We start from the raw sequence: 115343 nt of genomic DNA on the forward strand, positions 1-115343 counted from the left end.
GTTCCGTGACCTAACCACACCTTCGGCAGGGGTTCACCCCTCGTTCATTTATGGCCAGCGGCGGCTTCACCTGATCTGCCTAATTTCAGCCTTACCCGACGCGAACCGCGCCTGCCGCGTGTCAGCGTCGCGCGTCACCCGGACTCTCCGCACGCCGCCGAAATCAGGACGGCGGCTCCTGGAAGGAACTCAAGTGAAGCTTCAGCGCATGAACCGGCGGGCCCTCGCTCTCGGTGCTCTCGCCGTCTCCGGCGCCCTGGCCCTCACGGCGTGCGGCTCCGACGACACGGGCACCAGCAGCGGCGGCTCGTCCGCGGCCGCCAAGCCCGGCAGCATCAAGTGCGACGACGCCAAGGGCCAGCTGCTGGCCGACGGCTCGTCCGCGCAGAAGAACGCGATCGACGCCTGGGTCAAGCAGTTCACGGCCGCCTGCCAGGGCACGCAGATCAACTACAAGGGCGGCGGCTCCGGCGCCGGCGTCACCGCGTTCACGCAGGGCCAGGTCGCCTTCGCCGGCTCCGACTCCGCCCTGAAGCCCGACGAGGTCACGGCCTCCAAGAAGGTCTGCACCGGCGGCCAGGGCATCGACCTGCCGATGGTCGGCGGCCCGATCGCGGTCGGTTACAACGTCAACGGCGTCGACAACCTCGTCCTCGACGCCGCGACCCTCGCGAAGATCTTCAACAACGAGATCACCAACTGGAACGACCCGCAGATCAAGAAGCTGAACCCCGACGCGAAGCTTCCGGACCTCAAGATCCAGGCGTTCCACCGCTCGGACGACTCCGGCACCACGGACAACTTCACCAAGTACCTGATCGACACCGCCAAGAAGGACTGGCCCTACGACGGCGGCAAGACCTGGCAGGCCAAGGGCGGCCAGTCCGCCTCCGGCTCCTCCGGTGTCGCCCAGCAGGTGAAGCAGACCAACGGCGCCATCGGCTACTTCGAGCTGTCGTACGCCAAGGACGGCCTGAAGACCGTGGACCTCGACACGGGTGCCGCCCAGCCGGTCAAGGCCACCGTCGAGAACGCCACCAAGGCCATCTCCGAGGCCAAGGTCGTCGGCACGGGCAAGGACCTCGCGCTGGAGCTGAACTACGGCACCAAGGCCGAGGGCGCCTACCCGATGGTCCTCGTCACCTACGAGATCGTCTGCGACAAGGGCAACAAGGCCGAGACGCTGCCCGCCACCAAGGCGTTCCTGCGCTACATCGCCTCCGAGGAGGGCCAGAAGATCCTCGCCGAGGCCGACTACGCGCCGATCCCCGCCGACATCATCTCCCAGGTCCGCACCACCGTCGAAGGCCTGAGCTGACCCGCGTGCGGCCCGGTCCCCTCCCCGGGACCGGGCCGCACCGTCCGGTGCACCGCCGCCAGTGGCCGTACCTCCGGTACGGCTCCGCAGAGCCATCGCACACCGCGTACGGCTCCGCAGACCGGAGAACCTGATGGACACATCCACACAGATAACCGACGCACCTCCCCCCGCTCCGCAGCCGGCCACCGACAAGCGCGCGGCGCGCGGGGCCACCCGGCCCGGAGACCGGATCTTCCTCGGTCTCTCCCGCGGCTCGGGCATCCTGCTGCTGGTGATCATGGCCGCGATCGCGGCCTTCCTCACCTACCGCGCCTCCCTCGCGATCAGCAAGGACCAGGGCAACTTCCTCACCACGTTCGAGTGGGACACCAACCTCGTCCCGCCGAACTTCGGCATCGCCGTCCTGGCCTTCGGCACGGTGGTCTCCTCGATCATCGCCATGGTCATCGCGGTCCCGATCGCCGTCGCCATCGCGCTGTTCCTCACGCACTACGCCCCGCGCCGGCTGAGGGGCCCGATCGCCTACGTGATCGACCTGCTCGCCGCCGTGCCGTCCATCGTCTACGGCCTCTGGGGCGCGCTGGTCCTCGTGCCGAACATGACCGGCCTCTTCAGCTGGCTGAACGACTACCTGGGCTGGACCGGCATCTTCTCCTGGGAGGGCGGCGCCCCCCGCTCCATGCTGACCGTCGGCATCCTGCTCGCGATCATGATCCTGCCGATCATCACCAACGTGAGCCGCGAGGTCTTCCGCCAGGTCCCGCAGATGCACGAGGAGGCGGCCCTGGCGCTCGGCGCCACCCGCTGGGAAGTGATCCGCATGGCGGTCCTGCCCTTCGGCCGCTCCGGCGTCATCTCCGCCTCGATGCTCGGCCTCGGCCGCGCCCTCGGCGAGACCATGGCCGTCGCCACCGTGCTCTCCCCGACCTTCCTGATCGAGACCAGCCTGCTCGACCCGGGCGGCGGCACGTTCGCGCAGAACATCGCCAGCAAGTTCGGTGAGGCCACCGAGTTCGGCCGGGACGCGCTGATCGCCTCCGGTCTGGTCCTGTTCGTCATCACCCTGCTGGTCAACGGCGCGGCCCGCGCGATCATCGCCCGCCGCAAGGAGTACTCGGGGGCCAACGCATGAGCACCGCAACCATCGCCCCCAAGGGCCCCAGCACCCTGCGCGGCGCCCGCCTGCCCAAGTGGGCCCCGTACGCCATCGCCGCCGGCTCCGTCGCCGTCGCGATCGGCATCGGCCTCGCCGGCGGCCTGCACAGCCGGGTCCAGTGGGGCCTGATCGCCGCGCTCCTCTACCTCTTCGGCACGTACGGCATCGCCACGGCCGTCGAGGGCAAGCGCCAGGCCAAGGACCGCATCGCGACCTCCTTCGTGTGGGTCGCCTTCCTGCTCGCGGTCGTACCGCTGGCCTCGCTGATCTGGTCGACCGTCACACGCGGTGTGAAGGTCCTCGACATCTACTTCCTGACGCACTCCATGGGCGTCGTCGCCGACACCGAGCCCGGCGGCGGTATCTACCACGCCATCCTCGGCACCCTGGAGCAGGTCGGTCTCGCCACGGTGATCGCCGCGCCGATCGGCGTGCTCACCGCGATCTATCTCGTGGAGTACGGCCGGGGGAACCTCTCCAAGGCCATCACGTTCTTCGTCGACGTCATGACCGGCATTCCGTCGATCGTCGCGGGTCTGTTCATCCTCAGCCTCATGCTGATGTTCGACATGCAGCCCTTCGGCTTCGCCGGCTCGCTGGCCCTGGCCATCCTGATGATGCCGGTCGTCGTCCGCTCCACAGAGGAGATGCTCAAGCTCGTCCCGAACGAGCTGCGCGAGGCCTCCCTGGCGCTGGGCATCCCGAAGTGGCGCACCATCCTGAAGGTGGTCCTGCCGACCTCCATCGGCGGCATCACCACGGGCATCATGCTGTCGATCGCCCGCATCACCGGCGAGACCGCCCCGGTCCTGCTGCTGGTGTGGGGCAACGCGTTCATCAACGCCAACCCCTTCGAGGGTGCGCAGGCCTCGCTGCCGCTGTACATCTATCAGCAGTACGCGAACAGCGCGGGCTCCGGTGCGGCCTACGACCGTGCCTGGGCGGCGTCGCTCACCCTCATCGCCTTCGTGATGCTCCTGAACCTGGTGGCCCGCGGGATCGCCCGCTGGAAGGCCCCGAAGACCGGTCGCTGACGCGGCCATACAGCGACTGTCTGAGTCTGGAAGTGACGTACTAATGGCCAAGCGAATCGACGTAAGCGGACTCACCGCCTACTACGGCTCCCACAAGGCGATCGAGGACATCTCGATGACCGTCGAGCCGCGCTCGGTGACGGCGTTCATCGGCCCGTCCGGCTGCGGCAAGTCGACGTTCCTGCGCACGCTGAACCGCATGCACGAGGTGACGTCCGGCGGCCGGGTCGAGGGCAAGGTCCTGCTGGACGACGAGGACCTCTACGGGTCGGGCATCGACCCGGTGTCCGTGCGCCGCGAGGTCGGCATGGTGTTCCAGCGCCCGAACCCGTTCCCCACGATGTCGATCTTCGACAACGTGGCGGCGGGGCTGCGGCTGAACGGCAGCTACAAGAAGAGCGAGCTCTCCGACATCGTCGAGCGGTCGCTCAAGGGCGCGAACCTCTGGAACGAGGTCAAGGACCGCCTGAACAAGCCCGGCTCGGGCCTCTCCGGCGGCCAGCAGCAGCGCCTGTGCATCGCGCGGGCGATCGCGGTGGAGCCGAACGTCCTCCTCATGGACGAGCCCTGCTCGGCGCTCGACCCGATCTCCACCCTCGCCATCGAGGACCTGATCGGCGAGCTGAAGGAGCGCTACACGATCGTCATCGTGACGCACAACATGCAGCAGGCGGCGCGCGTCTCCGACCGCACGGCGTTCTTCAACCTCGCGGCGGTCGGCCAGCCCGGCAAGCTCATCGAGATCGACGAGACGGAGCGCATCTTCTCCAACCCGTCGGTCCAGGCCACGGAGGACTACATCTCCGGCCGCTTCGGCTGATCCGGCCCCGCCGAGACTCCTCGCGGTGCTGCATGGCGGTGCCACCGCGAGGCCGAAAAGGGCCCGCCCCTACTCCCAGGGGCGGGCCTTTTCGCGTGCTGAAGGTGTTCGGCGATCTCGACGGACGCCTAGAGGAAGGCGAGGCTCACGATCCCGTACGACGCCGCGGCGACCAGCGCGGCCGCCGGCATCGTGATGAACCAGCCGAGAATGATGTTCTTGGCGACGCCCCACCGCACGGCGTTCACGCGCTTCGTCGCGCCCACGCCCATGATCGCGGACGTGATCACATGCGTCGTGGAGATCGGCGCCTTGAACAGGAACGCCGTGGTGAACATGATCGACGCGCCCGTGGTCTCCGCCGCGAACCCCTGCGGCGGGTCCAGCTCGATGATCTTCCGTCCCAGCGTCCGCATGATCCGCCAGCCACCGGCGTACGTGCCCAGCGACAGCATCACCGCGCAGGCGATCTTCACCCACACCGGAATGGGATCGCCGTAGTCCTCGACATCCGCGATGACGAGGGCCATCACCACGATGCCCATCGTCTTCTGCGCGTCCTGCAGACCGTGCCCCAGCGCCATACCCGCGGCCGAGACGGTCTGGGCTATGCGGAAACCCCTCTTGGCCTTGTGCGGGTTGGCCTTGCGGAAGATCCACATGATCGCGGTCATCACCAGATAGCCGACCAGCAGACCGACCACCGGGGAGATGAACATGGGGATGACGACCTTGTCCAGCACCCCGCTCCAGTAGACCGTCGTCCCGCCGGCCAGCGCCGCACCCACCATGCCGCCGAACAGCGCGTGCGAGGAGGAAGAAGGCAGCCCGAAGTACCAGGTGATGAGGTTCCAGACGATCGCACCCACCAGCGCGGCGAAGAGGATCCCCATCCCCTTCGACCCGACGGGCGTCTGGATCAGCCCCTCGCTGACGGTCTTGGCGACCCCGGAGCCCATGAACGCGCCGGCGAGGTTCATCACCGCGGCCATGGCCAGCGCGGCCCGCGGCGTCAGCGCCCGCGTCGACACGGACGTGGCGATCGCGTTCGCCGAATCGTGGAAGCCGTTGGTGTACGTGAAGAAGAGCGCGACCGCGATGGTCACGACCAGAGCGAAGGTGTCCATGTGGGGCTCAGGACTCCTTGACGGCGATGGTCTCCACCGTGTTAGCCACGTGCTCGAACGCGTCCGCCGCCTCTTCCAGCACGTCCACGATCTGCTTGAGCTTGAGGACCTCCATGGCGTCGTACTTGCCGTTGAAGAGGTGCGCGAGCAGCTTGCGGTGGATCTGGTCGGCCTGGTTCTCCAGCCGGTTGACCTCGATCCAGTACTCGGTGAGGTTCTCCATCGTCCGCAGATGCGGCATGGCTTCGGCCGTCAGTTCGGCAGCGCGCGCCAGTACCTCGATCTGCTGGTCGACGCCCTTGGGCAGTTCCTCGACGTTGTAGAGGACGACCAGGTCGACGGCCTCCTCCATGAAGTCCATGATGTCGTCGAGGGACGAGGCGAGGGAGTAGATGTCCTCGCGGTCGAACGGCGTGATGAACGAGGAGTTCAACTGGTGGAAGATCGCGTGCGTGGCATCGTCACCTGCGTGTTCCGCTGCCCGCATACGCTCTGCGATCTCGGCCCGGGCGGATGCGTCCGCCCCGAGCAGTTCCATCAGGAGCTTCGAGCCCGTGACGATGTTGTCCGCGGAAGCGGCGAACATGTCGTAGAAGCTCGTCTCCCTGGGGGTCAGACGAAAGCGCACGTGGGGTCCTCGGGGTGCTTCGGTTTCGGTCAGGCCGATGCTAGGCGCATCATCCGGCCACGGCTATCGGGCCGCCCCCCAGTGTCGCCCATCGGGCACAGTGGTGAGCACGGGGGCGGTCCGAGGGGCCGTATACCCAGCAAAGTTCGGTACCATATACCCACTAGGGGTATATGTCGGCTCACTGCCCACCAGGAGGACCCGATGACGGACGTGACCGACACCACCGATGTCGGAAATGTCACCGACGCCGGTGTTCACGGGTACCACAAGCAGAAGGACGAACACCTCAAGCGCCTGCGCCGCATCGAGGGCCAGATCCGCGGCCTGCAGCGCATGGTCGACGAGGACGTCTACTGCATCGACATACTCACGCAGGTCTCCGCCTCCACCAAGGCCCTGCAGTCCTTCGCCCTGCAGCTGCTGGAGGAGCACCTGCGCCACTGCGTCGCGGACGCGGCCCTCAAGGGCGGTGACGAGATCGACGCGAAGGTCAAGGAGGCGACCCAGGCGATCGCCCGCATGCTGCGGACGTGAGCCGGTTACCGCCTGGAGGCCGAGGCGTTGCGTTCCTCGGCCACTTTCAGCACCTCGTCGATGCTCTCCAGGCTGAGCCGCTCCTCGTGCGCGGCCGAGGCCGCGATGATCAGCTCTCCGCACAGCTCGATCTCGGCGAGGGCCACGTGGTCCTGAACTGCCGTACCGCCGACCGGAGCCACGTGCATCACCTCGTCTCTGCCGTTACCGACTTCCTAGAGTAGGGAGCGGCCTACACACCGCGCATGGCACGGACGGGCTAGTTCACGCCGGTCAGTTCTCGGCGATCTTGCCCGCGTAGATGTCGTCGTCGTCCGGCAACCGTACGCGCACCGAGGCCCCGAAATCGTAGAGCAGCGTGGTCGAGGCGACGGCGACGGGGCTCTTCTGCTGCCCGCCCACGAAGCTGAACCGGTGCCGGACCTTGCGGATGCGGCCCTCGTCGTCGAGGTAGGCGTCGAACGGCACCTCGGCCGTGGCGAACCCTTTAGCCGCCGCGGCCAGGGCCCCTTTGTTGCTGCCGGAGGCCCGCTGCGCGGCGTCCCCGAGATCGGCCGTCCCCCGGTAGTGCCGCACCCCGGTGCCCGCGACCTCGGTCCTGCCCACGTAGGTCGCCGACCGCGTCCCGCGCAGCACCTCGGCCGCCGCGAACGGATCGGTGGCCCCGCCCGTGACGAGGTTCCCGTCGGACAGGGTCCGCGTGTCCACCCGCACCCACTTGTCCGGCGGCACACCGGCGCCCCGGTTCTTCATGAACAACGCCCCGGGCGCGAGCAGTTCGGTGATGGGCCGATGCTCCATGGCCCCGGCGGGATCCTGCGGCAGCAGCACTCTCAGCCGCCCCATCCGCTCCCGGTAGTCGTAGACCCCGGCGCCCCGGATGGTCACCCGGGTCCCGCCGGCCGCCATCTCCATCGACGTACGGGCCTTCGAACTCCCCGCCTCCACCAGCCGGTCGGCGGCCCGGTGCAGCACGACGACCGCGTCCCCGCCGCGGGAGTCCCCGGCGGCCGCGTCACCGCCCGCACACCCGCCGGCCCCCAGTCCCACCCCGGCCACGATGCCGGCCGCGGCGACCGCCGCACCCGTGCGCCTGTGCCACCGTTCCCGCTGCCGCCCAGTCATCGCCTGCCTACCCCCAGCCGGTACGTCCGTCACGGGCCCCCTCGTTGTTCCGGATAACGACGGGTATGTGCCCCCGTCACGCGAGCACGCGGCAGCCGCCATGCGAACCCTTTACCTGCGATGGGTAACGTGGTCCGCGTGGCGCAGCAGGACGGGCCGGAACACCTCACGAGCACAACGGAGAAGGGCCGCTTCTGCATGGCCCACTGCACCTGCGGCTGGCGAGGCCCGGCCAGAAGAGCGAGAAGCCAGGCGCGCACGGACGCGGAGAAGCACGCGGCGGGCTGACAAGGCCGAACACCATGGAACCCCCACCTCCACGGCCCCGTCTCCCACGACGGAACCACCGGGAGGCCCCATGGAACGGCGTACATTCCTCGCAGCCGGCACGGCAGGCATAGCCGCGGCCGCGACACCCTTCACCACCGCCTGCACGAAGTCGGACACGGGCTCCGGGGCCAGAGCCACCGCCAGGACCGCGGCCACGAGCACGAAGTCGAACGTCACCGCCGCCAACTGGTGCGCCCTCGCCCGCGACCTCGACGGCCCCCTCGTCCGCCCGGGCGACACCGCCTGGACCACGGCCCGGCAGCTCTACAACACCCGCTTCGACAGCCTCAAGCCCGCCGCGGTCGCGTACGTGGACCACCCGGACGACATCCGCACGGCCCTGGCCTACGCCCGCGCCCACGCCCTGCGCGTGGCCATCCGCAACGGCGGCCACTCCTACGCCGGCTGGTCGTCCGGCGACGGCCGCCTGATCATCGACGTCTCGAAACTCAACCGCGTCCGGGCCTCCGGCAGCACCGCGGTGGTCGGCGCCGGCGCCAAACTCATCGACGTCTACCGCGCCCTCACCGCGAAGGGCGTCACGATCCCCGCCGGCTCCTGCCCCACCGTCGGCGTCTCCGGCCTCACCCTCGGCGGCGGACACGGTGTGGTCTCCCGCGCGTACGGCCTGACCTGCGACAGCCTCACCCAGGCCACGCTGATCACCGCGGACGGCAAGCAGCTCACCGCCAACGCCCGTGAGAACAAGGACCTCTTCTGGGCCCTGCGCGGAGCCGGCAACGGCAACTTCGGCGTCGTGACGGAACTGCACTTCAAGACCCACCCGGCCCCGCAGGGCGTCTCGGCGTATATGTCGTGGCCCTCCTCGAAGGCGGCCGCGGTGGTGAAGGCCTGGCAGGAGTGGGGCCCGTCACAGCCGGACGAGATCTGGTCGTCCCTCCATCTGGCGAGCGCCGCCGGCGGCAGGCCGACCGTCTCCGTCGCGGCCTTCTCCCTCGGCACCTACGGCGAGCTCAAGAACGCGGTCGACCGCCTGGCCGACCGCGTCGGCGCCCCGGCGAGCAGCGTCTCCCTGAAGCGGCGCTCCTACGAGGAGTCGATGGAGGTGTACGCCGGCTGCTCCTCGTTCCCGACGGACGCCCAGTGCCATCTGCCCGGCTCGACCCCGGGCCGTTCCCCGAAGGGCGCGCTGGGCCGCGAGACCTACGCCGCGGCGTCCGACTTCTTCGACCGCTCCCTCTCCGCGGCCGGCATCCGCACGCTGCTGTCCCAGATCAGCTCGGTACGCGGCGGCACGGGCAGCATCGCCCTCACCGCGCTGGGCGGAGCGGTCAACCGCGTCTCCCCCACCTCCACGGCCTTCGTCCACCGCCGCTCCCGCATGCTGGCCCAGTACATCGCCGCCTGGCGTCCGGGCACGACGGGCGCCACGGCCCGCGACTGGCTGGCCTCGGCCCACAAGTCCATGCGCCCCCACGCCTCAGGCGCGGCCTACCAGAACTACACGGACCCGACCCTGACGAACTGGCGCAAGGCGTACTACGGAGACGCGGCGACCCGCCTGAAGAACCTCAAGAACGAGTACGACCCGACCCGCTTCTTCACGTACCCGCAGGCGCTGTAGGACTGAGCTGCGGGCATGCGTGCCGCCCCCCGCTGCGGGCATGCGTGCCGCCCCCCGCTGCGGGCATGCGTGCCGCTAGGGGCGGCACGGGTGGGCGCAGCGGCACCCCGCTCCGCCGGGCTGCGCACCCACCCGGCCCCAGCAAAACCGCCGGTCACTACGCAGCAAGGTCCCGCTCAGAAGCCTGCTCCCGCCGAGCCCCGGGAATCACCGCACCCTCCCCGTCACCGGCCCCGCGCCCGCGGCCCCGCACAAGCCAACCCACCCGAGGCGACCGCTCAACCGCCCGCACCACCGGCGTCAACAACGCCATGGCCACCGGCGACAACAGCAACGCCACAGCCGTCCCCAGCGCGAACCCGCCCACGACATCCGTCGGATAGTGCACACCCATGTAGACCCGGATGAACCCGCCGAACACCGCCAGCACCAACGCGACGAGCCCGAACTTCCGATGGGCGACGAACAGCCCCACCGCCATCGCCATGACGATCGTCGCGTGGTCGCTCACGAACGAGTAGTCGGTCTTGCCGGAGACGAGCACCTCGAGCCCCTGATGGTCGAGGAACGGCCGCGGCCGCTCCACGAACCCCCGTATCGGGACGTTCACCAGCACGGCGATCCCCGCCGCCAACGGCGCCCAGACCAGCGCCGCGACGGAGGACGCCGCGTCCTCGTCCCCCCGGCGCCGCACGGTCCACCAGCACCAGACCACGAGCAGGACGATGGCGAGCAGAAGCCCGTATTCGCCCACGAACTCCATGACCCGGTCGAACCACCCTGGCGCATCCTTGGCCAGGCCATTGATGTCGTAGAGCAGGTCGACGTCAGGGTTCGACCCGGATTCGGCGAGTCCAGCCATGGTGCTGCGGCCCCTTCGTCGTCTCGCGGGCGCACCTGTGCGTGCGCCGCTCCTGCCACCCCCGTGGTTGTAGATCCGCTTCCGCACTGACGTCCGCTCGGCTACGTCATCAGGAACGCATGGTCCCCGTTGATACGTTCCACACTCCACCGAATGATCACGCAGACGTTATCGAAGAGAGATACGTCTTCGCAGCTCAGGGGGTGGGTTCACGCTCGGCTCACACCGTCGTGGGCAGTGCTTTCGCGCCATCTTCGGTGACTCGCGTGGCTCCGAAGTAGTCGGGGGTGTCGATCGGGTCGAACCGGATCACAGCACCTGTACGCGGCGCGTCGATCATGTACCCGCCTCCGACATAAATACCGACATGCCGGATGGCCCGTGAATTGGTGGGGTCGTCCGAGAAGAACACGAGGTCGCCGGGGAGCAGTTCGTCCCGGCTCGGGTGCGGTCCCGCGTTGTACTGGTCGTTGGCCACGCGCGGGAGCTTGATGCCCACGGTCTCGTAGGCGGCCTGGGTCAGTCCCGAGCAGTCGAAGCGTCCGCCCTGCTCAGCGGTACCGGTGCCGCCCCACAGATAGGGCGTGCCGAGCTTCTTCTGCGCGTACTCGATCGCGCCGGCGGCCTGCTCGGAGGGGTCGACCCGCCCGACGGGCGCCGCGAAGCTCTCCGAGAGCGTCGTGATCCGCTTCACGTAGTTCCGGGTCTCGCTGTACGGCGGCACGCCCCCGTACTTGATCACCGCGTACGCCCCGGCGTTGTACGCGGCCAGCATGTTTTCAGTCAGATTCCCGCCGACTTTCTTCACGTACGAGGCGAGTTCGCAGTCGTACGACGCGGCAGAGGGAATCGCGTCCTTGGGGTCCCACACATCCCGGTCCCCGTCCTTGTCCCCGTCGATGCCGTGCGAGGCCCAGGTTCCGGGGATGAACTGCGCTATCCCCTGCGCGGCGGCGTGGCTCTGGGCCCTCGGGTTGAACCCGCTCTCCTGGTAGAGCTGGGCGGCGAGCAGGGCCGGGCTGATGGCGGGGCAGAGGTTGCCCCACTTCTGCACCAGGTTCGAGTACGCGGCGGGCACCGCCCCCTTGGCCAGCGCCTTCGCCCCACCGCCCACGCCGTTGGCCAGGTTCCCGGCGACGATGTAGACCCCGACGACGAGCAGCATCACGAAGGCCAGGGCGGAGCTGATCGCAACACCCGCCACGATCCATGCCTTACGCACCGTCAACCGCCCCTCACCGCACGCGAGTCCGTCGCCTGGTCAGTGTAGAGGGGGCTGCCGCACTCAGGAATGATCACGAAGAGGAGAGTCGGGGGCGGAAAGAAGAACCGGCCACGGCACGGGCGCACGGCGGAAGCACGCCCGGGGAATCCGGCGCACGGGGTCGGCACAGGAGCGGGTGGCTCACCCCTCTTACGCCGGTTCCCCCACGGTCAGCGGGAACACCGTGCCCGTCAGCTCCTCCGACACCCGCCACAGCCGACGGGCCGTCAGCGGATCGCTGGCCGCCCGGGAGCGGCCCACCAGGGTCGGGGCGCCGCGCATCTCACCCAGGCCGTCGGGGCCGACGTAGCTCGCACCGGGCAGGTCCTGGGTGGCGGCGTAGAGGGTGGGGAGGGCGCCCGCCCGGTCGTCCTGCGCGAGGAACCTGTTGCCGAGGCGCATGAAGGCGCGCGCCGCCGGGTTGGCCGCGTGGCTCTGGAGGTTGGTGGCCGCGTAGCCCGGGTGGGCGGCCAGGGCGCGGACGGTGGAGCCCGACTCCGCCAGCCGGCGCTGGAGTTCCAGGGTGAACAGGAGGTTCGCCAGCTTGGACTGGGCGTAGGCGCGCTGCGGAGTGTAGTTCGCCGTCAGGCCCAGGTCGTCGAAGCCGATCGTCGCGCCGCCCCAGCGGTGGGCGCCCGAGGAGACCGTGACGACACGGTCGGTGATGTGCGGGAGCAGCAGGTTGGTCAGGGCGAAGTGACCGAGATGGTTCGTGCCGAACTGCATCTCGAAGCCGTCCTTGGTGCGCTGCCTGGGGAGCATCATCACGCCGGCGTTGTTGATCAGCGCGTGCAGCGGCTCCCGCCAGGCCTCGGCGAACTCCCGCACGGAGGAGAGGTCCGCCAGGTCCAGGCGCCGCACCTCGGTGCTGCCGCGCACGGACGCCGCCGCGGCCCGCCCCCGCTCCGGATCCCGTACCGCGAGGACGACGTGCGCCCCGGCCCGGGCCAGCGCCTCGGTCGCCGTGAGACCGATGCCGCTGTTGGCTCCGGTGACGACGACGGTCCGGCCGGTGAGGTCCGGCAGGCGGCGCGCGTTCCCTGTCTCGTTGCTCTTCGTGTTCTGCTCAGCCATACCCTCGAATGTAGGCGCCGACAACAATGCTGTCAACGACAACAATGATGGCGGCATCAACATCGGGATACGATGGTGCGCATGCCCGAGAGCCGCCCCTACCACCACGGAGACCTGCGCTCCGCCCTGCTCGCCGGCGCCGAGCGCACCCTGCGGGAGAAGGGGACCGGCGCGCTCTCGCTGCGCGAACTGGCCCGCGAGGCCGGCGTCAGCCATGCCGCGCCGGGCCGCCACTTCAAGGACAAGCAGGCCTTGCTCAACGCCCTGGCGCTCGCCGGATACGACCGGCTGGGCCAGGCCCTGGACAGCGCCGACGACGCCACCCTCCCGCTGGAGCGGCGGCTCACCGCCCTCGCCCGGAGTTATCTCGCCTTCGCGATCGACAACGCCGAGCTGCTTGAGCTCATGTACGCCCGCAAGCACGAGCCGGACGCCTCGGAGCAGATGGCCGCGGCCGTCGACCGGACGGTGGGCTCCCTGGAGCGGGTCATCGCCGACGCCCAGGAGCGCGGCGAGATCATCGCGGGCGACCCGCAGCACCTCACCCTGCTGACCGGCGCCACCCTCCAGGGCGTCGCCTCCTTCGCGGCGGGCGGCATGCTCGCCCCCGAGGCGGCCCTGGACGGCATCGAGGAGCTCGTCCACCTCCTCCTGCACGGCCTCAAGCCCCGCTGAACCGGGCCCCCTTGGGTCAAGCCGCACCCATCCTCCGGCCATCGACCCGTCACCGATCGGTAAGCCCGGCACCCCCTTCAGCAATGCGGAAGTCAGGATTCCGAAAGCCGTCTTGTTGTCACGTACTCAACAAGCGATCGTCGTCGCGGGTCGCCGCCCCCGCCGGGAACCACACCGGCGGATCCCCCACCCGCAGGCCTCTGTCCACCACTGCCAGGAGGCTGTACCTTGCGCACGACATCGCCCGACACCCCCTCCACCCGCCGTAGATGGGGCCGCACCGGCTCCGCCGTCATCGCCACCGCCGCGCTCCTGCTCACCGGCCTCGCCACGGCCGCCACCACCGCCCAGGCCCGGGAGAACTCCTCCAAGGTCACCTGGACCCGCTCCTGCGCCCTCCCCCGGCACACGAACGAGATGGCCTGCGACGCCCTGCGCGTCACGGGCGGCCGCACCGCCTTCCAGCAACAGCACGGCATCTCCCCCCGGGCCGCCGACGCCACCGCCCCCTCCGGTTACGGCCCCTCCGACCTCCAGGACGCCTACGGCCTGACCTCCGCCGCCGCGAGCAACGGCTCCGGCCGCACCATCGCCATCGTCGACGCCTACGACGACCCGAACGCCGAGTCCGACCTCGCCACCTACCGCTCGCACTACGGCCTCCCCGCCTGCACCACGGCGAACGGCTGCTTCAAGAAGGTGAGCCAGACCGGCTCCACCACCTCCCTGCCCACCGCCGACAGCGGCTGGGCCGGCGAGATCTCCCTCGACCTCGACATGGCGAGCGCCATCTGCCCCAACTGCCACATCACCCTCGTCGAGGCCAAGTCCGCCTCCATGGCCAACCTGGGCACCTCCGTCAACGAGGCCGTCGGCCTGGGCGCCAAGTACGTCTCCAACAGCTACGGCGGCGGCGAGTCCTCCTCCGACGCGACGTACGACTCCTCGTACTTCAACCACCCGGGCGTCGCCATCACCGTCAGCGCGGGCGACGCGGGCTACGGCGCCGAGTACCCGGCGGCCTCCAAGTACGTGACGGCCGTGGGCGGCACCAAGCTCTCCACGTCCTCCACCAGCCGCGGCTGGACCGAGAGCGTCTGGCGGACCAGCGGCACCGAAGGCACCGGATCCGGCTGCTCCGCCTACGACACCAAGCCGGCCTGGCAGACCGACACCGGCTGCGCCAAGCGCATGATCGCCGACGTCTCGGCCGTCGCCGACCCGGCGACCGGCGTCTCCGTCTACGACACCTACGGCGCCGACGGCCAGGGCTGGGCGACCTACGGCGGCACCAGCGCTTCCGCCCCGATCATCGCGAGCGTCTACGCCCTGGCCGGCACCCCGTCCAGCGGCTCCTACCCGGCGAAGTTCCCCTACGCGAACACCTCCGCCCTGAACGACGTCACCAGCGGCTCCAACGGCAGCTGCACCACCGGCTACTTCTGCACCGCCCGGACGGGCTACGACGGCCCGACCGGCTGGGGCACTCCCGAGGGACTCGGCGCCTTCACCGGCTGACCCTTCCGATCCTGTGACAGAACGTCACCGAGGAACGGGCCGCGGCATCCCAGCCGCGGCCCGTTCGCCGCGTTCGGTAGCCTTCACCCGGAGAACACGGGCGCGACCACTCACCCGACCGACCGTCAAAAACGGTCCGTAAAGGTGACATGGGACGTAAAAAGGCACAACGACGGAACCTCACGACAGGTTTCGCTCAGGCCTCATTGCCCGTCGTGACCTGCCGTGATACACAGAGTGACCATACGATCCTTCGCACACCGTCCGTCGCCTCCCCTAGGGGCCGGCGCGGAACGGTGGCAAGGTATTCGTACGAAACCCGCCAATCAATGACGCCAAGTCGACATCCGACAGCGTCATTGTCGGCGAGAATGAGGCCTGACCTCTGCACGACCGCAGAGGGTACGGAACTACCCAACAGGGGCGGTGACTTACATGCTCTTTGCGGCCGATAAGGGAGACATCAACACGATCATCGGCGGGATCGCTCCGGACTGGGGCCCCTTCGGCAGCCTGGGCAACGAGGCCAAGGTGATGATCGAGGTCGTGATGGCGGTCGCCATTCTGCTCTGCCTCGGCATCGCCATCTGGGGCGCGGCCAAGCAGCGCATCGGTGCCACTGCCCTCCGGGACACCTTCAGCGCGGAACAGGGCAAAGGCCTCATCATCGCCGGCCTCACAGGAGTCTTCATCATCGGCTCCCTCGGCACGCTGTTCACCATCGTGTACGGCATGGCCGTGTAGCCCGGGCACCGTCCGCCCGGCCGGGCACGCCCGGCTCCTCTCCATCCCACCCGCCCGTCGTGCCCACCGGCTGAGGTTGCGTTTCCCTGATGTCGAGTCACCACACCGCGCCCGCGCGGGAACCAGCACGGCTACCGTCGTACGAGGAGTATGAGAAGTACGACCGGTACCAAGTGTTTCCGCACGACGTCGAGGGGGCGGACGCGGCATGAGTCTCGGTGACGAGCACGAGGCCTCCGGCGGCTACGGCGGCACGGGCCAGACCCGCACCCGCCTGCCCGACACCGACCCCGACGCCTACGGCACCCCCCGCCGCACCCCCCGCTCCTCGTCCCGCAGCCTGGTCACGGTGGTCGGCGTAGTAGTCCTCCTCCTCGCGGCCATCGCCTTCGCGAACCGCGGGGGTGACGACGCCGACAAGAGCGAGTCGTCCGGCAACAAACCGGAAACAGCGGCGACGGCGCCCTCGGGCCAACGCCCCGTCCAGTCCAAGTCGGGCGGCATCCCGTCGGGCTTCGCGCAGAGCCAGGAGGGGGCGGAGAGCGCGGCGGCGAACTACGCCGTGGTGCTGGTCTCGGCCGACATCCTCAAGCCCGTACGGCGCACCGAGATCGTCCGCCAGGTCTTCGACGCCGGCCGAGTCTCCGAGCTTGAGAGCAATCTCGACCAGGTGTACGACAAGGCGTTCCTCGACAAGGTCGGCCTGGACGAGAACGGCGAGGCGCCGAAGGGCAGCACGTATGTCTCCCGCACCATGCCGGTCGGCACCAGGACCACCGAATACTCGGGCAGCGCCGCCACCGTCGAGGTCTGGTGCACGGGCGTGTTCGGGATGACGGGGGAGAGCTCGCAGAACCCGGTCACCAACGACTGGTTCACCATGACCCTGCGGTTGCGCTGGACCGACGGCGACTGGAAGGTCGACAGCTTCTCCCAGAAGGAAGGCCCCGCGCCGGTCAACGGCGACAACAAGGTGTCGACGTCGGACGACATCTCGAAGGCCGTCGAGGAGTTCGGAGGGTTCACGTATGCCCGGTAGCCCGCGCCGCGCAGTCAAGCTCGCCGCCACCCTCACAGCCGTACAGACCACGCTGGTCCTGCTCGCCACCCGAGCGGTCGCGGCGCCCACGCCTTCGCCCACGCCCAGCGACGACAACTGCTCCCTGCTCTCCGGCAGGGCCAGAGAGATCTGCGAAGGCGACACCGGCAGCGGTGGCGGCGGAGGCGGCGGAACCTCCCGCCTCGACCCCACCTCCACCCTCGACCCCCTCTCCTCCCTCGCCAAGGGCTGCGCCGAAGCCGCCTCCTGGACCGTCGACAAGCTCAGCGTCGCCGTGAAGGAGACGGCCAACGTCGACTTCACCAACCCCAAGTTCCTCCAGCAGTACGCCGTCGTCTTCGCCGCCTCGACGGTCCTCACCCTCCTGCTCTGGCTCATGGCCGTGGCCAAGCGCGCGGTGCGCGGCGTCCCCCTCAGCACCGCCATCGGCGAAGCCATCGGCTTCCTCTGGCTGACCGTGCTGGCCTCCGCCTTCACCCCCCTGATCCTCTACACCGTCGTATCGGCCACGGACGGCATCACCGAGGTCCTCGCGAAAGCCACCGGCGACCAGACCGACGCCTTCTTCGGCACGTTCTCCGAAGCCCTCAAGAAGGGCGAGGACATCGGCGGCGGCCCGATCATGCTGATCGTCGTCTCCCTGGTCAGCATCCTCGCCGCCGGCGTCCTCTGGCTGGAGCTCGTCATCCGCGCCGCCCTGCTCTACGTCGGCGCTCTCCTCGGCACCGTCGTCTACGCCGGCCTCGTCGACAAGAACCTGTGGGGCCACGTCCGCCGCTGGGCGGGCATCATGATCGCGGTGATCCTGATCAAGCCCGTCATCGTCATCGTGCTCGGCCTCGCCGGCGCGCTCTCCGCCGACGACGGCCCGGACGCCTTCTCCGCCGTCGTCTCCGGCCTCGCCATCATCCTGCTCGCCATCTTCGCCAGCGCGATGATCTACCGCTTCGTCCCCGGCTTCGGCGACGAGATCGCCGGCTCCCGCAACAACCGCCTCATGCAGGGCGCCGAGGGCAAGGCCGCCGCGGTCATCAGCTCCCCGGCGACCCTGGTCGCGCAGGGCATCAAGACCCACAGCTCCCGCGCGGACAACAAGGGCGGCTCAGGCGGCCAGTCCTCCGCCCCCCGCCCCTCGAACCCCGCCTCCGGCGGAGTCGCCGCGCACAGCTCGCGCCCCTCGAACGGCGGCGGCGGATCTGTCCCCTCCGCCGCACCCGCACCCCGTTCGAGCAGCCCCGTCAACACTCCCCACGCCAGCAACACCCGCAACAGCAGCAGCAACCGCACGGGAGGTGAAGGGCGTTGACGACCGAGTCCCACGTGTCCCATCCGGTCACGCCCCGCCGTACATATCTGATCGGCCGCGCCCGGCCGAACGCGATCATCGGCCGCAACCGCGAGACCGGCGAGATCGCCCTGATCGTCGTGGGCGCGTTCCTCGGCATGATGTGCGGACTGCTCGTCCCCGTGCTGTCCCTGCGCATCGTGCTGCTGGCCGGGTTCCCGATGCTGGCGCTGGCCGCGGTGTACGTGCCGTTCAAGCACCGCACGTTCTACAAGTGGTTCGAGATCAACCGCAGCTACAAGCGGACCCTCAAGCAGGGCACCACCTACCGCTCGACGGCCGTCGAGGCCGGCACCCGGCTGGACGGCCGTGAGGTCGAGGTCGGACCGCCCCCGGGCATCGGCCGCGTCACCTGGCTGGCCGCCCCCTTCGGGCCCGACGAGATCGCCGTACTGCTGCACGCCGACCGCAAGACCGTCACGGCCGCCATCGAGATCGAGGGCCCCGGCGTAGGCCTGCGCGACTCCGAGGACCAGGAAGCCCTGGTCGACCGCTTCGGCACCCTGCTCAAGCACGTGGCCAACGGCGACGGCTTCGTCACCCGCCTGCAGATGCTCGCCCGCACCCTCCCCGCCGACCCGGACGCGCACGCCAAGGACGTCTCCGTCCGCGGCGACGAGAAGGCACCACCGTGGCTGCAGCAGTCGTACGACCAGCTCCAGTCGATGGTGTCGACCAGCAGTGAGCAGCACCGCGCCTACCTGGTCGCCTGCATGCACTACACACGCGAGCTCGCCGCCGAGGCCAACACCATGGCCCGCGCGGCCCGCGCCCACGGCGGCAAGGTCGACCGGGACGCCGGACTCGCCGTCGTCATGGCCCGCGAGCTGACCGACATCTGCTCGCGCCTGCAGGAGGCCGACATCCGCGTACGGCAGCCGCTCGGTCAGGGGCGACTGTCCTCGCTGATCCACTCCATGTACGACCCGGACCACCCGATCGACCACATCCAGGCGATGTCGAAACGCAATGCCTGGCCGGCCGAGCTGGACGCCATGGAGCCCACGTATCTCCAGGCCAAGACCCGGGAGTCCAGCACCCGCGCCCCCTGGTGCCACGCCACCGCCTGGGTGAAGGAGTGGCCGATGACCCCCGTCGGCGTCAACTTCCTCGCCCCGCTCCTCGTCCACACCCCGGACGTCATCCGCACGGTCGCCGTCACGATGGACCTCGAACCCACCGAGGTCGCCATCGAGCGCATGCTCACCGAGAAGACCAACGACGAGGCCGAGGCGTCCCGCGCCGCCAAGATGAACCGCACCGTCGACCCGCGCGACGTCGCCGCGAACTCCCGGCTCGACCAGCGCGGCGAGGACCTCGCCAGCGGCGCGGCCGGCGTCAACCTCGTCGGCTACATCACCGTCTCCTCCCGCACCCCCGACGCCCTCGCCCGCGACAAGCGCACGATAAGGGCCTCGGCAGGCAAGTCGTACCTCAAGCTGGAATGGTGCGACCGCGAGCACCACCGCGCCTTCGTGAACACCCTTCCCTTCGCCACCGGCATTCGGAGGTAGGACCTGATGCGGGACCCGCTGTCCGTCCTCACCGACGCCTTCACTTCCTTCCTCTTCGGGAAGGTCGAGACGACCAGGCTCCCGGTGCGCACGTCCACGGGCCAGGCCCAGGCGGTGTACCTGCCGACGGCGGCCCCGGGCCTCGGCGACTCCGGCGTCATCATCGGCCGCGAGGTGTACTCCGGAAAGGGCTACATCTACGACCCCTTCCAGCTGTACGGCCAGCAGCTCCCCGCCCCCCACTGGCTGGTCCTCGGCGAGTCCGGCAACGGCAAGTCGGCGCTGGAGAAGACGTACGTCCTGCGCCAGCTCCGCTTCCGCGACCGCCAGGTCGTCGTCCTGGACGCCCAGGGCGAGGACGGCGTCGGCGAGTGGAACCTCATCGCCCAGGAGCTGGGTATAACCCCCATCCGCCTGGACCCGATGGCCGCCCTGGACATGGGCATCCGCCTCAACCCGCTCGACCCGGCGATCACGACGACCGGCCAGCTCGCGCTGCTCCGGACGATCATCGAGGTCGCGATGGGCCACGGCCTGGACGAGCGCTCCGGCTTCGCCCTGAAGGTCGCGCACGCCTACGTCAACGAGACCATCGTCGACCGCCAGCCGGTCCTCACCGACATCGTCGAGCAGCTACGGCACCCCGAACCCGAGTCGGCCGAGGCGATGAACGTCGCCATAGACGACGTACGGGCCTGGGGCCTGGATGTCGCGCTGGTCCTGGACCGCCTGGTCGACGGCGACCTCCGAGGCATGTTCGACGGCCCGACGACGGTCGGCATCGACCTCGACGCGCCCCTCATCGTCTTCGACCTGTCCCACATCGACCGCAACTCCATCGCCATGCCCATCCTCATGGCGATCGTCGGCGTGTGGCTGGAGCACACCTGGATCCGCCCCGACCGGAAGAAGCGCATCTTCCTGGTCGAGGAGGCCTGGCACATCATCAACAGCCCCTTCGTGGCACAGCTGTTCCAGCGCCTGCTGAAGTTCGGCCGACGGCTCGGCCTGTCCTTCGTCGCGGTCGTCCACCACCTCTCGGACGTCGTCGACGGCGCGGCGGCCAGAGAGGCGGCCGCCATCCTGAAGATGGCGTCGACAAGGACGATCTACGCCCAAAAGGCGGACGAGGCACGGGCGACGGGCAGAGTACTGGGCCTCCCCCGCTGGGCGGTCGAGATCATCCCGACCCTCACCCCCGGCATCGCCGTCTGGGACGTCAACGGCAACGTCCAGGTCGTCAAACACCTGATCACGGAGACCGAACGCCCGCTGGTCTTCACCGACCGCGCGATGACCGAGTCCTCCGCCGACCTCGCCGACGACGCCCTGCGCGCCGCCGAACTCGAGGCGGAGGAACGGGCCGCGGCCTTCGTGGAACACCACCTGGGCGACTCCGAATCGACGGTGGCGTAGAGGGAGAACGCGTGAGACCGGACGACCGCCGCACCCAGCGGGACAGCCAGGGAGGCATCCCCGACGGCCTGCTGATCGGCATACTCGCGTTCCTCCTCGGCATGACCCTGCTGGTGTGGACGGCCACCGGCCTCGCCGCCTGGTTCGCCCACGGCTCCTGGCCGTCCGGCGTCACCTTCACCCGCACCCCCCTCGCCATGCGCGGCCTCATCGCCCAGCCCCACGACATCCCCGGCGCCTGGCCGGACACACCCCCCGGCGAACTCTCGGGCTACGGCCTGTTCTGGGGCCTGTTCATCGGTCAGTTGATGATCCTGGTCGTCCTGACGGTCTTCGTGATGGGCACACTGGCCCGATGGAGGGCGGTCCGCGCGAGGCGCCGGGAGGAAAGGGCGACAGCTACGGCACCGGGCCCGGCAGGGGGCGCGTACGAGGCACACACACCAACGCAGCACGAGGTCCGGGCACCGGCGCAGCACGAGACCTGGGCAGCGGCGCAGGAGCACGCATCCCCGGCGGCGCAGCACGAGGTCCCGACCCCCCGCCGCTCACCCTCCTCCGACCCCACGAGCCCCCTGGAACCGACAGCGAGCCCGGCCGGCTCCCCCCACCCGACGGCAGCCCCCGTCCACCCCCCACACCCGACGGGAACCACCGCCCCACCCCCGGCAACGGTCCCCGCGACCCCGGCATCTCTGTTCGCCCAGGAACGAGTGGGCGGGTGGGCAAAAATCCACGTAGCCCCAAGGGAAACCCGCCAAACCACCGCAGCCCAGGCGGTACGCGACGCGGAAGGCCCCGCCCTCGTCGTCACATCGAACCCCGCCCTCTGGCAGAGCACCAAGGACGCCAGAGCCAAACTGGGCCCCACCCACCTCTACGACCCCACCCACCTCTGCGACACCCCGTCCCGCCTCCACTGGTCCCCCACAGCCGGCTGCGAGGACAAGGCAACGGCGACCGCGAGAGCCACCGCCCTCCTCACCCCCGTCCGCCCCACCGCCAAACTCGACCAAGCCCTCAGCGACACAGCCGAGACACTCCTGCGGAGCTACCTGCACGCCGCGGCCATCGACGGCCGCACCATCCGCCACGTCCACCGCTGGTCCCAGGGCACCCAGATCCAGGACGCCGTACGCATCCTCCGCACGAACCCCAAGGCCGCCCCCGGCTCCGCGGGCGAACTCGAGGGCGCTCTCACCGCCCACCCCGAACGCCGGGACATGGCCCAGCAGTTGACCACCCGCGCCCTCACGGCCCTCTCCACGGTCAACATCCGCGAAGCCTGCACACCCAACCGAAGTGATGCCCTCGCCTTGGATTCCTTCGTCCACGAAGGGGGCACGCTTTATGTGGTGGGGGAATCCATCGAGGACCCCAGGACCAAGCCGGGCGCGATGCCCCTCCTGACGGCCCTCGTCTCCAGCGTGGTCGAGCGCGGCCGGCACATGGCCGAACGGTCATCCTCCGGTCGCCTCGACCCACCAATGACGCTCGTCCTGGACGACGTCGCCGCCGTGGCTCCGCTTCCCCAGCTGCCGGAGCTGCTGGCCACCGGAGCGGACCGGGGCATGCCGACCCTGGCCCTGCTCCGGTCCCGCGAACAGGGCCGCGCCCGCTGGCCGCACGACGAACTACCTGTCTGAGCGCGCTCACTCCCGCTCGAGCACGAACTCCAACTCCCGCTCCCCCGCGTCCCCCAGCGGCACGGTCACCCCGCTCGGCAGGAACCCCGCCCGCCGATAGAACCGCTGCGCCCGCCCGTTCTCCTCGTGCACGATGAGCCGCACCCGCTCAAGACCCTGCGCCCACGACCATTCCAGGGCCGCGTCGAACAGCACCTCGGTCAGCCCGCTCCCGCGCTCCTCGGGCCGTACGAACACAGCGACGACGTGCCCCTGCTTCCGCTCCACCTCGAACCCGGCCCAGTCCGTCGTCCCGGGCTCCTCCACGAGCACGGTCAGCGTCCCCACCCACTGCCCGTCCGGCCCCTCGGCGATGATCTGCTGCGCCTTGTCCGCTCCTTCGGCGGCCCGCGCGGTCCGCTCCTGCCAGAAGGAGTCCGGCTTGGCCAGGGCCTCCTCGTACGTCTCCAGGAAAGCCAGGTGCGCCACCGGGTCCCGCAGCGCCGCGAGCCGCAGCTCCTTCGCCGCAGGCCACTCATCAGCACGGACGGACCGGATCACATAGCTCATGCGGGCCACGGTAGTACCCGGGTACGACACCCCTCACCCCGATTACCGCCGCCGGTCCGACGCCCGCCGCCCCCGCAGGCACGAGCATCGAAGCATGCTGACGGCACACGAACTGACCAAACGCTACGGCGACCGGACGGTCGTCACGGACCTGTCCTTCACCGTCCGCCCCGGCACCGTCACCGGCTTCCTCGGCCCGAACGGCGCGGGCAAGTCCACGACCATGCGGATGCTCCTCGGCCTCGACGCCCCCACTCGCGGTCACGCGACCGTGGGCGGACGCTCCTACGCCGCCCACCCCGCGCCTCTCACCGAGGTCGGCGCCCTGCTGGAGGCCCGCTCGGTCCACCCCGGCCGCACCGCCTATCACCACCTGCGCGCCCTCGCCCACACTCACGGCATCCCCCGCGCACGCGTCGAACAGGTCCTCGCCCTCACCGGCCTCACGGACGTCGCCCACCGCCGCGTCAAGGGCTTCTCCCTCGGCATGGGCCAGCGCCTCGGCATCGCCGCCGCCCTGCTCGGCGACCCGGCCACCGTCGTCCTCGACGAACCCGTCAACGGCCTCGACCCCGAGGGCGTCCTGTGGATCCGTACCCTCCTCAAGTCCCTCGCCGCCGAGGGCCGCACGGTCTTCGTCTCCTCCCACCTGATGAGCGAGATGGCCCTCACCGCCGAGCACCTGGTCATCATCGGCCGCGGCCGCCTCCTCGCCGACACCACGGTCACCGACTTCGTACGCGACTCCGGCACGGGCACCATCAAGGTCGTCACCCCGGAGGCCGCCTCCCTCGTAGACCTCCTCTCCTCCCCCGGCATCGACATCACCACCGACACCCCCGGCACTCTCCAGGTCCGCGGCACGGACGCCGAGCACATCGGCCGGACGGCAGCCGCCCACGGCATCCCCCTCTACGAACTGACCCCGAGCACCGCCTCCCTGGAGGAGGCCTTCATGGACCTCACCCGCGACGCGGTGGAGTACACGGCGACCCTGGAAGGAGCGGCAGCATGACCACGACGGCCCTCCCCCACCGCGTGACCCCGGCCCGCGTCCTGCGCTCCGAGTGGCACAAGCTCTGGACCCTGCGCTCCACCTGGATCACCCTCGCCGTGACCAGCGCCCTCACGGCCGCCATGGGCGCGGGCCTGGGCGCCGCCTACGACGGCTCCGGCGAAGGCGAGATGGACACGGTCCTCTTCGTCCTCCTCGGCACCCAGTTCGCCCAGATCAACCTCGCCGTCCTGGGCATCCTGGCCACCGCGGGCGAGTACTCCACGGGCCAGATCCGGGCCACCATGACCGCCGTCCCCCGCCGCCTGCCCGTCCTGTGGTCCAAGGCCGCCGTCCTGGCCGCGTTGGCGTTCCCCCTCACCCTGGCGACGAACCTCCTCACCTTCCCCCTCGCCCAGTCCTTCCTCTCCGGCACCGACCAGTCCGCCTCCCTCGGCGACCCGGGCGTCCTGCGCGCCCTCGCCGGCAACGCGGCCGGCCTCACCCTGCTCGCCGTCCTCGCCCTCGGCATCGGCGCCCTGGTCCGCTCGGTCCCGATGGCCATCGGCGCCTTCATCGGCCTCGTCATGATCGTCCCGGAGATCCTGGCCATGCTCCCGTACGAGTTCGTCGGCGACGCCGTCCGCCACTTCCCCGGCAAGGCCCTGGAAGCCCTCACCACCGCCCAGCCCCTGCCCGGCGCGACCTCCCCGAGCGCGGCCCTGCTGGCCATGCTCCTGTGGACGGCGGCGACCCTCGCAACAGCGGCGACAGTCCTGCGCCGCCGAGACGTCTGACACGCGGCATCGGAAGCCCTCACGATGGACCCCGTGACGGAAGACAGGGCGCCGGAGCCCCTCACCGAGTACGCCCACCGCATCACCCGCAAGGTGCGCGCCTTCGACCAACGCCACCCGCTGCTGTGGGACCTGCACTTCACCGGCTTCTGGGTGACCGCCGCCCTCATCGACTACGGCGGCGGTGGCTGGCGCCACAACGCGCACAACCTGGATGTCCCCGGCTGGCTCCTCTTCACCCTGAGCCTCGGCCTCTCGGCCCCCCTGCTCCGGCGTCGCACCCACCCCGGCGCCGTCCTGGTCACGATGGTGCCCTTCGCCGTCGTCAACGCATGGACCGGCGCCGCGCTCCAAGCAGCCCTGCTCCAGCTGGCCGTGATCTACCACATCGCCCTGCGCCGCACCCTGCGCGACCTGTGGTGGGCCACGGCCCTGATGTTGACCCCGGTCCTCGTGACGACCGCCCGCTACGGCGATGAGGGCAGCTGGGAACAGCAGATCGGCTCACAGCTCATGTCGATCACCGTGGCCGCCCTCATCGGCATCACGGTCCGCACCCGCCGCAACTACACCGAGGCCCTGGAGGACCGCGCCCGCCGCCTGGAGACCGAACGCGACCAGCAGGCCCAAATCGCCACCGCCGCCGAACGCGCCCGCATCGCCCGCGAGATGCACGACATCATCGGCCACAACCTCTCGGTCATCACCGGTCTGGCCGACGGCGGCCGCTACGCCGCCGCCAAGTCCCCTGAGCGCGCCGGCCAGGCCCTCGAAGCCATCGCCACCACAAGCCGCCAGGCCCTCACCGAACTCCGCCGCCTCCTCGACGTCCTACGGGAGGAGGAGAAGAACCAGGCCGAACTGACACCCCAACCGGGCCTCACCGACCTCGACCAACTCCTCGACGGCGTACGCTCCGCAGGCCTCCCCGTCCGCATCACCACCCACGGCACCCCCACACTCCCTCCGGGCCGCCAGCTCACCGTCTACCGCGTCATCCAGGAAGCCCTCACCAACACCCTCAAACACGCCGGCCCCGGCGCCACCGCGGAGATCGACCTGTCCTACGAGGAGAAGGCCGCCGTCACCGTCGACATCACGGACACAGGCAACGGCCGCAGGACGGACGATCCTCCCCGAGACGGTCGTGGACTACCCGGAATGCGCGAGCGAACCGCTTTGTACGACGGCACACTTGAGGCCGGCCCTCGCCCCCACCCGGAGCAGGGCTGGCGCGTCCGACTCCACCTCCCGGAGGAAACCCCGCAGTGACCACGGTCCTCATCGCCGACGACCAGCCCCTCCAGCGCTTCGGCTCCCGCATGCTCCTGGAGAGCCAGGACGACATGACGGTCGTCGGCGAGGCCGCGAACGGCAGCGAAGCGGTCCGCATGACGGCGGAGCTCCACCCCGACGTCGTCCTGATGGACATCCGCATGCCCGGCCTGGACGGCATCGAGGCGACCCGCCGCATCGCCGCCGCCGGCGACCGCACCCGCATCCTGATCGTCACCACCTTCGACCTGGACGAATACGCCTACGCCGGCCTCCGCGCCGGCGCCTCCGGTTTCCTGGTCAAGGACGCCCAGCCCGAGGAACTCCTCTCCGGCATCCGCGCGGTGGCGACCGGCGACGCGGTCGTCGCCCCCAGCCTGACCCGCCGCCTCCTGGACGCCTACGTCCACCATCTGCCGACCGACCCCTCGGCAGAGGACCAGGCACAGGAGGACTCACGCCTCGCCTCCCTCACCGACCGGGAACGGGAAATCCTCACAGTCATCGGCAAGGGCTGGACGAACACGGAGATAGCCACACGCCTGCACCTGGCCGAGTCGACGGTGAAAACCCACGTGGGCCGCATCCTCGCGAAGACGGGCTCCCGAGACCGTATCCAGGCGGTCATCCTGGCGTACGACACGAAATTGGTTGAGCCGTCATAACTGCCCGCGAGGGGCCCTGAAACGCAGAAAACCCCGCATCCGAAGATGCGGGGTTTCCTTTGAATGATTGTTCGGCGGCGTCCTACTCTCCCACAGGGTCCCCCCTGCAGTACCATCGGCGCTGAAAGGCTTAGCTTCCGGGTTCGAAATGTAACCGGGCGTTTCCCTAACGCTATAACCACCGAAACACTATGAAACTGTAAACTACCGCACCATACCGTGACCTGGCATGGGGCTGTTCGTGGTTTCAGAACCAACACAGTGGACGCGAGCAACTGAGGACAAGCCCTCGGCCTATTAGTACCGGTCAACTCCACACGTTACCGTGCTTCCATATCCGGCCTATCAACCCAGTCGTCTACTGGGAGCCTTACCCTCTCAAGGAGGTGGGAATACTCATCTCGAAGCAGGCTTCCCGCTTAGATGCTTTCAGCGGTTATCCCTCCCGAACGTAGCCAACCAGCCATGCCCTTGGCAGAACAACTGGCACACCAGAGGTTCGTCCGTCCCGGTCCTCTCGTACTAGGGACAGCCCTTCTCAATATTCCTACGCGCACAGCGGATAGGGACCGAACTGTCTCACGACGTTCTAAACCCAGCTCGCGTACCGCTTTAATGGGCGAACAGCCCAACCCTTGGGACCGACTCCAGCCCCAGGATGCGACGAGCCGACATCGAGGTGCCAAACCATCCCGTCGATATGGACTCTTGGGGAAGATCAGCCTGTTATCCCCGGGGTACCTTTTATCCGTTGAGCGACGGCGCTTCCACAAGCCACCGCCGGATCACTAGTCCCGACTTTCGTCCCTGCTCGACCCGTCGGTCTCACAGTCAAGCTCCCTTGTGCACTTACACTCAACACCTGATTGCCAACCAGGCTGAGGGAACCTTTGGGCGCCTCCGTTACTCTTTAGGAGGCAACCGCCCCAGTTAAACTACCCATCAGACACTGTCCCTGATCCGGATCACGGACCCAGGTTAGACATCCAGCACGACCAGACTGGTATTTCAACGACGACTCCACCCACACTGGCGTGCGAGTTTCAAAGTCTCCCAGCTATCCTACACAAGCCGAACCGAACACCAATATCAAACTGTAGTAAAGGTCCCGGGGTCTTTCCGTCCTGCTGCGCGAAACGAGCATCTTTACTCGTAGTGCAATTTCACCGGGCCTATGGTTGAGACAGTCGAGAAGTCGTTACGCCATTCGTGCAGGTCGGAACTTACCCGACAAGGAATTTCGCTACCTTAGGATGGTTATAGTTACCACCGCCGTTTACTGGCGCTTAAGTTCTCAGCTTCGCCACCCCGAAGAGTGACTAACCGGTCCCCTTAACGTTCCAGCACCGGGCAGGCGTCAGTCCGTATACATCGCCTTACGGCTTCGCACGGACCTGTGTTTTTAGTAAACAGTCGCTTCTCGCTGGTCTCTGCGGCCACCCCCAGCTCGAGGAGCAAGTCCTCTCACCAGATGTGGCCCCCCTTCTCCCGAAGTTACGGGGGCATTTTGCCGAGTTCCTTAACCATAGTTCACCCGAACGCCTCGGTATTCTCTACCTGACCACCTGAGTCGGTTTAGGGTACGGGCCGCCATGAAACTCGCTAGAGGCTTTTCTCGACAGCATAGGATCATCCACTTCACCACAATCGGCTCGGCATCAGGTCTCAGCCACATGTACGACGGATTTACCTATCGCACGGCCTACACCCTTACCCCGGGACAACCACCGCCCGGGATGGACTACCTTCCTGCGTCACCCCATCACTCACCTACTAACCGCTTGGTCCGGCGGCTCCACCACTTTCCTTTCCCCGAAGGGTCCGGAACGGCTTCACGGCCTTAGCATCACGATGCTCGATGTTTGACGCTTCACAGCGGGTACCGGAATATCAACCGGTTATCCATCGACTACGCCTGTCGGCCTCGCCTTAGGTCCCGACTTACCCTGGGCAGATCAGCTTGACCCAGGAACCCTTAGTCAATCGGCGCAAACGTTTCTCACGTTTGTATCGCTACTCATGCCTGCATTCTCACTCGTGAACCGTCCACAACTCGCTTACGCGGCTGCTTCACCCGGCACACGACGCTCCCCTACCCATCACAGCAGGCGTTGGCCCTTATGCTGCAATGACACGACTTCGGCGGTACGCTTGAGCCCCGCTACATTGTCGGCGCGGAATCACTAGACCAGTGAGCTATTACGCACTCTTTCAAGGGTGGCTGCTTCTAAGCCAACCTCCTGGTTGTCTCTGCGACTCCACATCCTTTCCCACTTAGCGTACGCTTAGGGGCCTTAGTCGATGCTCTGGGCTGTTTCCCTCTCGACCATGGAGCTTATCCCCCACAGTCTCACTGCCGCGCTCTCACTTACCGGCATTCGGAGTTTGGCTAAGGTCAGTAACCCGGTAGGGCCCATCGCCTATCCAGTGCTCTACCTCCGGCAAGAAACACACGACGCTGCACCTAAATGCATTTCGGGGAGAACCAGCTATCACGGAGTTTGATTGGCCTTTCACCCCTAACCACAGGTCATCCCCCAGGTTTTCAACCCTGGTGGGTTCGGTCCTCCACGAAGTCTTACCTCCGCTTCAACCTGCCCATGGCTAGATCACTCCGCTTCGGGTCTTGAGCGTGCTACTAAAACGCCCTATTCGGACTCGCTTTCGCTACGGCTTCCCCACCCGGGTTAACCTCGCAACACACCGCAAACTCGCAGGCTCATTCTTCAAAAGGCACGCAGTCACGAGACATCAGCAAGCTGATGTCCGACGCTCCCACGGCTTGTAGGCACACGGTTTCAGGTACTATTTCACTCCGCTCCCGCGGTACTTTTCACCATTCCCTCACGGTACTATCCGCTATCGGTCACCAGGGAATATTTAGGCTTAGCGGGTGGTCCCGCCAGATTCACACGGGATTTCTCGGGCCCCGTGCTACTTGGGTGTCTCTCAAACGAGCCGCTGATGTTTCGACTACGGGGGTCTTACCCTCTACGCCGGACCTTTCGCATGTCCTTCGCCTACATCAACGGTTTCTGACTCGTCCTGTTGCCGGCAGACAACAGAAGAGAGATCCCACAACCCCGTATACGCAACCCCTGCCGGGTCTCACACGCATACGGTTTGGCCTCATCCGGTTTCGCTCGCCACTACTCCCGGAATCACGGTTGTTTTCTCTTCCTGCGGGTACTGAGATGTTTCACTTCCCCGCGTTCCCTCCACACTGCCTATGTGTTCAGCAGTGGGTGACAGCCCATGACGACTGCCGGGTTTCCCCATTCGGAAACCCCCGGATCAAAGCCTGGTTGACGACTCCCCGGGGACTATCGTGGCCTCCCACGTCCTTCATCGGTTCCTGGTGCCAAGGCATCCACCGTGCGCCCTTAAAAACTTGGCCACAGATGCTCGCGTCCACTGTGCAGTTCTCAAACAACGACCAGCCACCCATCACCCCACCCTTTCAGGCGAGTTCACTGGGGCCGGCGACTGAGGAAAGTTCGTTCCCTCAGACACCCAACAGCGTGCCCGGCCAGATCCCGTCCGAAGATCATGCGTTCCACGCTCAAAAGAGCAGTACTAGCAGCCTCCGACCCGAGGTCCTGGCCGAATAGTCAACGTTCCACCCATGAGCAACCAGCATCAGACATTCGCTGATGTACTGGCCTCTGAACCAGGCAAGCCTGGCTTAGAAGTGCTCCTTAGAAAGGAGGTGATCCAGCCGCACCTTCCGGTACGGCTACCTTGTTACGACTTCGTCCCAATCGCCAGTCCCACCTTCGACAGCTCCCTCCCACAAGGGGTTGGGCCACCGGCTTCGGGTGTTACCGACTTTCGTGACGTGACGGGCGGTGTGTACAAGGCCCGGGAACGTATTCACCGCAGCAATGCTGATCTGCGATTACTAGCGACTCCGACTTCATGGGGTCGAGTTGCAGACCCCAATCCGAACTGAGACCGGCTTTTTGAGATTCGCTCCACCTCGCGGTATCGCAGCTCATTGTACCGGCCATTGTAGCACGTGTGCAGCCCAAGACATAAGGGGCATGATGACTTGACGTCGTCCCCACCTTCCTCCGAGTTGACCCCGGCGGTCTCCCGTGAGTCCCCAGCACCACAAGGGCCTGCTGGCAACACGGGACAAGGGTTGCGCTCGTTGCGGGACTTAACCCAACATCTCACGACACGAGCTGACGACAGCCATGCACCACCTGTACACCGACCACAAGGGGGCGCCTGTCTCCAGACGTTTCCGGTGTATGTCAAGCCTTGGTAAGGTTCTTCGCGTTGCGTCGAATTAAGCCACATGCTCCGCCGCTTGTGCGGGCCCCCGTCAATTCCTTTGAGTTTTAGCCTTGCGGCCGTACTCCCCAGGCGGGGCACTTAATGCGTTAGCTGCGGCACGGACAACGTGGAATGTTGCCCACACCTAGTGCCCACCGTTTACGGCGTGGACTACCAGGGTATCTAATCCTGTTCGCTCCCCACGCTTTCGCTCCTCAGCGTCAGTATCGGCCCAGAGATCCGCCTTCGCCACCGGTGTTCCTCCTGATATCTGCGCATTTCACCGCTACACCAGGAATTCCGATCTCCCCTACCGAACTCTAGCCTGCCCGTATCGACTGCAGACCCGGGGTTAAGCCCCGGGCTTTCACAACCGACGTGACAAGCCGCCTACGAGCTCTTTACGCCCAATAATTCCGGACAACGCTCGCGCCCTACGTATTACCGCGGCTGCTGGCACGTAGTTAGCCGGCGCTTCTTCTGCAGGTACCGTCACTTTCGCTTCTTCCCTGCTGAAAGAGGTTTACAACCCGAAGGCCGTCATCCCTCACGCGGCGTCGCTGCATCAGGCTTTCGCCCATTGTGCAATATTCCCCACTGCTGCCTCCCGTAGGAGTCTGGGCCGTGTCTCAGTCCCAGTGTGGCCGGTCGCCCTCTCAGGCCGGCTACCCGTCGTCGCCTTGGTGAGCCATTACCTCACCAACTAGCTGATAGGCCGCGGGCTCATCCTGCACCGCCGGAGCTTTCCACCATCAAAGATGCCCAAGATGGTCAATATCCGGTATTAGACCCCGTTTCCAGGGCTTGTCCCAGAGTGCAGGGCAGATTGCCCACGTGTTACTCACCCGTTCGCCACTAATCCCCACCGAAGTGGTTCATCGTTCGACTTGCATGTGTTAAGCACGCCGCCAGCGTTCGTCCTGAGCCAGGATCAAACTCTCCGTGAATGTGTACCGGTAATCCGGTGCAACACCACGAGAGCGGAACAGTCAGGCGGAATAAGCCCGACCGTTCACAGCGTCCTCGCTGTGTTTTTTCAAAGGAACCTCGTCCCAGCCTGATGGCCGGAGACGGGGTATCAACATATCTGGCGTTGACTTTTGGCACGCTGTTGAGTTCTCAAGGAACGGTCGCTTCCTTTGTACTCACCCTCTCGGGCTTTCCTCCGGGCGCTTCCCTTCGGTCTTGCGTTTCCGACTCTATCAGATCTTTCCGATCCGATTTCCTCGGTGCTTTCCAGGTTCCCGCTTCCGCGTTTCCCTTTCCGGCGGTTCCGACTCTATCAGATCCTTTCGGGCCTGATCCCCAGTCAGTGGGGGTTGTCTTTGCGGCTGTTGGGCCGTTCCGACGTGTCCAACCTTAGCGCGGTCTCTCGCCGATTCCCAAATCGAGCCGGTGTCGAGTCGATCAGGCCGTCGAGTCCCAATTCGAATTGAATTCGGGCACGCCGAAATCAACTCCGCTGGGAGCGATCTTGCTGGTGGTTGGGTGCCGCTTGAGCGGCGAAAGTGCCGTCGCAGAACCGTTACGGCTCCGCGGCAACCCGAAGAACTCTACGGATCGGGCAGGGGGGTGTCAAGCGGCCCCTGTCAAGATCTTTTGTGTGGCCGTCAGTCCAGGTCTGAGAGGCGGCCGCCGGCGTCCGGCTGGGCGTCTTCCACCCTGCGCAGCAGGCGAGTGAGGACGCTGCCGAGCGCGGTGCGCTCGACGGGGGACAGATCCTGGAGCAGGTCCTCCTCGAAGACCGTTGCCAGGCGCATTGCCTCCAGCCACTTCTCACGCCCCTCGGATGTCAGCTCCACGATGACTCGTACGCGGTTGGACTCGTCTCGCTCTCGGGTAACCAGCCCTTCGCCGACCATGCGGTCGATGCGGTGGGTCATGGCGGCCGGGGTGAGACCGAGGCGCTTGGCGAGGTCGCTGGGGCCCAGACGGTAGGGAGCGCCGGAGAGGACGAGGGCCTTGAGGACCTCCCACTCCGCGTTGCTGATGCCGAGGGCCGAGGTCTGACGCCCGTAGGCGACGTTCATGCGGCGGTTCAGGCGGGACAGGGCCGAGACGATCTGCTCCACCTGGGGGTCGAGGTCCTGGAACTCGCGCTGGTACGCGGCGATCTGTTCTTCGAGGGTCGGCTCGCTGGGGCCGGGGGTGTCGCCCATGGCGGCAGTATGGCACGGACGTTCTTTGCCTTGAAGTCCTTGGGTATGTACTCTTTAGCTTCGAAGTTTAGTTTCGAAGTCTTCACTCCTAACTTGTGAGAGAGGTGAACGTGACCAGGGCGATGGGCGCAGCGATGCGCCGCATTCACGTGGGTAACGCACTCAGCGCGTTCGGGCTCGGCTTCACGGTCCCCTACCTGTACGTCTATGTGGCGCAGGTGCGGGGACTGGGAGCCATGACGGCGGGGCTCGTGCTCGCCGTCTTCGCTGTGGCCGCGCTGGTCGTGCTGCCGTTCGCCGGGCGGGCCATCGTCCGGCGTGGCCCGCTGCCGGTGCTGCTCGCCGCCCTGATCACCGCCGCCATAGGTGCCCTGAGTCTGGGGATCGCGAGCAGTGCGGCGGCCGTGCTGGTGTCGGCTGCCCTGCTGGGAGCCGGGCAGGCCGTGATGCAGCCGGCGCTGGCCACGATGATCGTGGACTGCTCGACGGCGGAGACGCGGTCGCGGGCGTTCGCCATGCAGTTCTTCCTGCAGAACCTCGGGCTCGGTGTCGGTGGCCTCATCGGTGGACATCTGGTCGACACGACCAGTGCCGCCTCCTTCACCCTCCTCTTCGCGATCGAGGCGGCGATGTTCCTGCTGCTGGTCGTGGTGATGGTGACGGTGCGGATGCCGCATGCGCCGCGGATCGAGGACGCACCCGTGGCGTCGGGGCGGGGCAGCTGGAAGCAGTTGCTGGGCAATCGGGCCATGGTGCAGCTGTGTGTGCTGGGCTTCGTGTTGTTCTTCGCCTGCTACGGCCAGTTCGAGTCGGGGCTGAGTGCGTACGGGGTCGAGGCCGCCGGGATATCGACGTCGGCGCTGGGGACCGCGCTGGCGGCGAACACGCTGGTGATCGTCATCGCGCAGTTCGCGGTGCTGCGGTTCGTGGAGCGGCGGAGGCGGTCGCGGGTGATCGCGGCCGTGGGGCTGATCTGGGCCGTGGCGTGGGCCGTCGCCGGGTACGCGGGCCTCGGGCACGGGAGCCAGGAGATGGCGACGGCCGCGTTCGTCTCGACGTACGCCTTGTTCGGGCTGGGCGAGGCGATGCTGTCGCCGACCGTGGCCCCGCTGGTCGCGGATCTCGCGCCGGAGGGGATGGCCGGGCAGTACAACTCGGCGTTCGCCTTGGTCAAGCAGCTCGCGCTGGCCGTCGGGCCGGCGGTGGGCGGGCCGCTCGGGGCTTCGCTGCACGCGCCGTACATCGTGGCGTTCCTGGTGTTCTCCCTCGGGATCACCGTCCTCGCCGTGCGGTTGGGGCGGCAGCTGACCGACGTGCAGGACCAGCCGTGGCTCGGGAAGAGCCGGGTCGTGGCGCGGGGTGGGGCGCCCGTTTCCGCTGACGTCTGATCCGCTGCCAGTCGGCTAGGTCGTCTGTGTGCGCGGCAGGGCGAACTCGCACCACACCGCCTTGCCGCCGCCCGGGGTGCGTCTGCAGCCCCAGTTCGACGCGATCGTGGCGACGATGGCGATGCCCCGGCCCGACTCGTCGCCCGCTTCGGCTCGGCGGCGTCTGGGGAGGTGGTCGTCGCCGTCGGTGACCTCGATGATCAGGCGGCGGTCGGTGCGGCGCAGGCGCAGGCGCATCGGCGGGGTGCCGTGCTGGAGGGAGTTGGCGACCAGTTCGCTGGTGGCCAGGACGCCCAGGTCGTGCAGGTCGGCGGGGAAGCGCCAGCTGGTCAGGACGCCGGAGGCGAAGGCACGCGCGCGTGGGGCCGCTTCCACGCCGCCGAGGAGTTCCAGGGCGGCGTTGCGGAAGAGCTCGCCCTCCGCGCCCGTGCGGGCGGGGTGCTGGAGGACCAGGACGGCCACGTCGTCGTCGTGGTCGGGTGTCACGCCGGCCGAGCGGACCAGGCGGTCGCAGACGACCTGGGGTGTGCCGGTGGCGCCGGCCAGGGCGCGTTCCAGGGATGCGATGCCCTCGTCCAGGTCGGCGTCCCGGCGCTCCACCAGGCCGTCCGTGTAGAGGACGGCCGTGGAGCCGGGGCTGAGGGGGATCGAGCCGGAGGAGTGCATCCAGCCGCCGGTGCCGAGCGGGGGGCCGGTGGGTTCTTCGGCGCGCAGGACCGTGCCGGTCTCGTCGCGGACGAGGATGGGGAGGTGGCCGGCCGAGGCGTAGACCAGCTTGCCCTCGTTCGGGTCGTGGACCGCGTACGCGCAGGTGGCGATCTGGTTGGCGTCGATCTCGGCTGCCAGGCCGTCGAGGAGTTGCAGGACCTCGTGCGGGGGCAGGTCGAGGCGGGCGTAGGCGCGGACCGCCGTGCGGAGCTGGCCCATCACCGCGGCCGCCCGGACGCCGCGGCCCATGACGTCGCCGATGACCAGGGCCGTGCGGCCGCCGCCCAGGGTGATCACGTCGTACCAGTCGCCGCCGACCGCGGCCTCCGTGCCGCCGGGGTGGTAGGTGGCGGCGACGCGCAGGTCGTCCGGTTCCTCGAGTTCCTGGGGGAGCAGGGATCTCTGCAGGGTCACCGCGGTTTCGCGCTGGCGGCGTTCGCTGGCGCGCAGGCGTTCGGCGGCTTCGGCGTGGTCGGTGACGTCGGTGGCGAAGACCAGGACACCGCGGCCTTCGCTGCCGCCCTCGCCGTCGCCCTGGGCGACCGGGGTGCAGGTGAAGGTGTAGGAGCGGCCGTCGGGGGCCTTGCGGGACTTCACCGTGCGGGGCTTGCCGCTGCGCTGGACCTGGTCCAGGAGGGGGAACAGGCCGAGGGCGTCAAGCTCCGGGAGGACCTCGCGGGCGCGTTCGCCCAGGGGGCGTACGCCGAAGGCGGTCGTGTAGGCGTCGTTGACGTAGGCGATGCGGTGGTCGGGGCCGTGGACCAGGGCGACGAGGGACGGGACGCGGTCGAGGACCTCACGCACCCGCAGCTCGTCGACGGCGGGTACGGACGGTGTCTCGTCGGTCAGTGCTTCGGCGCGGGCGGCCGGTACGGAGCCGTCCCCCCGCCGGTCCGGGGAGGCCGTCTGCTCGGTCCGCGCTGCGGCGCGGCGCTGCGTTCCGGGGAGCCGGGCGCTCCAGCGCGTGAAGTTCACGAATCCTTGCCTCGTGTAGTGGTCGGCGGCCGGCACCGGAACCGGCCGGGGCCCGGAGGCCCGCACCGGGACGTGGGGTGGCACGCCCGCGGTGGTGGACCAGTCTGGCAGGGCGCGGACCGGACCAACATCCGTCAGACGCCGGGCCGGCCGCTGGAGTTCCTGGGTCCGGTCAGGACGACCCCTTCGGGTTGTGCGGGGGGTCTTGAGAAGGCTTTCCACCGGCCGCGAGTTCGAACTCCGCCCGGGGGTGTTCGAGTGAACCCAGGGAGACGATCTCCCGTTTGAACAGGCCGGCCAGGGACCATTCGGCGAGCACGCGCGCCTTGCGGTTGAAGGTGGGCACGCGGCTGAGGTGGTAGGCGCGGTGCATGAACCAGGCGGGGTAGCCCTTGAGCTTGCGTCCGTAGACGTGGGCGACGCCCTTGTGCAGGCCCAGGGAGGCGACCGAGCCGACGTACTTGTGGGTGTAGGTGGTGAGGGGTTCGCCGCGCAGGGCGTGCACGATGTTGTCGCCGAGGACGCGGGCCTGGCGGACGGCGTGCTGGGCGTTGGGGGCGCACTCGCCGCCCGGTTTCTCCGCGGTGACGTCGGGGACGGCCGCGGCGTCTCCCGCCGCCCACGCGTGCGTGGTGCCCTCGATCGTCAGTTCCGGGGTGCAGGTGAGCCGTCCGCGGTCGTTGCGGGGCAGGTCGGTGGCGGCGAGGACCGGGTGGGGTTTCACGCCGGCCGTCCAGACGACCGTGCGGGTGGGGAAGCGCGCGCCGTCACTGAGGGCCGCCACCCGGTCCGCGCAGGAGTCCAGGCGGGTCCGCAGGCGTACGTCGATGTTGCGGCGGCGCAGTTCGGTGACGGTGTAGCGGCCCATCTCCTCGCCGACCTCGGGCAGGATGCGGTCCGAGGCCTCGACGAGGATCCACTTCATGTCCTCGGGCTGGATGTTGTGGTAGTAGCGCGCGGCGTAGCGGGCCATGTCCTCCAGTTCGCCGAGTGCCTCCACACCGGCGAAGCCGCCGCCGACGAAGACGAAGGTGAGGGCCGCGTCGCGGATCGCGGGGTCGCGGGTGGAGGAGGCGATGTCCATCTGTTCGATGACGTGGTTGCGCAGGCCGATGGCCTCCTCGACGGTCTTGAAGCCGATGCCGTGCTCGGCGAGGCCGGGGACCGGCAGGGTGCGCGAGACGGAGCCGGGGGCGAGGACAAGTTCGTCGTAGGTCAGCCGCTCTCCGCCCGTGCCCTCCTCCTCGGTGGCGAGGGTGCTGATGGTGGCGGTGCGTTGCGCGTGGTCGACGGCGGTCGCCTCGCCGATGACGACGCGGCACCGGTCGAGGACGCGGCGCAGCGGTACGACGACGTGCCGGGGCGAGATGGCACCGGCGGCGGCCTCGGGGAGGAAGGGCTGGTACGTCATGTACGGGTCGGGTGTGACGACGGTGATCTCCACCTCGCCCCGGTCCAGTTCCCGTTTCAGTCTGCGCTGCAGGCGCAGGGCCGTGTACATCCCGACGTAGCCGCCACCGACAACGAGAATGCGCGCACGTTCCTTCACCATCCCATGACGCACCCGTCGCTTGCGTTTGTCCACAGCCTCGACCAATTGTGTGACCGGAGCGGGAGAGCGCGCGGAGTTGGCCGGATTATCGAGCTGTGATGAATAAGCGCAGGTCAGCCGGGGTGGTGCGGGGGGCGCGCAGGGGCACATTCAGGACGTATACGGCCCGTACTCCGATCGGTGGGCGCTCCGTGCGGAACGTGCCCCTTCTGAATTGACTCCCTCTCAACTATGTTCGTGTGTCGACGGGGTGTAGGGGGATGCGCTCACCGGGTCCGCGACGAACGGGCCCGCGGACCCGGGCCTGTTCCCTCCGCCCCGGCATCGAATGGCGGGGAGTGTCTCCGGGGGGAGACGTCATTACCGGGGGAATACGTATGCATGTTCAGGATTCTCATTGGTCGTCCGCATCCGCTCTGGCGGCGGGTGGCGCGACGTTGAGCGCGGCGGTGGGCAGCGGACGCGGGGACGGCCCGCGCACGACACCGCTGCGTGTGGACGCACAGCGCAATCTGGAGCACGTGCTGCGTGCGGCGCGTGAGGTCTTCGGCGAGCTGGGGTACGGCGCGCCGATGGAGGACGTGGCGCGGCGCGCGCGGGTCGGTGTGGGCACGGTGTACCGGCGGTTCCCGAGCAAGGACGTCCTGGTGCGGCGGATAGCCGAGGAGGAGACCTCCCGGCTGACCGACCAGGCGCGTGCGGCGCTCGGACAGGAGGACGAGCCGTGGTCGGCTCTGTCGCGCTTCCTGCGTACGTCGGTGGCCTCCGGCGCCGGGCGGCTGCTGCCGCCGCAGGTGCTGCGGGTCTCGGTCGAGGATGACCGTGCCGGTCAGGCTCGCGTGCCGCAGCAGCGGACGCAGCCGGGCACGACGGAGCTGCGGCTGGTTCCGGAGGAGCCGGTGGCGATCGCAGCGGTACCGGCGGTCGCCGCCGAGGACGACGCCGGGGCGTCGGCGCTGCTCGAGGTCGTGGGTCAGCTCGTGGAGCGGGCGCGTGCGGCGGGTGAGCTGCGGCCGGACGTGTCGGTGTCGGACGTCCTGCTGGTGATCGCGACGGCCGCGCCCTCGCTGCCCGACGCGGCACAGCAGGCGGCCGCCTCGGCCCGGCTGCTGGACATCCTGCTGGAGGGGCTGCGCTCGCGGCCGTGAGCCGACGGGTGGGAGAAGGACTTCGGGCCCGGTGAGTCTTCCGGGCCCGAGCCGGACCTCCGGATCCGGACCGAGGGGTGAGCCTTCCCCGAAAGGGTGATGGCTAGTACTGGCGTGCGGTAAATCCCCACGGATGAGTGATCGTCCGAACTCGGGGGTCCCGGCCAAGAGCCCCTGTGGCAGTCTGACCCGGTGGTCTGGACGGGTTGGGCGGCTGGCGGGGGCTTTCCGCATGAGCGTTGACGGGCGGGACGAACAAGTGCCGAGCCAGGGCGGACGCGCGAGCGTCCCGCCGGGCGGGCACCCCGCCGACGGGACGGTCCCGGCACAGCGCGACCGGCGCGAGGACAGCGTCCTGCCGCCACCCCCCAACCTCCCGCCGGCCGACACCGAGCTCATCGACCGGATGCGTGCGGGCGACGACACGGCGTACGAGGAGCTGTACCGGCGCCATGCGCAGGGCGTGCGCCGGTACGCCCGGACCTGCTGCCGTGACGCGTACACCGCGGACGACCTGACCGCCGAGGTCTTCGCCCGCATGCTCCAGGCGGTGCGCGGCGGCTCCGGCCCGCAGCACGCCGTCCGCGCGTACCTGCTCACCTCCGTGCGGCGCGTCGCCGCCTCCTGGACGCGGTCGGCGCGGCGGGAACAGCTCGTCGACGACTTCGCGGTCTTCGCCGCCCAGTCCGCGCACGGGCCCGACGTGTCCGACGGCGACACGCTCGAACTGGGCGCGGACGTGCGGGCGATGCACCAGGCCGAGCGGTCCATGGCCATGCAGGCCTTCCGGTCGCTGCCCGAGCGGTGGCAGGCCGTGCTGTGGCACACCGAGGTCGAGGACGAGTCGCCCAGCGAGGTCGCCACGCTCTTCGGCCTGGACGCCAACGGCACCCGGGTGCTCGCCAGCCGGGCCCGTGAGGGCCTCAGGCAGGCCTACCTCCAGGCCCACGTCAGCGCCACGCTCACCGGCGACGAGGAGTGCGCGCGCTACGCCGACCACCTCGGCACCTACGCCCGTGGCCGGCTGCGCACACGTGCCGAGCGAGGGCTGCGCAAGCACCTGGACGAGTGTGCGAAGTGCCGGCTGGCCGCGAGCCAGATCGCGGAAGTGGCCGGTGGCATCCCCGCCGTCGTCCCGGTCGCCGTCCTCGGCTGGTTCGGTGCCGCCGGGTACGCCAAGGTGGCCGGGCTCATCGCCGGAGGAGCGGGCGCGGCCGGTGCCGCGGGTGCGGCCGCGACGGCGGGCACAGGCTCGTCCGGCGCGGCGGCGGGCGCGGGCGCCGGTTCGTCCGGTGGGGCCGGTGGGGCCGGAAGCGGCGGCGGTGCGGCGGCTTCCGAGGCGGTCGGCGGGCCGGTGAAGGCCGGAATCGCGGCCGGTGTGGTCGCCGTGGGTGTCGTGGCCGCGGTGGTGATGGCCCTGGCAGGCAACGAGAAGCCGACGGAGGAGGCGAAGACGGCTCCCCCGTCCCCGGCTTCCCCGACATCGCCGGTGGTGCGGCCCGGCGAGCCCACGCCCACGCCCTCCCCCTCGAAGCGGGAGCCCGGGCCGCACCCCCCGGGGATCGTGCCCGCGCGCGCCGAGGCGCCCGCGCCGACGCCGACCACCCCGGGGACCGGCCCGCGTCCCACACGGTCCTCGGCGGCGACACCGGCACCAAAACCCACCCCGTCGCCCGCGTCCCCGAGGCCGACACCACCCACGGCACCCACGCCCCCACCGCCCCCGACCGAGGCGCCGCCCGCTCCGGCCGTCTACCAGTGGAGCGAACTGTCGTACGACATCAGCGGCGACGGCACCGAGCCCGAGATGCGGATCGGGGCGAGCAGCTGGGTCTGGAAGCGGTACGGCATGTCGGTCGGCGACCAGCGGTACACGCAGGGCGTCACCGTGCACGGCCGCTCCTCCGTCACCATCGACCTCAACCGGTCCTGCTCCTCCTACGACGCGCTCGTCGGGGTGGACGACCTGACGCTGAGGCTCGGCAAGGTGTACTTCTCCGTCTACGCCGACGGGGTCCGGCTGTGGCGGTCCGGGCTGGTCGAGGGCGGGGACCCGGCCGTTCCCGTCCATGTGAATCTCGCCGGGCGCAGCACCGTGCGGCTGGTGGTGGAGCCGCGCGGCGCCCTCGACAACGTGGTCCTGGCGGACTGGGCGGAGTCGAAGTTCACCTGCGCCTAGCGTGGCTCGGCGGCGTACGTACTGCGCGCCTCGTCCAGCTCGCGCAGGACGTCGTCAGCGGTGAGACCCGCGCCCAGGGCGCGCTCGGACTCGCACCGGACGCTGCCCAGGGCGGTGCGAGCGGTGGCCGCGGTCCGTTCCGCGTGGGCGTGTTCCGGCATGGGTCGGGTGCGGCCGGCCCGCCAGTGGTCGCCGGCGCCGAGCAGCCGTGCCGCACGCGAGAAGTCGCCGAGGTCGGCCAGCACTCTGGCCGCGCTGTCCACGACCGTCGCCCGGATCATGTCGGAGCACCGCCTGTCCACGGCGTCGCGCATCGCTCCGGCCAGTTTGGCCAGGGCGGGCTCCGGAGCGGTCTCGCTCGCCGTGATCACGGCGTCGATCAGATCCAGCATCACCATGAACTGGGGCGGCGGTGTGCCACGCGCGGCCTCCACGCGTGCCGCGTCGCACTGCTCCCGCGCCCGCGCGATGTGTCCCTCCTCGAACGCGATCTGGGCGCGCAGCAGCAGGACGAACGCCTTGGAGTCCGCCACGACGTACCGGTCGGCGGCGGCGCTCGCCTCGTCCAGCGCCGCCAGCGCGGCCGGGCGATCTCCCGCGCGGTAGGCGATCTCGGCGAGCCGGGCGATGAGGAACGGTGACTCGGCGTACGCGCCCACCTCGTAGGCGAGCCGCAGAGCCTCCTCGTACTCCCCCTTGGCCTCCTCGAACCGGCCGCGCGCCATGGCTGCCTCGGCGGCCGCGCTGCACACCTGGGCCCGCAGCCAGCGGTCTCCGGCGCGGCGGCTGAGGGTGCGCAGTTCCGCGAGGTCGTCGTCGACGCCGTCCAGGTCGCCGGGGGCGTCGACCACCATGTGCGTACGGAACATCAGGGCGACGGCGGTCTCCCAGTCGCCTCCGTGGGCACGGCAGTTGGCGACGGCGGAATCCATGGCGGCCCGGACGTCCTGCAGTTCCCCCACGAAGGAGGCGATCATCGGCCAGACGAGCCCCGGAACCCGGGCCGCCTGCGGTCCGCCGGCCTCGAAGTAGGCCCACACCCGGGTCACGTACTGCCGCCGCTCGCCCACGAACGCGTCCATGGGCCTGTCCTCGGACATGAAGAACAGATGCAGCATGCGCAGTTGCATCCGCAGGGCATGGAGCGGATGTTCCGCTTCCCCGTCCGGCGTGGCGAGAAAGTGGTCGACGGGGTCGGGCACGCCCGGCTCGACACCGGTCGGCCCACGGCCCGTGGCATCCATCGCCGCGCCCAGGCGCAGGGTCCGGTCGAGCCACTCCATGCCCTCGTGCCGGAAGGTGCGCAGCCACCAGAACCAGCCCATGGCCAGGGCGAGGGCACCGGCCTCCGCCTCGTCCCCGGCGGTGAGGGTCCGGTCGAGGGCCGCGCGGATGTTGTCCAGCTCGGTCTCCAGGCGGGAGATCCACGGCAGTTGCCCGGCGGAGCGCAGCAGCGGGTCGGCCCGCTCGACGAGTGCGCGCACCCACGCGTGGTGCCGACGCTCGGCCGCTGCCCGCAGCTGCGGCACCTCGGCGGCACGCTCGACGGCGTACTCGTGGATGGTCTCCAGCATGCGGTACCGCATGCCGGCGGAGATCTCGCCCTCGCCGGGCGCGGCCACGACGAGGGACTTGTCGACGAGCGCCCCGATCAGTTCGGCGGCGGGCCCGGTGCACACCGCCTCGGCTGCCGCGAGGTCCCAGCCGCCCGCGAACACGGACACCTCGCACAGCATCGTCCGCTCGGCCTCGTCGAGCAGGTCCCACGACCAGTCGACGACGGCACGCAGGGTCTGCTGGCGGGGCAGGACCGTACGGCTCCCGGAGGTGAGGAGGCGGAAGCGGTCGTCGAGCCGGTCGGCGATCTGCCGGGGAGTGAGCAGCCGGAGCCGGGCCGCCGCCAGCTCGATGGCGAGCGGCAGACCGTCCAGCCGCCGGCAGATCTCCGCCACCGCCCGCTCGTCACGGAGCACGGCGTCCGTGTCGGGACGGACGGCGGCGGCGCGCTCCGCGAACAGCCGGCGGGCCTGGTCCGGGCGCAGGGGCTCGACCGGACGGACCACCTCGCCCGGCACGCCCAGGGGTTCGCGGCTGGTGGCGAGGATCGTGAGTCCGGGGCAGCGGGTCAGCAGGGTTTCGGCGAGGTGGGCGGCGGCACCGATGACATGCTCGCAGTTGTCAAGGATCAGGACGTGGCTGCGCGGGGCGCAGTACTCCACGAGCAGGGCGACCGGGTCGTCCTGCACCGCCGTCAGCTCGCTGGTCATCAGCACGGTCTCGCGCAGACCGAGCGCGCTGACCACCGCTCCGGGCACCGCCTCCGGCCGGTCGAGCGGGGCGAGCTCGGCCAGCCATGCCTGCGGAAGCCCGGCGGCGGCCTCCTCGGCGAGACGGGTCTTGCCGGAGCCGCCCGGTCCGGTGAGGGTGACGAGCCGGGCCCTGTGCACATCGGAACGGATGGCGCTGATCTCGGGTTCCCGGCCGACGAAAGAGGTCAGACGGGGACGGAGGTTGCCGGTGCGCTCGGGCCGTACGGGGGGCGTCGACGAGGGCTTCCGGTCCTGCGCGGCCGCGCCGAGCAACTCGGCGTGCAAGGCTCGCAACTGAGGGCCCGGGTCGGTACCGAGGCCCTCGGCGAGGGCCCGGCGGGCCGACTCGTACGCGGCGAGGGCGTCGGCTTGCCGGCTGGTGTCGCGCAGGGCGCGGATGAGGAGCGCGTGCAGGGGCTCGTCGTACGGGTGTACGGCGGTCAGTTCCCGCAGTTCCGGTACGACGTCCTGCGCGCGGCCGAGCCGTAGGCGGGCCTCGGCCCGGGCCCGGGCCGCCTCCAGGTGCGTGGCCTCCGGGCGGGTGGCCGCGGAGCGGTCGGTCAGGTCGGCGAGGGCGGGGCCGCGCCAGAGGGCGAGGGCGTCGTCGAGATGCCGTTCCGCGAGGGCGGGGGCGTCGGCGGCGAGGGCGTCGGTGCCCTGCTGGACGAGCCGTTCGAAGACGAAGAGGTCGATGTCGTCCCGCGTGGCCGTGAGTCGGTAGCCACCGGATTCCGAGGTCGTCACGGCGTCCTTGCCGAGGGCGCGGCGGAGGCGGCCGATGAGGGCCTGGAGGGCGGCGGGGGCGTCCTGGGGTGGGTCGTCCGCCCATACCTCGTCGATCAGTGTCTGGGGTGGGGTGGTGTGGGAGGGGCGTAGGGCGAGGGCGGTGAGCAGGGCTCGGAGGCGGGGGCCGCCGAGGGGTACGGCTGTGCCGTGGTCGTCCTCTGCCGTGGTGGTGCCCAGGATTCTGTACCGCACGGGGTCATTGTCGCTGGGGCCGGGTGTTGCTGCGGGGTGGGTTTTCTGGTGCTCGGCGTCGGTGCTGGGGCCGGGGCGTTGCGCAGCTCGGCGCGACGAGGTGCCGCTGCGCCCACCCGTGCCGCCCTTAGCGGCACGATTGCCCGCAGCTAGGGCAGCTGAGGCAGCTACCTCCGCCGACCCCCTGCCCCCGCCCCCAACGCCCCCCGCTGCGGGGCGATCCCCGCCGGTACCGCTCGCTGGCGTGCCGGTGTGCCCGTCCAGCAGGTGCCGCGGCGGGCGAGGAGGCGGCGGAGCCAGAGTTCCAGGGAGACCAGGTCCGCGAGGCCGTCCAGGGGGAGGGGTTCGCCGGCCGCCGCGGAGCGCAGGGCCTTGCGGACCACGCGGGCCTCGACCAGGCCCGCTTCCGCCAGGAGGGGCGTGTCGAACAGTGTCACCAGGGAGTCCGCCGCCACTCTCAGGCCCGTTCGGGCCGCGGCCGCCTCGGTCGCCTGGGTCGGGACGCCCCACCCGGGCGGCAGCTCCCGTACTCCGGCCCCCTCCAGCACCGTACGCAGGATCGACGCCCGTGCCCCGGGGCGTACGCGCAACGCCTCGGGCAGCGCGCGGGCCGCGCGCACGACCTGGTTGTCGAGGAAGGGCGCGTGCAGCCGCTGGAAGCGGATCTCCGCGGCCTGCTCCAGCACCCGCAGGTCCGCCGCGTGCCGCGCCAGCGCCGCACGCGCGCGGAAGTCGCCCGGCCGTTGCCCCGGCCCCACCAGCTCCGACCGGTGCGTCGACGCCTGAAGGCGAACCGATACTTCAGCGAGTGCCTCACCGGTCAGCCAGCGCGCGGCCGGCCCGGGTCTGCCCCAGGTCAGCGCGGCGAGCGAGGCCTCCACCGCGCCACCGAGCGCGTCGAGGCCGTCGTCCGACCGGTGGTCGAGCAGCCGCTCGGCCAGGGACTCGACGCCCGACCGGTAGGGCGTACGGGACAGCCGTCTGGCCGCCGCGTACACGCGCGCGGGGACCAGCACCGACCCGTCCGCCTTGGCCAGCGCGGCGACCGGTCGCACGAGATGACGCCGCCGGCGGTCCATCAGCAGGTCGGCCAGCCGGGCCGGATGGGCGTCCAGGACCTGGCGGGCCCCGTAGCCCGTGAAGTGGTCCGCGCTGCCGGACGCCAGCCGTGCCCGGTGCCGGGCCGCCGACACCAGGCACGACCCGGGTTCGTCGGTCAGCGGGCCGTCCAGGTCGGCGTACGGAAGGGTCTCCTCGCCGCCCGCCACGACCACGTGGTGCAGCCGCGGGTTCGCCGCCAGCGCGCCCGCCCGCTCCAGCTCGGCCTCCTGCCCTGTGACGGCGAGGTCGTTGAAGGTGACCGCCAGCAGCCGCTCCCCCGCGCCCGTGCCGTGCCCCAGCACCGTGCCCGGCATCCCGGGCAGCCCCGAGGCCAGCAGCGCCAGCGTCCCCGAGGCCGGTCCGCCGGACAGGTCCGCGCCAATCCCCGGAACGGGCATCCCGCGCGCGGCACGCCGCTCGGCGGGTCCCATGCCGGGCACGGGGCCGGGGTCTATGTCCGCCCCGGGGACGTGCCGCGGCGCGGACAGCCGGGTCCGTACGGCCTCCACGAGCGCGTCGCGCACCGCGTCGACCGCGCTGTCGGGGTCGGCCGGAGGTGCCGCCACCGCCAGCGAGGCGACGGGCTCGTACCCGGCGATCTCCCGCGCACCGGCGCGCAGGATCAGTGCATGCCCCGGCGGAATGCGCTTCACGCCGTCGTAAGGCGTGGAGTCGTGCAGCGCGGCGGGCACGTCAGGGGCGGCCAGCAGCGCGGCGAGGTGCCCGAAGTCGAGGTTGGCCTCGATGAGGTCGGCCAGCGGCAGCGCGGCCGTCGCGTACGCCGTGCCGCCGGCCCAGGGCGTGTGGAACACCGGCCGCGCGCCCGCGAGATCGCCGCAGACGGTGAGCCTCCTGCCGACCTGCACGATCGCGGTGTAGCTCCCGGGCCAGGCGGTCAGATGCCGAAGTGCCCCGCCGCGCGCGGCGAACAGCGCGACGCGCAGCTGCTCGTCGGTGGCACCGCAGATGCCGAGGACGGCGATGCGGGTCCGGTCGTCGGCCCTCACCACCCGCACCTCGTCGGGGCGCCAGTCGCCGACCGCCCAGAGCGGATCGGGGTCGCCCCACAGGAGCTGGGAACCCACCGGGTGCACGGTCTCGCCGTCCTGCCCCGTGGCCCCCGCCGAACCGGCAGCGAGTGCTCCCGCGGCGGTGCTGCTCCATCCCACCAACCACCGCATCGCCGCCTCCACAGGCTGTGGACAACCAGTGCACCGTACGAACCGGTTCACCATGCTGCCATGAAGGAAGCACTCCAGAGGGTCCCGACGCCGCTTGCGCTCCGTTGAATGCGCCCCGGCGGCGACACCCGCACCGCCCCGAACGACCCGAACGCAGAAAAGAGGGCCAGGACGCAAGGCACGTCAGCGACACGTCTCCGACACGATTGCGGCGCGAATGCGCCCCCGATACGCGCCCCGACTACGCCTGATGCGCCCTCAAGTGCCGTGGTCGGAGCCCTGATACCCCACGACCGGCGGGGTCGATTTTCAGCCGAATCGCCGTTACACGGACAGCGTCGAACACGCTCCGTACAGGCTCGGCGCACCATCGCCCGATCGCGCAGTCCGGGAGACGGAGCACGCCTCCCGGACCGTTCCGCCGCCCGCGGGGATGTAGGCGGCGGTGTCCCCCAGCCCACTGGATCCAGTACAGCGGGCCGACCCACGCAATGACCATGGAAGCGCTCCCGCGATGGCTGGAGAAGAGCGCACGGGCGGGCGCACGGCCACACAGTGGGAGCACGCCGCAACAGCCTGTATCTGAACCGCACTTCAGTACGGACCACAATCCCGCCAACCGGAACAATGCCCCTTAACGCTTGGGATGCGGCGAACTACGCTGGGTTTACGAATGCCGCGTGGTTATGCCAGTGCCGGCAGCCGTCTGTGTCGAGGGGTGGCTCATGTCCAGGGAGCAACGCGGGCCGAACGAAAAACTCGGCGCCGTTCTCGCCCTCGCGGGAATCAGCAACGCAGGACTCGCGCGGCGTGTCAACGACCTCGGCGCCCAGCGCGGTCTGACGCTTCGCTACGACAAGACGTCGGTGGCGCGCTGGGTTTCGAAGGGCATGGTGCCGCAGGGTGCGGCGCCGCACCTCATCGCCGCCGCCATCGGCCAGAAGCTCGGCCGCCCGGTGCCGCTCCACGAGATCGGCCTGGCGGACGCGGATCCCGCGCCCGAAGTCGGCCTCGCCTTCCCGCGGGACGTCGGCCAGGCGGTGCGGTCCGCGACGGAGCTGTACCGCCTCGACCTCGCGGGCCGCCGGGCCGGAACCGGCGGCATCTGGCAGTCGCTGGCCGGATCGTTCGCGGTGAGCGCGTACGCGACGCCCGCCTCACGATGGCTGATAACCCCGGCCGACAGTTCGGTCGCGCGTGACGTGGGCCCCGGCGAGGACTCCGGCGCACCGCTCAAAGTCGGCCACAGCGATGTGCAGAAGCTGCGGGAGGCCGCCGAGGACGCGCGGCGCTGGGACTCCAAGTACGGCGGCGGCGACTGGCGTTCGTCGATGGTCCCCGAGTGCTTAAGGGTGGAGGCGGCCCCCCTGCTGCTCGGCTCCTACTCCGACGAGGTCGGCCGGGCCCTCTTCGGCGCCTCCGCGGAACTGACCCGGCTCGCGGGCTGGATGGCCTTCGACACGGGCCAGCAGGAAGCGGCCCAGCGCTACTACATCCAGGCCCTGCGCCTGGCCCGGGCGGCGGCGGACGTCCCCCTCGGGGGCTACGTCCTGGCCTCCATGTCCCTCCAGGCCACCTACCGCGGCTTCGGTGACGAGGGCGTGGACCTCGCCCAGGCCGCCCTGGAACGCAACCGCGGTCTGGCGACGGCCCGCACCATGAGCTTCTTCCGTCTCGTCGAGGCACGCGCGCATGCCCGCGCCAACGACGCCCAGGCGGCCGGCGGTGCCCTGAAGGCGGCCGAGAGCTGGCTGGAGCGGGCCCGTCCCGGCGACAACGACCCGAGCTGGCTCGGCTTCTACTCCTACGACCGTTTCGCCGCCGACGCGGCCGAGTGCTACCGCGATCTCAAGGCGCCCCGCCAGGTCCGCCGCTTCACCGAGCAGGCGCTCTCGAAGCCGACGGAGGAGTTCGTCCGCTCGCACGGTCTGCGCCTCGTCGTCTCGGCGGTGGCCGAACTGGAGTCGGGGAATCTGGACGCGGCGTGCGAGCAGGGGGTGCGGGCGGTGGAGGTCGCCGGGCGCATCTCGTCCGCCCGGACCACGGAGTACGTGAAGGATCTTCTTCACCGGCTGGAGCCGTACGGGGACGAGCCGCGGGTCGTGGAGCTTCGTGAGCGCGCCCGGCCGTTGCTGGTGGCTCCCGCGTGAGCGTCTGCCGGGTTGCTGTGATCGTGGAGCCGCGGATCTCGTCGTGGCCGTTCGGGCCCACGCGGCGGAGCCGCTGATCGATACCGGCCCGCGCCCCTGAAGGCGCGCTGCCATCGCCGCGTTTGAAGGTGCTGTCAGTGGTGCAGTGCACTATCGGTAGCGGGAGGTGGTGCTCGTGCGGCTCGCATACGACTGCGACGTGCTGGTGATCGGCGGCGGGATCGTCGGTCTGTCGACGGCGTACGCGATCACACGCGCCGCACCGGGCACACGTGTCACGGTGCTGGAGAAGGAACCGGGCCCCGCCCGGCATCAGACCGGCCGTAACAGCGGAGTCATCCACAGCGGCGTCTACTACCGCCCCGGCTCCCTCAAGGCGCGCTACGCGGTGCGGGGCGCCGCCGAGATGGTCAAGTTCTGCGCCGAGTACGGCATCGCGCATTCCGTCACCGGCAAGCTGATCGTCGCGACCGACCGCTCCGAGCTGCCCCGCCTGCACGCCCTCGTGCAGCGCGGCCGGGAGAACGGGATCCCGGTGCGGGAGCTGTGCGCGTCCCAGATCATGGAGTACGAGCCGGAGGTGCGGGGCCTCGCCGCCATACACGTCGGCACGACCGGCATCTGCGACTTCGTCGCGGTCGCCCGCCAGCTGGCCCACGGCTCGGGCGCGGAGATCCGCTACGGCACACGGGTCGTGCGCATCGACCGCCGCCCCGAGCTGGGCGTCGCCGCGCTCACCTCGGCCGGGGACGTGGTGCGCGGCCGGGTCCTGGTGAACTGCGCGGGCCTGTACAGCGACGAGATCGCCCGGCTGACCGGGGACGACCCGGACGTCCAGATCGTGCCGTTCCGGGGCGAGTACTACGAACTCGCCCGGCCGGAGCTCGTACGGGGCCTGGTCTACCCCGTCCCCGACCCGGCGTTCCCATTCCTCGGGGTGCATCTCACACGCGGCATCGACGGCGGTGTCCACGTCGGGCCCAACGCGGTGCCGGCGCTGGCCCGCGAAGGCTATGGCTGGGGCACGGTCCGCTGGCGCGAGCTGGGGTCGACCCTGGCCTGGCCGGGATCCTGGCGGATCGCGCGCCGGCACTGGCGGTACGGGGCGGGTGAGCTGCGCCGGTCGCTGTCCAAGGCGGCGTTCACGGACGCGGTGGGCAGATTGCTGCCCGGGGTGACCGAGGACGACCTGGTGCCGACGGCGGCGGGGGTGCGGGCCCAGGCCGTCCTGCGCGACGGCACGCTGGTGGACGACTTCCTGATCCGCGAGGGCGCTCGCACGGTGCATGTGCTGAACGCGCCTTCACCTGCGGCTACGGCGAGCCTGCCGATCGGGCGGGAGGTGGCGCGGAGGGCGCTGAGCGGGCTGTGAGGCGTCCCCGTGGGCCGCGATCCGGCGGAGCGGGCTGTGACGCAGGTCCGGGTGGGTCCGCGACCCGGCGGAGCGGAGGGTGAGCGGGGCCCGGGTGAGGCCCGCGTCACGGCGGAGCGGAGGGTGAGCGGGGCCCGGGGCGAGGCCCGCGTCACGGCGGAGCGGAGGGTGAGCGGGGCCCGGGGCGAGGCCCGCGTCACGGCGGAGCGGAGGGTGAGCCGGGCCCGGGGCGAGGCCCGCGTCACGGCGGAGCGGAGTGTGAGCGGGGCCCGGGTGAAGGCCGGAGGGGGCGACGGTGAGGGCGGCGTCGGCCGTGACGGCGTCCGGCGGCACCGCCTCGGAGGCCTCGGGGGCGTCGGCGGTGTCCGGTGCAGCGGCGGGCTGGGCGGGCCCGCGACCCCGCGGAGCAGAGTGCGAGCCGGGCCCGGGTGAGGCCCGCGACCCGGCGGAGGGGGGTGCGAGCCGGGCCCGGGTGAGGCCCGCGACCCGGCGGAGGGGGGTGCCGCGGCCTCGCCCCGCCGCACCCTCTTACGCGACGGCCGTAAAATCGGCCTCACTGTGTCTGACTCCGTGAATACCCCTGAAAGCATCCAGCCGCCCACCACCCCCGACGGCGAGCACCCCGACCACGCGCCCGGTGTGTCCATCCGGCACACGCGGGCCAAGGGTGAGCCGCGCTTTCCCGACGGGCCGAAGGCCGATCCCGCCGGGTCACACTTCGAGCGGCGGATCCGGAGTTTTCAGCCGCGGCGCAGCCGGGTGACCGCGGGACAGGCGGACGCGCTGCAGCGGTTGTGGCCCAAGTGGGGGCTGGACATCGACGGGCACCGGAAGCTCGACCTCGCCGACCTGTTCGGCAACGACAATCCCGTCGTCCTGGAGATCGGCTTCGGCATGGGCGAGGCGACCGCCCAGATGGCCGCCGCCGACCCCCGCACCAACATCCTCGCCGTCGACGTCCACACCCCCGGCCAGGGCAACCTGCTCAATCTCGCCGACCGGGACGGCATGTCCAACATCCGGGTCGCGAACGGCGACGCGATCATCCTGCTCCGCGAGATGCTCGCCCCGGACTCCCTCGACGGCCTCCGCGTCTACTTCCCCGACCCCTGGCCCAAGAAGCGGCACCACAAGCGCAGGCTCATCCAGCCCGACTTCCTGACCCTGGCCGCGACCCGCATCAAGCCCGGCGGGACCGTGCACTGCGCCACCGACTGGGAACCGTACGCCGAGCAGATGCTCGAGGTCCTCACCGCACACCCCGACTTCGAGAACACGCAGGCGGACGGCGGTTTCGCGCCCCGTCCCGACTTCCGTCCCCTGACCCGTTTCGAGGGCCAGGGACTGGACAAGGGTCATGTCGTGAACGACCTCCTCTTCCGTCGCGTACAGCACGTGGACCAACCCCCCGCCGGCGCCTGACCGCCCCCGGTTCTCTCCCGCCTGCGGACAGCGCCCATCCGTCGTTAGGGTCAATGCCGTGGCCACCTGCCCCCCACATCCGTCGTACCCCAGCGGGCCCCCCGACGGCGCGCCGCTCGCCGGCCTCTCCGCCGCCGGCCCTCTGCGGCACGCGCACTGGTGGCAGCGCGCGTGGGTGCGCTACGGCGCGCTGTCCACGCTCCTCGTGATCTCCGGCCTCGTCATCCTCGCCCTGGTCCGCGAGGAGACCGGCACGGAAGGATTCCTGGTGGGGCTCGGGCTGGCCGTCCTCCCGGTCCCCCTGCTGATAGCCGCGTTCCGCTGGCTGGACCGGGTCGAGCCGGGACCCTGGCGGAACCTGCTGTTCGCCTTCGCCTGGGGCGCCTGCGCGGCGGCGCTGATAGCGATCGTCGCCAACAGCTTCGCGACCCAGTGGATAGCGACGGCGACCGCGGACCCGACGAGAGCGGACACCCTCGGCGCGACCGTCATCGCGCCGGTGGTCGAGGAGTCGGCCAAGGCGGCGGCCGTTTTACTGGTCTTCCTCTTCCGGCGGCGTGACTTCACCGGCATCGTCGACGGAGTCGTCATAGCCGGCGTCACCGCCACCGGCTTCGCGTTCACGGAGAACATCCTCTACCTGGGCATCGCCTTCGGCACCGACCAGCTCGCCGGGCACAGCGGCATCGCCTCCGTCACGGCGGCGACCTTCTTCGTGCGGATCGTCATGTCGCCGTTCGCGCACCCGCTCTTCACCGTCCTCACGGGCATCGGCTTCGGCATCTCCGCGCTCTCGGCGGACCGCCAGCACATCCGCCGCATCGCCTTCCCGCTCTCCGGGCTGCTGCTCGCGATGGGCATGCACGCGATGTGGAACGGCTCGTCGGCGTTCGGCGAGTACGGGTTCTTCGCCGTGTACGCGGCGTTCATGGTGCCCATCTTCGGGCTGCTGACATGGCTGGTGATCTGGACGCGGCAGCGGGAGCTGAGGACCGTACGGGCGGAGCTGCCGCCGTACGCCGTCGCCGGCTGGCTGACTCCGGCCGAGCCGTACGCGCTCGGCTCGATGCGGGCCCGCCGCATCGCCCGCCAGTACGCACGCCGCCACGCGGGGAAGACCGCGGCGCGGGCGGTGGCCCAGTACGAGGCCTACGCGACGTCTCTGGCGTTCCTGCGGCACCGGGGCCGCCGCGGCCGCGCCGGGGCCGACTTCGTCGTACGGGAACGGGAACTGCTGGAGGAACTGTGGCGGCGCCGGGAGGCGGCCCGCCCCGCGCTGGATCACGCGGCGCGGATCACGGCCCCTCCCGTACCGGTGGTGGCACCGCCCTGGCCGGTGTACGGGGTGTACGGGTACGGCCATCCGACGACGACCTACTCCGCCCCGACGACGCCGTACCCCGCGTACAACCCGTACCGGTCGTAGCCGGGGCGGTGGGCCCGCGCAGACCGCTCAGGCCGAAGCCTCCGTGAGACGGTCGACCTCCGCCTCCGTCAGTGTGAGGTCCCCGACCCCGACGAGCGCCGGCAGCTGCTCCACCGTTCGTGCGGACGCGATCGGGGCCGCCACCGTCGGCCGGGCCGCGAGCCAGGCCAGGGCGACCGTCGCGACGGGGACCTCGTGGGCCGCGGCGACCTCGTCGAGGGCGCCCAGGACCCGGAGGCCCCGCTCGGTCTCCAGGTGCTTGGCGGCGCCGCCGGCCCGCGCGCTGTCGACGGTCGTACCGGGCCGGTACTTGCCGGTGAGGAAGCCGGACGCGAGCGCGTAGTAGGGGACGGCCGCCAGGCCGGAGCGCTCGGCGAGGTCCTGGAGCTCGCCCTCGTAGGTGTCGCGGGAGACCAGGTTGTAGTGGGGCTGGAGCGCCACATAGCGGGCGAGGCCCTCGCGGTCGGAGAACTCCAGGGAGGCCCGCAGCCGCTCCGCCGAGATGTTGGAGGCGGCTATGTGCCGCACCTTCCCGGCCTTCACCAGCTCGTCGAGCGCCCCGATGATCTCCTCCACCGGGACGTCGGGCTGGTCGAAGTGGGTGTAGTAGAGGTCGATGTAGTCGGTGCGCAGGCGGCGCAGCGAGGCGTCGGCGGCGGCCTTGATGTTGGCGGCGGACAGGCCCTGGAACTCGGGGTGCTGGCTGACCTTCGTGGCGACGACGACATCGGCGCGGTTGCCGCGCGCCTGGAGCCACTTGCCGAGGACGGTCTCGGACTCGCCGCCCTGGTTGCCGTCGACCCACGCCGAGTAGACGTCGGCGGTGTCGACGAAGTTGCCGCCGGCGGCGGTGTACGCGTCGAGTACGGCGAACGACCGGTCCTCGTCCGCGGTCCAGCCGAAGACGTTGCCGCCGAGGGCGAGCGGGAAGATTTCGAGGTCGGAGGAGCCCAGCTTGCGAAGAGAAGTCATGCTCCTCGTCAACGGCCGTGCCGGCGCGGCTCATTCCAGGGCGGACGCAAAGGTCCTGTAAACGCCCCCGCGCACAACGGAGACCGGCAGCCCTGACGTCGGGGGGTCGTCGTCAGGGCTGCCGGTGCTTCGACTGGCTTGTGCCGCTTACGGGTTCAGTCCGTTGCCCCGCAGCCACGCCATCGGGTCGATCCCGCTGCCGGCGCCACCGGAGTGCACCTCGAGGTGCAGGTGGGCGCCGGTGACGTTGCCGGTGGCACCGACACGGCCGATGACATCGCCCGTGCTGACCTTCTGGCCGACGCTGACGCCGATGGAGGACTGGTGCGCGTACCAGATCTCCGTGCCGTCATCGAGGGTGAGGACCGTCTTGTAGCCGTACGAGCCGTTCCAGCCCGCCTCGGTGATGGTGCCGCTGTGCACCGCCTTGATCGGCGTGCCCGTGGGGGCGGCGAAGTCGAGACCCGTGTGGTAGCCGGAGGACCAGTAGGCGCCGGCCTGACCGAAGGTCGAGGTGAGGGTGTACGAGGAGGTCGGCAGCGTGAACTGCTTGGCGAGGGCGGCGAGGCGCTCGGCCTCGGCCTTCTTCCTGGCCTCCTCCTCCGCCTTCCTCTTGGCCTCGGCGGCCTTGGCCTTGGCTTCCTTCTCCGCCTTGGCGACGGCTTCCGCGGCCGCCTTCTCGGCGGCGTCGGCGGCGTCCTGCGCGGCCTTGGTGTCGATCTGGTCCTGCTGGTACTCGACCTGGGCCATGATCCGGGCTCGCAGCGCCTCGCCGGCGCCGGAGGAGTTCTCCTCGGTGTCCGCCGTGGCCGTGCCGAGACCGCTGAGCGGAGTCGAGGAGCCGGCGGGGGTGTCGTCGTCCGAGATGAGGGAACCCACCGAGGGCAGGTCCGGCACGGAGATGGACACCGGCGGCTTGCCGGTCTGGGCGCTGGCCATGCCGCCCGCGCCCACGGCGGCTATGACGCCGACGCCCAGGACGGTGGAGCTGCGGGCGAGACCTCCGCCGCGCTGCTTGGTGACGCGATGCCGGCCACGGACGGGACGGATGGATTCCTCGGTGGGGTTCCACTCCTGGAACGGGCCCTCGTCGGTGCGCTGACCGCCGTAGCCGAAAGTATCGGTGTCGCGCTGGTTTCGCGCGAACGGGGCCGCGGGGGCAGGCCGGTTGGACGCCACGTGGGCGTACTCCTTTCCTTCCTTCTCGCCTACCGGGTTAGCTGACGGGTTCGGAGCAGGAAGGTCTCCTACGCGCGTATACCGACCGTGCTTCCACGGCGGTTTACGCCCGATTCACCCCAAGTGGTGGTTCCCCGGTTCCCTTTCGGGATTCGGCGCGTGCGCACGGAGCCGCCTTCTGTGACGGCTGGGACGACCGCGCTGCGTTATCGAACGTTAATAGACCCGGGGGGTGGATTCCAGCGATTCCACTTGATCATTAACCTTTTTCGTGCGGACTTACCTGCCATGACCGGCTCAAATCGGGCGAGTTGACCGCTCCGTAAGTGACTGCCGGGTATTGACGGTGTGTCAGTTGCTATGCGGAGCGGTGCGCATCACTCACTGAAAGTGACAGGGGAGCGGAACACCCCGAAACGCACCGAGGGCCGGAACCCTTTCGGATTCCGGCCCTCGGCCTTCAGTAGCGGGGACAGGATTTGAACCTGCGACCTCTGGGTTATGAGCCCAGCGAGCTACCGAGCTGCTCCACCCCGCGTCGTTGTGATTCCAGTGTACGCCATCCGCGGGACCACTCGTGACCACCTCATGCTCAGCGGGCCGTCGGTAGCCAGATCCGCCCTCGCTCCCCTACAGCAGATGGCGGTTCGGGGCCTTGGCCCGGTGCTCGTGTTCCGGGAGGACGACGACCTCCGCACCGCCGGCCGCCAGGACGCCGCTGCCGTCGGCGTCCTGGACGAAGGTGTCCGGCTCGCGCCAGGCCGTGACCACTCGGCGCACGCCCGCGTCGAGGAGCAGCCGGGCGCAGGGCGCGGGGCGGGAGGCGCGGCGGGCGCAGGGCTCCAGGCTGCTGTAGACCGTGGCGGTGGCGAGCCGCGGGTCGGACGGGTCGAGCTTCGCCAGAGCCGCCTCCTCCGCGTGCGCGACCGGGTCGTCGCCCTCGCGGGAGTGACCGCGGGCCAGTTCCGTGCCGTCGGCCGCGACCACCACCGCGCCCACGCTGAACGCCGTGTCCGACGGCGGGCAGAGGCCCGCCAGTTCGCAGGCGAGGGCCAGCCAGTGGTGGTCGGCCGCGGTGGCGAGGGGGCCGGTGCCGGGGGCGGTGGGCTCGTAGCGCATGAGGACCACGTCCTCGATCTGCCGCGTCTCCAGCAGCCGGAGCCGGCCGCCCTGGTAGCCGCCGGGCCCGAAGAGGCGGGGCGCCTTGGGATCGCCCACGAAGAGCGGGGCGAGGACCAGCTGGAGTTCGTCGGCGAGGCCCTGGGTGAGGAGCTGGGTGTGGATCAGGCCGCCGCCCTCGACCATGAGCCGTCGCACGCCCCGTACGTCGTGCAGGTGGGTGAGGAGCCGCCGCCAGTCGAGGTCGGTGCCGAGGGGGACCACGTCGGTGGCGAGGCCGCGGGCCCGGGCCCGCTCGGCGCCCTGGTCGGTCGTGTAGAGGACCTTCTCGCCGCCGGTGTGCCAGAACCGCGCCTGCGGGTCGAGGTCACCGGAGCCGCTGACGGTGACCTTGAGGGGGTACTCCGGTCGGCCGGCGGCGGTGCGGGCCGCCCGCCGCTCGTCCGAGTTGACCAGCAGGCGCGGATTGTCGGCGCGGATGGTGCCGGCACCGACCAGGATCGCGTCGACGGACGCCCGGACCTCGTCGACCCGGTCGAAGTCGGCCGGGCCGGACAGCAGCAGGCGTTCGGGCCCGGTGTCGTCCAGGTAGCCGTCGAGGGAGACGGCGGCGGACAGCAGGACGTACGGGTGAGGCATCGACGCTCCCCGGTCGGGTGGGACGGCGGACCGGCGGGATCGAGCTCGCCGGGTCTTGGTTCAAGTTTGAAACAAACCTACACTGGCGGCATGACGACTCGCTGGCTCACCCCCGAGGAGCAGCGCGCCTGGCGCGCGTACATCGCCTCCTCGCTGCTCCTGGAGGACGCGATCGACCGGCAGCTCCAGCAGGACGCCGGCATGCCGCACCTTTACTACTCCATCCTGTCCGTCCTGTCGGAGTCCCCCGAACAGCGCCTGCGCATGACCGATCTCGCCGAGCGGCTGAAGATCACACGCAGCCGCCTGACGTACGCGGTGACGCGGCTGGAGAAGGACGGCATGCTGCGGCGCGAGGCCTGCCGGCACGACAAGCGGGGCAGCATCGCCGCACTGACCGAGGCGGGGTTCGCCGTACTGGAGCGCGCGGCGCCCGGGCATGTCGAGACCGTGCGGAGCTTCGTGTTCGACCGGCTCAGCGAGGAGCAGGTGGCGCAGCTGGAGGAGATCTCCGCGGCGATCGCGCAGGGGCTCCAGGAGGACGGGACACGGCCGACGTCGGACGACGTGCCGTGGCGGCGGAGGTCCTCCACGGCCTGTTCGTGAGGCGGCCCGCGGTCCCCCCTGAGGCGCTTCAGTGAGGCACGTCACAAGAGACTGAACCTCGTTGCTTCAAATTTAAAGCAAGGGTAGTGTTCCGAACCGTGGATCTGCTTCAAATCTGAAGCAGACGGCTGTGCAGCCGAACAGGAACGGAACCCGGAGGCCCCGCATGCCCGACACCCCCGCCGCCCTCGCCACCCCGCGCTCCCGCGTCCGGGTACCGCTTCGCTTCCACGACGGCTACCAGGCCGACGCCGAACTCGTCACCTTCCACGGACTGGCCGACAACCAGGAACACGTGGCCGTCGTCCTGGGCGAGCCGGGCCCGGTCCCGCTGGTGCGACTGCACTCCGAGTGCCTCACCGGGGACGTGTTCGGCTCGGCCCGCTGCGACTGCGGTCCGCAACTGCGCGAGGCGGTCGAACGCATAGCCGACCGCGGCGGCGTGCTCCTCTACCTCCGCCAGGAGGGCCGGGGCATCGGCCTCTACAACAAGCTCGACGCGTACGCCCTCCAGGACGAGGGCCTCGACACGTACGAGGCGAACGCGGCGCTCGGGCTTCCGGAGGACGCCCGCGACTACACGGCGGCGGCTCAGATACTGAAGGCCCTGGGCATCAAGGAGCTGGACCTGCTCTCCAACAACCCCGACAAGGCGGACCAGTTGCGCACCCTGGGCGTCGATGTCCGCGACCGCGTCCCCACGGGCGTCTTCACCACCGCGCACAACGTCCGCTACCTGCGCGCCAAGGTCCTCCAGACCCAGCACACGCTGCCGCTCGCCGCGCTGACGGAGCTCAGCGCCGGCTGAACGGGGCCCGGCCGGACCGGCGCTGAACCGAAGCTGCTTGTCCTTCGGCTCATCGGGTACAGCCTTTGAAAGAGGGCGATCTCCGCAGTACCCGCAGCTTATGGAAAGTGACGTTTCGTGACCGATCTCGGCGCCCCGGGCGACCCCTGTGCGAGGGGACCGGACGACGGCCCGAAGGCCGTCGCGTCACAGGTCGCCGATGCCGTGGACCGTCTGACGGCCCTGTGGTCGGTCGCCGCCCAGGAGGCGTCCCTGCGCCTGTCCCCGCACCAGCTGCGGGCGCTGCGCACCGTGGAGGCGGCAGCCGGCCTGAACGTCACGGCCCTGGCGGACGAGCTGGACATCGGCCTCCCCACGGCCAGCCGGCTCTGCGACCGGCTCGCGGCGGCCGGCCTGCTGGAACGGGCCCCGCACCCGGGTACCCGCCGCGAGGTGCAGCTGTGGCTCACCCCGCACGGCCGGCATGTCCTGAGCGATGTCGCGGGCCGCCGGACCGAGGCCCTGGCCACGGCGCTGGCGGCGATGGAACCGGCGGAACGGGTGGCTCTGAGCCGGGGGTTGCTGGGATTCCTGGCGGCGCGGGACGGGGTCGTGCCGCGCCCTGAAGGAACCGACGGAACCGACGGGGACGGGCGGAACTGACGGCCAGTGAGGGCGGCAGAAGGCGAGTTCAGGCCCCAGAGCCGGGCCGGCCACCCAGTACGGCCACACACGTATCGTCCCGCACCGGCAGGGCCGCGCTCCCGGCGTCCCGCAGCACCGCCACGGCCACCACCGCCGGGTCGCAGGAGAGGAGCACGCCGTCGTCGGGCGGCGTCCAGCGGCCGGGCAGACCGTCACTGTGCAGGACGAGCAGGCTGTCCTCCTGCCACGGAACGCGCTGCACGGGCACGGACGCCGGGGCTTGCGCGCCCACGATGCCGGGGTGGGACAGCAGTGGCTTCCAGGAGCCGCCGGTGCGCAGCCGGCCGCCGACGTTGCCGACCCCGGCGAAGCTCAACTGCCCGGATGAGAGGTCGAGTTGGGCCACGGCGACGGCCGCGCCCCGGGTGGGCCGCAGGGTCCTGCCCAGACGCCGCAGGATCTCGGCGGGCGGCAGGTCGGCCACTCCGCGCAGTTCGGCCACGGCCGCGCCGGACGCCTCGGCGGCCTTGGGCCCGTGGCCGAGCCCGTCGGCGAGCAGGAGGGTCACGCGGTCGCCGTCGTACACCCGGCTCCACGCGTCGCCGGAGTGCTCGGCCCGGCCGAGGGGGACGTTGACGCCGCCCACGCGCGGGCCCGGCGTGGGCCGCGCCCCCTTGACGGCCCGCTCATGGCCGATGCGGGCCACGGCCACGGTGCCCCGCCCCGGGGCGCTGTGCAGGTCGAAGTCGTTCGCTATGCGCCGGCACGTGCCGAGGCCGGCGCCCAGGGAGGACGCGGTGGTGTAGCCGTCGCGCATCGCCGCCGCGATGTCCGGGATGCCGGGGCCGTGATCGAGCGAGACGAGCTGCACGGACGTCTCCGGAGTGCCGTCCCGGCCGCGCTCGACGAGGTTGATGACGACGCGTCCGCCGTCGGCGTGCCGCAGCAGGTTGGTCGCCAGCTCCGTCGCCACGAGCGCGGCGGTCGCCGTGCGGGGCGCGGGAAGCCCGGCGCAGGCGCTGGCCTCCTCGGCCGCCACACGGACGTCCCGCACCCGGGTCGAGTCGTCCACCGGCACGTCCCACACCCTGCTCATCAGGGCCCCGGCCGGGACGGCGGTACGGCGGCGGCCCAGGCGGTGACGGTGACGGTGGTCCCCTCGCCGGGCCGGCTGTGCACCTCGAACTCGTGGACCAGCCGCTTGGCCCCGCTCATGCCGAGACCGAGCCCGCCGCCGCTGGTGTAGCCGTCGGTCATCGCCTGGTCCAGATCGCGGATACCGGGCCCGGTGTCGACGAAGGCCAGCCGCAGTCCGCTCGACGCCCCGAGGCCCAGCGGAGTGATCTCCACATGGCCGCCCCCGCCGTGGACGAGGGTGTTGCGGGCCAGTTCGCTGGCAGCCGTGACGAGCTTGGTCTGCTGCACCAGCCCGAAACCGAGCTCGGCGGCGGCCTGCCGTACCTGCTGCCGTACCCAGGCCAGATCGGCGTCCGAACCGATCGGCAGGCTCGTCGGCGCGGCATGGCGGGAGGCCTGCATCAGGGACTCCCCTCACTGTGACGCTCACCGGCGGCGAGCAGCTCCATCGCGCGTTCGACGTCCAGGGCCGTACGCAGTCCCGGCAGGGTGAGCCCCAGTTCGACCAGGGTGATCGCCACCGCCGGGCGCATCCCGGCCAGCACCGTACGGGCGGCCAGCAGTCCGGCTCCGGCGGCGATCTCGGCGAGGACCCGCCCCAGGAACGAGTCGACCATGTCCACGCCGGAGATGTCGATGACCACCCCGGTCACCCGCGTGTGCGCGATCCGGGCCGTGATGTCCTGCTGGAGCTGCTCGGCCATCCCGTCGTGCAGCTCTCCCTGAAGGGTGACCAGCAGCGTGTCGCCCAGCTGGAGGACCGGCACCGTGAAGGCGTGTCCCCCCGCGTGTCCGGGCACCGCCGGCCCGGACCCGGTCACCGGACCCCCGCGTCGGCCGCCGGGCCGGCTGACCGGAGCGGAGCGATCTCGACGCCCTGCCGGCTGAGCGCGTAGGCCAGCGCGTCCTCCAGGCTCGAGCGCGTGAGCACCGTGCCGAGGTCGATGCCCAGGTGGACGATGGTCTGGGCGATCGCGGGCCGGATCCCGGAGACGATGCACTCGGCGCCCATCAGCCGGGCCGCCGCCACCGTCTTCATCAGATGCTGGGCGACCAGCGAGTCGACCGTGGGCACGCCGGTGATGTCGAGGATGGCGAACCGGGCACGCTCGGCGACGATCGCGTCCAGCAGGCTCTCCATGACCACCTGGCTGCGCGCGCTGTCCAGCGTGCCGATCAGCGGCACGGCGACGGTGCCGTCCCAGAGCTTGATCACCGGGGTGGCCGCTTCGAGCAGCTGCTCGCGCTGCCGTGCGATCAGCTCCTCGCCCGCGCTGACCATCGTCTCCATCACGACCATGCGTAGCGTGCCCATGAGCACCGTCAGGGCCAGCACGCCGTCCTGGGCGTCGGGGGCGTACGGGTCCGGGAACTCTGCGCGCAGCAGTTCCGTCACCGGTTCGCGCAGGGCGGCCACCTCGTCGGCGACCCCGTCCGGGTCGATCCCCGTACGGGTGCGGGAGGCCGCCATCCGGCCCAACTGGTCGCGCACCGGCTCGAATCCGGGCGCCCTGATGTCCTCGATCCGCCCGGAAGCCGCCACCGCCGCCAGCGCGGCGGCCACGGACCTGCCCGCATCCACGGCCTCGTCCCGTGAGACGGTGAAGACCGTGCGGAACAGCGCGGCGTCCGCCCATCGTTGGGCGACCTGCTCGCGACGCCGTTCGAGAAAGGCGCTCACCTGGTAATGGGCCGGCTCCTGTTCCGTGTTCCGTTCCGACTCCGACACTTGCATCGCTCCCTTGCACGGGCCAGACCGAGGTCGCGTCACGGCGCCTCAGCCGTTACTTGCCGTATGACAAACATTAGTGCCGACGCGGGGCAACACCAAACAACTGCCCACCGTCGCCCCCCCGACCTGCGCCTTCCCCGTCCCTCATCGACCACGCCAGTCCAGACACACCACCAGGGCGTCGTCGTCCGCGACGGGCCTGCCGCGGTGGCCGCTCAGTTCGCGCAGGACGGCCCGGGGCACATCGGCGGCCGGGAGCAGCCGGGTCGACTGGATCGCCCGGGCCAGGGCGCTGTCGCCGTACGCCTCTCCGCCCGGGGAGGCGACGTCGTACACCCCGTCGCTGACGAAGACGAGCCGGTCACCGGGCTCGGCCAGGAACTCCTGGGCCACGTAGTCGGTCTCCTCGAACATGCCGAGCGGCAACTGGGCATCGAAGTCCACCCGCTCCACCGCACCCCGGCGCAGCCGCAGCAGTCGCGGGGACCCGGCGTCCACCGCCCGGACCCGCCCGGTGGCCAGATCGAAGTCGAGCATCAGCACGGACAGGTAGCAGCGGCCCCGGTAGTGCGCGTACACCGCCTGGTCGGCCAGGGCGGCCTGGTCGGCGAGGGGGAGACCGGCCCGGCGCGCGTTGCGCAGGGCGTTGATCGCCAGGTTGGTCAGCAGGGAGGCCTCGATGCCCTCGCCCATGCCGTTGGTGACGTAGAGGCTCAGCCGGTCGGCCGTGGCGGACCAGTCGAAGTTGTCGCCGAAGATCGCGTACGCCGGTTCCAGCTGCGCGCCCAGCTCGTACTCGGGGCGGGCGCAGGAGCGGCCCGGCAGCAGCTGCCACTGCATCTCGGCGGCCAGGGTGAGGCGGTCCCGGCGGCGTGCCTGGAGGTACAGGTCGGTGTCCCGCTCGGCCACGACGACCTCGTGCCCCAGCACCTGGGCGATCTCGGCCAGTTCGCCGAGGCAGCCGTCGGCGTGCTCGCCGCCCGGCAGGACGACGGTGAGCACACCGAGCCGGTCGCCGCGCACGGTGACCGGCAGATGCGCACGGACGAGCTCACCCGAAAGGGCCTCCACACAGGGCTCCTGAGCCCCGAAGGCCCGGCCCGCCGGGCTGTTGTGCACGGACACCGGCTGGAGGGTGTGCGGCAGCACGGACACCGGCTGAAGCACGGTCAGTCCGTAGTCGGCCAGGAAAAGCTCGACGGAGTCCGCCGCGTACTGATCGGTCAGTACACGACGGACCGCGTCCAGCAGCTGATGGGGGGCCGCCGTGCGCAGGGCGCGCTCGGCGGCCACGAATCTGTTCACGATCGTCGTCACGATGGTCGACACACCAATCCTTGGTCTGAATGCGGTCCGATTGCGAGGTGGGCGGCTGTGCCCCTGACCGGGTCACCCCTGGCTCCCCGCGCGCCTAGTACGCTGACGGCCACCCCGGTGCCTGCGAGAGTGTGACTGTGACTTCCCTCCGACCCCGCCCTGAGCCAGCAGAGGTCGCACGTGTGACCTCCACGGCCGCGGAGTTGCTGGAAGTCCTCTGGGGCCGGGCCTCGACGGCACCCGCCTCCGCCTCCCAGTTGCGCGTGCTGCTCATCCTCGAACACCACGAGGGCATCAACCTGCGCACGCTCGCCGACTCCCTGGCCTCCACGCCGCCCTCGACGAGCCGGCTGTGCGACCGGCTGCAGGCGACCGGGTTCGTCGAGCGCGTGGTGAGTCCGGTGGACCGGCGCGAGGTACGCCTGCGCCTCAGCAGCCGGGGCCGTACGTTCCTCGCCGACCTGCGCGTACGACGGGAGCAGGCGCTGCGCGCGGTGCTCGACCAGATGCCCGCGGCCAAGCGGGTCGCGCTGCTGCAGGGTCTCGAGGCGTTCTGCGACGTGGCGGCGGCCCGGATACACGATGCCTCCGACAGCGCCGACGACTCCCGCTCGCCCGACACCCGGTCTGCCTGAACTCCTCCCCGCCACGCCGCCCCACCCTCCTGTCCCGTGCCGTCGCAGACTTCTGCGAGTACCCCGACACCGCCCCGACCTGCGCCGACTGTGGTCTACATCTCGATGGGGCATATGCGGGGCATGAGCCCGGCGGCTGCGGGTAGCGGCGCTAGAGGTGGCCTGTCGGGGAATGGGAGCGGGCCGGGACTACGAGGGAGGGCCCGTGACGACGACCACACGCATCGGCACGACGACGGATTCCGGCACCGAGACCAGCGAGGTGCTGCCCCGGATCGCCGAGCCGCAGAAGCTCGCCCCGCAGGACGCGCGCGGGCTGACCGGACAGTTCCTGGACCGGCTCGCCGTACTGGAGGAGGGCACTCCCGAGTACCAGTACGCGCGCAACACGCTCATCGAGATGAACATGTCGCTGGTGCGGTTCGCGGCCCGCCGGTTCCGCGGCAGCGGCCAGGCGATGGAGGACGTCGTCCAGGTCGGCATCATCGGGCTGATCAAGGCGATCGACCGTTTCGAGGTCTCCCGCGAGGTGCAGTTCACCAGCTTCGCGGTGCCCTACATCGTCGGCGAGATCAAGCGGTTCTTCCGCGACACGTCCTGGGCCGTGCACGTGCCGCGCCGGCTGCAGGAGGCCCGTACGGAACTCGCCAAGGCCACCGAGGAGCTGGCCTCCCGCCTCGGCCGCGCGCCCCGGGTCGCCGAACTCGCGGCGCTGATGAACATCACCGAGGAGCAGGTCGTCGAGGCCCAAGTCGCGGCGAACGGCTACCTCTCCTCGTCCCTCGACGCGACGGTCGGCGGCGACGCGGACGAAAGCGACGCGACGCTCTCGGAGTTCATCGGCGAGGAGGACCCGGCCCTCGAACTGGTCGAGGACTTCCACGCCCTCGCTCCCCTGCTCGCCGAACTCGACGAACGCCAGCGCCTCATCCTCCACCTGCGCTTCGTCGAAGAACTCACCCAGGCCGACATCGGCGCCCGCCTCGGCATCTCCCAGATGCACGTGTCCCGCCTCATCTCCCGGACGGTGGCACGGCTGCGGGCGGGGATGCTGACGACGGGCTGAGCCGCCCGGAGAACGACTCGAGCCCCAGTTCAGAGACTCTCTGAACTGGGGCTCTTCGGTAGGCCCTGTGGGACTCGAACCCACAACCAATGGATTAAAAGTCCACTGCTCTGCCAATTGAGCTAAGGGCCCGGGTGATGTTGCCCCCACGAGCATAGCCGGACGACGGCGAGTCTCCGATCGGGTATCGGATCGTGCCGGTCACCCACCACCGTACGGGACCGAAAGCAGAGCGCCGTGGTCCGCCCGTCGGGGCGGGGGCCACGGCGCTCCACACGGCTAGGCGTCAGCCGTTGCGCTTCCAGCGCGGCTTGTCCTCGCGGCGGCCGAAGGAGCCGCCGCCGCGGTGGTCGTCACGACGGCCGTTCGGGCGGTCGTGGCCGCCGGAGCGGTAGCCCGGGCTACCGCCCGGACGGTCGTCCCGGCGGTCCCGGTTGAAGGGACGGTCGCTGCCGCGGTGCCCACCGCGCTCGTCACGGCGGAAGCCCGGGCGGTCGTCCCGGCGGTCCCGGTTGAAGCCACCCCGGTCGTCACGACGCTCGAACGAACGGCCACCACGGTCACCACCGCGGTCACGGTCGAAGGAACGCCCACCACGGTCGCCACCACGGTCACGGTCCCGGTTGAAGCCACCCCGGTCGTCACGACGCTCGAACGAACGACCGCCACGGTCACCACCGCGGTCACGGTCGAAGGAACGCCCACCACGGTCGCCACCACGGTCACGGTCCCGGTTGAAGCCACCCCGGTCGTCACGACGCTCGAACGAACGACCGCCACGGTCACCACCGCGGTCACGGTCGAAGGAACGCCCGCCACGGTCGCCACCACGGTCACGGTCGAAGGACCGCTCCCGGTCGGCGTACCGGTCACGGCCGTAGCCGCCGCCACGCTCCTCGCGCCGCTCCCGGCGCTCGTACGACGGGGCGGACGCAGAAGGCGCCGACGACTCCGCGCGCTCCTCGCGCGCGACGTCCTGCGCGGTCGGCTGCTCCGGCACCGACACCTCGACACCCGCCGGAACGTCCCCGGTCTTGGCGGACTCGACGGCCGCCGCGGGCTCCTCGCCGCGCTCGCGCGCGACCCGCGCGAGCAGCCGGTCGGACTCCTCACGCAGCTCGTTCGCACGCCGCTGCGCCCGCTCCAGCTCCTTGGTGAGCTGCGCGACCTCACGCTCGGCCTGCTGCGCGGAGTTGCCCACGGACTCGGCCTGGACCTCGGTCATCGACCGGGCGCCGGTGATCTCGGCGACCTCCGGGTCGAAGGCCGCGCCGCCCTGGATGATGTGGCGCCCGGCGTCGACGCCAGCGTCCTCCATCAGCCGGAAGATCTGACGCCGCTGGTGCGGGAGCGAGAGGGAGACGACGGTGCCCGTGCGGCCGGCACGCGCCGTACGGCCCGCCCGGTGCAGGTAGTCCTTGTGGTCCCCGGCCGGGTCCACGTTCAGCACCAGGTCGATGCCGTCGACGTGGATGCCGCGGGCGGCGACGTCGGTCGCGACGAGCGCGTTGACGTAGCCCTTCTTGAAGTCCTCCAGCACGCGGGTGCGCGCGCCCTGCGTCATTCCGCCGTGCAGCGCGTCGGCCTTCACGCCGGAGTCGCAGAGCTGCTCGGCGATACGGTCGGCGCCCAGCTGGGTGCGGACGAAGATGATCGTGCGGCCCTTACGGGAGGCGACCGCGGCGGTGACCGGCGCCTTGTCCTTGGGCTTCACGATGAGGATGTGGTGCGACATGGTCGTGACGTTGCCCTGGGCGCTGTCGACCTCGTGCGTGACCGGGTCGCTCAGGTAGCGCTTGACCAGCGTGGAGATCTCGTTCTCCATCGTGGCCGAGAACAGCATGCGCTGACCGCCCGCCGGGACCTGGTCGAGCAGCTCGGTGACCTCGGGCAGGAAGCCCAGGTCCGACATCTGGTCGGCCTCGTCGAGGACGGCGATCTGCACGTTCTCCAGGGAGCAGGCACCGCGGTTGATGATGTCGCGCAGCCGGCCGGGGGTGGCGACGAGGACGTCGACGCCGCGCTCCAGGGCGTAGATCTGGTTGCCCATCGACGTACCGCCGCAGACGACCTTCATCTTCAGGCCGAGGACGTCGCCGTAGGGCTGGAGCGCGTCGGCGACCTGCATGGCGAGCTCACGCGTCGGCGTGAGGATGACGGCCCGGGGCTTGTGCTTCTCGGTGCGGCCGCCGGCGAGCGTCGCCAGGGTCGGCAGACCGAAGGAGAGGGTCTTGCCGGAGCCGGTGCGGCCACGGCCGAGGATGTCCTTGCCGGCCAGGGCGTCCGGAATGGTCGCGGCCTGGATGGGGAAGGGGGTGGTCACGCCGTTCTGTGCGAGCTTGCGCACGACGCCCTCGGGCAGGCCGAGGTCGGCGAAGGTTACTTCGGGGGTGGTGTCGGCTGCCTCGTTCTCGGGCACGACGACGTGATCAGTACTGGCGATGGACATGCGAATGCGAAACCTTCCGGAGTCTCCGTCGGCACGCGCCCGTCAACTCCGTGATTCGCGATTCGCAATACGACCGCCTCAATGCGGTCCACCACGGCAAGGGAGAGTACGCGCCACACGGCGCGCTCTGTAGTGGCGCCGGGCAAGAATGGGTTCAAACGATCTGCCACCATACGCACTCCGGGCCCCGTAAGGCAAACCGGACTCCGTAGGAGACAGCAGGGACGCCCTCCCTGGGCCAGTGGCCCGGAGAACCTCCCGTCGGCTGTCAACCGACCACCCCCAGAGTATGTTCCCGCCGCGACGAGGTTCACAGCGGGGGCTACGCCGGTGCCCCCGCCTCCGGAGCCGGCTCCCGCTGCGCCAGCTGCGGCCCCGGCGGCTCGTGCGCCGACGACGACGGCTCGGGCGTCGGCTCCGGCGATGCCGTCGGCTCGGGCGGTGTCGGCGTGGGCTCCGGTTCGGCCGTCCGGGTGGGAGTGGGCGGCGCCGGCGGCTTCGGCGTCGGCTTGGCCGGCTTCCCCGGCTTGCCGCCTCCCGGCGCGGGCGCGCTCACCGCGGCGGACGGGGACGCCTCGGGAGACGCCGACTCCCCGGGCCTGCCGCGCTCGCCCTTCTTGCCCTTCTTCCCCTTGCCGCGCCCGTGCTTGCCGTCGGCCGCCGCCGGACCGACGCCGGCGCCGCCGCCCGACACCGCCGGCCCGCCGTCGGGCCCCTCCCCCGCGCGCTGCCCCGCGGAGTGCGACGGCTTGGCGCTCCCGCCCGCGCCGTCGTCGCCGACGCTCATGCAGCCGGCGGCGGCGGCGACGGCCACGACCGTGGCGGCCAGGCGGACGGGTACGTACAAGGGGCGCACGGGGCCACCTCCGGGAAGGGTGATGGAGTCAACACCTCCAACTCCCGCCGCCCGCAAGAGGACACGCGCCCCGCGTTCACATCACGCTCAGCCGTAGCCCAGGGCGTGAAGGCGCTCGTCGTCGATGCCGAAGTGGTGCGCGATCTCGTGCACCACGGTGACCTCCGTCTCCGCGACGACGTCCTCCCGCGACTCGCACATCCGCAGGGTCGGGTTCCGGTAGATCGTGATCCGGTCGGGCAGCACACCGGCGTACCACTCCCCCCGGTCGGTCAGCGGAGTCCCCTCGTAGAGCCCGAGCAGCTCGGGATCGTCCGCCGGCGGTTCGTCCTCGACGAACACCGCGACGTTGTCCATCAGTCGCGTCAACTCCGGCGGGATCCGGTCGAGCGCCTCGGCGACCAGTTCCTCGAACTCCTCGCGCGTCATCTCCAGCACAGGCCCATTGTCGGCCACGACCCGGCCGTACGAGAGCCATCCGGCGTCGCATATCCGCCCCGGGACTTGGGCATACGGGATCAATGGCCCGCGTCCCCGCCGCAGTCCGGAGTGTCCTGAACCCGATCCGCAAGCCCCCTCGCGCCCTGGCCCGCCGCTACCGCTCCCGTCAGGCGCCCACCACGATCGAGCTCGTACGGCAGCCGCACCCGTGGGCCCGGGCGGCCGGACTCGTGGCCGTCGTCCTCCTCGGCGCCTGGCTGGGGCTGCTGGTCGTGGGCAACGTCAGGGTCCCGGTCGGCCCGATGAACACCACCATGACCCTGCGGCCCTCCTTCACCGGCGGCACCAAGATCAATGTCTCGCCGCTGGGCGCCCTGGCGCTGGACAGCCACAACGCCCCCGTCCGTCTGGACGTGAACGTCGACCAGCTCGACCCGGATCGCTCCCAGGCTCTGGTCGACCACCCCGAACGCCTTTCCGGCCTCCAGGACGAGGTCACCGAGGACGTCGGCCGCGGCACCCTCGACCTGGCCGTCCGCTCGAGCGTCGCCGTCGTCGCCGGGGCCACCGCCCTCGGCCTCGCGGTCTACCGCCGCCCGCGCCGCGCCCTGGCCGCCGGCGGCCTCGCCCTCACCCTCCTCGCCGCCTCGGGCGGCACGGCCTACGCCACCTGGCGCCCCGACTCCGTCCTGGAACCCAAGTTCTCCGGCCTGCTCACGTCGGCCCCCTCCCTGGTCGGCAACGCGCGCAGCATCGTCACCGAATTCGACGTCTACCAGAAGGAATTGGCCCGCCTGGTCACCAACGTGACCAAGCTCTACGACGCCACCTCGACGCTCCCCGCCTACGCGCCCGACCCCTCCACCATCCGGGTCCTGCACGTCTCCGACATCCACCTCAACCCGGCGAGCTGGAAGATCATCGCCTCGCTCGTGGAGCAGTACAAGGTGGACGTGATCGTCGACTCGGGCGACACGATGGACCACGGAACGGCCGCCGAGAACGGCTTCCTGGACCCCATCGAGGACCTCGGTGCCCCCTACGTCTGGGTCCGCGGCAACCACGACTCGATGCTCACCCAGCAGTATCTGGAGGACCTGAGGAACGTCCACGTCCTGGACGACGGCCGGGCGAAGACGATCAAGGGCCTGCGTTTCGCGGGCATCGGCGATCCGCAGTACACGCCGGACCGCTCGAAGCAGATCGGCGCCGCACAGTCCCAGGAACTGGCGGGTGCCCGGCTGGCCACGGCCCTGCGCGATCAGCGCACGGCCGGCACCCCGGTGGACGTCGCCGTCGCCCATGAACCGGCGGCGGTGCGCGAGGTCGACGGCGAGGTCCCGCTGGCCCTGGCCGGCCATCTCCACCACGACGAGACGGAGGTCCTGAAGTACGGCACCCGACTGCGCATCGAGGGCTCCACCGGCGGCAGCGGCCTGCGCGCCATCGAGGGCAAGCACCCGGACCCCATCGAGGCGTCGATCCTGTACTTCGACCGGGACTCCCGTCTCCTCCAGGCCTGGGACGAGATCGAGCTGGGCGGCCTCGGCCTCACGACGGCCGAGGTCAGCCGCCACCTGCCGGAGGAGAACCAGCCCGGCGCGAACCCGTCACCGAGCCCCTCGAGCACCCCCACGGAGGGCACCCCCTCCGCCTCCCCCTAAACCGTTTTGGCGATAGCTCCCGCCATCCCATATGCTTCTCACGTCCCCGACGCGCTGAGAAGCGCGCAGGCGGGCCGATAGCCCTCATCGTCTAGCGGCCTAGGACGCCGCCCTTTCAAGGCGGTAGCACGGGTTCGAATCCCGTTGGGGGCACGCAATACCCTGTGCGACACTGTCGTACGACAAGCTTGGTCCTGTGGAGCAGTTTGGAGTGCTCGCCACCCTGTCAAGGTGGAGGCCGCGGGTTCAAATCCCGTCAGGACCGCTGAGGTTTCACGTGAAACCTCGTGGCTGGGTAGCTCAGTTGGTACGAGCGTCCGCCTGAAAAGCGGAAGGTCGCCGGTTCGACCCCGGCCCCAGCCACCGCCGCCCGTTCAGGGCATGAGCCCCTCTCCGCCATTACCGGAGAGGGGCTCAGTCATGTCGTGGTTCATGTCGATGCCACGTCCTGCCGAGGGCCGAGCCAGGTGGTCAGAGCGGTCAGCAGCGCGTCGTGGTCATGGTCGCCCGCGGCCCATGCGATGTATCCGTCCGGGCGGACCAGCAGCAGCGCCGGGGCCTTCGAGCCGGCGGCCGGGGCGACGGTGATCGCCCGTCCCTCCCAGCCCGTCACCTCGGGGAACCGGCTGACGAGCACGAAGCGGCAGGCGCGCAGTGCCTCGTACAGCCGCGTCGCGGAGCCGGTGCCGGTGCCTGCGCCCTGGGCGAGTTCCAGGTCGGGAGCGCGCCGACCGGTGCTGGGGTGGGTGCCGGAGGGTGCCGGGTAGGAGATGGCGAGCCCCGTCGCCTTGGCCGCCATACGGTCGGCCACCGGTGGCAGTGCGGCGGCGGCGCGCGAGAGCAGGTTCATGGCGGTGCTCAGCACGGGCGAATGGATCAGCGCCAGCCGCATCATCCTGCCGCTGTCCCGGATCACCTCCCGCCCGATCGGGTGCCGCTCGGCCTGATACCCGTCGAGCAGTCCCTCCGGCGCCCACCCGCGTACCACCGCCGCCAGCCGCCAGGCGAGATTGGCGGCGTCCTGCAAGCCGGTGTTCATGCCCTGACCGCCGGCCGGAGAGTGCACATGCGCGGCGTCGCCCGCGAGCAGCACCCGCCCGAGCCGGTACCGCGGCACCTGGCGCTCGTCGGTCTGGAAGCGGGACAGCCAGCGCGGGTCGTGCATGCCGAAGTCGGTCCCGAGGGCCTTGCGGGTGATCGTCCGCACGTCCTCCAGATCGAGAGGGGCCTCGACCGGCAGCTGCTTGCCGCGGTCCCAGGCGACCACCCGGTGCCAGCCGTCGCCCAGCGGGGAGACGAAGGCGATCCCCTCCCGGACCGCGTTCGCCACCGGCATGGCCTGCGGCACGGCCAGCCGGACATCGGCGAGCATCACCGAGCGCAGCGCGGCCCGGCCGGGGAACGGAAACCCCAGCGCCCGGCGCACGACGCTGTTCATGCCGTCCGCGCCGACCAGGTAACCGGCACGCCGTGTCCGCGGTGTGCCGTCGGCCCGGCACACGGTCACGCTCACACCGTCGGCGTCCTGCTCGACCCCGGTGACGTCCGCGCCGGCCACCACATCGGCGCCGAGCGCCTCGGCACGCTTCGCCAGCACCGCCTCGGTCGCGTACTGAGGGGTCAGCAGCATGTAGGGGAATCTGCTCGGCAGCCGCCTCAGATCCAGCTGGGCGTCCCCGATCATCTGGAGCTTGCCGATCTGGACACCGCCGGCGACGAGTTCGTCGGCGACGCCCCGGGCGTCCAGCAGTTCGAGCGTCCGGGCATGGACCGCGAAGGCGCGGGTCAGCTGGGACCTCTCGGTGCGACGCTCGAGCACCGTGACGGAAACGCCCGCCGCGGCAAGGTCTCCGGCGAGCATCAGACCGGTGGGACCGGCACCCACGATCAGGACTTCGGTGGCTTCGGGCATGGGACGGGAGGCCCTCCAATCGTGAGCGACTGCCGTACGACCTCACCGCCATGCAATCGCCGCCCGAACGAGAAACGGTCAAACCTCACTCCGTGCCGCGGGGAGCAGGCGCGGACCGCGGGACAAAACCGTTCGCCACGGATTTCCCGGGGATGAGATCCTGGATCCCGTATGTCTACGCACTCCGCCCCCGCCCTCGGCGCCCTCGCCCCCCGCCTGACCGAGCTGTCCCTGCGCGACGCGCACCGGCTCGGGCGCAGGCTCGAAGGTGCGCGCAAGATCCGTAAGCCGGAGGCCCAGGCCGCCGTGCTCGCCGAGATCGAGGCGGAGGTCGCCAAGGCCGAGGAGCGGATGGCGGCGCGGCGCGCCCGCGTGCCCGAGGTCACGTACCCCGAGCAGCTGCCGGTCAGCCAGAAGAAGGACGTGATCGCCGACGCCATCCGCGACCACCAGGTCGTGATCGTCGCCGGTGAGACCGGTTCCGGGAAGACCACGCAGATCCCGAAGATCTGCATGGAGCTCGGGCGGGGCGTCCGCGGCATGATCGGGCACACCCAGCCCCGTCGTATCGCCGCCCGCACCGTCGCCGAGCGTGTGGCGGAGGAGCTGGACACCCCGCTCGGCGAGGCCGTCGGCTGGAAGGTCCGCTTCACCGACCAGGTCGATCCGGGGGCCACCTTCGTCAAGCTGATGACGGACGGCATCCTGCTCGCCGAGATCCAGACCGACCGCGAGCTGCGCGCCTACGACACGATCATCATCGACGAGGCCCACGAGCGGTCCCTCAACATCGACTTCCTGCTGGGCTACCTCGCCCAGCTGCTGCCGAAGCGGCCCGACCTCAAGGTCGTCATCACCTCGGCCACCATCGACCCCGAGCGCTTCTCCCGGCACTTCGGCGACGCCCCGATCATCGAGGTCAGCGGCCGTACGTACCCCGTGGAGGTGCGCTACCGGCCGCTCCTCGAAGAGGACTCCGACGACGCCGACCGCGACCAGATCACCGCGATCACCGACGCCGTGGAGGAGCTCCAGAAGGAGGGCAAGGGCGACATCCTCGTCTTCCTCTCCGGCGAGCGGGAGATCCGGGACACGGCCGACGCGCTCACGAAGAAGCAGTACAGATTCACCGAGATCCTGCCCCTCTACGCCCGGCTGTCGCACGCCGAGCAGCACCGTGTCTTCCAGCCGCACACCGGACGCAGGATCGTTCTGGCGACCAACGTCGCCGAGACCTCCCTCACCGTCCCGGGCATCAAGTACGTCATCGACCCGGGCTTCGCGCGGATCTCCCGCTACAGCCACCGCACCAAGGTCCAGCGCCTCCCCATCGAGCCGGTCTCCCAGGCCAGCGCCAACCAGCGCAAGGGCCGCTGCGGCCGTACGTCCGACGGCATCTGCATCCGCCTCTACGGCGAGGACGACTTCAACGCCCGCCCGGAGTTCACGGACGCGGAGATCCTCCGTACGAACCTCGCCTCCGTCATCCTGCAGATGACCGCGGCCGGCCTCGGCGACATCGAGAAGTTCCCCTTCATCGACCCGCCGGACCACCGCAACATCCGCGACGGCGTGCAGCTCCTGCAGGAACTGGGCGCCTTCGACCCGGCCCAGAAGGACCTCCGCAAGCGGCTCACGCAGACCGGCCGCAAGCTCGCCCAGCTGCCGGTCGACCCGCGGCTGGCCCGCATGGTGCTCGAGGCCGACCGCAACGGCTGTGTCCGCGAGGTCATGGTCATAGCCGCCGCGCTGTCCATCCAGGATCCGCGCGAGCGCCCCGCCGACAAACAGGCGCAGGCCGACCAGCAGCACGCCCGCTTCAAGGACGAGACCAGCGACTTCCTGGCCTATCTCAACCTCTGGCGCCACGTCCGCGAGCAGCAGAAGGAGCGGGGCTCGTCCTCCTTCCGCCGGATGTGCAAGCAGGAGTACCTCAACTTCCTTCGCATCCGCGAATGGCAGGACATCTACTCGCAGTTGCGCACGGTCGCGAAGCAGATGGGCATCCACCTCAACGAGGACGACGCCCCGGCCGACCGCATCCACGTCTCCCTCCTCGCCGGCCTGCTCTCCCACATCGGCATGAAGGACGTGAAGGAGGCCGGGGGCGAGGGCGGGCGAAGCACGGGAAAGAACGAATACCTGGGCGCCCGCAACGCCAAGTTCGCGGTCTTCCCCGGCTCGGCCCTCTTCAAGAAGCCCCCGCGCTTCGTGATGTCCGCCGAACTCGTCGAGACGTCCCGCCTCTGGGCCCGCGTCAACGCGAAGATCGAGCCCGAGTGGGTCGAACCCCTCGCCGCCCACCTCATCAAGCGCACGTACAGCGAGCCGCACTGGGAGAAGGACCAGGCCGCGGTGATGGCGTACGAGAAGGTCACGCTGTACGGCGTACCGATCGTGGCCCAGCGCAAGGTCAACTACGGCCGGATCGACCCGGAGGTCAGCCGCGAGCTGTTCATCCGGAACGCGCTCGTCGAGGGCGACTGGCGCACGCACCACAAGTTCTTCTCCGACAACCGCAAGCTCCTCACCGAGGTGGAGGAGCTGGAGCACCGGGCCCGGCGCCGGGACATCCTGGTCGACGACGAGACGCTGTTCGACTTCTACGACCAGCGGCTCCCCGAACACGTCGTCTCCGGCGCCCACTTCGACTCCTGGTGGAAGCACAAGCGCCATGAGCAGCCCGACTTCCTCGACTTCGAGCGCGAGATGCTCATCAACGAGAAGGCGAGCGAGGTCACCAAGGCCGACTACCCGGACTCCTGGCGCCAGGGAAACCTCACGTTCCGTGTGACCTACCAGTTCGAACCGGGCGCGGACGCCGACGGCGTGACCGTCCACGTCCCGCTCCAGGTCCTCAACCAGGTCACGGACGAGGGCTTCGACTGGCAGATCCCGGGCCTGCGGGAAGAGGTCGTCATGGAGCTCATCCGGTCCCTGCCCAAGCCGATCCGCCGCCACTACGTCCCCGCGCCGAACTACGCGAAGGCGTTCCTGGACAGCGCGGTCCCGCTCCAAGAACCCCTGACCACGACGATGGCCCGCGAACTGCGGCGCATGGTCGGCGTCCCCTTCGAGGCGGACGACTTCGACTGGTCCAAGGTCCCCGAGCACCTCAAGGTCACGTTCCGGATCGTCGACGAGCGGCGTCGCAAGCTCGCGGAGGACAAGGACCTGGAGGCGCTGAAGCTCAGCCTGCGGCCGAAGGCCCGCAAGGCCCTCTCCCAGGCCGCGGCCGCCACCGCGGAACGCCAGGGCGGCGAGTCCCTGGAGCGCAAGGGCCTCACCGACTGGACGATCGGCACGCTCACCCGCGTCTTCGAGACCCGGCGGGCCGGCCAGCCGGTGAAGGCGTATCCGGCTCTGGTCGATGACGGCGACACGGTCTCCGTGCGCCTCTTCGACACGGAGGCGGAGCAGGCACAGGCCATGTGGAAGGGCACGCGCCGCCTGATCCTCCGCAACATCCCGGTGAACCCGGCGAAGTTCGCCTCCGAGAAGCTGACGAACGCGCAGAAGCTGGCGCTGTCCGCGAACCCGCACGGCTCCATCCAGGGCCTGTTCGACGACTGTGCGATGGCGGCCGCCGACAAGCTGATCGCGGACTTCGGCGGGCCGGCGTGGGACGAGGAGTCGTACCGGAAGCTGTACGACAAGGTGCGCGCCGAGATCGTCGACACGACGGTCCGTACGGTGGGCCAGGTGCAGCAGGTCCTGGCCGCCTGGCAGGCCTGTGAGCGCCGCCTGAAGGGCGTACGCAGCCCCGCGCTGCTGCCGAACCTCCAGGACGTACGCAAGCAGCTGGACGCCCTCGTGAAGCCGGGCTTCGTGACGGAGGCGGGGCTGCGGCGCCAGCCGGACCTGATGCGCTATCTGGTGGCGGCGGACCGGCGTCTGCAGCAGATGCCGGCGAACGTCCAGCGGGACACGACGCGGATGCAGAAGGTCCACGAGATGCAGGACGAGTACGCCTGGCTGCTGGAACAGATGCCGCAGGGCCGGCCTGTCCCGTCGTCGGTCCTGGACATCCGCTGGATGATCGAGGAGCTCCGGGTCAGCTACTTCGCCCATGCGTTGGGCACGGCGTACCCCGTCTCCGACAAGCGGATCGTGAAGGCGATCGACGCGGAAGTCCCGTAATCGCCCGTGCGCGTTGGGTGAGTTCGCGCAGGGCCCCACCCCTCCTGTACAGTCTCTTCTCGCAGCGCAACGCACGAATGGCGCCGCGAAACCTGGTCCTGTGGAGCAGTTTGGAGTGCTCGCCACCCTGTCAAGGTGGAGGCCGCGGGTTCAAATCCCGTCAGGACCGCAGTGAAAGAGCCCGGATCTTCGGATCCGGGCTCTTTTGTATGCCCTGACCTCCGCAGGAGCCTCCAGGGCTCCCCCGCGCCGTCTTGACGGGCTCTCGTTAGCTCGGTACCCAGAAACCAGGGCCGTTCCCCGTGCGGCCCTCTGGAGGTGGCGTATGGCGGCATCGGCTAGGCATGAGACGCGGGCTCTGCTCCGCGCGCACCTGTCGGCCGCGTCGTCGTACCGGCACCTCACGCGTCACTGCCCGATCTGCCACCGCCTGCTGCGGCTGGCGATGGAGTCCGCTCCGGGCCGGCCTCAACACCCGTCTGAGCGTGGGGTGCTGGAGCCGAAGGCTCCTTTACCGCACCGGCGTCAGAGCTAACAAGCCGCTTGGTATGTGACGGGTGTCACTGCATGAGTTCTGGAAAGTACGGTACTTACACCCCACCTACAACAGGTCAATTTAATATGTGCAATTGCACCCCACCCGGGGCACCGCGCACAGGAGATCCGACACCCCTCCTCAGACTCCGACAATGCCGCTCACAGCAGGCCCGGAAGGACGACGGTCGGCGCACAAAAAAGATCGCGCTGGACCCGGCGGAGTCCAACGCGATCTACGACGCACCCTGTTACATGCCTGCGAAGCTCTGACTGGCTTGGGCGTGGAGCCTGTTGGGGCAGGACCCGCGTCGCTTGGAGCTAGGGTTCCGGACGCCGCGGCCAGTGGGGGACCAGCCGGTTTGTCCGGTATTCAATTGTTCAGGCCTCGCTGCGCTGCTGCGGAATGCCCGCGAGCAGAGCGCGGACCTCAGCCTCGCGGTAGCGCCGATGCCCGCCGAGCGTGCGGATCGACGTGAGCTTGCCGGCCTTCGCCCACCGCGTGACCGTCTTCGGGTCCACACGGAACATGGTGGCGACCTCAGCCGGGGTCAGCAGCGGCTCGGCATCAGGGGTGCGAGCGGTCATGAGCGGCCTCCTCGGGAGAACCGAACCTTCTCGGTTCTTTCCTCTAAATTCTGCACCTTGACCCGCGTTGCCCGAAATGGCGGACGCGAGTCGAGTCGGTTATAGGACGAACGGCTTGTCCTCGGCACTACAACTACACCATCTGTCCAGCCGCGTCGGCCAAACCGATGGAATTGCCCCTCCAGGTGTTCATCAGCGACGGAAGCCGATGGACCATGCCATAGCGGACAGTCACGCCGCTGTGACGATCAGTCACAGCGGCGATCAGGAGTCACGAGACCCCCCAAAGCGTGTAATGCTGAGATTCCGCCCATAGTGCAGCACTACGGGACGGAAGGAGCCCCCCGGACTCCTTGTCCTATTTTGGCATGAGGAGGGGCAAGGGGCGCAAGAGCCACGTACGTGTAGTCCGTCACGCTTGGCCTACTTGAGAGGTACGCCCGGATCGGGTCCTACGTCCCTTGTTGACGAAGCCTCAGGAAACGCACAGTCCGCTTCTGGCACTCGGTGCGAGGACAAAACCTCAAATCGGGCGGTTCGTCAAACGTCAGTTCGTGACCGACCGCGAGCCGTCCGTAGGGATCTCAAGGTCAGAGGTCAGTTGGCCGACCGTAGATCCCGCACGGAACGCCACCGCTCCACCAGCCGCCCGTACGCCGCCCCCGCGGCCGTCCCGTCGCCCCGGCGCAGCGCGGCGATCCCCTCGGCCACGTCCGCCGCCGAGTGATCGTCCTCCAGCGCCCCGGCCGGCACGGCGTGCACCAGGCCGCCGTAGTCCAGCTCCACGAGCGAGCGCGGGTGGAACTCCTCCAGCCAGCGCCCGACGTCCACCAGGCCGTCGATCAGCGGCCCCTCGTCCATGGCCTCCTTCAGGGCCCGCAGGCCCCGGGCCACGCGCCGCCGGGCCTGGACCATCGGCGTGCGGTAGCGCAGCACGGGCGGGCTGTCGACCGAGGCACCCTTGTCGTACTCACGCTCCTCGTCGGAGACCAGCACGAACCAGTTGATCGGCACCTGCCAGGTCGCCGTACGGATCCACGGCCGGGCGTCCGGGTTGTCCGCCAGCCAGCGCTCGTAGTCCTGGGTGGCCTGGCTCCGCAGGAAGGGCGGCAGGACCACGTCCAGGACGGGCTGCGGGAGCTCCTCGGAGAGTTCGTCCAGGGCCTGCCAGCCGCGCAGCCGGGTACGCCAGGGGCAGACGCAGACGACGCCGTCGACGTCGAGCACGAAGGCGTCCTCGCTCTCGTGCACCGGCACCGGGACCGGCGGGGTGGGCGCCAAGTCGGCCAGGGCACGACGGAGTTCGTCCTGGTACGAGGGACGGTCCGTACGACGCGCGTAGCGGGCCCAGTGGCTGCGCTCCGGCTCGGCGAAGGCGGCCAGCGGTTCGTACACGCGCAGGTAGGTCGCGTAGGGGACGATCACCGAGGACACCTTGGGCACGCCTGCTCCCTCCCCCGCGCTCCGTCGCGAAAACCTGCGGAACCCACTCACAAACGCACGGGAAGACTATGCAAATCGTCGCACGGCTGTACTCCGCACGGAGGGGATCCTGTGCGCGGTGCCGCCCGCGGGCGCACCAGGCTCTAATCTCATGCTCAACAGCTCCCGCCACCCACACGGGAGCCCAGCCCCACCCGCCGCAACTTACTCAGGAGTCACCACAGTGACCGACGTAGCCGGCGCGCCTGCTGATGTACTGCACACCCTGTTCCACTCGGACCAGGGGGGTCATGAGCAAGTCGTGCTCTGCCAGGATCGCGCGAGCGGCCTCAAGGCCGTCATCGCCCTCCACTCCACCGCCCTGGGCCCCGCGCTCGGCGGTACGCGCTTCTACCCGTACGCCAGCGAGGCGGAGGCCGTCGCCGACGCGCTGAACCTCGCGCGCGGGATGTCGTACAAGAACGCCATGGCCGGCCTCGACCACGGCGGCGGCAAGGCCGTGATCATCGGCGACCCGGAGCGGATCAAGAGCGAGGAGCTGCTCCTCGCCTACGGCCGCTTCGTGGCCTCCCTCGGCGGCCGCTACGTCACCGCCTGCGACGTCGGTACGTACGTCGCCGACATGGACGTCGTGGCCCGCGAGTGCCGCTGGACCACCGGCCGCTCCCCCGAGAACGGCGGCGCCGGGGACTCCTCCGTCCTCACCGCCTACGGCGTCTACCAGGGCATGCGCGCCTGCGCCCAGCACCTGTGGGGCGACCCGACGCTGCGCGCGAAGCGGGTCGGCATCGCGGGCGTCGGCAAGGTCGGCCACCACCTGGTGGAGCACCTGGTGAAGGAGGGCGCCGAGGTCTTCGTCACGGACGTGCGCGAGGACGCCGTGCGGCGGATCACCGAGCGGCACCGGAACGTGATCGCCGTCAAGGACACCGACGAGCTGATCCGGGTCGACGGGCTGGGCATCTACGCCCCCTGCGCGCTGGGCGGCGCCCTGAACGACGACACGGTGCCGGTGCTGACCGCCGAGGTGGTCTGCGGCGCCGCCAACAACCAGCTCGCCCACCCGGGTGTGGAGAAGGACCTCGCCGACCGCGGGATCCTCTACGCGCCGGACTACGTGGTGAACGCCGGCGGTGTCATCCAGGTGGCCGACGAGCTGCACGGCTTCGACTTCGAGCGGTGCCGGGCGCAGGCGGCGAAGATCTACGACACGACGCTGGCCATATTCGCACGTGCGAAGGAGGACGGTATTCCGCCGGCCGCCGCGGCCGACCGGATCGCCGAGCAGCGGATGCACGACGCGGCCATGGCGCGCCGGGCGCGCTGAACCGGAGCGGATACGGGACTGACCCGGAGGGGTCTCGTACGTTTGGCCGGTACCCGTCGGTGGGCAGTTAGAGAGAACTCTCACTTCTACCGGCGGGTCGACCGCCGATAAGTGGTTAAAATCGCGGTTGACCAGCGAGGACGGGGCGCCTCGAGGGTCCTGGGCGCGGGCACGTCATGCGGGCGACGTACCGTATGGGCGCGGGCTCAGGTACCGTGGAAGCCCTACGGACACGGTCTCTCTGCGGAGAGTCCGTGCCGGACCATGAACGCGTGTCAAGACTCTGGGGCCGTCGAGCCCCGTCGTTGAGGGGGTCGAGCCATGGGGCGCGGCCGGGCCAAGGCCAAGCAGACGAAGGTCGCCCGCCAGCTGAAGTACAACAGCGGTGGGACTGACCTCTCACGCCTGGCCGAGGAGCTGGGTGCATCGCCTTCACATCCGCAGCCGCCTAACGGCGAGCCGGTGGTCGAGGACGATGATCAGGATGAGGACCTGTACGCACGGTACGCCGACCTCTATGAGGACGACGACGAGGACGAGGACGACCAGTCCTCACAACACCGTCGCGGCGCTTGACCCTGCACTGAGCACTCACCCGGTCGGTGACTCCGGTCACCGACCGGGTTCTGTGCTGCTCGCAGGGTTATGACCCCCGTGCCTCAGCTCGCGTAGTCACCGATCAGGGCGGCGCCGGTGGTGTGCTCGCCCCGGTCCGTGATCTCCCCTGCCACCCAGGCGTCCACGCCACGGTCGGCCAGGGTCGCCAGGGCCACGTCCGTGGACTCCTGCGGCACGATCGCGATCATGCCCACGCCCATGTTCAGGGTCTTCTCCAGCTCCAGGCGCTCGACCTGACCCGTCCGGCCGACGAGGTCGAAGATCGGGGCCGGGGTCCAGGTGGAGCGGTCGACGATCGCGTGCAGGCCGTCCGGGATCACCCGGGCGAGGTTCGCAGCGAGGCCGCCGCCGGTGATGTGGCTGAAGGCGTGCACCTCGGTAGTGCGCATCAGGGCCAGGCAGTCCAGCGAGTAGATCTTCGTCGGCTCCAGCAGCTCCTCTCCGAGGGTGCGGCCGAGCTCGTCGATGTGGGTGTCCAGCGCGAGGCCCGCCTGGTTCAGCAGGACGTGGCGGACGAGGGAGTACCCGTTCGAGTGAAGACCGGAGGACGCCATGGCGATCACCGCGTCACCCGTACGGATACGATCCGCGCCGAGCAGCCGGTCGGCCTCCACGACACCCGTACCGGCGCCGGCGACGTCGAAGTCGTCCTCGCCCAGCAGGCCCGGGTGCTCGGCGGTCTCGCCGCCGACCAGGGCGCAGCCAGCCAGCACACAGCCCTCGGCGATGCCCTTGACGATGGCGGCGACGCGCTCGGGGTGGACCTTGCCGACGCAGATGTAGTCGGTCATGAACAGCGGCTCGGCGCCGCAGACCACGATGTCGTCCATGACCATGGCGACCAGGTCGTGGCCGATGCTGTCGTAGACGCCCAGCTGGCGGGCGATGTCGACCTTGGTGCCGACGCCGTCCGTGGCGGAGGCGAGCAGGGGACGCTCGTAGTTCTTCAGGGCGGAGGCGTCGAAGAGGCCGGCGAAGCCGCCGAGGCCGCCGAGGACCTCGGGGCGCTGCGCCTTCTTCACCCACTCCTTCATGAGTTCTACGGCGCGGTCGCCCGCTTCGATGTCGACACCTGCTGTTTTGTAGGAAGCAGATGCAGGGCTGGCGCCGCCCTCGGCACTGTGGGTCTCAGACATGGCTGTGAGAGCTTTCGTGTCGTACGGCAGGTGATACGGGCTGACTACGGGCGGCGGATCGCGTCGGCGGCGGCCGTGGCGGCCGGGCCGGCGGCCAGCTCGGTCTCGAGGAGCTGCTTGCCGAGCAGCTCGGGGTCCGGGAGCTCCATCGGGTATTCGCCGTCGAAGCAGGCGCGGCACAGGTTCGGCTTGGCGATGGTGGTCGCCTCGATCATGCCGTCGATGGAGATGTACGCCAGGGAGTCGGCGCCCATCGAGGTGCCGATCTCGTCGACGGTCATGCCGTTGGCGATGAGCTCGGCGCGGGTGGCGAAGTCGATGCCGAAGAAGCAGGGCCACTTCACGGGCGGCGAGGAGATCCGGATGTGGACCTCGGCGGCGCCCGCCTCGCGGAGCATGCGGACCAGGGCCCGCTGCGTGTTGCCGCGCACGATCGAGTCGTCGACGACGACCAGGCGCTTGCCCTTGATGACTTCCTTCAGCGGGTTCAGCTTCAGGCGGATACCCAGCTGGCGGATGGTCTGCGAGGGCTGGATGAACGTACGCCCGACGTAGGCGTTCTTCACCAGGCCGGAGCCGAAGGGGATGCCGGACGCCTCCGCGTAGCCGATGGCGGCGGGGGTGCCGGACTCCGGGGTCGCTATGACGAGGTCGGCGTCGACCGGGGCTTCCTTGGCGAGCTTGCGGCCCATCTCCACCCGGGAGAGGTAGACGTTCCGGCCGGCGATGTCGGTGTCCGGGCGGGCCAGATACACGTACTCGAAGACGCAGCCCTTGGGCTTCGCTTCCGCGAATCGGGAGGACCGCAGGCCGTTCTCGTCGATGGCGACGAACTCGCCCGGCTCGATCTCGCGGACATAGCTGGCGCCGCAGATGTCGAGGGCCGCGGACTCGGAGGCCACGACCCAGCCGCGCTCCAGGCGGCCGAGGACCAGCGGGCGGATGCCCTGCGGGTCGCGGCCCGCGTACAGCGTGTGCTCGTCCATGAAGACGAGGGAGAAGGCGCCCTTGACCTGGGGGAGGACGCGATGGGCCGCATCCTCGATGGTCAGCGGCTTGCCGTCCTCGTCGACCTGGGCCGCCAGGAGCGCGGTGAGCAGGTCGGTGTCGTTCGTCGCCGCGACGCGCGGGGTGCGGCCGCCCTCCTGCTTGGGCAGGTCGGCGACCATCTCCGCGAGCTGGGCGGTGTTGACCAGGTTGCCGTTGTGGCCGAGCGCGATGGAGCCGTGCCCGGTGGCACGGAACGTCGGCTGGGCGTTCTCCCACACGGAGGCACCGGTGGTCGAGTAGCGGGCGTGTCCGACCGCGATGTGTCCCTGGAGCGAGCCGAGGGAGGTTTCGTCGAAGACCTGGGAGACCAGGCCCATGTCCTTGAAGACAAGGATCTGAGAGCCGTTGCTGACCGCGATTCCCGCGGATTCCTGGCCTCGATGCTGGAGGGCGTAGAGCCCGAAGTACGTGAGCTTGGCGACCTCTTCGCCCGGAGCCCAGACACCGAAGACGCCACAAGCGTCCTGGGGGCCCTTCTCACCGGGGAGCAGGTCGTGGTTGAGTCGTCCGTCACCACGTGGCACGCCACCGAGTGTAGGCGAGGTCGACCACTGGTCCGAATTGGGGATTCCGGACTTTTTGGTGGATCACTGCTCGGCTACGGCTCGCACACTCGTACCGTTTTCGCTGGTCAGCGTAAGAGTCTGGTGATCGACTCCGTACTTCAGCTTCCCGTCGAAAAGACGCAGCAGGGTCTTCTCGCCGGACATGAGTGAGTCTTCGCACATCATTCGGGTCGTGGCCGGAGGGCCCAGGGTGATATGGCCGTCGCGCACGGTGGCCTTGGCGTTTACCTTGTTGCAGCCGAGGCTTCCGGAGACGGTGCCCTTCTTCTCGTCGAAGGTGAGGTGGGCGCGGCCGTCGGCCTTCGGGGTCGTGACGGTCCACTTGGTGCCGCTCAGCGCGGCGTCCTCGGCCTTGGTGAGACGGACGGTGTCGCCCTTGTCGGTGGTGAGGGTGAGGCGGTCGCCGTCCACCTTCGCCTTGAACTCCTGGTCGGAGAGTGTGCGGGCGAGGGTCTCCTCGAAGGCCATCGGCTTGTTCTCGCAGGCCATCTCCGTGGCCATGGTCTTGCTGAGCCGGACGCGGTCGCCGTCGACGGTGGCGTCGGCGCCGAAGTTGTTGCAGCCGAAGCTGCCCTCGGCCCGGCCCTTGTCGATGGTCACGTGGGCGCCGGTGGGTGCCTTCCGGGTGGTGCCGTCCGCGGTGACGCTGTCCACGCTCCACCGCATGCCGGTCACCGCCGGCTTGTCGGCACCGACCGAACCGCTGCCGCTGTCCGCCTTCTCACTGCCGCAGGCCGCCATGAGCGGGACGAGCATGGCGGCGGCCGTCAGGGTCATGCGCTGCTTCTGCCTGTCCATGCCACTTCGACGGGGCACCCGGGGGGATCGGTTCCCTTTACCTCATCAAGGGCAGGTACGCGTCCAGGTCGGCCCGCTCGCCGCTCGCGCTGACATGGGCGTCCTGGAGCGCCTGCTTCCAGGTCAGCCGCCCGGTCGCCAGCCGGATCCAGGTGAGCGGGTCCGTCTCGACGACGTTGGGCGGGGTGCCCCGGGTGTGCCTCGGACCTTCCACGCACTGCACCACCGCGTACGGCGGCACCCGCACCTCCGTCGAGCCGCCGGGCGCCTTCGCGGCGAGCGCGTCGGCGAGCAGCCGGGTGCAGGCGGCCAGGGCCTGACGGTCGTAGGGGATGTCCAGGCCGGGGACGGCGGTGTTGAGGTCGTCGGTGTGGACGACGAGTTCGACGGTGCGCGTGACGACGTAGTCGGCCAGGGGCAGGGCGCCCGCGCTGGTGGGGAGCAGCCGGCCGGCGGGGTGCGCGTCGAGGTGCGCGGTGAAGCGGTGCTCGGCGTCGGCGAAGTGGGTGTCGAGGTCCGGGTGCTGCTCGGCCAGGCGGCGGGCGGTGGCGGCGATGGCCGGGGCGTCGTCGGCTATGGCGAACGGCCAGTCGAGCAGTCGGCCGTCCTGCCGCGCCGGCTCGGGCTCCCGGAGCAGCCGGTCCACGGCGTCCAGGGCCATGGCGCAGTGCGCGGCCAGCTCGCGCACGGTCCAGTCGCCGAGGCGCGTGGGCAGGGCCAGCCGGTCGGGGCCGAGGGTGCCCACGGCCCGGCGTATGTTCCCGAACTGGGCGAGCACGGCGGCTCGGGTCTTGGCGGGGTCGTACGCGCGGGGGCGCTTCTTGGCCGGGGGCATGAGGGACACACTAAGTGCGGGCTGTGACAGTCGGGGGTGCCTCGAAGGTCTGCCCGTTGCCGGGCACGCCGATGCCGGTCCAGGTGAAGGGGACGCCCCGGGCGCCGTCCGGGTCGGGGCCGTCCATCAGCTGGAAGTGGAGGTGCGGCTCGGAGGAGTTGCCGGAGTTGCCGCAGCGGGCGAGCGGTTGTCCGGCCTGGACGCGGTCGCCCTCGCGGACGGTGAGGGAGCCGCGTTGCAGGTGGGCGTAGGCGGCGTAGGTGCCGTTGCCGAGGTCGAGGACGATGTGGTTGCCGAGGATGCGGCGGATGCCGGACATCTCTCGTACCGAGCCTTCGATGAGCATCAGGTACAGCAGCCCGAGCAGTGAGTTGCGGCTGAGGTGGTCGCGCTGCCCCTCCGCGGCCCGTACGACCGTGGCGTCGGCGACCGCGAGGATCTCGGCGCCGAAGGCCGGGAAGTCCTCGGGGCGGCGGGCGAGCGGCCACAGCCACCGGAAGGCGGGGCGGGAGCCCGGCTCGGGCTCAGCGAGGATGTCGATGGCGTACGTCTGCCCGTGGGCGTGGACCCCGTGGCTCGGGGTGCGGTCGGCCGGGCTGTTCAGCGCGGACCAGCGGCCGGTCACGGGCGGGGCGACTTCGAGGGGTTCCCGGGCCCGGCGCGCACTGTCCGGGGCGCCGCCCCACCGGTTGGCGACGGTGACGACGGCGTACGCGAGGAGCAGCAGCAGGCAGTTCCACAAGATGGGGTAGCCCCAGCCGAAGCAGATATGGGCGATCACCAGGCCGATGAAGGCCAGCTGGAGGCCCTGGAAGGCCACCATCCCGAGCTTGTGCGCAGACATCCCGTCCCCGTTCCCTCGCTTCTACGGCCTGGCCGTCGCCACCGCCACCAGCAGCGGTACGACGCGCTGGGCCGGCACCTCGTAGCGGCCCCGGCCGGTCGTGTGCAGCCAGCCGGTGCCGGTGAGCTGGCGCAGGTGGTGGTAGATCTGGCCGGTCGTGCCGACCTCGTCCAGCTCGGCGAGTTCGGCCGCGGTGCGCCGGCCGCCGAGGATCTCGCGGAGCAGCCGGAGCCGGACCGGGTGGCCGAGTGCCGCGAACGACTCGGCGGCCGCCGTCCAGTCCCCCTCCAGCAGCCCCTCCGTCAGGGCGCCCATCTGCCATGCGTACGGCTCACCCGTCGGCAGGCGCACGGAGCCGGTGTAGAGGACACCTCCGTCGTCCGCCCCCAGCTCGGCCAGCTGCTCCTTCAGGCCGTTCAGGGCCCAGAAGTCGCTCTCGTCGAGGCGGGGTCCGGCACGGTGGGCGCCTTCCAGGGCCGCCAGCCGGCGCTCGAGGTCGGCGACGCGTGCTTCCAGTTCCACTCCTCCAAGATTACGGAACTACGTAATTACGCGCAAGCGTGCGGGAGGGAACGCCGAAGCCCCCGCCCGGCGGACCGGGCGGGGGCTTCGTGACATCCGGCCGGCTTACGCCAGCAGCGCCGGAATCGTCGCCTCGTGCGTCTCGCGCAGCTCGGACAGGGAGAGTGCGAACTCGCCCTGGACGTCCACCGAGTCCCCGTCGACGACACCGATGCGGGTGGCCGGGAGGCCCCGCGCGCCGCACATGTCGTTGAAGCGGAGCTCCTCCGAGCGCGGCACGGCCACGACCGCGCGGCCCGCCGACTCGGAGAAGAGGAAGGTGAAGGCGTCCAGACCGTCCGGGACGATCAGGCGGGCGCCCTTGCCGCCCAGCAGCGCCGACTCGACGACCGCCTGGATCAGGCCGCCGTCGGACAGGTCGTGCGCCGAGTCGATCATGCCGTCCCGGGAGGCGGCGATCAGGATCTCCGCGAGCAGCCGCTCCCGCTCCAGGTCGACCTTGGGCGGCAGACCGCCGAGGTGGTCGTGCACGACCTGGGACCAGGCCGAACCGCCGAACTCCTCACGCGTGTCGCCGAGGAGGTAGAGCAGCTGCCCCTCCTCCTGGAAGGCGACCGGCGTGCGGCGGGCCACGTCGTCGATCACGCCGAGGACCGCGACCACCGGGGTCGGGTGGATGGCGGCCTCGCCCGTCTGGTTGTAGAGGGAGACGTTGCCGCCGGTCACCGGGGTGCCCAGCTGCTGACAGGCGTCGGCCAGACCGCGCACGGCCTCCGCGAACTGCCACATCACCGCCGGGTCCTCGGGCGAACCGAAGTTCAGGCAGTCGGAGACGGCGAGCGGCTTCGCGCCGGTCGTGGCGACGTTGCGGTACGCCTCCGCCAGCGCCAACTGGGCGCCGTGGTACGGGTCCAGCTTCGCGTACCGGCCGTTGCCGTCCGTGGCGAGGGCCACGCCGAGGCCGGACTCCTCGTCGATCCGGATCATGCCGGAGTCCTCGGGCTGGGCGAGGACCGTGTTGCCCTGCACGAAGTGGTCGTACTGCGAGGTGATCCAGGACTTGGACGCCTGATTCGGGGAGCCGACCAGCTTCAGGACCTGGTCCTTCAGCTCGGCGGCGGAGGACGGCCGCGGCAGCTTGTTCGCGTCGTCCGCCTGGAGCGTGTCCTGCCAGGACGGGCGGGCGTACGGGCGCTCGTAGACCGGGCCCTCGTGCGCGACCGTGCGCGGGTCGACGTCGACGATCTTGCCGCCGTGCCAGTAGATCTCCAGGCGGTCGCCGTCGGTCACCTCACCGATGACGGTGGCGATGACGTCCCACTTCTCGCAGATCTCCAGGAAGCGGTCGACCTTCTCCGGCTCGACGACCGCGCACATGCGCTCCTGCGACTCGCTCATGAGGATTTCCTCGGGCGAGAGGGTGGAGTCGCGCAGGGGGACGTCGTCGAGGGTGACGCGCATACCGCCCGAGCCGTTCGACGCCAGCTCACTCGTCGCGCAGGACAGGCCCGCCGCGCCGAGGTCCTGGATGCCGACGACCAGCTTCTCCCGGAAGGCCTCCAGGGTGCACTCGATGAGGAGCTTCTCCTGGAAGGGGTCGCCGACCTGGACGGCCGGGCGCTTCGACGGCTTGGCGTCGTCGAAGGTCTCGGAGGCCAGGATCGAGGCACCGCCGATGCCGTCACCGCCGGTCCGGGCCCCGTACAGGATGACCTTGTTGCCCGCGCCGGAGGCCTTCGCGAGGTGGATGTCCTCGTGCCGCATCACACCGATGGCACCGGCGTTGACCAGCGGGTTGCCCTGGTAGCAGGAGTCGAAGACGACCTCGCCGCCGATGTTGGGCAGACCCAGGCAGTTGCCGTAGCCGCCGATGCCGGCGACGACACCCGGCAGCACGCGCTTGGTGTCGGGGTGGTCGGCCGCGCCGAAGCGCAGCGGGTCGACGACCGCGACCGGGCGGGCGCCCATCGCGATGATGTCGCGGACGATGCCGCCGACACCCGTGGCCGCGCCCTGGTAGGGCTCCACGTACGACGGGTGGTTGTGCGACTCGACCTTGAAGGTGACCGCGTAGCCCTGGCCGACGTCCACGACACCGGCGTTCTCGCCGATGCCGACGAGCAGCGCGTCGGACTGCGGGGCCTTCTCGCCGAACTGGCGCAGGTGCACCTTCGACGACTTGTACGAGCAGTGCTCGGACCACATGACGGAGTACATGGCGAGCTCGGCCCCGGTGGGCCGGCGGCCGAGGATCTCCACGACCCGCTCGTACTCGTCCTTCTTCAGGCCGAGTTCGGCCCAGGGCAGCTCGACGTCGGGGGTCTCGGCCGCGTGCTCGACCGTGTCCAGAGGCGTCCGGCTCATGCGTTGACCAGCTTCTTGAGGATCGAGGTGAAGAACGGCAGACCGTCGGTACGACCGGTACCGATCAGCTGCTCGACTGCGTGCTCGGGGTGCGGCATGAGGCCGACCACGTTTCCGGCCGCGTTGCTGACGCCGGCGATGTCCCGCTGCGAGCCGTTGGGGTTGAAGTCGAGGTACCGGAAGGCGACGCGGCCCTCGGCCTCCAGCTGGTCGAGCGTGTACGCGTCGGCGACGTACTGCCCGTCGTTGTTCTTCAGCGGGATGTGGATCTCCTGGCCGGCCGTGTAGTCGGTGGTCCAGGAGGTCTCGGCGTTCTCCACCCGCAGCTTCTGGTCACGGCAGATGAAGTGCAGGTGGTCGTTGCGCAGCATCGTGCCCGGCAGCAGATGGGCCTCGGTGAGGATCTGGAAGCCGTTGCAGATGCCGAGCACCGGCAGACCGGCCTTCGCCTGCTCCAGCAGGGGCTCCATCACCGGCGAGAAACGGGCGATGGCCCCGGCGCGCAGATAGTCGCCGTAGGAGAAACCACCGCACAACACCACGGCGTCGACCTGCTTGAGGTCCTTGTCCTTGTGCCACAGGGCGACCGGCTCGGCGCCCGCGACCCGGATCGCGCGCTGCGTGTCCCGGTCGTCCAGACTGCCGGGAAAAGTGACCACGCCAATACGAGCGGTCACTTCACGGCCTCCGCGACTTCCTCGACCCGGACGGTGAAGTCCTCGATCACGGTGTTCGCGAGGAAGGACTCCGCAAGATCGTGAATGCGGGCGAGGGCGGCCTCGTCGACCGGCCCGTCAACTTCCAGTTCGAAACGCTTTCCCTGGCGGACGTCCGAGATCCCCTCGAAACCCAGCCGCGGCAGTGCGCGCTGCACCGCCTGGCCCTGGGGGTCGAGGATCTCCGGCTTGAGCATGACGTCGACTACGACGCGTGCCACGTGCACTCCCGGTGGTGTGGTGCTGAGCAGGTTCCTGCAGTGGTTTCAGACTACCCGCACAAAATTTCTACGCGCGTCGACTTGTAGGAAGCTACGTGACGGTCATCACGATCCCGCATCGACGGGTCCACACACGAAAATTTCCGGGAAAGATTCCGGGTCGTCACCCGAAACCTATTGCGTTCGGACACGCCAAAGGATTTAGTCGGACTTCACAATGCATTGCACGGCACTGTACAAATGAATTGGCAAGTGCCGCAGGAAGGGACCGATATTCGTGGCGCAGAAGGTCGTGGTCACTCTCTTTGACGACATCGACGGCTCGGAAGCGGCGGAAACGATCGCTTTCGGACTGGACGGCAAGTCGTACGAGATCGACCTGAACGAAGGCAATGCCGACGAACTGCGGAAGGCGCTCGCGCCTTACGTGGAGGCCGGCCGCAAGCGGTCCCGCTCGGGCAAGGCGTACCGGCAGACGGAGGTCGCCCCCGACCCGTCGGCCGTGCGGGCCTGGGCCCAGGCCAACAAGATGGAGGTCCCCGCGCGCGGGCGCATCCCCAAGAGGGTCTACGAGGCGTTCACGGCCGCGCAGTGACGGCCCGGTGAGCCCCGTCCGACGGCCGGCCATCCGCCCCTCGCGCCAACCGACTTGCGCAGCACCCGGGCTGATCAGTTAGAGTCTGGAGCACGCCGAGGGGCAAGGCCGAAAGGCCCAGCTCACGGAAACATGCGGGTGTAGTTCAGTAGTAGAACATCCCCCTTCCAGGGGGAAGGCGCAGTGTGCGATTCCTGTCACCCGCTCTGCATCGCCGTACCGACCACTCCTGTGGATCAGGTAGGCTGGTGCCCGCACCGATCGGTGAGAGCCGATCGGGGGCAATTGCGGACGTAGCTCAGCTGGTAGAGCGCAACCTTGCCAAGGTTGAGGTCGCGAGTTCGAACCTCGTCGTCCGCTCGGGAATGAGACCCCGGTCCATCAGGACCGGGGTCTTTTCGTGCGTCTGGCGGGCCCGTCTGACATTTGTCATGCCGAGTGATGACAGCGCGCACTGCCCGGGGGCCGCCCTGGGCGGAACGCTGAAGGCTTGGAAAACAACGGACACGAACACGTGATTGAGGTCACTGACCTGCGGCGTGTGTACGGGGGCGGGTTCGAGGCGGTAAGCGGAATCAGCTTTTCCGTACGACGCGGGGAGATCTTCGCGCTGCTGGGGACCAACGGCGCGGGCAAGACATCGACCGTGGAGGTGCTGGAAGGGCTCGCGCCGCCGACCTCCGGGACGGTGCGGGTGCTCGGCCATGACCCCTGCACCGAGCGGGCCGCCGTCCGCCCGCGCACCGGCGTCATGCTCCAGGAAGGCGGCTTCCCCTCCGAGCTGACCGTCGCGGAGACCGCGCGGATGTGGGCGGGGTGCGTGAGCGGGGCCCGTCCGCCGTCGGAGGTCCTCGCGCTGGTCGGACTGGAGTCGAAGGCCGGCGTCCGGGTCAAGCAGTTGTCCGGCGGCCAGCGGCGCCGCCTGGATCTGGCACTCGCCCTGCTCGGCCACCCCGAGGTGCTCTTCCTGGACGAGCCGACCACCGGACTGGACGTCGAAGGCCGCCGGGAAACGTGGGAGTTGGTGAGCGCACTGCGCGACGGCGGCACGACGGTGCTGCTGACCACGCACTACCTGGAAGAGGCCGAGAACCTCGCCGACCGGCTGGCGATCATGCACGAGGGCCGTGTCGCCCTCACCGGGACCCCGGCCGAGGTGACCGCTTCGGAGCCGTCGCGCATCTCCTTCGAACTGCCCGACGGCTACTTGGTGGGCGATCTGCCGCCGCTCGGGGAGATGGGCGTGACCGGGCACGAGACCGACGGCCGGATCGTCCGGCTCCGCACCCATGAACTGCAGCGCGCGGCCACCGGGCTGCTGCTGTGGGCCGAGCGGGCCCGGGTGGAACTGCGCCGCCTGGACGTGCGGTCGGCCTCCCTGGAGGAGGCGTTCCTCGGGATCGCCGAGGAGGCCTCCGCGGGACGGGCCACGGCAACGACGACGAAGGAGTACGCGGCATGAGCGCCACCCACACGACGCCCCGCCCGGCGCCCGGCACGAAAGCCGCGGGCACCACGCCGATGAGCCGCATGACGGCACTGGCCCGCGCCGAGCTGACCCTGCTCGGGCGGAACAGGGGCGCGCTCGTCGCCGCACTGTTCGTGCCGCTGGTGATGCCGGTCAGCGTGCGGTCGGCGGCCCAGGAGATGGACCTCGCGGGGGCGGGGCTGGACGCCGGCACCCTGGTGCTGCCCGCCGCGGTCGGCTTCTCCCTGCTGTTCGCCGTGTACTCGGTGCTCGTCGGCGTCTTCGTCGTCCGGCGTGAGGAACTCGTCCTCAAGCGACTGCGCACCGGTGAGCTGCGGGACACCGAGATCCTGGCCGGCTCCGCCATGCCCGCCGCCGTCACCGCGCTCGCGCAGTGCCTGCTGCTCGCGGTGGGCTGCACCGTGCTGCTGGACATGTCCGCGCCGTCCGCGCCCCAGCTGGCCGTCGTGGGCCTGCTGTTGGGGCTCGTGCTGTGCGCCGCCCTCGCCGCGGTCACCGCCGGTTTCACCCGGACCGGCGAGAGCGCCCAGGTCACGCCCATGCCGCTGCTGATCGTCTCGATGATGGGCTCGGGCATGTTCTTTCCGCTGGAGCTGCTGCCGGACCGGCTGGCCTCGCTGTGCGAGCTGCTGCCGCTGACGCCCGTCGTCAGCCTGGTGCGCGGCGGCTGGACCGGTGACCTGTCGGCGTACGAGGCGCTGGGCGCCGTGGCGACGGCGGTGGCCTGGATCCTCGTGTCGGTGTTTGCTGTACGGCGGTGGTTCCGCTGGGAACCGCGGCGCTGACCAAGGGGGGGAGGGACGGGCTGATGCGCGGGCCGGGCAGGTGGTGGCGGCGGAAGACGACGCCGGAGAAGGTCGAGACGTACACGCGGTGGTCGTTCCACTTCTTCGCGCTGGTCGAGTGCCTGACGGTCGGATTCACGGTCGCACCGGTGGCCGAGCGGATCGGCGGCCTGCTGCTGCTGATGGTCGCCGTGCACTGCGCGGTCTGCGTCGTCACCGTGTCGCGGGCGCTGGACTGGACGCGGGGCCGGCGGCCCCAGCCCGTCAGGATGCTGTGGATGCTGGCCGCCGTCACCGCCGCGGTCTCCGTCACCGCGGTCGGCATCGCCGAGCACGGACCGGACGGCGAGGCCGTCGGCGCCGCCGCGGGCGGGACCGTCGGGGTCGTCCTGATCGTGGGCATCGGCATCATCGCGCTCGGCGTCCAGCAGCGGCGGCGTGTCCTCGCGGTCGTCGGGGGCTTCGCGGGGTGCGCCTGGATCATGCCCGTCATGCGGGGCGCCCCCGTGGACGCCGCGTTCTCCGCGGCGGCGTTGGTGTTGCTGGGTGGTGGGGCCCTCGCCTTCACGGCCGTCGTCTCCGTGTGGCTGCTCAACATCGTCTACGAACTCGACGAGGCCCGCGAGACCCGGGCCCGGCTCGCCGTCGCCGAGGAGCGGCTCAGGTTCGGGCGTGATCTGCACGACGTCATGGGGCGGAACCTGGCCGTGATCGCGCTCAAGAGCGAACTGGCCGTGCAGCTGGCCCAGCGGGGCCGGCCGGAGGCCGTGGCACAGATGGTCGAGGTCCAGCGGCTCGCGCACGAGTCGCAGCGGGAGGTGCGAGAGGTCGTCCGCGGCTACCGGGAGGCCGACCTCGCGGTAGAACTCGCCGGGGCGCAAGGGGTGCTGGCCGCGGCCGGCATCGACTGCACGGTGAGCGGGGCGACGGTGGCCGGGCTGCCGGTCGCGGTCCAGTCAGCCCTGGGGTGGGTGGTGCGGGAGGCCGCGACGAATGTCCTGCGGCACGGGGACGCGCGGCGGTGTGCGGTGCGGCTGCGGGTGGTGGAGGGGTGCGTGGTGTTGTCCGTGGAGAACGACGGGGTGGTCACGGAGGCCGACACCGGGCTGCCCGGCGCTCCCGGCTCCTCCGGCCCCTCCGGCCCCTCCGGCTCGGGGCTCGCCGGATTGCGGGAGCGGCTGGCGGAGATCGACGGCACGTTGGAGGCCGGGTCCGCGGGGCGGGGGCTGTTCCGGCTGACGGCGGAGATTCCGCTGCCGTCGTCGGCCACCCCTTCCGCCACCGCCGGCCCCGCGTCCGTCTCCGCCGTGCGTTCCGTGAGTGAGGTCACGCCTTGACGGCCGGGGAGCCCGTGCGGCTGCTGCTCGCCGACGACGAGCACCTCATCCGTTGGGCGCTCGCCGCGCTGCTGTCGCTGGAGGACGACCTCATGATCGTCGCCGAGGCGGCCACCGGTCCGGAGGCGCTGGCGATGGCCCGGGCGCACGAGCCCGATGTCGCGGTGCTGGATCTCCAGATGCCCGGCGCCGACGGTGTGAAGGTCGCCACATCCCTGCGCTCCGAACTGCCCGGCTGCAAGGTGCTCATCGTCACCAGCCACGGGCGGCCCGGGCACCTGAAGCGGGCGCTGGAGGCCGGGGTGCGGGGGTTCGTGCCGAAGACCGTGAGTGCGCAGCGGCTCGCGGAGCTCATTCGTACGGTGCACGCCGGTAACCGCTACGTCGACCCGGAGTTGGCCGCCGACGCGATCGCCGCCGGGGATTCGCCGCTGACCGCGCGGGAGGCGGAGGTGCTGGAACTCGCCGCCGACGGGGCACCCGTGGCGGAGATCGCCGAGCGGGCCGCGCTGTCGCAGGGGACCGTACGGAACTACCTGTCCTCGGCGGTGTCGAAGCTCGGGGCGGAGAACCGGCATGCGGCGGTGCGTCTCGCACGAGAGCGAGGTTGGGTATAGTGGTTCCCGCGCCACGGCGCATGCGAACGTAGCTCAGTTGGTAGAGCGCAACCTTGCCAAGGTTGAGGTCGCGAGTTCGAACCTCGTCGTTCGCTCCAGCGAGAAGCCCCCCGGTTCCGGCCGGGGGGCTTCTGTGTGTTCAGGACCAGGTCAGGCCCGTCAGGCGCTCGTACGCCTCCACGTACTTGGCGCGGGTGGCGTCGACGACCTGCTGCGGCAGCGCCGGCGGGGGCTGCTCGCTCTTGCGGTCCCAGCCGGACTCCGCCGAGGTCAGCCAGTCGCGGACGAACTGCTTGTCGTACGACGGCTGCGCCCGGCCCGGCTCCCACTGGTCGGCCGGCCAGAAACGGGAGGAGTCCGCGGTGAGGACCTCGTCCGCGAGGACCAGGTCGTCGCCGTCGAGGCCGAACTCGAACTTCGTGTCCGCGAGGATGATGCCCCGCTCCCGGGCGATGTCCCGGCCCCTGGCGTAGACGGCGAGGGTCGCCTGGCGCAGTCGGGCCGCGGTGTCCGCGCCGACCTGGCGGGCGACCTCCTCGTAGGAGACGTTCTCGTCGTGCTCGCCGACGGCGGCCTTGGTGGCCGGGGTGAAGATCGGCGCGGGCAGTTCGCTGCCGTCGACCAGGCCCTCGGGGAGGGCGAGGCCGCAGACCGTGCGGGACTCCTTGTACTCGACCAGGCCCGAGCCGGTGAGGTACCCGCGGGCCACGCACTCCACGGGGACCATCTGCAGGGACTTGCAGACCAGCGTGCGGCCCGCCCAGTCGGCGGGGGCGCCTGCGGGCAGTTCGGTGCTCAGGACGTGGTTCGGGACCAGGTCGGCGAGCTGGTCGAACCACCACAGGGAGAGCTGGGTGAGGACCCGGCCCTTGTCGGGGATCTCGGTCGGCAGCACCCAGTCGTAGGCGGAGATGCGGTCGCTGGCGACCATCACGAGGTCGCCCGCCTCGTTCTGGTACAGCTCGCGCACCTTGCCGGTGTGCAGATGCACCAGACCCGGAACCTGGATCGGCTCGGGCTTTTCTACGAATCCGGACACGGTTCCTCCCCGTGGTTCTGTCCTATGGGTCGATTCTCCCGTATGCGCGGGTGATCGCGGACAGTGGGTCAGTCGCGTTTGCAGATGCGGTCCAGAAGATTCGCGGTGGCGCGCTGGACGCGGGGGTCGACGTGGCCCGGGCGGTCCAGGGCCGGGGTCCAGGCGAACGTTCCGGATGCGAACACCCAGGCGCCGGAGGGGGCGCGGTAGAGGGACGTCTCCTGGTGGCGCCGGGCGCCTTCCTTGTCGGTGTACGGGGAGTGCGCGAGCAGCACGCGCTCCTCGTGCTCGGGCAGCGGGGCGCGTGGGAAGTAGCGGTCGGCCTCGCCCGCCACCAGGTCGGCTATCTCGTCGCCCTCGTGCGCGCCGGACGCCTCCCACAGCCAGTGATCGGCGTTGCGCACGATCAGGGGCTGCGGCTCGGGCACGTGCCCCGCGTACTGGATGCCGATGAGCTGCTGCTCCGCCCGGTCGATCTCCCGCCACAGCACCGGCTTGCCCGGGCCCCTGCGTTTGCGGCAGGTCAGCAGGCGGTCGGGGACGCCGGACGGGGAGGGGCCCAGTTCCACCTGCCAGTACATGGAGTTGGCGGAGAGGAAGACGAGCGAGGTTCCGGCGTCGCGGGCGAGCTCCACACTGCCGCGCATGGCGGCCGACCAGTACTCGTCGTGGCCCGGGAAGACCAGGCCCCGGTAGTGGGTGGGGTCGACGCGGCCCGCGTGCAGGTCGCTCGCCGTGGCATAGGCGATGTCGTAGCCGTAGCGCTCGGCCCAGCGGATGAAGTCGTAGGCGTGGCCGACGTGGAGGGGGAGGCCCGCGCCCGCGTACGGACGGTCGAAGGAGACCGTCGTGGCGGCCTCCGACTCGCCCAGCAGCCGGCCCTTCTCGTCCCAGGCGTGGTAGAGGCTGGCGCCGGTACGGCCGTCCTCCGGGTAGAGGTTGTACGCCTGCCAGGTGATGTCGGGCAGGACGAGGAGCAGGTCGGCCGGCTGGTCGTGGCGGACCGTGAACGGGACGTGGGAGCGGTAGCCGCCGGCGGTGGTGAGGACGGCGACGTACGCGCCGATGTTCCAGTACGACGGGACCTGGAGGCGCCAGGACAGCCACCAGTGGTGGCAGGAGACCGTCCGGTCCGCGGTGAGCGGCGCGGGCTGCACGATGCCGGACAGCCGCGGGCTGGTCGTGATCTTGGCGGCGCCGTCACCGCCGTAGTGGCCGATGCGGTAGATGTCGACACCGAACTCCTGGGGCGGGTCGACGGTGATGTGGAAGTCGATGGCGGAGCCGGGCGCGACCGCGCCGGTGGAGGTGAAGCCCTTGATCTGGCGGTGGACGTCGTCGGCCGCGCGGGGGCCGTTGGAGCGGGTGGCTTTCCTCGGGGCGTGGGGCGCGTCCTGGTCCACGTACCAGGGGACGACCTGGCCGGTGTCGTCGAAGTACGTCACGGTGCCGCGCAGCCACGGAACGGGACCCTGTCCGAAGGGATCCGTCACGGCGTGCGCCAGCGCTCCCGACTCCCAGCGGCGGATCTGCTCCGAAGCCATGGCTGCTTCCCCTCCCCATCGCCCCCGTGGTGGTGCGTACCGGTGTGGTGCGTGTGGTCTGTGCGGTGAGTGCGTCCCCCTGTGATGCCGTCGCGCTTATGTGCTTGTCGTATGTCGTCAGCCCTTGCCATGTGCGCGAACGGTCCAAGCACATCACATAACGCGCGCACTTCGTCACTGTTCGTTTCGAATTGGCCAGAAGTGGAAGGGGGTGCTCCGGCGGGTCAGACGAGCCGGACCGGCTTCTCCGGGCGTATCCCCAGCTCGGCCAGCCAGGCGCGCAAGGGAGTGGGGTCACCCTCCTCGACCAGGGTGAGGATTTTGGGCGCGAGATCGGCGGTGCGCTCGCCGTTGTGGAGGAGCGTGGGGCCGTCCAGCCAGTCCAGGCCGGGCGTCGCGCCGGCGGTGTCCATCGCGGCACAGCAGATCATCGCCGTGAGGTGGTCGGCGAGCAGCTCACGGGCCGTGCGCGGGGGCTGGAGGGGGAAGAGGGGGAGGGCTCGGTCGTCCCAGAGGGCGAGGGGGTCCGGGGTGGCCGGGGTGCCCGGGGCCGGTGAGGCGGCGGTCGACGGGCGGGGCGTCGCGGCGGCCTCTTCGCGGCCCAGTTCGGCGCTGAGGCGGGCGGCGAGGTTCGCGCTGCGGGGGGTGGTGCCGGTGAGGTCTTCTTCGTCGTCGTCGGGTGGAGGGGGTGGTTCCGGGCTTCTGGTGGGGAGGGGCGCTTCGCCGGACGGGTCGCTGCCTCTGTGGGTGAGCGACGCGTCGCCGGTCGGGCCCGTGCTTCTCTGGCTCAGCGGTGCTTCGCCGGTCGGGTCCGTCAGGTGGTCCAGGACGCGGGACAGGGTCGGGCTGCCGGTGGCGGGGGCCGCGGGGCCGGTGGCGGGGCGGACGCCCATCGCGTCCAGGACGCGGTGGAGCCGGGCCGCGTCGATGCGCCACTTGCGGTCCACGACCTCCTCCGGATACTCGCTCCAGTCCACCGGCGACCAGTCGGGCCCGGGCCCGGCGGGACCGCCGTGGAAGAGGCGGGCGGCAAGGAGGGAGGCGGACTCGTCGACCGCGCCCGGCTCCTCGAGCAGATCGCAGGCGGGCCGCTCCCCGAGACGGGACGCGAAGCCCTCGGCCAGTCGGTCTCGCCGGGACAGCTCCGTGAGCGCCGCCACCACGCCGGCGTCCAGCCGGGACGGCCAGCGGCCCATCCGCCAGGCGGGCAGCGCGACACGGGTCAGCAGCCGGTCCCAGCCCGCGTACGCCAGGCCCACCTGCTCCTGGGCGACGATCCGCAGCCCGTAATCCACAGCCTGTGCACGCTCCGCGGCCGCGGCCGCCACGCCCCGCTCCAGCTCGGCGGCATGAAGGCGGCAACTGCGCAGCAGCAGCCGGGCCACCCAGCCGACGCCGGCCAGCACGGCTCGCGACACCGGGTCGCGGCGGGGCGCCGAGGTCACGGCCACCGCGGCGTCGAGGCCCCGGACGAAGCGCCGGGCCGCGGCTATGTCCGGGTGGGCGGAGGGGCCCGTACCTGCGACGACCGGGGCGAGGACCGCGCGCAGCTCGCCGACCCGCATCCACCACAGGAAGGGAGAGCCGATGACGAGGACCGGCGCGACGGGGTGACGACGGTGCGCGTGCTTCCCCGCACCCGCTATGTCGTCGTGCTCCTCGGGCGGAGGCGGTCCGTGGGCCGGGTGGGTGCGGTCCTCCAGCCAGCTGTCGCAGTCCGGCGTGAGCGCTATCGCGGAGGGGGCGGGGACCTCGAGGCGGTCGGCCAGGTCGCGCACCATCCGGTACAGGTCGGGAGCCGACTCCTCGGCGATCGGGACGGTCGGGCTCATGGCCGGACGGGCCCGGGCGACGACCAGGGCGATCCCGGCGGCGGCGAGCAGCACGAGGACGGCGACCGGCGTCACGACCCAGCGGGCGGCGTCCCAGCCGGGACCGACGAGACGGCCGGAGAAAGCCCCCGCGAGCAGGATCACGGCGACGGCCGCGGGCAACAGGGCGACGGCCAGCGCGCGGCTGCGGATGCGCAGCACGACGAGTGCCCGTGCCCGCGCGACCTGCGCGCCTGCCTCCACACCCATTCCGGTCACGACCGACCTCACCCCCTCCCCGTTGACCCGACGCTTTCCTTGCTCACTCCCCCACTGTGGCACCCGCCACTGACATCGCAATGCCGGTGGGCCAAGTGCCGGAACGCTTGCGCCGCACCCTAGTTGGGGCTCAGCGCCCCGTCAGCCGGATAGGGCATCGGTCACTCGATGGAATGGCTTTGGGGAGAGGTGGATGACGGAAAGCAACGGTCAGGCCCTCACCTACCGACAACTTCAGGCCCCGGATCCTGAGACGGATTCGGGGCCTGTGGGGTTCATCGGCGGCGGGGTGGTTTCCCCTATTGGTGGGGGTGGTTCCCCTGTTGTGTGTGGGGCGGGTCGGGTGTGGGCCCGGTTACGCGCCTGCCGCCTTCGCGGCGATGTCCGTGCGGTGCTGGGAGCCGTCGAGGCGGATCCGGCCGACGGCCGTGTAGGCGCGGTCGCGGGCCTCGGTGAGGTCCTTGCCGGTGGCCGTGACGGACAGGACGCGGCCGCCCGCGCTGACGATCGCGTCCCCGTCGCTCTTGGTACCGGCGTGCAGGACGTACGCGTGCGGGGCGTCCTGGGCGGCGACCTCGTCGAGGCCGGTGATCGGGTCGCCGGTACGCGGGGTGCCGGGGTAGTTGTGCGAGGCGACGACCACGGTCACGGCCGCGTCGTCGCTCCAGCGCAGCGGCTCCAGGTGGGCGAGGTTGCCGGTGGCGGCGGCCATCAGGAGGCCGGCCAGCGGCGTCTTCAGGCGGGCCAGGACGACCTGGGTCTCCGGGTCGCCGAAGCGGGCGTTGAACTCGATCACGCGGACACCGCGGGAGGTGATCGCGAGACCGGCGTAGAGCAGGCCCGAGAACGGCGTGCCGCGGCGCTGCATCTCGTCCACGGTCGGCTGCAGGACCGTCTGCAGCACCTCGTCGACCAGCTTCGGGTCGGCCCACGGCAGCGGGGAGTACGCCCCCATGCCGCCGGTGTTCGGACCCTCGTCGCCGTCCAGCGCGCGCTTGAAGTCCTGGGCGGGCTGGAGCGGCACGACCGTCTCGCCGTCGGTGACGGCGAACAGGGAGACCTCGGGGCCGTCGAGGAACTCCTCGATGACCACGCGCTCGCAGGCGGCGGCGTGGGCCCGGGCGGCTTCGAGGTCGTCGGTGACGACGACGCCCTTGCCCGCGGCGAGCCCGTCGTCCTTGACGACGTACGGAGCACCGAAGGCGTCGAGGGCCGTGTCGACCTCGTCCGCCGTGGTGCAGACGTACGAGCGTGCCGTGGGCACCTCGGCCGCCGCCATGACGTCCTTCGCGAAGGCCTTGGAGCCCTCGAGCCGCGCGGCCGGGCCGGACGGGCCGAAGACCGGGATGCCCGCCTCGCGCACGGCGTCGGCGACTCCGGCGACCAGCGGTGCCTCCGGGCCGACGACCACGAGCTCCGCGCCGAGCCGGGTGGCCAGCGCGGTGACGGCGGCGCCGTCCAGGGCGTCGACCTGGTGCAGCTCGGCGACCTCGGCGATGCCGGCGTTGCCGGGGGCGCAGTGCAGCGCGGTGACGTCGGGGTCGAGGGACAGCGAGTGGCACAGGGCGTGTTCGCGGGCGCCGGTGCCGATGACGAGGACCTTCACGGGGGTCAGCCTAACGGGAAGCGCCGGGTTTCCTTTGTGCGGGCTTCCGAAGGGGGTGGGGGTGTTGGGTTGGAGGTTCCTCCGAAGCGGGGGCACTGACCGTGCGGCTGGGGCTCGTTCGGCCGGGCTGGGGTCGTTCGGCCGGCTAGGGCTCGTTGGTGAACTCGTCCACCACCGTTGCCCCCAGCTCCCGGACGATCAGGTCCTGCCCGGAGAGGGCCGACTCGTCGAGGTCGGGGTCGTCGTCCTCGGGGATGTCGTCCTCGACGGACACGGACCGCCGCTTCGGGGCGGAGGGCTGGGGTGCGGGGGCCGCGGGGGCAGAGGTGGGGGCGGAAGAGGCCGTGCTCGACTGCTGGGCGGGGGTGGTCGGGGCGGTCGACTGGGACGGGGCGGGGCGCTGGGCGGTTGCCGTACCGCCGCTGCCGCCTCCGGCGTTGTAGCCGCCACCGCCGGAGTTGTAGCTGCCGCCGCCGTAGCCACTGGCGCTGCCGCCGGGGCCGCCGCCGTGGCCGGCGTTGCCTCCTCCGAAGCCGGAAGGGCCGCCCGGAGCCGGGGGCGCGGAGCCGCCGGAGGGGTCGACGATGGCCTCGATCTTCCACTGGACGTTGAACTGCTCGCCCAGCGCCTGCCGCAGCACGTCCTCGCTGCCGCTGCTCAGGAAGTTGTCCCGCGCGCCCGCGTTGACGAAGCCGAGCTGGAGGGTCGTGCCGTCGAAGCCGGCCACCTGGGCGTTCTGGCTGAGCAGGATCCAGGTGAAGCGCCGACGGTTCTTGACGGCCTCCAGGATGTTCGGCCAGAGCATGCGGGGGTCGAGACCGCCGCCGCCGGGAGCGGGGGCGGGGACGGCCGGAGCGGGGGCCGAGGGCGAGGGTTCCGGCGGGGTGCTGGGGGCGCTCGGCGCGGGGGTGTTCGCCGCCGGGGCGTTGCCTGCCGCGGGGCCTGGGGTGCCCGGGGCGGACGTGGGCCAGCCGCCGGGGCGACGGCCGCCGCTGCCCGCGGAGGCGGCGGTGGGCCAGGCGCCGGGGGCCGGGGCAGCCGGGGCGGCCGCGGGTCCGGGTGCGGGCGTCGTGGGCGCTGGGGGCGCTGGGGGTGCTGGGGGTGCCTGGGACGGCTCGGGAGGCCGGGGCGGCTCGGCGTGCCCGCCGGCGGCGGGGCCGGAGCCGGCCGGGGGCTGCTCGGCGGGGGCACCGGGGGAGCCCGGGGTACCGGGAGCGTCGGGGACGTGCCCGGCCGCAGCCGCCGTGTCACCGCCACCGCTACCGCCAGTGCCGCCGCTGCTCCCGTTACCCGGTGCTCCGGAAGCCCGTACGGCCGCACGGGCCGCGGCCGGACCGCCACCGGGCGGAACCGGAGCAGCGGCGGCAGCCGCTGGAGCCGCCGCTCCACCGTGCCCCTCAGGCCCGGGCACGTATCCCATGGCGGGCATGCCGGCGGGCCCCGCGGAGAAGTTCACGCCGCGCTCGATGCGATCAAGGCGGGCCATGACGGACCGCTCGTCGCCGTAGGCGGCGGGGAGCAGGACGCGGGCGCAGATCAGCTCAAGCTGGAGACGGGGCGAGTTGGCGCCGCGCATCTCGGTCAATCCCTCGTTGACGAGGTCGGCCGCCCGGCTCAGTTCGGCGGCGCCGAAGGTGCCGGCCTGGGCCTGCATGCGTTCGAGGACGTCGGCGGGGGCGTCGATGAGCCCCTTCTCCGCCGCGTCCGGAACGGCGGCGAGGATCACCAGGTCGCGCAGCCGCTCCAGCAGGTCGGCGACGAAGCGACGGGGGTCGTTCCCGCCCTCGATCACATGGTCGACGACCTCGAAGGCCGCGGCTCCGTCGCCGGTGGCGAAGGACTCGACGACGGAGTCGAGGAGGGAGCCGTCGGTGTATCCGAGCAGGGCGGTCGCCATGGCATACGTCACACCGTCCTCCGCGGCACCGGCGAGGAGCTGGTCCATGACGGACATGGAGTCACGCACGGAACCGGCACCGGCCCGCACGACGAGCGGGAGCACACCGTCGTCGACCGGGATGGTCTCCTTCTGGCACACCTCGGCGAGGTAGTCCCGCAGGGTTCCGGGCGGAACGAGCCGGAAGGGGTAGTGATGGGTCCGCGAGCGGATCGTCCCGATGACCTTCTCGGGCTCGGTGGTCGCGAAGATGAACTTGAGATGCTCCGGCGGCTCCTCGACGACCTTCAGCAGCGCGTTGAAACCGGCCGACGTGACCATGTGGGCCTCGTCGATGATGTAGATCTTGTACCGGCTGCTCGCGGGTCCGAAGAAGGCCTTTTCGCGCAGGTCACGGGCGTCGTCCACGCCACCGTGCGACGCGGCGTCGATCTCGATGACGTCGATGGAACCGGGGCCGTTGCGCGCGAGGTCCTGACACGACTGGCACTCGCCGCACGGCGTGGGCGTGGGCCCCTGCTCGCAGTTCAGACACCGCGCCAGGATCCGCGCGCTGGTCGTCTTGCCACACCCGCGCGGCCCGCTGAACAGGTACGCGTGGTTGACCCGGTTGTTGCGCAGCGCCTGCTGCAACGGGTCGGTGACGTGCTGCTGCCCGATGACCTCGGCGAAGGTCTCCGGGCGATAGCGGCGGTACAGAGCGAGAGACGACACGCATACGAGGTTATAGGCGCCCACTGACAACGAGCCCCGCCCCGGGAACGCAAACGCCCCCCACGCACCCGCCAGAGCCAACCTACCCTTGCTGCCTTCCGGCCCTGGGGGAGTTCAGTCAGATAGCGCCGCGTGAGGGGCTGCGCCAAGGCTACCTGATGTCAGGGGCTGGGAACGAGTTCGCGAGCACTCCTCCCAGTCATGTAATGTCTTCGACGGAGGATTCGCCTAGAGGCCTAGGGCGCACGCTTGGAAAGCGTGTTGGGGGCAACCCCTCACGAGTTCGAATCTCGTATCCTCCGCCAGTGCCTCACCGGGCACGATGTCGAAGGGCCCCACCGCAAGGTGGGGCCCTTCGACGTTGTGCGTCTCGGACGGCCTCTCGGGGCGGATCAAGGCGTCGTGCTGGGAATCACGCAGTTCTTCGGCTGAGGTTTGCCCGTCGGCCAGCCCAGGCCGACGAACTTCAGGGTGCCCTCGCCTTTTCGTCCCGGGTCGAGTTCGACGATGGCGGCCGGTTTGTCGTAGGCGTTGCCGCCCGTGGTGAGGCAGATCAGGCCGCTGGTGGCCTGGACGCGGTGGCGGGACTGGAGGAGGGACCACTGGCGGCCCACGTCCTCGCGGGTGGGGGCGGTGCTCTCGGGGGCGCCCCGTTGGGCCTGGTGGAGGGCCTTGCCGATGGTGAGGAGGCCGTCGTACACGAGCATCGTGCGGGAGTCGTCCAGGTTCGGGGTGGAGCCGAGAGCGATGCCTTCGCGCCGGGTGGCCCTGATCTGGTTTCTCAGGGTGTCCAGGGCCGCCCGGGGTTCGGTGAGGTACTGGGGGAGGTCCTGGGCGGAGGGCTTCTTGTGGTGGGTCGCCGTGTAGTTCTTCGTCCACGCCGTCAGTTCCGTGGTCCAGGCCTCGGGGTGTGCGGGGGCCGCGTACTGCACCGTCACCTTCGCCCTGCCGCCGTCGCCGCGGAGCCGGTCCCAGTCCTTCTCCGTCATGGCCTGGCGCAGCGAGGCCGCGTCGGAGCCGCTGACGATCGTGTAGTGGCGGTTCTCGCAGCCCACCTGGGCGAGTTTGAGGGCGAAGATGCGCAGGTGGAGCGTGCGGCCCGCGAAGTAGATCGTGTCGGCCTCGGAGTCGCAGATGTTGTTGGCCGTCTGGGTGAACTGGTTGCCGGTCGAGCCCGGCTCGTCGATGGACGGCGACTCGAAGGACATCGCGGCGGGGCCGGCCGGGCCCTTCTCCTTGACCCTGCTGAACGCCCTGGCCAGCGACTCGTTGTAGCCGTCGGGGCGCTTGTCGTAGACCAGGACCGTCCTGAGGTTCCGGCGGCCGCGTTCGCCGTTGAAGTTGGCCAGGGCCTGGGCCGCGTCGTTGTTGGTGGGGAGGATGCGGGCCAGGCCGGGGAACCTCAGAGCGGCCATGCCGTCCGGCCGGTCCTCGTTCGCGATCCTGTCGCCGCTGATCCGGGCCGCGAGTACCGGGATCTTGTTCTCCGTCAGGCGTTTCACCGCCGCCTCCGTGGCGGCGAGGCTCAGATTGAAGCCGGTGACCGCGCGCAGCCGGTCCTCGGGGGAGGCGGCCATCCGGAGCAGGGTGTCGACGACCTTCGCCTGACGGCCGTAGGCCTGACCGGGGTTGGCCAGTACGAGGCGGATCCTGGGGGGTTCGCCCTCGCCCTCGTTGGCCTGCCGTTGTCCCAGGTAGGCGCCCTGGAGGTCGCTGCGCATCTGCCGGCGCAGGGCCTCGCGGTCCGACTGGAGCGGCAGCATCATCGCCACCGTGACATGCGGCTGGTTCGCGATCCGCTGGTTCTCGCGTGCGATGGCCCGGGCCACGTCGGCGATCTCCGGGGTGCCGAAGTCGTAGCCGTCGCCGTTGACGCCGACGCACTCGTCCTCGATCCGCTCGACGCCGTCGGCGCAGGTGTCCGGCCTGCGCAGGAGGGAGGTGGTGAGGGCCACGCCTGCCACGATCGCCCCTACGAGCAGCACCGAGTAGAGGATCTTCCGCCATCTGGGCATGCCCGTTATCTCCTTCGCCGGAGCTGTTCGGTGCAGGTGCAGCGGAGCAGGGGCTGTTCGTTCTCCGCCAGACCGCTCCAGTCCGTCGCCGTCCTGCTGAGCCGGCCCGCGCCCTCGAAGTCCATGATCGAGAGCAGGTCCAGCAGCTTGGCCAGCGTGCGGGCCGTCTCCTTGCCGGTCGGCCTGGTCCGCTCCTCGCACAGCCACACCGCGTGCAGCAGCTGGTCGACGGTCCGGCGCAGCGGCGGGCCGTCCGCCGCGACCAGCCCTTGGGCGCGCTCCCGCCGGGCGTCCGCCCCGCCCGGATAGGGGGCTTGGGCGATCTCCAGAAGATCCGCGCACCATGCCCCGGGGCGGCCGGGGAGTGTGGCGGCGAGGTGGCTGACCACGTCGTCCGCGCCGCCGGACACCAGGTGGTGGTTCATCCGGTGGGCGGTGAGCGAGCGGAACGCCCCGTCGCCCTGGGCATCCGGTGCCTCCCCCGCCGCGCGTTCCGCGTAGTGGTCGCGCAGCAGATGGTGGTCGGCGTACCAGGCGGCGCCGCCGGGGCGCAGTCCGTAGAGCCGGTGCACCAGCAGCTGGCGGAGGCCGAAGTCGCCGATGAAGTGGCGTTCGCAGGTGGGCCATCCGGTGTCGGTGAGGAGCTGGGACACGTGATGGGCGGTCAGGTGGTGGACGTGGCCCGACTGGTGGTGGCGGAGCAGGACGTCCGCACACTCCGTGTCGTGGGCCACCGACAGGTGGGAGAGGAGGTCGAGCCACTGGGCCTGGTGCTCGGTCGGGAGCCGTACGGGTAACTGGTCCAGGATCAGTTCGCGGAGCAGTACGTCCGCGACCGGGCGTTCGAGGGTGTCGTCGCCGGGGAGGCGCAGCGGGGCGTCCAGGATGTCGCGGTCGTTGGCGTCCGCCGGCATGCGGAAGGCCGCGGCGGCGGCGGACAGCCGGATCACCGTGTGCGGGCGGCCGCCGCTCAGCCGGGCCACGGCGGCGTCGATACGGCGGCGGTTCGTGCCGCCCTCCGGCTCGGCGCGCTGCTGTCTTCGTACCGTCTCGCGGCGGAGCTGGTCGCCGGTGAGCAGCGGCATCCGCAGCAGGACCACGCCGTCGGCCAGGGGCGCGCGGTCCGCGGCCCCGTCCGTACGCCGGGACCAGGCGGGCGGGGCGCCGTCGGCCGGCCGGTACTCCGCCGCGGGTGCCACCTCCTCGGGCGGCAGGCCGCCGTGCAGGAAGGCACCGCCGTCCGCACGGCGTGCCGTGCCCACGATCACCACGCGGTCGCGCTGCCCGGCCCGGCGGTCGGTGAGGACGGCGCGCAGCAGCCGCTCGCCCAGGGGCGACTCGGCGTGGTCCAGCAGCATCGCCGGGCGGCCGACCCGGCGGAGCCAGCCGGAGGGCGAGGCGTACGCCGCCTCCAGGTCCTCGCGCAGGGCCCGGAAGAGGAAGCTCTCCGCCACCTCCCGTGCCTCGCCGCCGGCGCGGAAGTCGGCGGCGAGGATGCGCAGCCCGATCCTGGGCTGGCCGGCCGCGCCGGGATAGGCGCCGTAGAGCCGCTCCAGTTCCGCCCTGCCCCGCGGGGCCGCACGCTCGAAGAGGGCGTCCAGCAGGGCGTTGCTCACGGCCGCCGAGTAAGGGTCGAGTGCCTGCCCGGACAGGGTCGTCAGCAGGTTCCGGATGGCGCCGCGCAGTACGCCCCGCCAGAAGTCGCCGGCGCCCAGGCCGCGCAGGCGCTGCTTCTGGGCCAGGCCCTCGTAGCGTTCGGCCTCCGTCGCGACCGCCTCGGGCGTGCCCTCCGTGACGCCGGTCGCGATCATGGCCAGTCCCGGGAAGAGCCGCGGGAAGGCGAACGAGCCGCCCGTGCCCTGCCAGGTGCACAGCCGGCGGGCGACCTCGACCAGGGCCTCGGTCGTGGCCGAGCGGGCGCCGGGCTCCGGGTCCGCGCGGTCCGCGTACACCGGTGAGGCGCAGTCCAGGTGGATCACCGGCACCTTGGCGGCGAAGCGGTCCCGTACGGCGCGCAGCAGGCGGCCCTTGCCCATGCCCGGGCCGCCGGTGAGCAGGACGACGGGGAGGTCGGGGCCGTACAGCAGGTCCCGGCCGGCCCCGGACGGCGTCCGTCCTAGCAGCCGCGCGAAGAAGCCCTCCTCGCCGAGGAGTTTCTCGAAGCCCAGTTCTTCACACACGGACCCCCCATGGAGTGCCTGCCCGCCCGGGGGCGCGCGACCCGTGACCGATGTGCCAGAAAAGATCCAGTGGAACACGGAACCTCTGGCCGGACAACGGGGGCTGCACGGGAAGGAGTTGGTGAAGGAACGGGCCCTCGGCCGACGCCGGGCCGCACGCGCCGGACCGCACGGTCGCACCCGCGGGGTCTAGGACGCGACGCGCACCTGCTTCGACACCGTCACCTGGTCGACGTCCGACACCCGCACGGTCGTCTTCATCGTCCAGGTCCCGGGGAGGGGCAGGTTGACGGAGTTGGTGCTCCAGTAGCCGCCCACGTCGGCCAGTTCGGCGTCGATCGGGCCGACCTTCCGGGAGGGCAGGGTGAAGGTGACACGGACCTCGGGGATGACGATCACGCCCTTGTCGGAGCCGTAGACCACGGCCTGGACGCCGTTCTCGCCGACGCGGGCCGGGTCCACGGTGACCTGCACCGTGCCGCTGCCGGTCACGGAGTCCGTGCCCGTGTCGTAGGGCACCGTGACCAGGGTCGTGGGCGGCAGCGCGCCCGCCGGGGCCTGCTGCGCGGCCTCGGCCTGCGCGCGGCCCGGCAGGGTGGTGGTGAGCAGGGTCGTGATCAGCAGCACCACGGCGGCGACGGCGACCTCGATGAGGACGGAGCGGCGCAGACCACGCCGACACTCGTCCCCGTTCCCGTCCCCCGGCTCGGGGGCCGGCGCCTCCGGCTGCTCCGGCTCCCCGGCGTCCGGCGTCCCGGGCTCTGCGGTCGCTTCCGGCGGCAGCGGGGCGCCGACCGGCTGCGCGACCCGTTCGCGTACGGCCACCGTCCGGGCGGTCGCCGGTGCCGCGAGGCGTGCCGTCCAGCGGCGTGAGTACCCGGCCGCCATCACCAGCGCGGTCACCGCGACCAGTTTCGCGAGGAGCAGCCGGCCGTACGGCGTGCCGCTCAGCGCGGAGACGGAGCCGAGGCCGCGCCAGGACTGGTACACGCCGGTGACGACCAGGACCGTCACCGAGGCGAAGGCGATACGGGAGAAGCGGGGCACGACCTCCGTCAGGTCCTCGGCGGACGAGCGGCGCAGGGTCAGGAGCAGGGCCACGAGGCCGCCCAGCCAGACCCCGGTCGCCAGCAGGTGCAGCACGGACGACGTCATCGCCAGCGGCACCTGGATCCCGGCGGAGGCGTGCTCGGCCGCCGCCCAGGTCAGGGCCAGGCCGACGGCCAGGGCCGTGCCCGCCGCCAGCGCCACCGGATCCCGGCGGTCCCGGCCGTCCCGGCGCCTGGACAGCCACACCAGGAAGACGGCGGTCAGCAGCAGAACGGCCAGCCGGGCGAGCAGGGCCAGGCCCGGGCGGCTGGTCAGGGTGCGGCCGAGGGCGGAGGCGTCGAAGGCCGACGCCGGGCCCGCGCCCGCCTCGTACGGGGCGCGCAGCAGGAGCAGGACGACCGTCGAGCCCAGCAGCGTCCACCAGGCCGTCACCAGCGGCCTGCGCAGCGGGGACCGGTCCGCGGGCCGGCACAGCAGCGCGAACGCCGCCGCGCCGACGAGCAGCGCGGCGGCGAGGTAGGCGAGGTAGCGGGCGGCGTCGTAGAGGCCGCCGGTCAGCGGGTCCTCGTCCGGGCCGGTGTCGATCTGCGTGGTCGTGGCGGACCGTTTGCCGACGGAGAAGGTGAAGGCGCCGGAGACCGGGTGGCTGTCGGCGGACACCACCCGCCAGGCCACCGTGTACGTGCCCTGGGCGAGCTTCCCGGGCAGGCCGGCCCGGGCCGTGTCGGAGCGGCCGTCCGCGTGGGTGGCCTCGCCGGTGTGGACGCGGCGCTGGTCGGGGCCGAAGACCCGGAAGGAGTCGTCGAGCAGGCCTACGGATTCGGTGAAGGTCAGGGTGACGCTGCGGGGGCCTTGTGTGACGACGGATCCATCGTCAGGGGTGGTGGTGCGGAGGGCTGCGTGGGCCGAGGCGGGAGCTCCGCTGAGGAGGAGCAGGACCAGCACGGTGCCGAGCAGCACCAGGGCTTGGACTCGCCGGGGGTGTCCGACATCGCGCTCCTCGTTCCGCCGTGGGTCCACGTGGTTCTCCGGGGTCGGGCTGTACGGCTTCCGGATACGTACGGATGAGAAGGGTGTAACGCTCATCGGGGTGGTTGGCGTGTGTGGTGAGGCGGCTGCGGGCGGGTGGGGCTTGTTCGCGCAGTTCCCCGCGCCCCTATGTACGTGACAGTTCCGCGATCCGATCAGCCTCTGTCGGGAAACGCGCCGTCAGCTCCCGCTCATCCCCGTGTTCATAGCCCTCGAACGTGAAGCCGGGCGCCATCGTGCAGCCGAACAAGGTCCACTGCCCGTGGGTCCTTCCGCCCATCCACGTACCTGCCGGGACCGTGAACTGGACGTGCTGGCCGCCGAGGACGTCCGGGCCCAGCACCACCGTCCGAGTGCTTCCGTCGGGGGCGAGCAGGAGGAGCTCCAGGGGATCGCCCAGGTAGAAGTGCCAGATCTCATCGGTCGGCAGGCGGTGGAGGGCGGAGAAGGAGTCCGCTGTCAGGAGCGCGACGATCGCCGTGCCCTCGGGTCTGCCGTCGGGGCGTTCGGGACCGGCCCAGGTCTGCCGGAACAGGCCGCCCTCGCGTGGGATCGGCTCCAGTGCGTAGTGGGCGATGAGCTCGTCGGGAGTCACCCGGGGAAGAGTACTTCCCGGTCGAGGAAGGCGAGCTGGGCCTTCTTCTCCGGCAGGTACACGTCCGGGAGGTCGATCTCCGGCAGGACGACCACCGGCCCCGCCGTGAAGCCCAGCTTGAGGAAGCGGCTGACGGCCTTCTCGTTGAGCACGTCCGGGTCGACCACGACCCGCCGTCGGCCCAGGCCCAGCAGGACGTACCGGGCGATGGCCGCCACCAGCCGGGCCGTCCAGCCGGAGATTGTGCCGCCCGGGCCGGCGGGGGCGAGCAGCAGATGAACGCCGATGTCGCCGGGCCGGACGTCGTAGCACTCGCTGACGCGGTCGGCCTCGGGCTCGTAGGTCTGGAGGAGGGCGACCGGCTCGCCGTCCCGGACGACGAGGAAGGCGTGGTGGGTGGCGAGGGTGTCCAGGTGGGCGTAGGTCTCGGCCACCTGCCGCTCGGTGAGGTCGTTCATGCCCCAGAAGGCGGCCCGGTCCTCGCCGGCCCAGCGGTGGATCACGCGCGCGTCGGCCTCCGGGTCCAGCGGCAGGACGCGGACGGTGCCGAAGCCGTCGGTCGCCTGCTCGTGGACGGCCGTGCGGGAGGCGTACGGGTCAGACATCGGTTTCCTTCCTGAGCAGGGTCCAGTCGGTGACGACCGGGACGAGGTCTCCGGCGAGCCACCGGGAGAGCTGGTCGCGGTGGTGGGGCGAGCCGGCGACGCCCGAGGCGCCGAGCGGGACCACCCAGCGGCTGTCGTCGCGCCGGGCCAGGTCCCAGATGTAACGGGCCGCCGGGCCGCGGGCGGCGCGGTCGGTGAGGCCGGGTACGCCCGAGGTGCACAGCACGCAGTCGTGGTCGCCGGACAGCGCCGGTTCGTCGTACGGCGTCCCGGGCCGCAACGGCTGCCAGGGGGTGAGCCGGTGGGTGTCGCCCCAGACACCGGCCGGGGGCCGCTCGGCCACCTCCTCGACCGCCGCGCGGACGGCCGCCGGGCGGTCGATCCCGTACAGGTCCTCGGCCCTCAGCAGGTGTTCGAGGGCGAAGCCGACGCGCGGGATCAGGGCCAGCCAGGGCTGGAACACCTCCGGGTACGCCGGTGGTACGGCGAGCGCGGCGAAGGCCGGGTGCGCCGCCAGGTGTCGTACGACCGCTGCGCGCACGGCCGCGTAGAGGGCCGCGTCGGCGCTGCCGGCGTCCATGCGGCGGTCCCAGCAGAGGAGCCGGCCCCGGAGGGCGGCGGCCTCGGGGGTGAGGCCGCCGAGGGCCTGGAGGTGATCCAGCAGGGGGCCCGCCGAGGCGAGGTGGGTGTCCGTGTGGATCGCGGGCATGTCGGCGGCGGACCAGCGCTCCTTGCGGGAGAGCAGCGCGGCGATGCGGCCGGCGCGGTGCGGCGGGGCGAACTCGACGCCCAGGGGTTCGGCCGGGCCGCGCTGGTTGGCCATGACGGCGACGCCGTCGGTGAGCCCGGCGCGGGGCGTCTCGTGCCGGCCGTGCCACTCGTGGCCGGGCTCCCAGGCGGGCACCACGCGCATGCGGTTGGACTCGGCGCGCAGCGGCACCCACCCGGCCACGCGGTGCAGGACACCGCCCTCGGTGTCGGCGGCCTGGACGACGTTGACCGGCTCGGCCCACCGGTCGAAGGCCCGGTCCACGTCGGCGACCCGGCGGGCCCGCAGCAGCGGGAGCAGGGCGCCGAAGCCGAGGTCGCCGGTGACGCGGGGCGGGTAGCGCAGGCTGATCGCCACCGGCACGCCGAGGGGGTCGGCCGGGTCGGCCGGATCACCGTCGAGCCCCTCGGGGCCGCCGATGACCACCGGACCCCGGTCGGTCTCGATCACCTCGACCTCGACCGGCTCCTCGCCCGCCACCTCGACGGTCTCCGTGTGCCGGGCCGCCCGGTGCCAGACCCCGTCCGGGCCGAGGGCCTCCACGCCGGCCCCGGTGCGCCGCAGCCGCTCCCGGAAGAGGTCCTGGTAGTCGGCCATGGCGTTGGTGATCGCCCAGGCGACGGAGCCGGTGTGGCCGAAGTGGGCGATGCCGGGGACACCGGGGACGGCCAGGCCCACGACGTCGAACTCCGGGCAGGACAGATGGATCTGCTGGTAGACGCCCGGATCCTCGATCCAGCGGTGGGGGTCGCCGGCGATGACCGCCTGCCCGGTGACGGTCCGTTCCCCGCTCACCAGCCAGCCGTTGGAGCCGGAGGTGCCGGGACCGTCGGTGGCGAACAGGCCGATGGCGTCCGCGTCCAGGTGAGCCAGGGCCTGCTCGCGCCAGAGCTTGGCCGGGAACCCGGCGAAGAGGATGTGGGTGGCGAGCCAGACGCCGAGAGGGGTCCAGGGGTGCCAAGGGCCGGGGGTGAGGCCGGTGCGGGCGAACTCGGGGGCGGGCCCGGCTCCCTCCGCCAGCCCCGCGTTGACCCCGTCGACGTACGCCCGCACCCACTGGGCCGTCTCCGGGTCCCGTCTCTCCAGCTCCTCGAAGCAGCGTCTGGCCGTGTCGTCGAGTCTGGCCCGTCTGGCGAACCGGTCCCAGGCCAGAGCGCTCTCGCCGAGGAAGGACGCCGAGCTGCCCTGGGCCCGGTGCCGCTCGACCTCCAGCTGCCAGGCCCGGTCGCGGGCGGTGACACGGCCCTGCGCGTGGGCGAGTTCGGCCGCGCTGCCCGCGCGCAGATGCGGAATGCCCCAGGCATCGCGGTAGATCTCGGTGACCACGCTGTGCTCCTTCTGTTCTTTAGGTTAGGCTTGCCTAAGTTGATCGTGGCGGAATAGTACGTGAAGGGTGAACAAGCGATGGGGCAGGGGCGGGGTTGGGAAGGCGCGGTCCTCAAGCTGCTGCGCGCGAAGGATTTCGTGTTCACCGTGACCGGCGCGCAGGACGTCACCGCGGACTACCGGCGGCTCTCCTTCACCGACGGCGGTCTGCTGGCGGCGACCGGCGTCCATCCGACCATGTGGGTCCGGCTGTGGTTCGACAACGCGGGCAAGCCCCACCAGCGGGCCTACACGCTGGTCGACCCGGACCCGGAGACCGGCACCTTCAGCCTGGAGTTCGCCCTGCACGAGGGGTGCGCCAGCGACTGGGCCAGGACCGCCGAGTCGGGCGACACCGTCGAGGCGACCGTCCAGGGCACCGGCTTCGAGCACCCCAGCCCCGCGCCCTCGCACGTCTTCGCCGTCGGCGACCCGGCCTCGCTGCCGGCCATCAACTCCCTGCTGGACGCCCTGGGTTCCGCCCCGGCCACCGTCTGGTTCGAGGGCGGCGGCGAGGACCTGCCGTTCCGCACCGACCCGGCCCGGCACGAGCTGCGCCATGTGCCGCGCCAGGACTCCGGCGCCCAGCTGGTCGACCGGGTGAAGACGGACCTGCCCGGGCTGCTGCAGGGCGCCTTGGACCCGTACGTCTGGATCGCCTGCGACACGGCGACGACCCGGACCCTGGCGGCGTACGTACGCAAGGAACTGGGCCTGCCCAGGCAGCGGGTGCACGCGCTGGGGTACTGGCGCGCGTCCTAGCGGGCTGGGGACGCGGCCGGGCCCCGACCGGGGGATGATCGGGGCATGGACGTCACTCTTCACCTCGCCCAGGACCCCGAGGCCGACGCGCTGCTCGGCCGCAGTCCGCTCGCCGCACTGGTCGGGATGCTGCTGGACCAGCAAGTCCCGATGGAGTGGGCGTTCAAGGGTCCGGCGACGATCGCCCAGCGGCTCGGCACGGACGACCTGGACGCGCACGAGATCGCCGCGCACGAACCCGAGGCCTTCGCCGCGCTGCTCTCGCAGAAGCCGGCCGTGCACCGCTACCCGGGATCCATGGCCAAGCGGATCCAGCAGCTGTGCCAGTACCTCGTCGAGCACTACGACGGTGACGCCGAGGCCGTCTGGAAGGACGTCGGCACCGGCAAGGAGCTGCTGAAGCGGCTGGCCGGGCTGCCGGGCTTCGGCAAGCAGAAGGCCCAGATCTTCCTCGCCCTGCTCGGCAAGCAGCTCGGGGTGCGGCCGGACGGATGGCGGGAGGCCGCGGGCTCCTACGGCGAGCCGCAGTCCTTCCGTTCCGTCGCCGACATCACCGGCCCCGAGTCGCTGGTCAAGGTACGGGCGCACAAGCAGGAGATGAAGGCGGCGGCCAAGGCCGCGAAGGCCGCCGGCGAGTAACAGCCGGCAAGCAGGCGTCAGCCTCCTGGCCCGTCCCGGGTGGCGGGCCGCTCCGGCCCGGTCCGAGCATGGACCATGCCTCACGGTCACACCCCACCCGCGACGGGGAACGACCTCCCGTGACCCCCGCGGCACCGCAGCCGGTCCCCCGCGGCACGCGCCGGAGCGCGTGGCCGCGGGTGCTCGTCCTGCTGCTCGCCCTGCTCCTCCCGGGCGCGCACGCCGAGGCGCACACGGGGCCGACGACCACCGTCTCCGGGGAGAGCACGGCCGTCGAGTGCGACGTCCTCGACACCGCCCTGCGCCCGTCGGCCCGGGCCGCCCGGCGCACCGCCGTCCCGCTGCGCCCCGCCCCGCTCCCGGCCCCCGGGCC

At 70.7% G+C, this 115343-nt stretch carries 93 protein-coding genes, 10 tRNA genes, 3 rRNA genes, 1 other RNA gene and 1 riboswitch (2 of these 108 running past the window's edge); of the genes, 54 read left to right on the forward strand and 53 right to left on the reverse strand.

The genetic code is table 11. The annotated features are described in order from the left end of the window. The 5 genes from OHU35_RS19920 to pstB all read left to right on the forward strand — a co-directional run. Window positions 1-14, forward strand: the 3' end of a protein-coding gene (locus tag OHU35_RS19920) for an NUDIX hydrolase (RefSeq protein WP_405506217.1). It extends 451 nt beyond the left edge of the window; only the last 14 of its 465 coding nucleotides appear in the window; its start codon lies off the left edge, out of view; the stop codon is at window positions 12-14. 179 nt (window positions 15-193) lie between these two features. Further along, entirely contained in the window at window positions 194-1318 is a 1125-nt protein-coding gene (gene pstS, locus OHU35_RS19925) for a phosphate ABC transporter substrate-binding protein PstS (protein WP_189729563.1), read from the forward strand. 133 nt (window positions 1319-1451) lie between these two features. After that, window positions 1452-2453, forward strand: coding sequence for a phosphate ABC transporter permease subunit PstC (gene pstC, locus OHU35_RS19930; RefSeq protein ID WP_189729565.1), 1002 nt, complete (start codon window positions 1452-1454; stop codon window positions 2451-2453). Continuing rightward, window positions 2450-3511 carry a phosphate ABC transporter permease PstA gene (gene pstA / locus OHU35_RS19935; RefSeq protein ID WP_189729567.1) on the forward strand — a complete coding sequence of 354 codons (1062 nt, stop codon included), beginning with the start codon at window positions 2450-2452 and terminating at the stop codon, window positions 3509-3511. The genes pstC and pstA overlap by 4 nt, the downstream gene beginning before the upstream one ends. Window positions 3512-3554: 43 nt before the next feature. After that, window positions 3555-4331 (forward strand): phosphate ABC transporter ATP-binding protein PstB, encoded by a 777-nt coding sequence (pstB, locus tag OHU35_RS19940; RefSeq protein ID WP_189729568.1) that lies wholly within the window; start codon window positions 3555-3557, stop codon window positions 4329-4331. Between the two features lie 128 nt (window positions 4332-4459). On the opposite strand, the gene OHU35_RS19945 is transcribed toward pstB, so the two are convergent. Next, a complete protein-coding gene (locus OHU35_RS19945; RefSeq protein WP_189729570.1) occupies window positions 4460-5458 on the reverse strand; it encodes an inorganic phosphate transporter in 999 nt (332 codons plus the stop codon). A 7-nt stretch (window positions 5459-5465) separates the two neighbouring features. Continuing rightward, entirely contained in the window at window positions 5466-6086 is a 621-nt protein-coding gene (locus OHU35_RS19950; protein ID WP_059418711.1) for a DUF47 domain-containing protein, read from the reverse strand. 204 nt (window positions 6087-6290) lie between these two features. On the opposite strand from OHU35_RS19950, the gene OHU35_RS19955 reads away from it, so the two are divergent. Further along, window positions 6291-6623, forward strand: coding sequence for a metal-sensitive transcriptional regulator (locus tag OHU35_RS19955; RefSeq protein ID WP_229873382.1), 333 nt, complete (start codon window positions 6291-6293; stop codon window positions 6621-6623). 5 nt (window positions 6624-6628) lie between these two features. Here the strand turns inward: OHU35_RS19955 and OHU35_RS19960 are convergent, their stop codons facing one another. Together OHU35_RS19960 and OHU35_RS19965 are read right to left on the reverse strand one after the other, a co-directional pair. Continuing rightward, a complete protein-coding gene (locus OHU35_RS19960) occupies window positions 6629-6811 on the reverse strand; it encodes a hypothetical protein (RefSeq protein ID WP_193479608.1) in 183 nt (60 codons plus the stop codon). Between the two features lie 85 nt (window positions 6812-6896). Beyond that, window positions 6897-7748: a hypothetical protein gene (locus OHU35_RS19965; protein WP_189729574.1), complete on the reverse strand. Its 852-nt coding sequence runs from the start codon at window positions 7746-7748 to the stop codon at window positions 6897-6899. Window positions 7749-7886: 138 nt separating this feature from the next. On the opposite strand from OHU35_RS19965, the gene OHU35_RS19970 reads away from it, so the two are divergent. Together OHU35_RS19970 and OHU35_RS19975 are read left to right on the forward strand one after the other, a co-directional pair. Further along, window positions 7887-8036, forward strand: coding sequence for a hypothetical protein (locus tag OHU35_RS19970; protein WP_344986731.1), 150 nt, complete (start codon window positions 7887-7889; stop codon window positions 8034-8036). Window positions 8037-8106: 70 nt separating this feature from the next. Then, window positions 8107-9663 (forward strand): FAD-binding oxidoreductase, encoded by a 1557-nt coding sequence (locus OHU35_RS19975; protein ID WP_405506221.1) that lies wholly within the window; start codon window positions 8107-8109, stop codon window positions 9661-9663. A 157-nt stretch (window positions 9664-9820) separates the two neighbouring features. Here OHU35_RS19975 and OHU35_RS19980 read toward each other — a convergent pair whose 3' ends face one another. The 3 genes from OHU35_RS19980 to OHU35_RS19990 all read right to left on the reverse strand — a co-directional run bounded on the left by OHU35_RS19980 (window position 9821) and on the right by OHU35_RS19990 (window position 12863). Further along, complete coding sequence (locus tag OHU35_RS19980; RefSeq protein WP_405506222.1) at window positions 9821-10525, reverse strand: phosphatase PAP2 family protein; 705 nt, start codon at window positions 10523-10525, stop codon at window positions 9821-9823. A gap of 220 nt (window positions 10526-10745) precedes the next feature. Beyond that, window positions 10746-11753, reverse strand: coding sequence for a bifunctional lytic transglycosylase/C40 family peptidase (locus OHU35_RS19985; RefSeq protein WP_229873384.1), 1008 nt, complete (start codon window positions 11751-11753; stop codon window positions 10746-10748). Between the two features lie 186 nt (window positions 11754-11939). Beyond that, window positions 11940-12863 carry an oxidoreductase gene (locus tag OHU35_RS19990; RefSeq protein ID WP_405506224.1) on the reverse strand — a complete coding sequence of 308 codons (924 nt, stop codon included), beginning with the start codon at window positions 12861-12863 and terminating at the stop codon, window positions 11940-11942. Between the two features lie 72 nt (window positions 12864-12935). Between OHU35_RS19990 and OHU35_RS19995 the strand changes: the two genes are divergently transcribed. From OHU35_RS19995 to OHU35_RS20030, 8 genes are all read left to right on the forward strand, one after another. Next, window positions 12936-13538: a TetR/AcrR family transcriptional regulator gene (locus tag OHU35_RS19995; protein WP_405506225.1), complete on the forward strand. Its 603-nt coding sequence runs from the start codon at window positions 12936-12938 to the stop codon at window positions 13536-13538. A 228-nt stretch (window positions 13539-13766) separates the two neighbouring features. Then, window positions 13767-15056, forward strand: coding sequence for a S53 family peptidase (locus OHU35_RS20000; protein ID WP_189729587.1), 1290 nt, complete (start codon window positions 13767-13769; stop codon window positions 15054-15056). Between the two features lie 435 nt (window positions 15057-15491). Further along, a complete protein-coding gene (locus OHU35_RS20005; protein WP_003991275.1) occupies window positions 15492-15800 on the forward strand; it encodes a hypothetical protein in 309 nt (102 codons plus the stop codon). 208 nt (window positions 15801-16008) lie between these two features. Further along, window positions 16009-16839, forward strand: coding sequence for a hypothetical protein (locus OHU35_RS20010; protein ID WP_405506227.1), 831 nt, complete (start codon window positions 16009-16011; stop codon window positions 16837-16839). Continuing rightward, a complete protein-coding gene (locus OHU35_RS20015) occupies window positions 16829-18166 on the forward strand; it encodes a hypothetical protein (RefSeq protein WP_405506229.1) in 1338 nt (445 codons plus the stop codon). Before OHU35_RS20010 ends, OHU35_RS20015 begins: the two co-directional genes overlap by 11 nt. Further along, window positions 18163-19719, forward strand: coding sequence for an SCO6880 family protein (locus OHU35_RS20020; RefSeq protein ID WP_189729592.1), 1557 nt, complete (start codon window positions 18163-18165; stop codon window positions 19717-19719). The genes OHU35_RS20015 and OHU35_RS20020 overlap by 4 nt, the downstream gene beginning before the upstream one ends. A 6-nt stretch (window positions 19720-19725) precedes the next feature. Next, window positions 19726-21135 carry an ATP-binding protein gene (locus tag OHU35_RS20025; RefSeq protein WP_189729594.1) on the forward strand — a complete coding sequence of 470 codons (1410 nt, stop codon included), beginning with the start codon at window positions 19726-19728 and terminating at the stop codon, window positions 21133-21135. Window positions 21136-21146: 11 nt separating this feature from the next. Further along, entirely contained in the window at window positions 21147-22781 is a 1635-nt protein-coding gene (locus OHU35_RS20030; RefSeq protein ID WP_405506230.1) for a TraM recognition domain-containing protein, read from the forward strand. A gap of 6 nt (window positions 22782-22787) precedes the next feature. On the opposite strand, the gene OHU35_RS20035 is transcribed toward OHU35_RS20030, so the two are convergent. Continuing rightward, the gene (locus OHU35_RS20035; RefSeq protein ID WP_189729598.1) at window positions 22788-23330 is read right to left on the reverse strand and encodes a GNAT family N-acetyltransferase; all 543 of its coding nucleotides are present in this window, start codon (window positions 23328-23330) and stop codon (window positions 22788-22790) included. Between the two features lie 94 nt (window positions 23331-23424). On the opposite strand from OHU35_RS20035, the gene OHU35_RS20040 reads away from it, so the two are divergent. From OHU35_RS20040 to OHU35_RS20055, 4 genes are read left to right on the forward strand one after another with little or no spacing between them, the layout of a single operon-like run. After that, complete coding sequence (locus OHU35_RS20040) at window positions 23425-24345, forward strand: ATP-binding cassette domain-containing protein (protein ID WP_189729600.1); 921 nt, start codon at window positions 23425-23427, stop codon at window positions 24343-24345. Next, window positions 24342-25121, forward strand: a complete 780-nt coding sequence (locus OHU35_RS20045; RefSeq protein WP_405506232.1) for an ABC transporter permease — start codon at window positions 24342-24344, stop codon at window positions 25119-25121. The genes OHU35_RS20040 and OHU35_RS20045 overlap by 4 nt, the downstream gene beginning before the upstream one ends. A 24-nt stretch (window positions 25122-25145) precedes the next feature. Beyond that, window positions 25146-26393, forward strand: a complete 1248-nt coding sequence (locus OHU35_RS20050) for a sensor histidine kinase (RefSeq protein WP_405506234.1) — start codon at window positions 25146-25148, stop codon at window positions 26391-26393. After that, window positions 26390-27061, forward strand: a complete 672-nt coding sequence (locus OHU35_RS20055) for a response regulator (RefSeq protein WP_405506236.1) — start codon at window positions 26390-26392, stop codon at window positions 27059-27061. Before OHU35_RS20050 ends, OHU35_RS20055 begins: the two co-directional genes overlap by 4 nt. A 69-nt stretch (window positions 27062-27130) precedes the next feature. Here OHU35_RS20055 and rrf read toward each other — a convergent pair. From rrf to OHU35_RS20075, 4 genes are all read right to left on the reverse strand, one after another. Continuing rightward, window positions 27131-27247: ribosomal RNA gene (rrf, locus tag OHU35_RS20060) — 5S ribosomal RNA — on the reverse strand. 91 nt (window positions 27248-27338) lie between these two features. After that, window positions 27339-30458 (reverse strand): 23S ribosomal RNA (locus OHU35_RS20065). A 305-nt stretch (window positions 30459-30763) separates the two neighbouring features. Further along, window positions 30764-32289, reverse strand: a 16S ribosomal RNA gene (locus OHU35_RS20070). The 16S, 23S and 5S rRNA genes sit together here, the layout of an rRNA operon. Before the next feature lie 663 nt (window positions 32290-32952). Further along, a complete protein-coding gene (locus OHU35_RS20075) occupies window positions 32953-33501 on the reverse strand; it encodes a MarR family winged helix-turn-helix transcriptional regulator (protein WP_184593498.1) in 549 nt (182 codons plus the stop codon). A 122-nt stretch (window positions 33502-33623) separates the two neighbouring features. Between OHU35_RS20075 and OHU35_RS20080 the strand changes: the two genes are divergently transcribed. Beyond that, window positions 33624-34889 carry an MFS transporter gene (locus OHU35_RS20080; RefSeq protein ID WP_189727377.1) on the forward strand — a complete coding sequence of 422 codons (1266 nt, stop codon included), beginning with the start codon at window positions 33624-33626 and terminating at the stop codon, window positions 34887-34889. A gap of 15 nt (window positions 34890-34904) precedes the next feature. Here OHU35_RS20080 and OHU35_RS20085 read toward each other — a convergent pair whose 3' ends face one another. After that, complete coding sequence (locus OHU35_RS20085; RefSeq protein WP_189727350.1) at window positions 34905-36572, reverse strand: SpoIIE family protein phosphatase; 1668 nt, start codon at window positions 36570-36572, stop codon at window positions 34905-34907. 172 nt (window positions 36573-36744) lie between these two features. Continuing rightward, window positions 36745-38124 carry an NAD(P)/FAD-dependent oxidoreductase gene (locus OHU35_RS20090; RefSeq protein WP_189727349.1) on the reverse strand — a complete coding sequence of 460 codons (1380 nt, stop codon included), beginning with the start codon at window positions 38122-38124 and terminating at the stop codon, window positions 36745-36747. A gap of 377 nt (window positions 38125-38501) precedes the next feature. Between OHU35_RS20090 and OHU35_RS20095 the strand changes: the two genes are divergently transcribed. Further along, entirely contained in the window at window positions 38502-39272 is a 771-nt protein-coding gene (locus OHU35_RS20095; RefSeq protein ID WP_189727348.1) for a TetR/AcrR family transcriptional regulator, read from the forward strand. A gap of 232 nt (window positions 39273-39504) precedes the next feature. After that, the gene (locus OHU35_RS20100) at window positions 39505-41451 is read left to right on the forward strand and encodes a sigma-70 family RNA polymerase sigma factor (protein ID WP_405506239.1); all 1947 of its coding nucleotides are present in this window, start codon (window positions 39505-39507) and stop codon (window positions 41449-41451) included. On the opposite strand, the gene OHU35_RS20105 is transcribed toward OHU35_RS20100, so the two are convergent. After that, entirely contained in the window at window positions 41448-44738 is a 3291-nt protein-coding gene (locus OHU35_RS20105; RefSeq protein ID WP_405506241.1) for an AfsR/SARP family transcriptional regulator, read from the reverse strand. The genes OHU35_RS20100 and OHU35_RS20105 overlap by 4 nt on opposite strands. 167 nt (window positions 44739-44905) lie before the next feature. Continuing rightward, a complete protein-coding gene (locus OHU35_RS20110; RefSeq protein WP_359891500.1) occupies window positions 44906-47020 on the reverse strand; it encodes an asparagine synthase-related protein in 2115 nt (704 codons plus the stop codon). Window positions 47021-47745: 725 nt separating this feature from the next. On the opposite strand from OHU35_RS20110, the gene OHU35_RS20115 reads away from it, so the two are divergent. The 5 genes from OHU35_RS20115 (at window position 47746) to OHU35_RS20135 (ending at window position 53390) form a co-directional block, all read left to right on the forward strand. Further along, the gene (locus OHU35_RS20115) at window positions 47746-49170 is read left to right on the forward strand and encodes an MFS transporter (protein WP_189727344.1); all 1425 of its coding nucleotides are present in this window, start codon (window positions 47746-47748) and stop codon (window positions 49168-49170) included. 169 nt (window positions 49171-49339) lie between these two features. Further along, complete coding sequence (lhgO, locus tag OHU35_RS20120; RefSeq protein WP_189727343.1) at window positions 49340-50542, forward strand: L-2-hydroxyglutarate oxidase; 1203 nt, start codon at window positions 49340-49342, stop codon at window positions 50540-50542. A 123-nt stretch (window positions 50543-50665) separates the two neighbouring features. Then, window positions 50666-50974 (forward strand): hypothetical protein, encoded by a 309-nt coding sequence (locus OHU35_RS20125; RefSeq protein ID WP_405506243.1) that lies wholly within the window; start codon window positions 50666-50668, stop codon window positions 50972-50974. A gap of 126 nt (window positions 50975-51100) precedes the next feature. After that, on the forward strand, window positions 51101-51964 hold the full coding sequence (gene trmB / locus OHU35_RS20130) for a tRNA (guanosine(46)-N7)-methyltransferase TrmB (RefSeq protein ID WP_189727342.1): 864 nt from the start codon (window positions 51101-51103) through the stop codon (window positions 51962-51964). 58 nt (window positions 51965-52022) lie between these two features. Beyond that, window positions 52023-53390 carry a PrsW family intramembrane metalloprotease gene (locus OHU35_RS20135; RefSeq protein ID WP_189727341.1) on the forward strand — a complete coding sequence of 456 codons (1368 nt, stop codon included), beginning with the start codon at window positions 52023-52025 and terminating at the stop codon, window positions 53388-53390. A 27-nt stretch (window positions 53391-53417) separates the two neighbouring features. On the opposite strand, the gene OHU35_RS20140 is transcribed toward OHU35_RS20135, so the two are convergent. From OHU35_RS20140 to OHU35_RS20155, 4 genes are all read right to left on the reverse strand, one after another. After that, a complete protein-coding gene (locus OHU35_RS20140; protein ID WP_189727340.1) occupies window positions 53418-54362 on the reverse strand; it encodes an aldo/keto reductase in 945 nt (314 codons plus the stop codon). A 147-nt stretch (window positions 54363-54509) separates the two neighbouring features. Further along, a complete protein-coding gene (locus OHU35_RS20145) occupies window positions 54510-55541 on the reverse strand; it encodes a M23 family metallopeptidase (protein ID WP_189727339.1) in 1032 nt (343 codons plus the stop codon). 11 nt (window positions 55542-55552) lie between these two features. Continuing rightward, window positions 55553-55709, reverse strand: a riboswitch (cyclic di-AMP (ydaO/yuaA leader). A gap of 296 nt (window positions 55710-56005) precedes the next feature. Beyond that, window positions 56006-56079, reverse strand: a tRNA-Met gene (locus OHU35_RS20150). A 92-nt stretch (window positions 56080-56171) separates the two neighbouring features. Beyond that, entirely contained in the window at window positions 56172-57299 is a 1128-nt protein-coding gene (locus tag OHU35_RS20155) for a dihydrofolate reductase family protein (protein ID WP_189727338.1), read from the reverse strand. Between the two features lie 90 nt (window positions 57300-57389). On the opposite strand from OHU35_RS20155, the gene OHU35_RS20160 reads away from it, so the two are divergent. The 3 genes from OHU35_RS20160 (at window position 57390) to OHU35_RS20170 (ending at window position 59355) form a co-directional block, all read left to right on the forward strand. Then, window positions 57390-57905: a MarR family winged helix-turn-helix transcriptional regulator gene (locus tag OHU35_RS20160; RefSeq protein WP_189727337.1), complete on the forward strand. Its 516-nt coding sequence runs from the start codon at window positions 57390-57392 to the stop codon at window positions 57903-57905. A gap of 166 nt (window positions 57906-58071) precedes the next feature. After that, window positions 58072-58713, forward strand: a complete 642-nt coding sequence (ribA, locus tag OHU35_RS20165) for a GTP cyclohydrolase II (RefSeq protein ID WP_405506246.1) — start codon at window positions 58072-58074, stop codon at window positions 58711-58713. A 117-nt stretch (window positions 58714-58830) separates the two neighbouring features. Continuing rightward, entirely contained in the window at window positions 58831-59355 is a 525-nt protein-coding gene (locus OHU35_RS20170) for a MarR family winged helix-turn-helix transcriptional regulator (protein ID WP_405506248.1), read from the forward strand. Window positions 59356-59383: 28 nt separating this feature from the next. Here the strand turns inward: OHU35_RS20170 and OHU35_RS20175 are convergent, their stop codons facing one another. The 5 genes from OHU35_RS20175 to OHU35_RS20195 form a co-directional block, all read right to left on the reverse strand. Continuing rightward, the gene (locus tag OHU35_RS20175) at window positions 59384-60433 is read right to left on the reverse strand and encodes an ATP-binding SpoIIE family protein phosphatase (protein ID WP_189727334.1); all 1050 of its coding nucleotides are present in this window, start codon (window positions 60431-60433) and stop codon (window positions 59384-59386) included. Then, window positions 60433-60876, reverse strand: a complete 444-nt coding sequence (locus tag OHU35_RS20180; RefSeq protein WP_189727333.1) for an anti-sigma regulatory factor — start codon at window positions 60874-60876, stop codon at window positions 60433-60435. Before OHU35_RS20180 ends, OHU35_RS20175 begins: the two co-directional genes overlap by 1 nt. Then, complete coding sequence (locus OHU35_RS20185; protein ID WP_229873180.1) at window positions 60876-61295, reverse strand: STAS domain-containing protein; 420 nt, start codon at window positions 61293-61295, stop codon at window positions 60876-60878. The genes OHU35_RS20180 and OHU35_RS20185 overlap by 1 nt, the downstream gene beginning before the upstream one ends. Further along, window positions 61292-62209, reverse strand: coding sequence for an STAS domain-containing protein (locus OHU35_RS20190; protein ID WP_189727332.1), 918 nt, complete (start codon window positions 62207-62209; stop codon window positions 61292-61294). Before OHU35_RS20190 ends, OHU35_RS20185 begins: the two co-directional genes overlap by 4 nt. 141 nt (window positions 62210-62350) lie before the next feature. Further along, the gene (locus tag OHU35_RS20195; protein ID WP_189727375.1) at window positions 62351-63511 is read right to left on the reverse strand and encodes a PP2C family protein-serine/threonine phosphatase; all 1161 of its coding nucleotides are present in this window, start codon (window positions 63509-63511) and stop codon (window positions 62351-62353) included. Between the two features lie 143 nt (window positions 63512-63654). Between OHU35_RS20195 and OHU35_RS20200 the strand changes: the two genes are divergently transcribed. Both OHU35_RS20200 and OHU35_RS20205 read left to right on the forward strand, forming a co-directional pair. Next, on the forward strand, window positions 63655-64158 hold the full coding sequence (locus tag OHU35_RS20200; RefSeq protein WP_189727331.1) for a MarR family transcriptional regulator: 504 nt from the start codon (window positions 63655-63657) through the stop codon (window positions 64156-64158). A 205-nt stretch (window positions 64159-64363) separates the two neighbouring features. Then, the gene (locus tag OHU35_RS20205; RefSeq protein ID WP_189727330.1) at window positions 64364-65224 is read left to right on the forward strand and encodes an RNA polymerase sigma factor SigF; all 861 of its coding nucleotides are present in this window, start codon (window positions 64364-64366) and stop codon (window positions 65222-65224) included. Between the two features lie 59 nt (window positions 65225-65283). Here the strand turns inward: OHU35_RS20205 and OHU35_RS20210 are convergent. From OHU35_RS20210 to OHU35_RS20225, 4 genes are all read right to left on the reverse strand, one after another. Next, window positions 65284-65356, reverse strand: a tRNA-Lys gene (locus OHU35_RS20210). A gap of 154 nt (window positions 65357-65510) precedes the next feature. Next, window positions 65511-67673 carry a DEAD/DEAH box helicase gene (locus OHU35_RS20215; protein ID WP_233878590.1) on the reverse strand — a complete coding sequence of 721 codons (2163 nt, stop codon included), beginning with the start codon at window positions 67671-67673 and terminating at the stop codon, window positions 65511-65513. 322 nt (window positions 67674-67995) lie between these two features. Further along, entirely contained in the window at window positions 67996-68529 is a 534-nt protein-coding gene (locus tag OHU35_RS20220; protein ID WP_189727329.1) for a hypothetical protein, read from the reverse strand. Between the two features lie 87 nt (window positions 68530-68616). Then, entirely contained in the window at window positions 68617-68967 is a 351-nt protein-coding gene (locus tag OHU35_RS20225) for a metallopeptidase family protein (protein ID WP_184593542.1), read from the reverse strand. Between the two features lie 83 nt (window positions 68968-69050). On the opposite strand from OHU35_RS20225, the gene OHU35_RS20230 reads away from it, so the two are divergent. From OHU35_RS20230 to OHU35_RS20245, 4 genes are all read left to right on the forward strand, one after another. Further along, window positions 69051-70634 carry a metallophosphoesterase gene (locus OHU35_RS20230; protein ID WP_189727328.1) on the forward strand — a complete coding sequence of 528 codons (1584 nt, stop codon included), beginning with the start codon at window positions 69051-69053 and terminating at the stop codon, window positions 70632-70634. 80 nt (window positions 70635-70714) lie between these two features. Continuing rightward, window positions 70715-70787 (forward strand) — tRNA-Glu (locus OHU35_RS20235). Between the two features lie 37 nt (window positions 70788-70824). Beyond that, window positions 70825-70899, forward strand: a tRNA-Asp gene (locus OHU35_RS20240). A 24-nt stretch (window positions 70900-70923) separates the two neighbouring features. Further along, window positions 70924-70997: transfer RNA gene (locus OHU35_RS20245), tRNA-Phe, on the forward strand. 67 nt (window positions 70998-71064) lie between these two features. Here OHU35_RS20245 and OHU35_RS20250 read toward each other — a convergent pair. Continuing rightward, a complete protein-coding gene (locus OHU35_RS20250; protein ID WP_189727327.1) occupies window positions 71065-72546 on the reverse strand; it encodes an FAD-dependent monooxygenase in 1482 nt (493 codons plus the stop codon). A 171-nt stretch (window positions 72547-72717) separates the two neighbouring features. Between OHU35_RS20250 and hrpA the strand changes: the two genes are divergently transcribed. The 3 genes from hrpA (at window position 72718) to OHU35_RS20265 (ending at window position 77221) form a co-directional block, all read left to right on the forward strand. Continuing rightward, entirely contained in the window at window positions 72718-76686 is a 3969-nt protein-coding gene (gene hrpA / locus OHU35_RS20255; RefSeq protein WP_189727326.1) for an ATP-dependent RNA helicase HrpA, read from the forward strand. A 94-nt stretch (window positions 76687-76780) separates the two neighbouring features. Further along, window positions 76781-76855, forward strand: a tRNA-Asp gene (locus OHU35_RS20260). Between the two features lie 156 nt (window positions 76856-77011). Continuing rightward, window positions 77012-77221, forward strand: a complete 210-nt coding sequence (locus OHU35_RS20265; protein ID WP_229873179.1) for a DUF6274 family protein — start codon at window positions 77012-77014, stop codon at window positions 77219-77221. A 380-nt stretch (window positions 77222-77601) separates the two neighbouring features. Here OHU35_RS20265 and bldC read toward each other — a convergent pair whose 3' ends face one another. Then, window positions 77602-77808 carry a developmental transcriptional regulator BldC gene (gene bldC / locus OHU35_RS20270; protein WP_003949541.1) on the reverse strand — a complete coding sequence of 69 codons (207 nt, stop codon included), beginning with the start codon at window positions 77806-77808 and terminating at the stop codon, window positions 77602-77604. Window positions 77809-78405: 597 nt separating this feature from the next. Continuing rightward, entirely contained in the window at window positions 78406-79251 is an 846-nt protein-coding gene (locus OHU35_RS20275) for a hypothetical protein (RefSeq protein WP_189727325.1), read from the reverse strand. A 223-nt stretch (window positions 79252-79474) separates the two neighbouring features. Here OHU35_RS20275 and OHU35_RS20280 point away from each other — a divergent pair, with 223 nt between their 5' ends. Together OHU35_RS20280 and OHU35_RS20285 are read left to right on the forward strand one after the other, a co-directional pair. Next, window positions 79475-80578 (forward strand): Glu/Leu/Phe/Val dehydrogenase dimerization domain-containing protein, encoded by a 1104-nt coding sequence (locus tag OHU35_RS20280; protein WP_189727324.1) that lies wholly within the window; start codon window positions 79475-79477, stop codon window positions 80576-80578. A 321-nt stretch (window positions 80579-80899) separates the two neighbouring features. Next, window positions 80900-81154 (forward strand): DUF3073 domain-containing protein, encoded by a 255-nt coding sequence (locus tag OHU35_RS20285; protein WP_184593562.1) that lies wholly within the window; start codon window positions 80900-80902, stop codon window positions 81152-81154. 83 nt (window positions 81155-81237) lie between these two features. On the opposite strand, the gene purM is transcribed toward OHU35_RS20285, so the two are convergent. The 9 genes from purM to purS all read right to left on the reverse strand — a co-directional run bounded on the left by purM (window position 81238) and on the right by purS (window position 90248). Continuing rightward, a complete protein-coding gene (purM, locus tag OHU35_RS20290) occupies window positions 81238-82332 on the reverse strand; it encodes a phosphoribosylformylglycinamidine cyclo-ligase (RefSeq protein WP_189727323.1) in 1095 nt (364 codons plus the stop codon). Between the two features lie 44 nt (window positions 82333-82376). Continuing rightward, window positions 82377-83906, reverse strand: a complete 1530-nt coding sequence (purF, locus tag OHU35_RS20295; protein ID WP_189727322.1) for an amidophosphoribosyltransferase — start codon at window positions 83904-83906, stop codon at window positions 82377-82379. Between the two features lie 63 nt (window positions 83907-83969). Continuing rightward, window positions 83970-84746 carry an META domain-containing protein gene (locus OHU35_RS20300; protein WP_189727321.1) on the reverse strand — a complete coding sequence of 259 codons (777 nt, stop codon included), beginning with the start codon at window positions 84744-84746 and terminating at the stop codon, window positions 83970-83972. A 37-nt stretch (window positions 84747-84783) separates the two neighbouring features. Continuing rightward, a complete protein-coding gene (locus OHU35_RS20305) occupies window positions 84784-85581 on the reverse strand; it encodes a maleylpyruvate isomerase family mycothiol-dependent enzyme (protein WP_189727320.1) in 798 nt (265 codons plus the stop codon). Window positions 85582-85591: 10 nt separating this feature from the next. After that, window positions 85592-86425: a M23 family metallopeptidase gene (locus tag OHU35_RS20310; RefSeq protein WP_189727319.1), complete on the reverse strand. Its 834-nt coding sequence runs from the start codon at window positions 86423-86425 to the stop codon at window positions 85592-85594. Window positions 86426-86446: 21 nt separating this feature from the next. Continuing rightward, the gene (locus OHU35_RS20315) at window positions 86447-86947 is read right to left on the reverse strand and encodes a helix-turn-helix transcriptional regulator (RefSeq protein WP_189727318.1); all 501 of its coding nucleotides are present in this window, start codon (window positions 86945-86947) and stop codon (window positions 86447-86449) included. A gap of 105 nt (window positions 86948-87052) precedes the next feature. Continuing rightward, window positions 87053-89311, reverse strand: coding sequence for a phosphoribosylformylglycinamidine synthase subunit PurL (gene purL / locus OHU35_RS20320; RefSeq protein WP_189727317.1), 2259 nt, complete (start codon window positions 89309-89311; stop codon window positions 87053-87055). After that, window positions 89308-89988, reverse strand: coding sequence for a phosphoribosylformylglycinamidine synthase subunit PurQ (gene purQ / locus OHU35_RS20325; RefSeq protein ID WP_184593580.1), 681 nt, complete (start codon window positions 89986-89988; stop codon window positions 89308-89310). The genes purL and purQ overlap by 4 nt, the downstream gene beginning before the upstream one ends. Then, the gene (purS, locus tag OHU35_RS20330; protein WP_010045045.1) at window positions 89985-90248 is read right to left on the reverse strand and encodes a phosphoribosylformylglycinamidine synthase subunit PurS; all 264 of its coding nucleotides are present in this window, start codon (window positions 90246-90248) and stop codon (window positions 89985-89987) included. The genes purQ and purS overlap by 4 nt, the downstream gene beginning before the upstream one ends. A gap of 277 nt (window positions 90249-90525) precedes the next feature. Here purS and OHU35_RS20335 point away from each other — a divergent pair, with 277 nt between their 5' ends. The 8 genes from OHU35_RS20335 to OHU35_RS20370 all read left to right on the forward strand — a co-directional run bounded on the left by OHU35_RS20335 (window position 90526) and on the right by OHU35_RS20370 (window position 95169). Then, on the forward strand, window positions 90526-90843 hold the full coding sequence (locus OHU35_RS20335) for an Lsr2 family protein (RefSeq protein WP_189727316.1): 318 nt from the start codon (window positions 90526-90528) through the stop codon (window positions 90841-90843). Window positions 90844-90977: 134 nt separating this feature from the next. Further along, a tRNA-Gly gene (locus tag OHU35_RS20340) sits at window positions 90978-91049 on the forward strand. Window positions 91050-91130: 81 nt separating this feature from the next. Further along, window positions 91131-91203, forward strand: a tRNA-Gly gene (locus tag OHU35_RS20345). 130 nt (window positions 91204-91333) lie between these two features. Continuing rightward, window positions 91334-92305: an ABC transporter ATP-binding protein gene (locus tag OHU35_RS20350; protein WP_189727315.1), complete on the forward strand. Its 972-nt coding sequence runs from the start codon at window positions 91334-91336 to the stop codon at window positions 92303-92305. Further along, window positions 92302-93117, forward strand: coding sequence for an ABC transporter permease (locus tag OHU35_RS20355; protein ID WP_189727314.1), 816 nt, complete (start codon window positions 92302-92304; stop codon window positions 93115-93117). Before OHU35_RS20350 ends, OHU35_RS20355 begins: the two co-directional genes overlap by 4 nt. Before the next feature lie 23 nt (window positions 93118-93140). Then, the gene (locus OHU35_RS20360) at window positions 93141-94454 is read left to right on the forward strand and encodes a sensor histidine kinase (RefSeq protein WP_189727373.1); all 1314 of its coding nucleotides are present in this window, start codon (window positions 93141-93143) and stop codon (window positions 94452-94454) included. Next, window positions 94451-95071, forward strand: coding sequence for a response regulator (locus OHU35_RS20365; RefSeq protein WP_405506257.1), 621 nt, complete (start codon window positions 94451-94453; stop codon window positions 95069-95071). The genes OHU35_RS20360 and OHU35_RS20365 overlap by 4 nt, the downstream gene beginning before the upstream one ends. Before the next feature lie 22 nt (window positions 95072-95093). Continuing rightward, window positions 95094-95169, forward strand: a tRNA-Gly gene (locus OHU35_RS20370). Between the two features lie 41 nt (window positions 95170-95210). On the opposite strand, the gene OHU35_RS20375 is transcribed toward OHU35_RS20370, so the two are convergent. The 6 genes from OHU35_RS20375 to ffs form a co-directional block, all read right to left on the reverse strand. After that, complete coding sequence (locus tag OHU35_RS20375; protein ID WP_189727312.1) at window positions 95211-96110, reverse strand: phosphoribosylaminoimidazolesuccinocarboxamide synthase; 900 nt, start codon at window positions 96108-96110, stop codon at window positions 95211-95213. A 68-nt stretch (window positions 96111-96178) separates the two neighbouring features. Beyond that, entirely contained in the window at window positions 96179-97654 is a 1476-nt protein-coding gene (locus OHU35_RS20380) for a N,N-dimethylformamidase beta subunit family domain-containing protein (RefSeq protein ID WP_405506259.1), read from the reverse strand. Between the two features lie 224 nt (window positions 97655-97878). Then, entirely contained in the window at window positions 97879-99735 is a 1857-nt protein-coding gene (locus tag OHU35_RS20385; RefSeq protein ID WP_359891563.1) for a hypothetical protein, read from the reverse strand. A 364-nt stretch (window positions 99736-100099) separates the two neighbouring features. Then, window positions 100100-101350: a phosphoribosylamine--glycine ligase gene (purD, locus tag OHU35_RS20390; protein WP_189727310.1), complete on the reverse strand. Its 1251-nt coding sequence runs from the start codon at window positions 101348-101350 to the stop codon at window positions 100100-100102. 145 nt (window positions 101351-101495) lie between these two features. Continuing rightward, on the reverse strand, window positions 101496-103961 hold the full coding sequence (locus tag OHU35_RS20395; protein WP_405506261.1) for a DNA polymerase III subunit gamma and tau: 2466 nt from the start codon (window positions 103959-103961) through the stop codon (window positions 101496-101498). A 46-nt stretch (window positions 103962-104007) separates the two neighbouring features. Beyond that, window positions 104008-104106, reverse strand: an RNA gene (gene ffs, locus OHU35_RS20400) — signal recognition particle sRNA small type. Window positions 104107-104178: 72 nt separating this feature from the next. Between ffs and OHU35_RS20405 the strand changes: the two genes are divergently transcribed. Continuing rightward, a tRNA-Ser gene (locus tag OHU35_RS20405) sits at window positions 104179-104266 on the forward strand. A gap of 87 nt (window positions 104267-104353) precedes the next feature. Here the strand turns inward: OHU35_RS20405 and OHU35_RS20410 are convergent. The 6 genes from OHU35_RS20410 to OHU35_RS20435 form a co-directional block, all read right to left on the reverse strand. Beyond that, window positions 104354-105976, reverse strand: coding sequence for an amino acid ABC transporter substrate-binding protein (locus tag OHU35_RS20410; protein ID WP_405506263.1), 1623 nt, complete (start codon window positions 105974-105976; stop codon window positions 104354-104356). A gap of 5 nt (window positions 105977-105981) precedes the next feature. Continuing rightward, on the reverse strand, window positions 105982-108156 hold the full coding sequence (locus tag OHU35_RS20415) for a hypothetical protein (RefSeq protein ID WP_189727307.1): 2175 nt from the start codon (window positions 108154-108156) through the stop codon (window positions 105982-105984). Window positions 108157-108345: 189 nt separating this feature from the next. After that, window positions 108346-110166 carry a copper resistance protein CopC gene (locus OHU35_RS20420; RefSeq protein WP_189727371.1) on the reverse strand — a complete coding sequence of 607 codons (1821 nt, stop codon included), beginning with the start codon at window positions 110164-110166 and terminating at the stop codon, window positions 108346-108348. Between the two features lie 196 nt (window positions 110167-110362). Then, window positions 110363-110830, reverse strand: a complete 468-nt coding sequence (locus OHU35_RS20425; protein ID WP_189727306.1) for a cupin domain-containing protein — start codon at window positions 110828-110830, stop codon at window positions 110363-110365. Continuing rightward, a complete protein-coding gene (locus OHU35_RS20430; protein ID WP_189727305.1) occupies window positions 110827-111435 on the reverse strand; it encodes a GNAT family N-acetyltransferase in 609 nt (202 codons plus the stop codon). The genes OHU35_RS20425 and OHU35_RS20430 overlap by 4 nt, the downstream gene beginning before the upstream one ends. After that, on the reverse strand, window positions 111428-113530 hold the full coding sequence (locus tag OHU35_RS20435) for a penicillin acylase family protein (RefSeq protein ID WP_189727304.1): 2103 nt from the start codon (window positions 113528-113530) through the stop codon (window positions 111428-111430). Before OHU35_RS20435 ends, OHU35_RS20430 begins: the two co-directional genes overlap by 8 nt. A 78-nt stretch (window positions 113531-113608) precedes the next feature. Between OHU35_RS20435 and OHU35_RS20440 the strand changes: the two genes are divergently transcribed. From OHU35_RS20440 to OHU35_RS20450, 3 genes are all read left to right on the forward strand, one after another. Continuing rightward, window positions 113609-114331 carry a siderophore-interacting protein gene (locus OHU35_RS20440; protein ID WP_189727370.1) on the forward strand — a complete coding sequence of 241 codons (723 nt, stop codon included), beginning with the start codon at window positions 113609-113611 and terminating at the stop codon, window positions 114329-114331. Between the two features lie 45 nt (window positions 114332-114376). Further along, window positions 114377-114970 carry an HhH-GPD-type base excision DNA repair protein gene (locus tag OHU35_RS20445; RefSeq protein WP_189727303.1) on the forward strand — a complete coding sequence of 198 codons (594 nt, stop codon included), beginning with the start codon at window positions 114377-114379 and terminating at the stop codon, window positions 114968-114970. Window positions 114971-115089: 119 nt separating this feature from the next. Continuing rightward, on the forward strand, window positions 115090-115343 hold the 5' portion of the coding sequence (locus tag OHU35_RS20450) for a hypothetical protein (protein ID WP_189727302.1). Its footprint extends 88 nt past the window's final position; the window shows 254 of its 342 coding nt (coding positions 1-254); the start codon lies at window positions 115090-115092; its stop codon lies off the right edge, out of view.

The organism is Streptomyces purpurascens, assembly GCF_045040895.1.
Lineage (GTDB): Bacteria > Actinomycetota > Actinomycetes > Streptomycetales > Streptomycetaceae > Streptomyces > Streptomyces purpurascens.

What these genes read in the sequence shown, in the direction of transcription:
- pstC (WP_189729565.1), top strand. Translation starts at nt 1,452, where the DNA reads ATGGACACATCCACACAGATAACCGACGCACCTCCCCCCGCTCCGCAG.
- pstA (WP_189729567.1), top strand. Translation starts at nt 2,450, where the DNA reads ATGAGCACCGCAACCATCGCCCCCAAGGGCCCCAGCACCCTGCGCGGC.
- pstB (WP_189729568.1), top strand. Translation starts at nt 3,555, where the DNA reads ATGGCCAAGCGAATCGACGTAAGCGGACTCACCGCCTACTACGGCTCC.
- OHU35_RS19945 (WP_189729570.1), bottom strand. Translation starts at nt 5,458, where the DNA reads ATGGACACCTTCGCTCTGGTCGTGACCATCGCGGTCGCGCTCTTCTTC.
- OHU35_RS19955 (WP_229873382.1), top strand. Translation starts at nt 6,291, where the DNA reads ATGACGGACGTGACCGACACCACCGATGTCGGAAATGTCACCGACGCC.
- OHU35_RS19960 (WP_193479608.1), bottom strand. Translation starts at nt 6,811, where the DNA reads ATGCACGTGGCTCCGGTCGGCGGTACGGCAGTTCAGGACCACGTGGCC.
- OHU35_RS19965 (WP_189729574.1), bottom strand. Translation starts at nt 7,748, where the DNA reads ATGACTGGGCGGCAGCGGGAACGGTGGCACAGGCGCACGGGTGCGGCG.
- OHU35_RS19975 (WP_405506221.1), top strand. Translation starts at nt 8,107, where the DNA reads ATGGAACGGCGTACATTCCTCGCAGCCGGCACGGCAGGCATAGCCGCG.
- OHU35_RS19980 (WP_405506222.1), bottom strand. Translation starts at nt 10,525, where the DNA reads ATGGCTGGACTCGCCGAATCCGGGTCGAACCCTGACGTCGACCTGCTC.
- OHU35_RS19990 (WP_405506224.1), bottom strand. Translation starts at nt 12,863, where the DNA reads ATGGCTGAGCAGAACACGAAGAGCAACGAGACAGGGAACGCGCGCCGC.
- OHU35_RS19995 (WP_405506225.1), top strand. Translation starts at nt 12,936, where the DNA reads ATGGTGCGCATGCCCGAGAGCCGCCCCTACCACCACGGAGACCTGCGC.
- OHU35_RS20005 (WP_003991275.1), top strand. Translation starts at nt 15,492, where the DNA reads ATGCTCTTTGCGGCCGATAAGGGAGACATCAACACGATCATCGGCGGG.
- OHU35_RS20010 (WP_405506227.1), top strand. Translation starts at nt 16,009, where the DNA reads ATGAGTCTCGGTGACGAGCACGAGGCCTCCGGCGGCTACGGCGGCACG.
- OHU35_RS20015 (WP_405506229.1), top strand. Translation starts at nt 16,829, where the DNA reads ATGCCCGGTAGCCCGCGCCGCGCAGTCAAGCTCGCCGCCACCCTCACA.
- OHU35_RS20025 (WP_189729594.1), top strand. Translation starts at nt 19,726, where the DNA reads ATGCGGGACCCGCTGTCCGTCCTCACCGACGCCTTCACTTCCTTCCTC.
- OHU35_RS20035 (WP_189729598.1), bottom strand. Translation starts at nt 23,330, where the DNA reads ATGAGCTATGTGATCCGGTCCGTCCGTGCTGATGAGTGGCCTGCGGCG.
- OHU35_RS20040 (WP_189729600.1), top strand. Translation starts at nt 23,425, where the DNA reads ATGCTGACGGCACACGAACTGACCAAACGCTACGGCGACCGGACGGTC.
- OHU35_RS20045 (WP_405506232.1), top strand. Translation starts at nt 24,342, where the DNA reads ATGACCACGACGGCCCTCCCCCACCGCGTGACCCCGGCCCGCGTCCTG.
- OHU35_RS20050 (WP_405506234.1), top strand. Translation starts at nt 25,146, where the DNA reads ATGGACCCCGTGACGGAAGACAGGGCGCCGGAGCCCCTCACCGAGTAC.
- OHU35_RS20075 (WP_184593498.1), bottom strand. Translation starts at nt 33,501, where the DNA reads ATGGGCGACACCCCCGGCCCCAGCGAGCCGACCCTCGAAGAACAGATC.
- OHU35_RS20080 (WP_189727377.1), top strand. Translation starts at nt 33,624, where the DNA reads ATGGGCGCAGCGATGCGCCGCATTCACGTGGGTAACGCACTCAGCGCG.
- OHU35_RS20090 (WP_189727349.1), bottom strand. Translation starts at nt 38,124, where the DNA reads ATGGTGAAGGAACGTGCGCGCATTCTCGTTGTCGGTGGCGGCTACGTC.
- OHU35_RS20095 (WP_189727348.1), top strand. Translation starts at nt 38,502, where the DNA reads ATGCATGTTCAGGATTCTCATTGGTCGTCCGCATCCGCTCTGGCGGCG.
- OHU35_RS20100 (WP_405506239.1), top strand. Translation starts at nt 39,505, where the DNA reads ATGAGCGTTGACGGGCGGGACGAACAAGTGCCGAGCCAGGGCGGACGC.
- OHU35_RS20110 (WP_359891500.1), bottom strand. Translation starts at nt 47,020, where the DNA reads ATGCGGTGGTTGGTGGGATGGAGCAGCACCGCCGCGGGAGCACTCGCT.
- OHU35_RS20115 (WP_189727344.1), top strand. Translation starts at nt 47,746, where the DNA reads ATGTCCAGGGAGCAACGCGGGCCGAACGAAAAACTCGGCGCCGTTCTC.
- OHU35_RS20140 (WP_189727340.1), bottom strand. Translation starts at nt 54,362, where the DNA reads ATGACTTCTCTTCGCAAGCTGGGCTCCTCCGACCTCGAAATCTTCCCG.
- OHU35_RS20155 (WP_189727338.1), bottom strand. Translation starts at nt 57,299, where the DNA reads ATGCCTCACCCGTACGTCCTGCTGTCCGCCGCCGTCTCCCTCGACGGC.
- OHU35_RS20160 (WP_189727337.1), top strand. Translation starts at nt 57,390, where the DNA reads ATGACGACTCGCTGGCTCACCCCCGAGGAGCAGCGCGCCTGGCGCGCG.
- ribA (WP_405506246.1), top strand. Translation starts at nt 58,072, where the DNA reads ATGCCCGACACCCCCGCCGCCCTCGCCACCCCGCGCTCCCGCGTCCGG.
- OHU35_RS20175 (WP_189727334.1), bottom strand. Translation starts at nt 60,433, where the DNA reads ATGAGCAGGGTGTGGGACGTGCCGGTGGACGACTCGACCCGGGTGCGG.
- OHU35_RS20180 (WP_189727333.1), bottom strand. Translation starts at nt 60,876, where the DNA reads ATGCAGGCCTCCCGCCATGCCGCGCCGACGAGCCTGCCGATCGGTTCG.
- OHU35_RS20190 (WP_189727332.1), bottom strand. Translation starts at nt 62,209, where the DNA reads ATGCAAGTGTCGGAGTCGGAACGGAACACGGAACAGGAGCCGGCCCAT.
- OHU35_RS20215 (WP_233878590.1), bottom strand. Translation starts at nt 67,673, where the DNA reads ATGTCCATCGCCAGTACTGATCACGTCGTCGTGCCCGAGAACGAGGCA.
- OHU35_RS20230 (WP_189727328.1), top strand. Translation starts at nt 69,051, where the DNA reads ATGGCCCGCGTCCCCGCCGCAGTCCGGAGTGTCCTGAACCCGATCCGC.
- OHU35_RS20250 (WP_189727327.1), bottom strand. Translation starts at nt 72,546, where the DNA reads ATGCCCGAAGCCACCGAAGTCCTGATCGTGGGTGCCGGTCCCACCGGT.
- hrpA (WP_189727326.1), top strand. Translation starts at nt 72,718, where the DNA reads ATGTCTACGCACTCCGCCCCCGCCCTCGGCGCCCTCGCCCCCCGCCTG.
- OHU35_RS20265 (WP_229873179.1), top strand. Translation starts at nt 77,012, where the DNA reads ATGGCGGCATCGGCTAGGCATGAGACGCGGGCTCTGCTCCGCGCGCAC.
- bldC (WP_003949541.1), bottom strand. Translation starts at nt 77,808, where the DNA reads ATGACCGCTCGCACCCCTGATGCCGAGCCGCTGCTGACCCCGGCTGAG.
- OHU35_RS20285 (WP_184593562.1), top strand. Translation starts at nt 80,900, where the DNA reads ATGGGGCGCGGCCGGGCCAAGGCCAAGCAGACGAAGGTCGCCCGCCAG.
- purM (WP_189727323.1), bottom strand. Translation starts at nt 82,332, where the DNA reads ATGTCTGAGACCCACAGTGCCGAGGGCGGCGCCAGCCCTGCATCTGCT.
- OHU35_RS20300 (WP_189727321.1), bottom strand. Translation starts at nt 84,746, where the DNA reads ATGGACAGGCAGAAGCAGCGCATGACCCTGACGGCCGCCGCCATGCTC.
- OHU35_RS20305 (WP_189727320.1), bottom strand. Translation starts at nt 85,581, where the DNA reads ATGCCCCCGGCCAAGAAGCGCCCCCGCGCGTACGACCCCGCCAAGACC.
- OHU35_RS20310 (WP_189727319.1), bottom strand. Translation starts at nt 86,425, where the DNA reads ATGTCTGCGCACAAGCTCGGGATGGTGGCCTTCCAGGGCCTCCAGCTG.
- purL (WP_189727317.1), bottom strand. Translation starts at nt 89,311, where the DNA reads ATGAGCCGGACGCCTCTGGACACGGTCGAGCACGCGGCCGAGACCCCC.
- OHU35_RS20355 (WP_189727314.1), top strand. Translation starts at nt 92,302, where the DNA reads ATGAGCGCCACCCACACGACGCCCCGCCCGGCGCCCGGCACGAAAGCC.
- OHU35_RS20360 (WP_189727373.1), top strand. Translation starts at nt 93,141, where the DNA reads ATGCGCGGGCCGGGCAGGTGGTGGCGGCGGAAGACGACGCCGGAGAAG.
- OHU35_RS20380 (WP_405506259.1), bottom strand. Translation starts at nt 97,654, where the DNA reads ATGGCTTCGGAGCAGATCCGCCGCTGGGAGTCGGGAGCGCTGGCGCAC.
- OHU35_RS20385 (WP_359891563.1), bottom strand. Translation starts at nt 99,735, where the DNA reads ATGGGTGTGGAGGCAGGCGCGCAGGTCGCGCGGGCACGGGCACTCGTC.
- OHU35_RS20410 (WP_405506263.1), bottom strand. Translation starts at nt 105,976, where the DNA reads ATGCCCAGATGGCGGAAGATCCTCTACTCGGTGCTGCTCGTAGGGGCG.
- OHU35_RS20430 (WP_189727305.1), bottom strand. Translation starts at nt 111,435, where the DNA reads ATGTCTGACCCGTACGCCTCCCGCACGGCCGTCCACGAGCAGGCGACC.
- OHU35_RS20440 (WP_189727370.1), top strand. Translation starts at nt 113,609, where the DNA reads ATGGGGCAGGGGCGGGGTTGGGAAGGCGCGGTCCTCAAGCTGCTGCGC.
- OHU35_RS20445 (WP_189727303.1), top strand. Translation starts at nt 114,377, where the DNA reads ATGGACGTCACTCTTCACCTCGCCCAGGACCCCGAGGCCGACGCGCTG.